102 protein-coding genes (1 of these 102 cut by a window edge) are annotated in these 115,343 nt (G+C 60.6%); 72 read left to right on the top strand and 30 right to left on the bottom strand.

Features of this window, described 5'->3' with window-relative positions; all coding sequences use genetic code 11:
* The first annotated feature begins 9 nt into the window (after positions 1–9).
* Positions 10–903, top strand: coding sequence for a putrescine utilization regulator PtrR (ptrR, locus tag JWU58_RS20380; protein WP_206420871.1), 894 nt, complete (start codon positions 10–12; stop codon positions 901–903).
* Between the two features lie 142 nt (positions 904–1,045).
* Positions 1,046–1,174, top strand: coding sequence for a PA1414 family protein (locus JWU58_RS27415; RefSeq protein ID WP_003184145.1), 129 nt, complete (start codon positions 1,046–1,048; stop codon positions 1,172–1,174).
* Between the two features lie 161 nt (positions 1,175–1,335).
* On the opposite strand, the gene JWU58_RS20375 is transcribed toward JWU58_RS27415, so the two are convergent.
* The 4 genes from JWU58_RS20375 to speB all read right to left on the bottom strand — a co-directional run bounded on the left by JWU58_RS20375 (position 1,336) and on the right by speB (position 5,824).
* A complete protein-coding gene (locus tag JWU58_RS20375; protein ID WP_206420870.1) occupies positions 1,336–2,715 on the bottom strand; it encodes a sodium:solute symporter family protein in 1,380 nt (459 codons plus the stop codon).
* A 163-nt stretch (positions 2,716–2,878) separates the two neighbouring features.
* Positions 2,879–4,390: a purine-cytosine permease family protein gene (locus JWU58_RS20370; protein WP_122704764.1), complete on the bottom strand. Its 1,512-nt coding sequence runs from the start codon at positions 4,388–4,390 to the stop codon at positions 2,879–2,881.
* Positions 4,391–4,441: 51 nt separating this feature from the next.
* A complete protein-coding gene (locus JWU58_RS20365) occupies positions 4,442–4,864 on the bottom strand; it encodes a YybH family protein (protein ID WP_206420869.1) in 423 nt (140 codons plus the stop codon).
* Between the two features lie 9 nt (positions 4,865–4,873).
* Entirely contained in the window at positions 4,874–5,824 is a 951-nt protein-coding gene (gene speB / locus JWU58_RS20360) for an agmatinase (RefSeq protein ID WP_003222717.1), read from the bottom strand.
* A gap of 293 nt (positions 5,825–6,117) precedes the next feature.
* Here speB and JWU58_RS20355 point away from each other — a divergent pair, with 293 nt between their 5' ends.
* Both JWU58_RS20355 and JWU58_RS20350 read left to right on the top strand, forming a co-directional pair.
* Complete coding sequence (locus JWU58_RS20355; RefSeq protein WP_007956593.1) at positions 6,118–7,011, top strand: LysR family transcriptional regulator; 894 nt, start codon at positions 6,118–6,120, stop codon at positions 7,009–7,011.
* Between the two features lie 7 nt (positions 7,012–7,018).
* The gene (locus JWU58_RS20350; protein WP_125917808.1) at positions 7,019–7,615 is read left to right on the top strand and encodes a tRNA-uridine aminocarboxypropyltransferase; all 597 of its coding nucleotides are present in this window, start codon (positions 7,019–7,021) and stop codon (positions 7,613–7,615) included.
* Positions 7,616–7,729: 114 nt separating this feature from the next.
* Here JWU58_RS20350 and JWU58_RS20345 read toward each other — a convergent pair whose 3' ends face one another.
* The 3 genes from JWU58_RS20345 to JWU58_RS20335 all read right to left on the bottom strand — a co-directional run bounded on the left by JWU58_RS20345 (position 7,730) and on the right by JWU58_RS20335 (position 12,789).
* The gene (locus tag JWU58_RS20345) at positions 7,730–9,091 is read right to left on the bottom strand and encodes an HlyD family type I secretion periplasmic adaptor subunit (RefSeq protein WP_039761043.1); all 1,362 of its coding nucleotides are present in this window, start codon (positions 9,089–9,091) and stop codon (positions 7,730–7,732) included.
* 10 nt (positions 9,092–9,101) lie between these two features.
* Entirely contained in the window at positions 9,102–11,261 is a 2,160-nt protein-coding gene (locus JWU58_RS20340) for a type I secretion system permease/ATPase (protein WP_206420868.1), read from the bottom strand.
* Positions 11,262–11,430: 169 nt separating this feature from the next.
* Positions 11,431–12,789 carry a TolC family outer membrane protein gene (locus JWU58_RS20335; RefSeq protein WP_016771146.1) on the bottom strand — a complete coding sequence of 453 codons (1,359 nt, stop codon included), beginning with the start codon at positions 12,787–12,789 and terminating at the stop codon, positions 11,431–11,433.
* A 532-nt stretch (positions 12,790–13,321) separates the two neighbouring features.
* On the opposite strand from JWU58_RS20335, the gene JWU58_RS20330 reads away from it, so the two are divergent.
* A complete protein-coding gene (locus JWU58_RS20330; protein ID WP_206420867.1) occupies positions 13,322–21,169 on the top strand; it encodes a retention module-containing protein in 7,848 nt (2,615 codons plus the stop codon).
* 292 nt (positions 21,170–21,461) lie between these two features.
* On the opposite strand, the gene JWU58_RS20325 is transcribed toward JWU58_RS20330, so the two are convergent.
* From JWU58_RS20325 to JWU58_RS20315, 3 genes are all read right to left on the bottom strand, one after another.
* Entirely contained in the window at positions 21,462–24,470 is a 3,009-nt protein-coding gene (locus tag JWU58_RS20325; RefSeq protein ID WP_206420866.1) for an Ig-like domain-containing protein, read from the bottom strand.
* A gap of 149 nt (positions 24,471–24,619) precedes the next feature.
* Positions 24,620–25,015 carry a YbaN family protein gene (locus JWU58_RS20320; protein ID WP_123442882.1) on the bottom strand — a complete coding sequence of 132 codons (396 nt, stop codon included), beginning with the start codon at positions 25,013–25,015 and terminating at the stop codon, positions 24,620–24,622.
* A gap of 10 nt (positions 25,016–25,025) precedes the next feature.
* Positions 25,026–25,613, bottom strand: a complete 588-nt coding sequence (locus tag JWU58_RS20315; RefSeq protein WP_016771143.1) for a UPF0149 family protein — start codon at positions 25,611–25,613, stop codon at positions 25,026–25,028.
* 406 nt (positions 25,614–26,019) lie between these two features.
* Between JWU58_RS20315 and recQ the strand changes: the two genes are divergently transcribed.
* From recQ to JWU58_RS20300, 3 genes are all read left to right on the top strand, one after another.
* A complete protein-coding gene (gene recQ / locus JWU58_RS20310) occupies positions 26,020–28,149 on the top strand; it encodes a DNA helicase RecQ (protein WP_123442881.1) in 2,130 nt (709 codons plus the stop codon).
* 132 nt (positions 28,150–28,281) lie between these two features.
* Complete coding sequence (locus JWU58_RS20305; RefSeq protein WP_016771142.1) at positions 28,282–28,716, top strand: MarR family transcriptional regulator; 435 nt, start codon at positions 28,282–28,284, stop codon at positions 28,714–28,716.
* A gap of 127 nt (positions 28,717–28,843) precedes the next feature.
* Entirely contained in the window at positions 28,844–30,652 is a 1,809-nt protein-coding gene (locus tag JWU58_RS20300) for a motility hub landmark protein FimV (RefSeq protein WP_206420865.1), read from the top strand.
* A gap of 103 nt (positions 30,653–30,755) precedes the next feature.
* Here the strand turns inward: JWU58_RS20300 and JWU58_RS20295 are convergent, their stop codons facing one another.
* Positions 30,756–32,945 (bottom strand): patatin-like phospholipase family protein, encoded by a 2,190-nt coding sequence (locus JWU58_RS20295; RefSeq protein WP_206420864.1) that lies wholly within the window; start codon positions 32,943–32,945, stop codon positions 30,756–30,758.
* Between the two features lie 71 nt (positions 32,946–33,016).
* Between JWU58_RS20295 and JWU58_RS20290 the strand changes: the two genes are divergently transcribed.
* Complete coding sequence (locus JWU58_RS20290) at positions 33,017–33,304, top strand: Rdx family protein (RefSeq protein WP_016771139.1); 288 nt, start codon at positions 33,017–33,019, stop codon at positions 33,302–33,304.
* Here the strand turns inward: JWU58_RS20290 and JWU58_RS20285 are convergent.
* Together JWU58_RS20285 and JWU58_RS20280 are read right to left on the bottom strand one after the other, a co-directional pair.
* Positions 33,298–34,191, bottom strand: coding sequence for a DMT family transporter (locus JWU58_RS20285; RefSeq protein ID WP_206420863.1), 894 nt, complete (start codon positions 34,189–34,191; stop codon positions 33,298–33,300). The two genes, JWU58_RS20290 and JWU58_RS20285, sit on opposite strands and share 7 nt — an antisense overlap.
* Positions 34,192–34,263: 72 nt before the next feature.
* The gene (locus JWU58_RS20280) at positions 34,264–35,028 is read right to left on the bottom strand and encodes an AraC family transcriptional regulator (protein ID WP_206420862.1); all 765 of its coding nucleotides are present in this window, start codon (positions 35,026–35,028) and stop codon (positions 34,264–34,266) included.
* 135 nt (positions 35,029–35,163) lie between these two features.
* Here JWU58_RS20280 and JWU58_RS20275 point away from each other — a divergent pair, with 135 nt between their 5' ends.
* Positions 35,164–35,979, top strand: a complete 816-nt coding sequence (locus JWU58_RS20275) for a UDP-2,3-diacylglucosamine diphosphatase (RefSeq protein ID WP_024012063.1) — start codon at positions 35,164–35,166, stop codon at positions 35,977–35,979.
* A 110-nt stretch (positions 35,980–36,089) separates the two neighbouring features.
* Here the strand turns inward: JWU58_RS20275 and JWU58_RS20270 are convergent, their stop codons facing one another.
* On the bottom strand, positions 36,090–36,680 hold the full coding sequence (locus JWU58_RS20270) for an HD domain-containing protein (RefSeq protein ID WP_206420861.1): 591 nt from the start codon (positions 36,678–36,680) through the stop codon (positions 36,090–36,092).
* A 14-nt stretch (positions 36,681–36,694) separates the two neighbouring features.
* The gene (locus JWU58_RS20265) at positions 36,695–37,006 is read right to left on the bottom strand and encodes an Mpo1-like protein (protein WP_016771135.1); all 312 of its coding nucleotides are present in this window, start codon (positions 37,004–37,006) and stop codon (positions 36,695–36,697) included.
* 165 nt (positions 37,007–37,171) lie between these two features.
* Between JWU58_RS20265 and JWU58_RS20260 the strand changes: the two genes are divergently transcribed.
* Positions 37,172–38,233: an AraC family transcriptional regulator gene (locus JWU58_RS20260; RefSeq protein ID WP_206420860.1), complete on the top strand. Its 1,062-nt coding sequence runs from the start codon at positions 37,172–37,174 to the stop codon at positions 38,231–38,233.
* Here the strand turns inward: JWU58_RS20260 and JWU58_RS20255 are convergent.
* Positions 38,190–39,644: a TrkH family potassium uptake protein gene (locus JWU58_RS20255; RefSeq protein ID WP_038363735.1), complete on the bottom strand. Its 1,455-nt coding sequence runs from the start codon at positions 39,642–39,644 to the stop codon at positions 38,190–38,192. The two genes, JWU58_RS20260 and JWU58_RS20255, sit on opposite strands and share 44 nt — an antisense overlap.
* A gap of 121 nt (positions 39,645–39,765) precedes the next feature.
* On the opposite strand from JWU58_RS20255, the gene JWU58_RS20250 reads away from it, so the two are divergent.
* On the top strand, positions 39,766–40,332 hold the full coding sequence (locus JWU58_RS20250) for a nitroreductase family protein (RefSeq protein WP_206420859.1): 567 nt from the start codon (positions 39,766–39,768) through the stop codon (positions 40,330–40,332).
* Positions 40,333–40,546: 214 nt separating this feature from the next.
* Here JWU58_RS20250 and JWU58_RS20245 read toward each other — a convergent pair whose 3' ends face one another.
* A complete protein-coding gene (locus tag JWU58_RS20245) occupies positions 40,547–41,887 on the bottom strand; it encodes a sensor histidine kinase (RefSeq protein ID WP_206420858.1) in 1,341 nt (446 codons plus the stop codon).
* 176 nt (positions 41,888–42,063) lie between these two features.
* Positions 42,064–42,516, bottom strand: a complete 453-nt coding sequence (locus tag JWU58_RS20240; protein WP_042607494.1) for a Spy/CpxP family protein refolding chaperone — start codon at positions 42,514–42,516, stop codon at positions 42,064–42,066.
* Positions 42,517–42,781: 265 nt separating this feature from the next.
* On the opposite strand from JWU58_RS20240, the gene JWU58_RS20235 reads away from it, so the two are divergent.
* Entirely contained in the window at positions 42,782–43,255 is a 474-nt protein-coding gene (locus JWU58_RS20235) for a hypothetical protein (RefSeq protein ID WP_206420857.1), read from the top strand.
* Positions 43,256–43,404: 149 nt separating this feature from the next.
* On the opposite strand, the gene JWU58_RS20230 is transcribed toward JWU58_RS20235, so the two are convergent.
* From JWU58_RS20230 to JWU58_RS20215, 4 genes are all read right to left on the bottom strand, one after another.
* Positions 43,405–44,082 carry a response regulator transcription factor gene (locus JWU58_RS20230; RefSeq protein WP_016771129.1) on the bottom strand — a complete coding sequence of 226 codons (678 nt, stop codon included), beginning with the start codon at positions 44,080–44,082 and terminating at the stop codon, positions 43,405–43,407.
* A gap of 7 nt (positions 44,083–44,089) precedes the next feature.
* Positions 44,090–44,500, bottom strand: coding sequence for an SH3 domain-containing protein (locus JWU58_RS20225; protein ID WP_039761083.1), 411 nt, complete (start codon positions 44,498–44,500; stop codon positions 44,090–44,092).
* Positions 44,501–44,608: 108 nt separating this feature from the next.
* Positions 44,609–44,908, bottom strand: coding sequence for a YciI family protein (locus tag JWU58_RS20220; protein ID WP_206420856.1), 300 nt, complete (start codon positions 44,906–44,908; stop codon positions 44,609–44,611).
* Position 44,909: 1 nt separating this feature from the next.
* Positions 44,910–45,506, bottom strand: coding sequence for a septation protein A (locus tag JWU58_RS20215; protein ID WP_024012071.1), 597 nt, complete (start codon positions 45,504–45,506; stop codon positions 44,910–44,912).
* 87 nt (positions 45,507–45,593) lie between these two features.
* Between JWU58_RS20215 and JWU58_RS20210 the strand changes: the two genes are divergently transcribed.
* The 6 genes from JWU58_RS20210 to rluB all read left to right on the top strand — a co-directional run bounded on the left by JWU58_RS20210 (position 45,594) and on the right by rluB (position 50,601).
* On the top strand, positions 45,594–46,457 hold the full coding sequence (locus JWU58_RS20210) for a PHP domain-containing protein (protein WP_016771125.1): 864 nt from the start codon (positions 45,594–45,596) through the stop codon (positions 46,455–46,457).
* Positions 46,458–46,470: 13 nt separating this feature from the next.
* Positions 46,471–47,100 carry an L-threonylcarbamoyladenylate synthase gene (locus tag JWU58_RS20205; RefSeq protein WP_016771124.1) on the top strand — a complete coding sequence of 210 codons (630 nt, stop codon included), beginning with the start codon at positions 46,471–46,473 and terminating at the stop codon, positions 47,098–47,100.
* Between the two features lie 123 nt (positions 47,101–47,223).
* Positions 47,224–47,922 carry a segregation and condensation protein A gene (locus JWU58_RS20200; protein ID WP_206422214.1) on the top strand — a complete coding sequence of 233 codons (699 nt, stop codon included), beginning with the start codon at positions 47,224–47,226 and terminating at the stop codon, positions 47,920–47,922.
* Positions 47,923–47,933: 11 nt separating this feature from the next.
* A complete protein-coding gene (scpB, locus tag JWU58_RS20195) occupies positions 47,934–48,902 on the top strand; it encodes an SMC-Scp complex subunit ScpB (protein WP_206420855.1) in 969 nt (322 codons plus the stop codon).
* A gap of 144 nt (positions 48,903–49,046) precedes the next feature.
* Positions 49,047–49,238, top strand: a complete 192-nt coding sequence (locus JWU58_RS20190) for a DUF1289 domain-containing protein (RefSeq protein ID WP_016771121.1) — start codon at positions 49,047–49,049, stop codon at positions 49,236–49,238.
* A 142-nt stretch (positions 49,239–49,380) separates the two neighbouring features.
* Positions 49,381–50,601, top strand: coding sequence for a 23S rRNA pseudouridine(2605) synthase RluB (gene rluB / locus JWU58_RS20185; RefSeq protein ID WP_024012076.1), 1,221 nt, complete (start codon positions 49,381–49,383; stop codon positions 50,599–50,601).
* A gap of 291 nt (positions 50,602–50,892) precedes the next feature.
* Here the strand turns inward: rluB and JWU58_RS20180 are convergent, their stop codons facing one another.
* Positions 50,893–51,858: a M29 family metallopeptidase gene (locus JWU58_RS20180; RefSeq protein ID WP_206420854.1), complete on the bottom strand. Its 966-nt coding sequence runs from the start codon at positions 51,856–51,858 to the stop codon at positions 50,893–50,895.
* Positions 51,859–51,929: 71 nt separating this feature from the next.
* Positions 51,930–52,067 (bottom strand): hypothetical protein, encoded by a 138-nt coding sequence (locus JWU58_RS20175; RefSeq protein ID WP_003222780.1) that lies wholly within the window; start codon positions 52,065–52,067, stop codon positions 51,930–51,932.
* A gap of 892 nt (positions 52,068–52,959) precedes the next feature.
* Between JWU58_RS20175 and JWU58_RS20170 the strand changes: the two genes are divergently transcribed.
* The gene (locus tag JWU58_RS20170) at positions 52,960–54,372 is read left to right on the top strand and encodes an amino acid permease (protein WP_123442870.1); all 1,413 of its coding nucleotides are present in this window, start codon (positions 52,960–52,962) and stop codon (positions 54,370–54,372) included.
* Positions 54,373–54,596: 224 nt separating this feature from the next.
* The gene (arfB, locus tag JWU58_RS20165) at positions 54,597–55,010 is read left to right on the top strand and encodes an alternative ribosome rescue aminoacyl-tRNA hydrolase ArfB (RefSeq protein WP_016771119.1); all 414 of its coding nucleotides are present in this window, start codon (positions 54,597–54,599) and stop codon (positions 55,008–55,010) included.
* On the opposite strand, the gene JWU58_RS20160 is transcribed toward arfB, so the two are convergent.
* The 6 genes from JWU58_RS20160 to phhA all read right to left on the bottom strand — a co-directional run bounded on the left by JWU58_RS20160 (position 55,007) and on the right by phhA (position 59,417).
* Positions 55,007–56,194: an MFS transporter gene (locus JWU58_RS20160; protein ID WP_051600625.1), complete on the bottom strand. Its 1,188-nt coding sequence runs from the start codon at positions 56,192–56,194 to the stop codon at positions 55,007–55,009. The two genes, arfB and JWU58_RS20160, sit on opposite strands and share 4 nt — an antisense overlap.
* Positions 56,195–56,306: 112 nt before the next feature.
* Complete coding sequence (locus JWU58_RS20155) at positions 56,307–56,489, bottom strand: hypothetical protein (RefSeq protein ID WP_039761215.1); 183 nt, start codon at positions 56,487–56,489, stop codon at positions 56,307–56,309.
* Positions 56,490–56,559: 70 nt separating this feature from the next.
* Complete coding sequence (locus tag JWU58_RS27410; RefSeq protein WP_016771117.1) at positions 56,560–56,691, bottom strand: hypothetical protein; 132 nt, start codon at positions 56,689–56,691, stop codon at positions 56,560–56,562.
* 269 nt (positions 56,692–56,960) lie between these two features.
* Positions 56,961–58,154, bottom strand: a complete 1,194-nt coding sequence (locus JWU58_RS20150) for an amino acid aminotransferase (protein ID WP_206420853.1) — start codon at positions 58,152–58,154, stop codon at positions 56,961–56,963.
* Positions 58,154–58,510: a 4a-hydroxytetrahydrobiopterin dehydratase gene (locus tag JWU58_RS20145; RefSeq protein WP_016771115.1), complete on the bottom strand. Its 357-nt coding sequence runs from the start codon at positions 58,508–58,510 to the stop codon at positions 58,154–58,156. The genes JWU58_RS20150 and JWU58_RS20145 overlap by 1 nt, the downstream gene beginning before the upstream one ends.
* A 115-nt stretch (positions 58,511–58,625) precedes the next feature.
* Entirely contained in the window at positions 58,626–59,417 is a 792-nt protein-coding gene (gene phhA, locus JWU58_RS20140; RefSeq protein ID WP_206420852.1) for a phenylalanine 4-monooxygenase, read from the bottom strand.
* A gap of 393 nt (positions 59,418–59,810) precedes the next feature.
* On the opposite strand from phhA, the gene JWU58_RS20135 reads away from it, so the two are divergent.
* The 51 genes from JWU58_RS20135 to fliR form a co-directional block, all read left to right on the top strand.
* Positions 59,811–61,370: a sigma-54-dependent transcriptional regulator gene (locus tag JWU58_RS20135; RefSeq protein WP_206420851.1), complete on the top strand. Its 1,560-nt coding sequence runs from the start codon at positions 59,811–59,813 to the stop codon at positions 61,368–61,370.
* Positions 61,371–61,686: 316 nt separating this feature from the next.
* Positions 61,687–62,427 (top strand): flagellar basal body rod protein FlgF, encoded by a 741-nt coding sequence (locus tag JWU58_RS20130; RefSeq protein WP_016771112.1) that lies wholly within the window; start codon positions 61,687–61,689, stop codon positions 62,425–62,427.
* A 45-nt stretch (positions 62,428–62,472) separates the two neighbouring features.
* Entirely contained in the window at positions 62,473–63,258 is a 786-nt protein-coding gene (gene flgG, locus JWU58_RS20125; RefSeq protein ID WP_024012082.1) for a flagellar basal-body rod protein FlgG, read from the top strand.
* Between the two features lie 51 nt (positions 63,259–63,309).
* A complete protein-coding gene (flgH, locus tag JWU58_RS20120; RefSeq protein WP_016771110.1) occupies positions 63,310–64,005 on the top strand; it encodes a flagellar basal body L-ring protein FlgH in 696 nt (231 codons plus the stop codon).
* A gap of 27 nt (positions 64,006–64,032) precedes the next feature.
* A complete protein-coding gene (locus JWU58_RS20115; protein WP_024012083.1) occupies positions 64,033–65,121 on the top strand; it encodes a flagellar basal body P-ring protein FlgI in 1,089 nt (362 codons plus the stop codon).
* Between the two features lie 11 nt (positions 65,122–65,132).
* Entirely contained in the window at positions 65,133–66,449 is a 1,317-nt protein-coding gene (gene flgJ / locus JWU58_RS20110; protein ID WP_123442866.1) for a flagellar assembly peptidoglycan hydrolase FlgJ, read from the top strand.
* Positions 66,450–66,474: 25 nt separating this feature from the next.
* Positions 66,475–68,520: a flagellar hook-associated protein FlgK gene (flgK, locus tag JWU58_RS20105; RefSeq protein WP_122704740.1), complete on the top strand. Its 2,046-nt coding sequence runs from the start codon at positions 66,475–66,477 to the stop codon at positions 68,518–68,520.
* Positions 68,521–68,533: 13 nt separating this feature from the next.
* A complete protein-coding gene (locus tag JWU58_RS20100) occupies positions 68,534–70,102 on the top strand; it encodes a flagellar hook-associated protein 3 (RefSeq protein WP_206420850.1) in 1,569 nt (522 codons plus the stop codon).
* A 109-nt stretch (positions 70,103–70,211) separates the two neighbouring features.
* Positions 70,212–73,799, top strand: coding sequence for a glycosyltransferase (locus tag JWU58_RS20095; RefSeq protein WP_206420849.1), 3,588 nt, complete (start codon positions 70,212–70,214; stop codon positions 73,797–73,799).
* Between the two features lie 154 nt (positions 73,800–73,953).
* Complete coding sequence (locus JWU58_RS20090; protein WP_206420848.1) at positions 73,954–75,888, top strand: calcium-binding protein; 1,935 nt, start codon at positions 73,954–73,956, stop codon at positions 75,886–75,888.
* 376 nt (positions 75,889–76,264) lie between these two features.
* On the top strand, positions 76,265–77,038 hold the full coding sequence (gene rfbF / locus JWU58_RS20085) for a glucose-1-phosphate cytidylyltransferase (RefSeq protein ID WP_039761130.1): 774 nt from the start codon (positions 76,265–76,267) through the stop codon (positions 77,036–77,038).
* Complete coding sequence (rfbG, locus tag JWU58_RS20080; protein WP_206420847.1) at positions 77,020–78,102, top strand: CDP-glucose 4,6-dehydratase; 1,083 nt, start codon at positions 77,020–77,022, stop codon at positions 78,100–78,102. Before rfbF ends, rfbG begins: the two co-directional genes overlap by 19 nt.
* On the top strand, positions 78,099–78,659 hold the full coding sequence (gene rfbC / locus JWU58_RS20075; RefSeq protein WP_206420846.1) for a dTDP-4-dehydrorhamnose 3,5-epimerase: 561 nt from the start codon (positions 78,099–78,101) through the stop codon (positions 78,657–78,659). Before rfbG ends, rfbC begins: the two co-directional genes overlap by 4 nt.
* Complete coding sequence (locus JWU58_RS20070) at positions 78,656–79,528, top strand: NAD-dependent epimerase/dehydratase family protein (protein ID WP_241196135.1); 873 nt, start codon at positions 78,656–78,658, stop codon at positions 79,526–79,528. Before rfbC ends, JWU58_RS20070 begins: the two co-directional genes overlap by 4 nt.
* Entirely contained in the window at positions 79,518–80,588 is a 1,071-nt protein-coding gene (locus tag JWU58_RS20065; protein WP_125925351.1) for a class I SAM-dependent methyltransferase, read from the top strand. The genes JWU58_RS20070 and JWU58_RS20065 overlap by 11 nt, the downstream gene beginning before the upstream one ends.
* 17 nt (positions 80,589–80,605) lie before the next feature.
* Entirely contained in the window at positions 80,606–81,343 is a 738-nt protein-coding gene (locus JWU58_RS20060) for a cephalosporin hydroxylase family protein (protein ID WP_125925352.1), read from the top strand.
* 54 nt (positions 81,344–81,397) lie between these two features.
* On the top strand, positions 81,398–84,313 hold the full coding sequence (locus tag JWU58_RS20055; RefSeq protein ID WP_206420844.1) for a glycosyltransferase family 2 protein: 2,916 nt from the start codon (positions 81,398–81,400) through the stop codon (positions 84,311–84,313).
* A 22-nt stretch (positions 84,314–84,335) separates the two neighbouring features.
* Positions 84,336–85,337, top strand: coding sequence for a UDP-N-acetylglucosamine 4,6-dehydratase (inverting) (gene pseB / locus JWU58_RS20050; protein ID WP_206420843.1), 1,002 nt, complete (start codon positions 84,336–84,338; stop codon positions 85,335–85,337).
* Positions 85,334–86,494, top strand: a complete 1,161-nt coding sequence (gene pseC, locus JWU58_RS20045) for a UDP-4-amino-4,6-dideoxy-N-acetyl-beta-L-altrosamine transaminase (protein ID WP_206420842.1) — start codon at positions 85,334–85,336, stop codon at positions 86,492–86,494. The genes pseB and pseC overlap by 4 nt, the downstream gene beginning before the upstream one ends.
* A 27-nt stretch (positions 86,495–86,521) precedes the next feature.
* Positions 86,522–87,142 (top strand): pseudaminic acid biosynthesis-associated methylase, encoded by a 621-nt coding sequence (locus JWU58_RS20040; RefSeq protein WP_122611588.1) that lies wholly within the window; start codon positions 86,522–86,524, stop codon positions 87,140–87,142.
* A complete protein-coding gene (gene pseF, locus JWU58_RS20035; RefSeq protein ID WP_206420841.1) occupies positions 87,139–87,834 on the top strand; it encodes a pseudaminic acid cytidylyltransferase in 696 nt (231 codons plus the stop codon). The genes JWU58_RS20040 and pseF overlap by 4 nt, the downstream gene beginning before the upstream one ends.
* A complete protein-coding gene (gene pseG / locus JWU58_RS20030; protein WP_206420840.1) occupies positions 87,831–89,336 on the top strand; it encodes a UDP-2,4-diacetamido-2,4,6-trideoxy-beta-L-altropyranose hydrolase in 1,506 nt (501 codons plus the stop codon). The genes pseF and pseG overlap by 4 nt, the downstream gene beginning before the upstream one ends.
* Positions 89,329–90,381: a pseudaminic acid synthase gene (gene pseI, locus JWU58_RS20025; RefSeq protein WP_071171429.1), complete on the top strand. Its 1,053-nt coding sequence runs from the start codon at positions 89,329–89,331 to the stop codon at positions 90,379–90,381. The genes pseG and pseI overlap by 8 nt, the downstream gene beginning before the upstream one ends.
* 227 nt (positions 90,382–90,608) lie before the next feature.
* Positions 90,609–91,535 carry a ketoacyl-ACP synthase III gene (locus tag JWU58_RS20020; RefSeq protein WP_016771093.1) on the top strand — a complete coding sequence of 309 codons (927 nt, stop codon included), beginning with the start codon at positions 90,609–90,611 and terminating at the stop codon, positions 91,533–91,535.
* An 86-nt stretch (positions 91,536–91,621) separates the two neighbouring features.
* Positions 91,622–92,911 carry a motility associated factor glycosyltransferase family protein gene (locus JWU58_RS20015; protein WP_206420839.1) on the top strand — a complete coding sequence of 430 codons (1,290 nt, stop codon included), beginning with the start codon at positions 91,622–91,624 and terminating at the stop codon, positions 92,909–92,911.
* Positions 92,908–93,174, top strand: a complete 267-nt coding sequence (locus JWU58_RS20010; protein WP_122611582.1) for a hypothetical protein — start codon at positions 92,908–92,910, stop codon at positions 93,172–93,174. The genes JWU58_RS20015 and JWU58_RS20010 overlap by 4 nt, the downstream gene beginning before the upstream one ends.
* 242 nt (positions 93,175–93,416) lie before the next feature.
* Positions 93,417–94,268 (top strand): flagellin domain-containing protein, encoded by an 852-nt coding sequence (locus tag JWU58_RS20005; RefSeq protein WP_073472782.1) that lies wholly within the window; start codon positions 93,417–93,419, stop codon positions 94,266–94,268.
* Positions 94,269–94,341: 73 nt separating this feature from the next.
* Positions 94,342–94,698 carry a flagellar protein FlaG gene (locus JWU58_RS20000; RefSeq protein ID WP_024012099.1) on the top strand — a complete coding sequence of 119 codons (357 nt, stop codon included), beginning with the start codon at positions 94,342–94,344 and terminating at the stop codon, positions 94,696–94,698.
* Positions 94,699–94,780: 82 nt separating this feature from the next.
* Entirely contained in the window at positions 94,781–96,229 is a 1,449-nt protein-coding gene (gene fliD, locus JWU58_RS19995) for a flagellar filament capping protein FliD (RefSeq protein ID WP_122611581.1), read from the top strand.
* Between the two features lie 129 nt (positions 96,230–96,358).
* Entirely contained in the window at positions 96,359–96,757 is a 399-nt protein-coding gene (gene fliS / locus JWU58_RS19990; protein WP_024012101.1) for a flagellar export chaperone FliS, read from the top strand.
* Positions 96,758–96,768: 11 nt separating this feature from the next.
* Complete coding sequence (gene fliT, locus JWU58_RS19985) at positions 96,769–97,065, top strand: flagellar protein FliT (protein ID WP_016771085.1); 297 nt, start codon at positions 96,769–96,771, stop codon at positions 97,063–97,065.
* A gap of 172 nt (positions 97,066–97,237) precedes the next feature.
* The gene (locus tag JWU58_RS19980) at positions 97,238–98,713 is read left to right on the top strand and encodes a sigma-54 dependent transcriptional regulator (protein WP_016771084.1); all 1,476 of its coding nucleotides are present in this window, start codon (positions 97,238–97,240) and stop codon (positions 98,711–98,713) included.
* A gap of 110 nt (positions 98,714–98,823) precedes the next feature.
* A complete protein-coding gene (locus tag JWU58_RS19975; RefSeq protein ID WP_016771083.1) occupies positions 98,824–100,035 on the top strand; it encodes a sensor histidine kinase in 1,212 nt (403 codons plus the stop codon).
* A gap of 5 nt (positions 100,036–100,040) precedes the next feature.
* Entirely contained in the window at positions 100,041–101,423 is a 1,383-nt protein-coding gene (locus tag JWU58_RS19970) for a sigma-54-dependent transcriptional regulator (protein WP_206420838.1), read from the top strand.
* 128 nt (positions 101,424–101,551) lie between these two features.
* Positions 101,552–101,881, top strand: a complete 330-nt coding sequence (gene fliE, locus JWU58_RS19965; RefSeq protein ID WP_016771081.1) for a flagellar hook-basal body complex protein FliE — start codon at positions 101,552–101,554, stop codon at positions 101,879–101,881.
* Between the two features lie 14 nt (positions 101,882–101,895).
* Positions 101,896–103,683 (top strand): flagellar basal-body MS-ring/collar protein FliF, encoded by a 1,788-nt coding sequence (fliF, locus tag JWU58_RS19960; RefSeq protein WP_071171439.1) that lies wholly within the window; start codon positions 101,896–101,898, stop codon positions 103,681–103,683.
* A complete protein-coding gene (fliG, locus tag JWU58_RS19955) occupies positions 103,676–104,695 on the top strand; it encodes a flagellar motor switch protein FliG (RefSeq protein WP_016771079.1) in 1,020 nt (339 codons plus the stop codon). Before fliF ends, fliG begins: the two co-directional genes overlap by 8 nt.
* 4 nt (positions 104,696–104,699) lie before the next feature.
* Complete coding sequence (gene fliH / locus JWU58_RS19950) at positions 104,700–105,506, top strand: flagellar assembly protein FliH (protein WP_136492203.1); 807 nt, start codon at positions 104,700–104,702, stop codon at positions 105,504–105,506.
* Complete coding sequence (gene fliI / locus JWU58_RS19945) at positions 105,496–106,854, top strand: flagellar protein export ATPase FliI (RefSeq protein ID WP_016771077.1); 1,359 nt, start codon at positions 105,496–105,498, stop codon at positions 106,852–106,854. Before fliH ends, fliI begins: the two co-directional genes overlap by 11 nt.
* A gap of 6 nt (positions 106,855–106,860) precedes the next feature.
* Positions 106,861–107,310, top strand: a complete 450-nt coding sequence (fliJ, locus tag JWU58_RS19940; RefSeq protein WP_016771076.1) for a flagellar export protein FliJ — start codon at positions 106,861–106,863, stop codon at positions 107,308–107,310.
* A gap of 190 nt (positions 107,311–107,500) precedes the next feature.
* Complete coding sequence (locus JWU58_RS19935; RefSeq protein ID WP_016771075.1) at positions 107,501–107,806, top strand: STAS domain-containing protein; 306 nt, start codon at positions 107,501–107,503, stop codon at positions 107,804–107,806.
* Positions 107,807–107,811: 5 nt separating this feature from the next.
* Positions 107,812–109,515, top strand: a complete 1,704-nt coding sequence (locus JWU58_RS19930; protein ID WP_277425668.1) for an ATP-binding SpoIIE family protein phosphatase — start codon at positions 107,812–107,814, stop codon at positions 109,513–109,515.
* Positions 109,516–109,545: 30 nt separating this feature from the next.
* A complete protein-coding gene (locus tag JWU58_RS19925; RefSeq protein ID WP_123442841.1) occupies positions 109,546–109,893 on the top strand; it encodes an Hpt domain-containing protein in 348 nt (115 codons plus the stop codon).
* A gap of 105 nt (positions 109,894–109,998) precedes the next feature.
* Entirely contained in the window at positions 109,999–111,366 is a 1,368-nt protein-coding gene (locus JWU58_RS19920; RefSeq protein WP_206420836.1) for a flagellar hook-length control protein FliK, read from the top strand.
* 213 nt (positions 111,367–111,579) lie between these two features.
* Positions 111,580–112,083 (top strand): flagellar basal body-associated protein FliL, encoded by a 504-nt coding sequence (gene fliL, locus JWU58_RS19915; RefSeq protein ID WP_016771071.1) that lies wholly within the window; start codon positions 111,580–111,582, stop codon positions 112,081–112,083.
* Positions 112,084–112,092: 9 nt separating this feature from the next.
* Positions 112,093–113,061 carry a flagellar motor switch protein FliM gene (gene fliM / locus JWU58_RS19910; protein WP_003222890.1) on the top strand — a complete coding sequence of 323 codons (969 nt, stop codon included), beginning with the start codon at positions 112,093–112,095 and terminating at the stop codon, positions 113,059–113,061.
* Positions 113,062–113,116: 55 nt separating this feature from the next.
* Positions 113,117–113,575, top strand: a complete 459-nt coding sequence (gene fliN / locus JWU58_RS19905) for a flagellar motor switch protein FliN (protein ID WP_016771070.1) — start codon at positions 113,117–113,119, stop codon at positions 113,573–113,575.
* Positions 113,576–114,028 (top strand): flagellar biosynthetic protein FliO, encoded by a 453-nt coding sequence (gene fliO / locus JWU58_RS19900; protein WP_160768180.1) that lies wholly within the window; start codon positions 113,576–113,578, stop codon positions 114,026–114,028.
* On the top strand, positions 114,028–114,786 hold the full coding sequence (gene fliP, locus JWU58_RS19895; RefSeq protein ID WP_016771068.1) for a flagellar type III secretion system pore protein FliP: 759 nt from the start codon (positions 114,028–114,030) through the stop codon (positions 114,784–114,786). The genes fliO and fliP overlap by 1 nt, the downstream gene beginning before the upstream one ends.
* Positions 114,783–115,052 (top strand): flagellar biosynthesis protein FliQ, encoded by a 270-nt coding sequence (gene fliQ / locus JWU58_RS19890; RefSeq protein ID WP_016771067.1) that lies wholly within the window; start codon positions 114,783–114,785, stop codon positions 115,050–115,052. The genes fliP and fliQ overlap by 4 nt, the downstream gene beginning before the upstream one ends.
* A gap of 3 nt (positions 115,053–115,055) precedes the next feature.
* Positions 115,056–115,343: the 5' portion of a flagellar biosynthetic protein FliR gene (fliR, locus tag JWU58_RS19885; protein ID WP_073472764.1), read on the top strand. It continues 498 nt past the right edge of the window; the window shows 288 of its 786 coding nt (coding positions 1–288); its start codon is at positions 115,056–115,058; the stop codon falls past the right edge of the window.

Here is a 115,343-nt window from a genome sequence, read left to right as displayed (position 1 = left end):
GAGAAAGCAGTGGAATTCAGCCAACTGCGGATATTTCAGGCGGTCGCCGAGGAAGGCTCGATCACCCGTGCCGCCGAGCGTTTGCATCGTGTGCCGTCGAATCTGTCGACGCGCCTGAAACAGCTCGAAGAGCAGTTGGGTGTCGAACTGTTCGTCCGCGAACGGCAGCGCTTGCAGTTGTCGCCGGCGGGCAAGGTGCTGCTCGACTACGCCGGCAAACTCTTCGCTCTGCGCGATCAGGCCAGTGCGGCGGTGATGGGCGGGCAACCGGCCGGCGACTTCGTGCTGGGCACCATGTACAGCACGGCGGCGATCCATCTGCCGGCGCTGCTGGCGCGGTATCACAAGCAATACCCGACAGTGAATTTGCAGGTGCAATCGGCACCGACCGGGGAATTGCTCGAAGGGTTGCTCACCGGCCGCCTCGACGCGGCGTTGGTCGACGGACCGCTGGAACTGGCCGGGCTCGATGGCGTGCCGCTGTGCGAAGAACGGCTGGTGCTGATCACCGAAATCGACCATCCGCCGGTACTCAATGCGCGCGACGTGGAAGGGCGCTCGGTATTCACCTTCCGTCAGGGCTGTTCATATCGCATGCGTCTGGAAGCGTGGTTCTCTCATTACCACGCGGCGATGGGCCGGCCGATGGAGATCGAGTCGTATCAGGGCATGCTCGCCTGTGTGATTGCCGGCAGTGGTGTGGCGTTGATGGCCGAGTCGATGTTGGCCAGCTTGCCAGGTCGCGAAAGCGTCGCCGTGCATCCGTTGGCCGAGCCGTTCGCGGGTGCGACAACGTGGCTCATGTGGCGCAAGGGTATGGCCGGGGCCAACCTGAATGCCTGGATCGACGTGCAGCAAGCGGTCTATCCCGTGGCTTTGCATGACGTCCGTGAAACAGCCTGAACCAATCGCAACAGATTCTGTTCAATTCAGTAACAGATCATTGCGGATTTGGCCGAGCATTGCGTAGGACTTCGGACTATTATCAGTGCGAAGCGGCCTCAGAATTCCGGCCGCTCAGCACCACCCTGAAGGGGGCATGACGATGAAAGAGAAAATCCAGAACTGGCTGCACGATTTGGGAGTTGCCCTCGGTTTGATCGAACCGCCTCTGCAACCGGTACCGATTCGCACGGACGACGAACAGCGCCGACGCCAGCCACGTCGCCGTTAATACCTGCGATCAGAGATTTCAAGATCGCAGCCGTCGGCAGTTTCTACAAAGTGTAGGAGCCGCCGAAGGCTGCGATCTTTTGCTTTTCGCCAAGCGAAAAAAACGGGTGTGGCCACCGACGCCACACCCGCTGAAGAAAGCATCAAGTCGTTACAGCCGATTCACACCGCGGTTGCCACGGTCGCCGGGCGCGGCGAGAACAGGCTGACCAGTACAAAGCTCACCAGGCTGACACCCAGGCTGTAATAGATCGGCGAGTTCGCGTCCATGCCGTCCTTGACCATGAACACCAGCGCCGTGATAAAGCCCAGCGTCATCGCGCTGATCGCCCCGGCAGTAGTCGCACGCTTCCAGAAAATCGCGCCCATCAGCGGAATCAGCATGCCGCCGACCAAGAGGTTGTAAGCCAGGGTCAGCGCGCTGATCACGTCATTGACGACCAGAGCAATGCCCAACACCGCGATCCCCGTCAGCAGCGTAAACAGACGGCTGACCGCGACGTTGGATTGTTTGCCGCCGCGCAGTTTCGGCAGCAGGTCTTCGGTCAGGGTGGTGGACGCGGCGAGCAGGCCGGCGCTGGCGGTGGACATCATCGCCGCCAGTGCGGCAGCGATCACCAGGCCACGGATGCCGTCAGGCAGCGAGACTTTGACGATGGCGGCAAAGGCGTTGTTGACGTTGTCCAGATCCGGAATCAGCACACGCGCAGCCATGCCGATCAAGGCGCAGACCAGGCCGTAAATGATGCAGTAGATCCCGGCCGAGGTGCCGGCGTATTTGGCGACTTTTTCGCTTTTGGCGGTGAACACCCGCTGCCAGATGTCCTGGCCGATCAGGATGCCGAAGAAGTAGATCATGAAGTAGGTAATGATCGTGTCCCAGCCGATGCTGGTGAAGTTGAAGCTGGCCGCCGGCAGTTGCGCGACCAATTGATCCCAGCCGCCTACGCGGTACAGGCAGATCGGCAACAACACGAACATCAGGCCAACCGTCTGAATGCCGAACTGGACGATGTCCGTCAGGGTCAGCGACCACATGCCGCCGATCGTTGAGTAAATCACCACGATACCGCCGCCCAGCAGTACGGAGATCCAGAAGGGCAGGCCGAACAACACTTGCAGCACGGTGCCGATCGCCAGAATCGAGGTTACGCCGATCATCAGCGCGTAAGCGAGCATGATCGTCGCACTGGCGGTGCGCGCCATCGGGTTGTAGCGCTTCTCCAGGACCTGGGTAACGGTGAATACCTTGAGTTTCAGCAAGGGCTTGGCGAGAAACAGGTTCAGCGCGACGATGCCGCAGCCCAGTGCCGCGCACAGCCAGAAACCGGAAATGCCATGCACATAGCCCAGACGCACAGTGCCGACGGTGGACGCGCCGCCGAGAACGGTCGCTGCCATGGTGCCCATGTACAGCGACGGCCCCAGATTACGCCCGGCAACCAGATAGTCTTCGTGGGTCTTGGCCTTGCGCATGCCGTAGTAGCCGAGAATCAGCATCGCAGCGGCATAAATGAGTACGACGAATAAATCCAAAGCCATGATGGCGTGTCTCCGATTGTCTTTTTTATGGTCAAGCTAATGGGGTCTGCAAGGCTTCCTGTGGGAGCGAGCCTGCTCGCGAAGGCGTCAGCACATTCAAACGTGATGTGATTGACAGATCGCTTTCGCGAGCAAGCTCGCTCCCACAGGGTTTTGTGTTTGGTCAGGCGGCTTGGCGTAACGTCGGTTTAGTCGTGGCGTTCACGCCTTGACTGCGCACATCCGTTGGCCCAAACACTTCCCGTGGTTCGGGGAACAGGCGTAGCAGCGTCAGATACACCACCGACGCCAGGCCCAATGTCACCGGCAAACTGATGTCGATGCCACCGGCCAGTTCGCCCAGCGGGCCGACGAACTGCCCCGGCAGGTTGACGAAGCACAGGCCGACCAGCGCACTCGGAATCCACGCCCCCAGACCGCGCCAGTTCCAGCCGTGGTTGAACCAGTAGCGTCCGCCCTGTTCGCCGCGAGTGAACACTTGCAGGTCATCCGGGCAGTAGAAGCCGCGCCGTACCAGCAGGCCGATGATCATGATCACCATCCACGGGGTGGTGCAGGTGATGATCAGCACGGCGAAGGTCGACACGCTCTGCACCAGGTTCGCCGCAAAACGGCCGATGAAGATGAAGGCGATCGACAGCACGCCGATCAGCAAGGTCGCCTTGACCCGGGACAGCACGCGCGGGAACACGCTGGACATGTCCAGCCCGGTGCCATACAGCGAGGTGGTGCCGGTGGACATGCCGCCGATCACCGCAATCAGGCACACCGGCAGGAAGAACCAGCTCGGCGAGACGGCCAGCAAGCCGCCGACATAGTTGTTCGCGGCGATGTAGTCCGGCGCCTTGATCGCGACGATGGTGGCGGTGGCGAGGCCGAACAGGAAAGGAATCAACGTCGCCAGTTGCGCGGCGATCACCGCCAGCATGATCCGGCCCTTCGGCGTCTCACGCGGGATGTAGCGCGACCAGTCGCCGAGGAACGCACCGAAGGAAATCGGGTTGCTCATCGCCACCAGCGCCGCGCCGATGAATGCCGCCCAGAACCCGGCCTGACCCAGCGCCACGCTGCCGGCGTACTGGCTGTCGAAAGCAGGGGCGAAGGCGAAGATGCCGAGCAGGAACAACAGGCTCGCGGCCCACACGGCGATGCGGTTGACCCACAGCATGATGCGGAAACCGTAGATGCACACGGTCAGCACCAGCAGCGCGAACAGGCCGTAGGCCAGGCCCAGGGTCAGGTCGGTTTCCGGCAGATCGACGAGGCGTTTGGCACCGCCGACCAGCGCATCACCCGAGCTCCACACTGACAGCGAGAAGAACGCGATTGCCGTCAGCAACGACAGGAACGAACCGACAATCCGCCCGTGCACGCCGAAGTGCGCACCGGAAGACACGGCGTTGTTGGTGCCGTTGAGCGGGCCGAACAGGCCCATCGGCGCGAGGATCAGCGCACCGACCACCACACCCAGCACAATCGCCCAGACACCCGCCTGAAACGACAGGCCGAACAGCACCGGGAAGCTGCCGAGCACAGCGGTGGCAAACGTATTGGCGCCGCCGAAGATCAAGCGAAACAAGTCGCTGGGTCGGGCGTCGCGCTCATGATCCGGGATCTGTTCGACCCCGTTTGTTTCGATGCTGCTAAGGCTTTTTTCGTTGTTGTTGTTATTCATGATCTGCTCCGATCATCAGGCGCGCTCATCGTGCGTGAGCGTCACCATTGGCTAAGGGGGTGGCAGCCCTTCCGGCATTGCGGACAAATGTTCGTGACAGGCCAGCCATAGGCCTTGTTGTTCTAGGCTCGACGCTTGTCTTGTGAAAACAATCGTCTCGCGCTCCTGGCTGAAGTGTTGCTCCCCTTGCATGCGCAGCTCGGTGGCCACGTCATGGATGAAAATCGCCACGTCACCCTGCAGGCTGACGAAGGCGTTGCTCGAGGTGCACGACAGCACCTCGAATCCATCCTCGGCACGCCAGCGGTCCCACAACGCCTGATAGGCATCGCGCGACAGCAATGGCTGGTCGAGGGTGTAGAAAACGAAGCTGGCATCGGCGCTGAAAGCCCCGAAATAAGCTTCGCGATCGTTACGCGCAAACGCGGCGACCAACTCGGCGGCCGCGTGCAAAACCTGATCACGTACGTGCATGACCGACCCTCAGCGATGAACCACGCCAGGCAGTACGCAGAGCATTTCGTACAGCAGGTTGGCGGCCAGCAGCGAGGTGTTGCCGGTGGTGTCGTAAGCGGGCGAGACTTCTACCAGATCGCAGCCGATCAGGTCGAGGCCCTGACAGCCACGGACGATTTCGATCGCCTGAATGGTGGTCAGGCCGCCGATTTCCGGGGTGCCGGTGCCGGGCGCCCAGGCCGGGTCGATGCCGTCGATGTCGAAACTCAGATACACCGGACCGCCACCGACCTTCTCGCGCACTTCCGCCATCAGCGGCGCCAGCGACTTGTGCCAGCACTCTTCGGCCTGCACCACGCGGAAGCCCTGGTCGCGGCTCCAGTTGAAGTCGTCGGCGGTGTAGCCCTGGGCACGCAAACCGATCTGCACCACGCGATCGCAATCGAGCAGACCTTCTTCGACGGCACGACGGAACGTGGTGCCGTGGGCGATCTTCTCGCCGAACATGTGGTCGTTGACGTCAGCGTGGGCATCGATGTGCACCAGGCCAACCTTGCCGTGCTTTTTATGGATTGCGCGCAGGATCGGCAGGGTGATGGTGTGGTCGCCACCCAGTGTCATCGGAATGACGTTGTGCTCGAGAATGTTGTCGTAGGCTTCTTCGATGATGCGCACGGCGTCGAGCAGGTTGAAGGTGTTGATCGCCACGTCACCGATGTCGGCCACCGACAGCGAGTCGAACGGCGCGGCGCCGGTGGCCATGTTGTACGGGCGGATCATCACCGATTCGGTGCGGATATCGCGCGGCCCGAAGCGGGTGCCGGGGCGCAGCGAAGTGCCGATATCCAGCGGCACGCCAACGAAGGCAGCGTCGAGGCCGGCAGCGGTCGGTACATGGGGAAGTCGGAGCATGGTGGCGATGCCGCCGAAGCGCGGCATTTCATTGCCGCCCAGTGGTTGGTGAAGAATCTTGTCCACGGGTAGGGCCTCATCGTCTTTGTTTTATTTATCCCGGCGCGCCGTGGAGCACAGGTTCGGACGCCGCTGTGGGGCCGATCATGCGAAATGTAGTGACGGGGAAGAATCGCTACGGGCAAAAACTTAGTTCAGATTTTTCTAAACTAATGCCAGACTTCCACACCTGATCTTTCCCATGCTCTGCGTGGGAATGCATCCACGGACGCTCCGCGTCCAGCCGTACTCGCAAGTGACGCAGAGCGTCACGGGCTGCATTCCCACGCAGAGCGTGGGAACGATCCTTGGGAGCAGAAATGGCCAACGCTTTACCCGACCTGAAACTCCTGCGCATCTTCGTCAGCGTCGTGCGTCACCAGGGTTTTGCCAATGCGCAGCAGGAACTCAACCTGTCGACGTCGGCGATCAGCACCTACATGAGCCAGCTCGAAGCCGCGCTCGGTCTGGTGCTGTGCCATCGCGGGCGCGGTGGCTTCAGCCTGACCAGCAAGGGCGAGCTGTTCCATCAGGAAACCCTGCGCCTGCTCGCCGAGCTTGAAGGCTTCGAGCAATACGCCGCCGCGCTCAAGGGCGAACTGCGCGGCACGCTCAATCTCGGGGTGATCGATTCCACGGTCAGCGACAAGGCCTTACCGTTTGCCGAAGCTATTGGTGCCTACAGTCAGGAACACCCGGCGGTGCATTTGCACCTGTCGGTAATGAGTCCATATGAGTTGCAACTCGGCGTGCAGGACAATCGCCTCGATCTGGCCATCGGTGCGTTTTCCACGCGCATGAGCGGTCTGGTCTACATGCCGCTGTACCGCGAGCAGCACTGGCTGTATTGCAGCAGTCGTCACCCGTTGTTCAACGAGCGGCGCATCCCCGAGCAGGTCATCACCCAGCAACGGATGGTCGGGCGCGGTTACTGGAGTCAGGCGGAACTTGCCCGCCACGGTTTCAAACACAGCGCCGCGACCGTGGAAAGTATGGAAGCGCAGCTGATTCTGGTGCTCTCCGGCGCCTACATCGGTTACCTGCCGGAACACTACGCGCAGGCCTGGGCCGACAAGGGCGATCTGCGCGTTCTGCTGCCGGCGACCTTCGGTTATCAGGCGCCGTTTTCGATGATCATGCGCAGGGGCCGCAGCCGCGAGCCGCTGATCCAGACCTTCCGCGATTTGCTCAAAGCGCAGCTCAATCAGGCTTGAGAAAAAAATGTCCCGACCACAATGCCCGCGCTGCCTGCGCCCCCAGACCCATTGCCTGTGCCCATTGATTCCGCACCTCGATAGCCGCACCCGAGTCTTGCTGCTGCAGCATCCGAGCGAGGTCAGTCACGCGCTCAATACCGCGCGGCTGGCGGCGCTGGGGCTGAGCAATGCCGAGCTGATTGTCGGCGAGGTATTCGAGGATTTGCCGAAACTGTTGAACCGGCCGGGCTATCACGCGCGCTTGTTGTTCCCGGCTGAGGATGCGCAGCCGCTGCAGGCTTACGCACCGAATGATCAGCCAATTTTGCTGGTCGTCCCGGACGGCACCTGGCGCAAGGCGCGCAAGATGTTGCACCTCAATCCGCTGCTGGCAGCACTGCCACGGGTGACCCTGACCGAGGGCGGCGTGTCGCGCTATCGCTTGCGCAAGGCGCCGGGGCCGGGGGCGCTATCGACGATCGAGGCGATTGTGCAGGCGCTGGAAACCCTCGAAGCGCCGACGACGTTTGCGCCGTTGCTCAAGCCGTTTGAAGCGCTGATCGAAGGGCAGATTGCGGCGATGGGGGAGGAGGTTTTCCAGCGTAACCATGGCGACAGATGATCGTTCCCACGCTCTGCGTGGGAATGCATCCAGTGACGCTCTGCGTCACCGTCGTGAAGGGACGCGGAGCGTCCCGGGCGGCATTCCCACGCGGAGCGTGGGAACGAGCATTGGCTAACGTTCACGCATCGCCTCGGTCCGCGCTTTCAACACCGGTTTGAGCAGGTAATCCAAGACGCTTTTCTCACCGGTGATAATGTCCACTGTCGCCACCATCCCCGGGATGATCAGCAGCGGTTTCACGTCGCCGCCCAGGTGATTCTTGTCGGTGCGCACCTGAATCAGATAGAAGCTGTTGCCCTTGTCATCGGTGATCGTATCGGCGCCGATCAGCTCGAGCTTGGCGCTCAGCCCGCCGTAAATCGTGTAGTCGTAGGCACTGAATTTGACCATGGCTTTCTGGCCCGGATGCAGGAACGCGACGTCTTGCGGGCGGACCTTGGCTTCGATCAGCAGGTTGTCTTCCAGCGGCACGATTTCAACCATGTCGCTGCCCGGCTGGACCACGCCGCCGATGGTGTTGACCTTCATCTGCTTGATCACGCCACGCACCGGCGAAGTCACCGTGGTACGGCTGACGCGGTCGTCGATGGCGATGCTCGACGCGGTGATTTTCGACAGGTCGGTGCGTTTCTCATTCAGCTCTTTGGCGGCCTCGGAGCGGAAGGTCTGCTCGGATTCGTCGATCTTGCTGCGGATCTCGGCGATGGCCGATTCGGCGCGGGGAATCGCCAGCGTGGTGGCGTTCAGCGAACCACGGATCTCCACGGCGCTGCGCCTGAGCCTGAGGATTTCCACTGGTGACACGGCGCCGGTTTTCACCAGCGGTTCGGACATGTTCATCTCTTGTTGCAGCAGCGCCAGGCTCGAGCTGAACTGGCCCTGCTTGGAGCGAAATTCGGCCAGCTCCTGGGTTTTCTGCCGCAATTGTTCGCTGAGGGTGCGCTGTTCACTGGCCAAGCGGCGTTGGCGTTGCTCGTACAGCGAGCGCTCGTCCTCGGCGACTTGCGGCGCTTTGGCGATGACTTCAGCGGAGAGTTTGAAGGGGCGCCCCTCGGCCTCTGCTGACAGCCGTTCAACCTGCGCGGTCAGCGCGTAACGGTCGGCCTCGCTCTCGCCCTTGTTCGAGCGGAAGCGCGTGTCATCCAGACGCAGCAGGGTGTCGCCCTTGCCGACCATCTGGCCTTCGCGAACGAAAATCTCGGTGACGATGCCGCCCTCAAGGTTCTGGATCACCTGAACCTTGCTTGACGGGATCGCTTTGCCTTCGCCCATGGTCACTTCTTCGAGCACGGCAAATTTGGCCCAGACCAGGGCGGCGATCAGCAGCGCTGCCGCCAGCCACACGGTGATCCGCGATTTGCGCGGCGAATCCTGCAATGCTGCGCCGGCGGTTTCCGGCATGAACTCGGCTTCGGCGCTTTTGCCGAAACTGTCGAAGTAGCCGCGCTTGTTGCTATCGGAGGAAGCAGGCATGGCGTAACTCCTAGACCGCCGCCGAGCCGACACGGCCCTTGCGCAGTGCATCGATGACTGCTTCTTTCGGACCGTCAGCGACGACCCGGCCGTTGTCCAGCACCAGCAACCGGTCCACCAGGCTCAGCATCGAGGTGCGGTGAGTCACCAGCAGCAGGGTTTTGCCTTGCACCCAGCCATGCAGTTTCTGTCGCAGCGCATCTTCACTGCTGTTGTCCATGGCGCTGGTGGGTTCGTCGAGCAGCATGATCGGCGGATCGAGCAGTAACGCGCGCGCCAGCAACACCGCCTGGCGTTGGCCGCCGGATAGCAGTTGTCCGCGTTCGCCCACCGGTCGGTCGAAGCCTTGCGGGTGTTGTCGGGCCAGTTCGGTGACGCCAGTCAGTTCGGCGACTTCGAGCATGCGTGAATCGCTGATGTAACGCGCGCCCAGGGTCAGGTTGTCGCGCAGGCTGCCGGCCAGCAGCGGCAAGTCGTGGGCGACATAACCGATCTGCTGGCGCAGGTCAGCCACGTCCAGTTGGCGCAGGTCGAGGCCGTCGAGCAGTAACTGGCCTTGTTCCGCTTCGTAGAAGCCCATGACCAGCCGCGCCAACGTGCTTTTGCCGGAGCCGCTGCGGCCGATGATGCCGACCCGCTCGCCGGGTTTCAGGCTGAAGCTGACCTCGCTCAGCGCCGGTGCGTTCTGGCCGGTGTAGTGGAACGTCACGCCGCTGACGTCGAGGGCGCCTTGCAGCTGCGTGCGTTCCAGTGGCCGTTGTTTGCCGTCGCGTTCCTGCGGCAGGGCCATCAGCGCGTCGGTGCTTTTCATCGTTAGTTGCGCTTGCTGGTAGCGGGTGATCAGCCCGGCGATCTGGCCGAGCGGGGCGAGTACGCGGCTGCCGAGCATGTAAGTGGCAACCAGCGCGCCGACGCTGAGGTTGCCGGCAATGATGCTGTAGACCCCGGCCACAATCGTCGCCATCCCGGAAAACTGCTGGATGAACAAAGTGCCGTTGGTGGCCAGGGCCGACAGGTTGCGTGCGTGGCTGTCGAGGCGGGTGAGGGCGCCGTGGGTGCTTTCCCATTTGTGCTGGCGCTCGCTTTCGGCGCCGCAGGCCTTGAGGGTTTCCAGACCACCGAGGGTTTCGATCAGCACTGCCTGACGCTCGGCGCCGAGGCTCAGGCTTTTCTGCACGGTGTCACGCAGGCGCACCTGAATCGCCATGGCGAAGATGATGGTGACCGGAAACGCCAGCAGCGGAATCACCACCAGCCAGCCGCCGAGCAGGCCGATCACTACCAGCATCAACACCACGAAGGGCAAGTCGATCAGGCTGGTCAGGGTCACGGCGGTGAGAAACTCACGCAGGCCCTGGAAGTCGTGAATGCTCTGGGCAAAGCCGCCGATGGTCGCCGGCCGCGCTTTCATCGACATGCCGGTGATGCGCTCGAACAACGTTGCCGAGAGGATCACATCGGTTTTCTTGCCGGCGGTGTCGAGCAGATGCGCACGCACCACGCGCAGCACCAGTTCAAAACCGGTGCCGATCAGCAAACCGATCGAAAGCACCCACAGCGTCGAGGTCGCCTGATTGGGCACCACGCGATCGTAGGTCTGCATGACGAACAGCGGCACCATCAGGCCGAGCAGGTTGATCAGAAAACTGGCGAGGATTGCATCGCTGTACAGCCATTTCGACAGTTTAAGGGTGTCGCGAAACCACGCATTTACCCGTGGCACCAGCGGCGCGCGGAGGTCTTCGAGTTCGTGGCGCGGACGGGCGAACAAGGCCTGACCGCTATAGTGTTCGCTGAGTTCTTCGCGGCTGACCCATTGCTCGCCGCCGTCGGCTTCGCTGGGCAGCAGCAGGGCTTTGCCGTCCTCGCCAAAGCGCCGCAGCACGGCAGTGCGGCCGTCGTTGAGCAGCAGCAGGATCGGCAGGTTCAGCGACGAAATGTCTTTCAGGTCACGGCGCAACAACCGCGCCTGCAATCCGGCCCGCGCGGCTGCACGGGGCAGCAGATCGAGGCTCAGGCGTTGCTTGTTCAGAGGCAGCCCGGCGCTCAGGCTGGCACGACTGACCGTGGCGCCATGCAGTTTGCAGAGGATCAGCAGACCGTCGAGTAACGGATCGTCGAAGCTCAGGCGCGGATCGACCCCGGTGGCGCCGGGTTCCATGCTGGTCATAGTGATTGCCTCTGTTGAACGGGCTCGGTTATCGGATCGTTCCCACGCTCTGCGTGGGAATGCCTCTAGGGACGCTCTGCGTCCAGTGACGCGGAGCGTCACGGGCTGCATTCCCACGCAGAGCGTGGGAACGATCAGAGATCGCAGCCTTCGGCAGGTCCTGCAGGATCTATTTCAACTCGGGCAGACGCGCCTGGTTTTTCACTTCGGTCGTGGCAATCGCATCAGCCGGCAGCACCACGCGTTGCTTGCTCAGCAACTGGCCCATGTTCGCCAGCACGCGGTACATCGAGTATTCCTCGGTGTAGCGGATTTCGGTGTAGCGACGGTTGGCGTTGTACAGCTCGTTTTCGCTGTCGAGCAGGTCGAGCAGGGTGCGTTGGCCGAGGCCGAACTGGTCCTGATAAGCGGCGCGCACGCGTTTGGTGGTTTCGGCGTATTCGCGAGCGGTCGGCGTCTGCTTCTTGGCGTTCTCCATGGCGTTCCAGGCCAGGCGAATGTTCTCGTTGAGCTGACGCAGGGCGTTGTTGCGGATGTCCATCGCCTGGTTGATGTCGTGGGCATTCGCCGCCAGACGTGCCTTGTCGCTGCCGCCACGGAACAGGTTGTAGTTCATCACGACACCGACACGCCATTCGTTGTCGTGGCCTTCATCACCCTGCACGTTGTTGTTTGCGCCGACTGCTGCTTCGGCATCGAAGCGCGGGTAGAACGGCGACTTGGCCACTTCGTACTGGCTCTCGGCGGACTGCACGTCAGCCTGAGCCGATTTCAGGTACGGGTTGTTGTCGACCATGCTCTGCTGCGCTTCACGCAGGTCCGGCGGCATCTCACCGCGAGTCGAGGCCGGGGTTTCCAGCTCATCGGGCATGCGTCCGACCACGCTGTAGAAATTCGATTCGGCGTCGGCCAGATCGACTTCGGCGGTGTCGAGGTTGTTCTGCGCCAGTGCACGACGGGCAACCGATTGATCGGAGTCGGCGGTGCTGCCGATGCCGCGCTCGGTGCGCAGGCCGATCTGGTCGTTGACGCGCAAGTGCGCCTGCAGGTTGTTCTTCGCCAGCGTCACCAGTTCCCGACGCTTGAGCACTTCGAGGTAGACCTCGATGGTGCGCAGGGCCAGATCCTGTGCGGTGCCTTGCGCGTAGTAGGCGCGCGAATTGGACACGCCCTTGGTGCGCTCGACCTCGTTGGCGGTGTTGAAGCCGTCGAAGATCATCTGCCGCAAGCGCAGCTCGGACTGGGTGTAATTGAGAATTTCGGTGTTGTGATTACCGAAGGCACGGGTGTTGGTGTTGTCGCTGTAGCCGCGCCCGTAGGCCGCGTTCAGATCGACCGACGGATAAAACCCGCCCTTGGCCACTTTCACCTGCTCATCCGCAGACAGGCGGGCGTCCACGCGCGAAGCCAGTTCCGGGTGGGTAGCGATGGTGCTCTGAATCGCCTCGGTGAGGTTCATCGCCTGGGCTTGGGAAGTGCAAGCCATGGCCAGCAAAACCGCGCTGCAGAGGGGGGTTAAAACGCGCATGGGTGCATCTCCCTGGATCTCAATGTTGTGTTACCGTCGCCAAATATTTGACGTAAATTTAGGGTGTAAGCGTTTCACTCTTGTAACAACAGAGCTAAGAACATCCTAGAGCGTAGCTAAGAAAAAATTTTCATAAGGTTTATTCCAAAAAAAACTTATGCGGTTTTTCAAAAGCAGCACATTGTTCAGCTCGAAAGCCTTTGTTTTATGCGCTTTAGGGAGCTCGAAAAGGCTTGAGGAAAGTTCCATTCACTTTGCGAGACACTGCGAAGTACTGCTGAAGGGGAGGGACGCGTAGCGGGGAATGAGCGACAGATTTTTGTCACTCGGGTGATTCACCACCGTTACGTAGCGCTAGTGGGTCGATGGATTGAACAGGGTTGGCAAGTGCTTGATCGCGCTGACAATTCACCTCAAACCGGGCCTGCGAAACGAACTGTCGAGGGTGCGAGCGTCGCCCCCGGCAACCCGATTGAGCCATGGGCTGCTTCGCGAACCAGTGCCGACGGTGGTCGGCAGCGGAGGATTTCACATGGCAGCGCTCATTGGTACGGTCACAAAAGTCATTGGTCAGGTGTTCGCCCAGGCGAGCGACGGCATCAAGCGTCCGCTGTTCGAAGGCGATCGTTTGTACGCTGGCGATCAACTGATCACCGGCGCGGAAGGCGCGGTGGCAGTGAAACTGCAAAACGGCGAGGAATTGACCCTCGGCCGGGGCAGCAGCATCACCATGACCGGGCAATTGCTGGCCGACCAGGCTGTCCCGGTGAACGTCGACGAAGCGCAGACCCCAAGCCAGGCGCAACTGACCGATGTCGAGCAGATCCAGCAAGCCATCGCCGCCGGTGAAGACCCGAGCAAAACCGCCGAAGCCACCGCGGCCGGCCCCAACGCGCCCACCGGCAATACCGGTGAACTGGGCGGCGGGCACAGTTTCGTTCTGCTCACCGAAGTTGGCGGCCGAGTCGATCCGATCATTGGTTTCCCCACCGCTGGCTTCAACGGTATTCCCGAATTTCCCGAGTATCGTCGCGACGCGGACATCGACAATGGCGACGACACGCCAGCGCCGGTCGTGGTGCCACCGCCACCAGTGAACAACCCGGTCATCCTCAACGGCCTCAATGGGGCGGATGGCGAGCTGAACCTCAATGAAGCCAATCTGCCTGACGGTACAGCGGCCAATCCAGGCGCGCTGACGCAAAGTGGCAGCTTCACGGTCTCGGCAGCGGATGGTTTGAACAGCCTGAGCATCGGCGGCATCAACGTGATTGTTGGCGGCGTGCCGATCGGCTTTCCCCAGTCGATCACCACGCAACTGGGCAACACCCTGACCATCACCGGTTACAACGCGGCGACCGGCACGGTCAGCTACAGCTACACCCTCAACGGCAACGAGACCCACGCGGCCGGCGACGGCGTGAATAATCTCGGCGAACAGTTCACCGTGATCGCCACCGACAGCAATGGCGACAGCGCCACTGGCACGCTGGACGTGAATATCACCGACGATGTGCCCAAAGCGTTTGACGACGCCAACGGCGTTGCCTCGGAAACCGTGCTGACCCTGACCGGCATCGTCCTCACCAACGACATACAAGGTGCCGACCGCGTACCTACCGGACCGGTCACGCCGGGTACTTTCACCGGTACTTACGGCACCTTGATTCTGAACGCCGACGGCACTTACACCTACACGCTCAATACCAGCGATGCCGATTTCAAAGCCTTGACCGGCGGTGGCAACGGAACCGAAACCTTCGCCTACACGATCACTGATGCCGACGGCGATTCCAGCACTGCCAATCTGGTTCTGCAGATCCATAACAACGACGATCCTGTAATCATCGATGGCCTGAACGTCGCCGGTGGCGAGCTTACGATCTACGAAAAAAACCTCAGCGACGGCAGCGCCCCGGACACTGGCGCGCTGACACAAAACGGCACCTTCACCATCACCGCACTGGACGGCGTGACCACGCTGACAGTCGGTGGCATCGCCGTGGTGACCAGCGGCGTCGCCGCAGGTTTCCCGCAATCGATCACCACGCCACTGGGCAGCACGCTGACGATTACTGGTTTCAACGCTGCAACCGGCGTGGTCAGTTACAGCTACACCCTGGCTGATAACGAAGCGCATCCGAACGCCAACGGCGCCAACAATCTGCCTGAGCAATTCGCGGTCACGGTCGTTGATGACAACGGCACCACCGCCACCGGCACCCTCGACGTGAACATCACCGACGACGCGCCCAAAGCGTTTGACGACGCCAACGGCGTTGCCTCGGAAACCGTGCTGACCCTGACCGGCAATGTCCTCACCAACGACATACAAGGCGCCGACCGCGTACCGACAGGCCCAGTCACGGCCGGTACATTCACTGGTACTTACGGCACCTTGGTTCTGAACGCCAACGGCACTTACACCTACACCCTGAATACCAGCGATGCCGATTTCAAAGCCTTGACCGGCGGCGGTAACGGCACGGAAACCTTCGCCTACACGATCACTGATGCCGACGGCGATTCCAGCACTGCCAATCTCGTTCTGCAGATCCACAACAACGACGATCCAGTCACCATCGATGGCCTGAACGTCGCCGGTGGCGAGCTGACGATCTACGAGAAAAATCTCAGCGACGGCAGCGCACCGGACGCCACCGCGCTGACACAAAACGGCACGTTCACCATCACCGCACTGGACGGCGTCACCACGCTGACTGTTGGTGGAATTGCCGTGGTGACCAATGGCGTTGCCGCAGGCTTCCCGCAGTCAATCACCACGCCACTGGGCAGCACGCTGACGATTACTGGTTTCAACGCTGCAACCGGCGTGGTCAGTTACAGCTACACCTTGGCTGATAACGAAGCGCATCCGAACGCCAACGGCGCGAACAATCTGCCTGAGCAGTTCGCGGTCACGGTCGTTGATGACAACGGCACGACGGCCACCGGCACCCTCGACGTCAACATCGTCGACGATGTACCAAAGGCCAACGATGACAGCAACGGCACTGCCTCAGAAAGCCAACTGACGCTGACCGGCAACGTCCTGACCAACGACGTGCAAGGCGCCGACCGCGTACCCACCGGTCCAGTCACGGCCGGTACATTCACTGGTACTTACGGCACCTTGGTTCTGAACGCCAACGGCACTTACACCTACACGCTGAATACCAGCGATGCCGATTTCAAAGCCTTGACCGGCGGCGGTAACGGCACCGAAACGTTCGCCTACACCATCACCGATGCCGACGGCGATACCAGCACTGCCAATCTCGTATTGAACATCCACAACAACAACGATCCGGTGCTGCTCAATGGCCTCGACGTCAACGGCGGCGAACTCACCGTCTACGAAAAAAATCTCAGCGACGGCACCAGCCCCAACACCCCGGCGCTGACCCAGAACGGCACTTTCACCGTCAGCGCTCTCGATGGTCTGCAGACCCTCACAGTCGGTGGCATCGCGGTGATCACCAATGGCGTGGCCGCAGGCTTCCCGCAATCAATCGTCACCCCGCTGGGCAGCACCTTGACCATCAGCGGTTATGATCCGGCGACCGGCGTGGTCAGCTACAGCTACACCCTGGCCGACAACGAAACCCACTCGACTGCCAGCGGCGCCAACAGCCTCACCGAGAACTTCGACGTGGTGGCGACTGACACCGATGGCAGCACCGCCAGCGGCCAGATCAACGTCAACATCGTCGACGATTTGCCGACCGCGCATGCGGACGCGGCTTCGGTGGCGGAGGGCGGTACTGTCAGCGGTAACGTACTCAACAACGATATCGGTGGCGCTGACGGCCCGGCGGTCACCGGTGCAGTGGTTGGCGTGCGCGCCGGTGCTGACACCTCGACTTCGGCCATCGGCGGGCTCAATTCGCAGATCAACGGCACCTACGGCTACCTCACGCTTGATGCCAACGGCAACGCCGTTTATCACAGCAATCCGAACACGGTGAACGGCCCGGGCGCGGTGGATGTGTTCACCTACACCGTGCGCGATGCCGACGGTGACGAAAGCACCACGACGATCACCATCGACGTCTACAACAGCTGCCTGAAAGCGGTCAGCGACACCGATGTCACCGTCTACGAAAAAGCCCTCGACCTGAACCAGGATGGCCAGGATCTGGCAGCGGGCAGTGTGGTCGGCAGCGATCCGAACAGCACTGGCGAAACCGCTTCCGGCACCCTGGTCGGCTCGGTCACCGGTGCGGTCGGCGCGATCAGTTATGCGTTGGTTGGCAGTGCCACCGGCAACTACGGGCAGATCGTTCTCAATGCCAATGGCACTTACACCTACACGCTCACTTCGCCAGCGACCACTACGCCGCACGCTGACGACGGCGCCAACAGCCTGAGCGAGACCTTCACCTATCAGGCGACCGACTCTCTCGGCAACGTCGTCACCAGCACAATCGTCGTGAGCATCGTCGATGACGTGCCGAAAGCGCTGAATGACAGCAACGCGACCAACGCGACCGAAGACCAGTTGACCCTGACCGGCAACGTCCTCGATAACGATGTGCAGGGCGCCGACCGCGTCGCCAGCGGCCCGGTAACCGCCGGTACTTTCACTGGCACTTACGGCACGCTGGTGCTCAACGCCAACGGCACTTACACCTACACGCTGGACGCCAATGACGCCGACTTCAAAAACCTCCACGGCGGCGGCAACGGCACGGAAACCTTCGCCTACACCATCACCGACGCGGACGGCGACACCAGCACCGCCAACCTGGTGCTGAACATCCATAACAACGACGATCCGGTGTGCCTCGACGGCCTCGATGTGAAGGGCGGCGAAATCACCGTCTACGAGAAAAACCTCAGCGACGGCAGCAGCCCCAACACTTCGGCGCTGACCCAGAGCGGCAGCTTCACCGTGACTGCGCTTGATGGCCTGCAAACCCTCACGGTCGGCGGCATTGCGGTGATCAGCAATGGCGTCGCCGCCGGTTTGCCGCAATCGGTGGTCTCGCCACTGGGCAGCACCTTCACCATCACCGGTTACGATCCGGCCTCCGGCGTGGTCAGTTACAGCTACACCCTGGTCGACAACGAAGCCCATCCGAACGCCAACGGTGCCAACAGCCTCAGCGAGAGCTTCGACGTGGTCGCCACTGATACCGATGGCAGTACCGCCAGCGGTCAGATCAACGTCAACATCGTCGACGATCTGCCGACTGCCAACGCCGATACCGGCTCGGTAGCGGAGGGCGGCACGGTCAATGTCAGTGTGCTCGGCAATGACCTCAGCGGTGCCGACGGCGCCGCCACGGTGGTCGGCGTGCGCGCCGGCAGCAACACCGCGACGTCAGCCAGCGGCGGGCTCAACAGCAACATCAACGGCAACTACGGCTACCTGACCCTCGACGCGGCGGGCAACGCGGTTTACCACAGCAACCCGAACTCGGTGAGCCCGCCGGGCGCGACCGACACGTTCACCTACACCATCCGTGACAGCGATGGCGACGAAAGCACCACAACGCTGACCATCAACGTCGCCGACAGCAAACTGGTCGCCTCGGTCGATCAGGATGTCACGGTCTACGAAAAAGCCCTCGACCTGAGCAAGGATGGCCAGGATCTCGCCCCCGGCACAGTCACCGGCAGCGAACCGGGCAACACCGGCGAAACCGCCAGCGGCACGCTGGTCGGTTCGGTCAGTGGCGGCAGCGGCGCGATCACGTACACCCTGGTCGGCAACGCCACCGGCAGCTACGGGCAACTGCAGCTCAACGCCGACGGCACCTACACCTACACGCTGACGTCGGCACCGAAAACCGCGCCGAACGCCAACGACGGGCCGAACACCCTCAGCGAAACGTTCACCTACAAAGCCACCGATGCGCTGGGCAACAGCACCACCAGCACCCTCGTGGTCAACATCGTCGACGACATACCGAAAGCCGTTGCCTCGGATCGCTCGGTTACCGCAGTGGAGATCGATTCCAACATTCTCATCGTCCTCGACATCTCCGGCAGCATGGCCGATCCCTCTGGCGTGCCGGGCCTGTCGCGGCTGGCGCTGGCCAAGCAGGCCATTGGCGCCTTGCTCGACAAGTACGATGATCTGGGCGATGTGAAAGTGCAGTTGGTGACGTTCAGCAGCAATGCCGCCGACCGCACCACGGTGTGGGTCGATGTCGCTACTGCCAAGACATTGCTCGCCGGCCTCAACGCCGGCGGCGGCACCAACTACGATGCCGCCGTGGCGGTGATGCAGACCGCGTTCGACACCTCCGGCAAACTCACCGGGGCACAGAACGTCGGCTACTTCTTCTCCGACGGCAAGCCCAACGAGGGCGACATCGGCACGGCTGACGAGGCCGCGTTGAAAAACTTCCTCGACGCTAACAACATCAAGAACTATGCAATCGGTCTGGGCAGTGGCGTGAGCAACGCCAACCTCGATCCGCTGGCCTACGACGGCATCAACCACACCAATACCAATGCGGTGGTGGTCACCGATCTCAACCAGCTCAACTCGGTGCTCTCCGGCACTGTGCAGGGCGCGCCGGTCACCGGTTCGCTGCTGGGCGAGGGCGGCTCGTTCGGTGCCGATGGCGGTTTCATCAAGTCCATCGTGGTCGACGGCACGACCTACACCTACGATCCGAAAGCCCTCAGTGGCCAGGGTTCGTTGACTGCGAGCGGCGGCGCCAACCACGGCACTTTCAATACCGCCAACAACACCGTCAGTATCGCCACCAACAACAGCGGCACGCTGGTGGTCAACCTCGATACCGGCGAATACAGCTACACCTCGCAGAAAACCACCGCCGTGGTCATCACCGAAAACATCGGCTTCACCGTCAGCGACAACGACGGCGATCTGGCCAGCTCCACCCTGACGGTGAAAGTGATCCCCAACGCGCCGCCAGTGGCGATGGACGATCACGTCATCACCAACGTGCTCTCGGGCAACATCGTGGTGCCGGGTGAGCTGCTGCTGGCCAATGACAGCGATCCGAACGGCGACACCCTCAACGCCACGCCAACCAGCTTCAACACCGGTTGGGTTTCGAAAGCGGCGGACTTCACCGGTACCGGCCTGATTGGTTTCACTGGGCAGAACAATAATGCGGCCAACCAGAACCTGGCCAATGTGCGCAGCGCCTTCAGCGCCAATGCCGCGACCATGACCGCCGTGCTGGTGGTCAGCGGTTATCTGGGCATGGTGAGCAACAGCAATGCCAACGATGAAGACCGCATTACCGTCAATCTACGTCAGGGCGAAACCCTCAATCTGGATCACAATCTGGGTGCCGGGAAGATCAGCATGGAGTATTCGCTCAACGGCGGTGCCTGGATGGCGCTGGCGGACGGCCAGACCCTCAGCGCCTCGGCTGACGGCGTCTACCAGATCCACATCACCAACATTGGTAATGGTGGCGGCAACCCGAACGCGGCGGAAAACTACCAACTGACCATGACCCTCAATTATGCGGGGGCCCACGACATCACGCCGGACTACCACGGCACCTACACCGCCAACGACAACCACGGCGGCAGCGACACGGCCAACATCAGCATCAGCTATCAGGACGGCCACACCCTGACCGGCACTGCGGGCGACGATGTGTTGGTAGCGGGCAGCGGCAACAACGTGATCAATGCCGGCGACGGCAACGACGTGCTCAGCGCCGGCTCCGGCAATAACGAAATGCACGGCGACGCTGGCAACGATTTGCTCTACAGCGGTGCCGGCAATGACCTGCTCGACGGCGGCACTGGCAGCGACACCGCCAGCTACGCCCACGCGACAGCCGCCGTCACCGTCAATCTCGGCCTGCTCGGTGCGCAGAACACCCTCGGCGCCGGTACTGACACCTTGACCGGTATCGAAAACCTGATCGGCTCGAACTTCAACGACAGCCTCACCGGCGACGGCAACAACAACGTGATCAACGGCGGCCTCGGCAACGACTTCCTCAATGGCGGCGCTGGCGATGACTTGCTGATCGGTGGCATGGGCAACAATACGCTGACAGGCGGGGCAGGGGCTGACACCTTCCAATGGCTCAAGGGCAACAGCGGTCACGACCTGATCACCGACTTCACCCCCGGCACCGACAAGCTCGACCTGTCGCAACTGCTGCAAGGCGAAAACGCCAGCACCGCGTCGCTGGACGACTATCTGCACTTCACCGTCAGCGGCAGCGGCGCCTCGGTGATGACCAGCATCGACGTCAGCGCCATGGCCGGCGGTACGCCGAACCAGACCATCGACCTGGCTGGCGTCAACCTCGCCAGCCATTACGGCGTGACACCGGGGGCGGGCGGCATGGTGGCTGGGGGGCATGACACGGCGACGATCATCAGCGGGATGCTTAATGATCATTCCTTGAAGGTGGATACGGTGTAAGCGCCGTCTGAAACAAAAAAACCGCCGTCCAGCTCATAGGGACGGCGGTTTTTTTCTGCCTGATGGTACTGCATTGCTCACACGTCAGTCTTCGCGAGCAGGCTCGCTCCCACGGTGGAATGCATTTCAATGTGGGAGCGAGCCTGCTCGAAAAGGGGCCAGAGATGGCACCGGACAATCAGCCGGTGTTTGACACAAGCTCACGCCGACAGCCCAAATTATCCAGAATCCGATTCACCGCCAACTTCCCGAGCATGATCTGCTGCTCAGCAGCAATGGCACGGCACAGTTGTCAATAAGGTCTGAGGCACCATGCCCAATATCCGATGCTCAAGTCGTTACGGCAGAGATATCCGCCGCCTCGCCAAACGTAGTAACCCCCCTGATTGTGCCCACATGCAGCGCCGGTGCACATCCATGTTATCCAGCCTGAAGCTAGCGGCCAGTTATGGTCTTTGCCATAGACAGCGTACATGCTATTAAAATAATTGTTTAAAGGAACTGAACCATAAACACTGTTCATCCAGTTTACTGCCTGGTAATGGTTCATTGCATACCCAGACACGTGCAGCTGGTAGACATTCCGAACATCAACGTTGTATGAAAATGAGCTGAATCGGTCTTGCACCGTGATGTAGGTATTGCCGTTACGCATACCGGTGACTTTCCCGTTGCCGTCAACATGGGCCACGTTCGAATTACTGCTTCTGTAAGTGATCGGGGGAACGCCGGTAGATGGGACAGCAGCACGGATTTGAGTGTTACCTGGAAAGTCCGCACTGTGGGGCCATGCATAAACTCTCGGTCCATGCAGGGCCATGGCGCTATTGTTGATTTGCAGCGCTTTGCGCAGCGTGAACGAACGCAAAGGAGAGAGCAGACCTTCACCATATAGCGCCCGAATCTGCACGATTGTCAGTACATCGACAACGAGCCCCTTCAGTAGCACTGAGAATTTGCCGTCCTTGTCTGTGGTCAACGTCTCCACCGGCTTGCCATCCACCAGCACTTCAACCTGCTGCTCTGTACTCGCAGTCCCTTCAACCGTGACATTGGGGTCAACCGTAAGGTCGCTATGCGGTATCTCCCGGTTCTGCGAGTCCTTGACCAATGTAATGACCGGTTGCAGTTCAACCAGAGATTCGATTTGGTACGTCTGGTGAGGAAATTCCACCGGTTTGCCGCGCAACCCCAGGCGCACGGAAAATATCAATGTCGCCGTACTGCCGCTTTTGAGATTTCTCAACACTTCCAGCGTCGGCGTTGACAGTTCCCGTATCAGCCCGGCGCTGGTGACGCTCGCCTCCGCGTTGATGATGACGTGGCGGACAGGGTTGTTTGTGCTGTCGATGCCGATCAGCACCAGTGTCATGCTCTGGCCCGGTCGTTGTCCGTGCCAGAGGTTGACCGCCAATTTGTCTGCGCTGGTCAGTTTTTTTACGTCCAGTATTGCGTTGTCAATGCCAATGATTCGCGGTCGCGGAAACCTGGGATCCTGATCAGCGATCAGTTTGAAAGAAATCTCTGTTTCCGGAGATGATCCGATTTTCTTGCCGTCCTGATTCAGGTTGAATTTGAAACCCACGGTTTCGCCGTGAAGCGCCGTTATCAACTTTCTGTTCAGGAGAAAGGTGGCTTGTTTGGCCGAATCCAGGTCTACCAGCGGGAAGCGATCAAATCCCAAGGGCAGTGGTGTGCACACCAGGCGGACCTTCTCGGTCTTGGCATCGAGATATTCCACCAGCATGCTCGGCAGCTCCGCCAATGGATCAAGCGGATTAGTGAAAGGTGATACCAGTGAAGGCGGCGTGAGGACAAGCTCCTTGGGATCGCCGATCTTCAACTGAGCGATATCGGAAAAGACTTCACTTTCGCCGGGATTGGTGATGGTGGCCTGCACGGCCAGTCTCGCGCTGGCGTAGGGCTTGATGTACTCGTTCTCGGCCTCGAAAACGATGGGCTTTGAAGGATCGGTTACCAGCTGTCCCCAAGTGAACTGTACCAACTTGCCATTGATGTCTGTGGTCTGCCAGTGCAGCTTGACCTCTGCCCCTTGTTTCAAGGGCCAGAAGCTGGCGACATTTATTAGGGCTTTGGCAGTATCGACCGCCAGTTCGCCTTCCACCAGTGGGGTGACCTCCGGCGCTCCCAGTGGCAACGATTTACCCGCAACGGTTACGTCAGCAGGTTTGGAGAGCTTGGGCTGACCTGCTCTGGTCAGGATATAGGTTGCCCGTAAACTTCCACCTATCACATTTTGAATGCGGAAGTTTTCGACTGGAAAGTACAGTGTCTTGCTGGCGACGGTCACCGTTAAAGAATAGGTATGAGTGACTGGCACGTTGTTTCGGGTGAATCCTTCCAGTGTCAGGGCGATCACATCGTTGATCGCAAAACTGCCCGTCAGGAGAATGTTCGTCGGGCCGCCTGCAAGCCAATCATGGTGTAGAACGTCGTCGCCATCGGACTGCTCGAAAATCGGCGCGGCCAACAAAGTTATTCCTGGCTTGAACGGCAGAATGAGCGGTTCCGAAAAACCACTGGAGTTCTCGACAACGTCATAAACGCTCCAGCGCACCACCAGATTGCTGGTTTGTTGCAATTTGCCAAGTAAGTCAGACGTCAGCTTGAAAACGATGTCGGCCGAGGCGTCAGTCACGACGAAGTCCAGCCGCAGCGAACCACATTTCAGCACGACCGTATCGCCGATCTGCTGATTGAAGTAATGCTTGACCGTGACTTCCATGCCCTCTTTGATGACGTTCTGATCGACGATGCTTTCCGATGCGAGCGGCAGCTTGAGGCCCTGATTGAGGGACTTTCCACCATCAGTGTCCGCCTCGCCGGGTGCGGGGTATTTGAACCAGAGCTGTGCGTGTGGCGATTCCGATGGGTTGCCGCTCTGTCTTGTGACTATCATCCAGCAATCCAGCCTGACGTCTGTAAACGGCAGGAATTTCTCCTCGAGGATTTCAGCTGAAATGTAAAAAAATACGGTTTTAGGAATCTTTCCATCGGCCTCAAAATCCTCCTCCGTAAGGATGAAATCAATCACGGACAAAGGGTTAGTGACATCGGGTTCATCGATGAAGACTTTGATATGGTCACCAATGCCTTGAGACAGATATTCCGGGAGACGGAAGCCCAATCCGTTAATGTCCTGAGTAACCATGGCGATGTTGATACCATAGCTTTTGTCAGCTTGCAGCTTGTGCAGGCGTGGTTCCGGCGGATAGATGGCCAGCACACTGACACGGGAACGCGGCGCAGGAGGAAATATCAGGTATTGCGAGCTGTTCATGAATTTTCGCCTTCCACACGGGGCGCTTACCTGGGCTGTCAGCGCCGATACGGAAGAATTAATCATGGGCCGGTAAATCGCGCACCTGTCAACTCTGACAGGTATGCGTAGATATCGGACGAACGGTTGAGCAGGCAGCGGCGTGGTAATCAGCCTTTTTTTAAGGTTTTCTGCCGCAAAATATAAATCGTCACCAGCACCGCACTGGTCAGCATGAACCCACGCGCCCAAACCAGCGGCACCAGATAACATGAGAACAGAATGCTCACCCACATCAGGCCGATCGCGTAGACCTTGCCTTTGAGCGGGATGCCGTTGCCTTCGAGGTAGTCGCGAATCCATGGCCCGAGGCGCGGGTGTTCGACCAGCCAGCGATAGAAGCGCGGAGAGCTGCGCGCGAAGCAGGCCGCGGCGAGCAGGAGGAAGGGGGTGGTGGGCAGGACCGGCAGGAAGATGCCGATCACCCCCAATGCCACGCTGAGCCAGCCGATGGCCAGCAGGACGTAGCGCAACATCAGGGGGCGGTTGCCTATGGGGTTGTCCATAGGCCGGGTCTTAGTGGTGACGAGGCTTGAGGATCGCCGGTTTTTCGTCGGGGGCCTGGCACAGCAGGTACAGCGCAGTCAGGGCTTCCGGGATCTGAACGATCATGTCGTCCATCAGGTTGGCGTCCTTGGCGATGTCTTCGAACTCAGGCTGCTCGTCGAACAGGCCGGAACCGACCATGATCGGCAGGAGCATTTCGCTGACTTCTTCTTCGGCGGTTTCGAACCAGGCCGCTTCGCGCAGGAACACGCCCTCCATGAAACCGATGCACCAGCCGCGCAGTTCGGAGTCGTCCGGCTCTTCGCCCAGATCCAGTTCGCACGGCAATTCGAATTCTTCATCCGAGGCCAGTTGGCGAGCGATGTGCGCCTTAAGGCCGATCAGCGTGGCTTCGATTTCGGCACGCTGGGCTTCGTCGGTGTAATGCGGCTCTTCGGCGAACAGCGCGTCGATCCACTCGCGCTCCGGAACGTCTTCGGAGCAGATCGACAGCGCGGTCAGGTAACCGTGGGCGGCGACGTAATCCAGCGCCTCGTCGTGCAGCTCGTCGGCGTCGAGGAAGACTTGCAGGCGGGTCAGTTGCTCAGCGAAGGACATTACGGGGCTACCTTGGGGAATAAACAATGCGGGAATTCTAGGCCTTCTTGCGCGCTCTAGCCAGCCGCTTGGCAGATTTGCCCGAATTACCGGCCTCACTGGAAAGATGAATAACCCTGTGGGAGCGAGCCTGCTCGCGAAGGCGGTGTATCAGGCACTTTTGCATCGACTGACAGGTCGCTTTCGCGAGCAGGCTCGCTCCCACAGGGTTTTGTGTGTGGCAGGTTTATCAGGTGTCTTCTCAGCGGCACCCTCTGCGGCGAAGGCCTCGGGTATACTGCCGCGTTTTGCGATCCCTGCCGGCGCTGCGCTGGTCATGCAATGTGTTCTTACGTTTTGTTTAAGCAGCCGAAGCTGCTCTGAACCAGCCTGAGCAGGGATGTATCGGTAGATTTTTGGAGTTTTTATGCTCGAACAGGCTCAACGCGTCCTCAAGGACATCTTCGGCTACGACAGTTTCCGTGGCCGTCAGGGTGCGATCATTGAGCGCGTGGCCAGCGGCGGTGATGCGCTGGTGCTGATGCCTACCGGTGGCGGCAAGTCGTTGTGCTTCCAGGTGCCGGCGCTGTTGCGTGAAGGTCTGGCGGTGGTCGTGTCGCCGTTGATCGCGCTGATGGACGATCAGGTCGCCACCCTCGAAGAACTGGGCGTGGCCGCCGCTGCGCTGAACTCCACACTGAGTGCCGAGCAGCAGCGCGATCTCGCTCTGCGAATCAAACGCGGCGAAGTGAAAATGCTCTATCTGGCGCCCGAGCGCTTGGTGCAGCCGCGCATGCTGGCATTCCTGCAAAGCCTGGAAATCGCCTTGTTCGCCATCGACGAAGCGCATTGCGTATCGCAATGGGGCCACGACTTTCGCCGCGAATACCTGCAACTGGGTCAATTGGCCGAGCTGTTCCCCAACGTTCCGCGCATTGCCCTCACCGCGACCGCCGACAAGCGCACCCGCGAAGAAATTGTCGATCGCCTGCACCTGCAGAACGCCGAGCGCTTTCTGTCGAGCTTCGACCGCCCGAATATTTTTTACCGCATCGTCCCGAAGGAGCAGCCGCGCAAGCAGTTGCTGGCGTTCCTCGCCGAACGGCGCAGCGATGCCGGCATCGTTTATTGCCTGTCGCGCAAGAAGGTCGAAGAAGTTGCGGCGTTCCTCAGCGAGCAGGGCTTCCCGGCGCTGCCGTATCACGCCGGTCTGCCCAATGATCTGCGCGCCTATCACCAGAAGCGCTTCCTCAATGAGGAAGGCCTGATCATGGTCGCCACCGTGGCGTTCGGCATGGGCATCGACAAGCCCAACGTACGCTTCGTCGCGCACCTTGATCTGCCGAAATCTCTCGAGGCGTATTACCAGGAAACCGGGCGCGGCGGCCGTGACGGGCTGCCGGCGGATGCGTGGATGGCTTACGGTCTGCAAGACGTGGTGATGCTCAAGCAGATGCTGCAGAACTCCGAAGGCGACGAGCGGCACAAGCGTCTGGAGCAGCACAAGCTCGACGCCATGCTCTCGCTGTGCGAAGAGACCCGCTGCCGCCGGCAGGCGTTACTGGCCTATTTCGACGAAGACATGCCCGAACCGTGCGGGCATTGCGACAACTGTGTCGACGGCGTGCAGACCTGGGACGCCACCGAGCCTGCACGTCAGGCATTGTCGGCGATTTTCCGCACCGGCCAGCGCTATGGCGTCGGTCATCTGGTCGACGTGTTGCTGGGCAAGGACAACGAAAAGGTGCGCAGCTTCGGCCATCAGCATTTGTCGGTGTTTGGCGTTGGCAAGGCGTTGAGCGAGAGCGAGTGGCGCTCGCTGTTCCGCCAACTGGTGGCGCGTGGGTTGGCCGATGTCGACCACGAGGGTTATGGCGGTCTGCGCTTGAATGACAGTTGCCGGCCTTTGCTCAAAGGCAAAGTGAAACTGGAACTGCGCCGCGACCTGAAACCGCAAGTCACCGCCAAAACCGGCAGCAAGAGCCAGGCCAGCCAGCTGGTGCGCGGCGAGGAACGCGAACAGTGGGAAGCCTTGCGCGCACTGCGGCGCAAACTCGCCGAAGAACACGGCGTGCCGCCATATGTCATCTTCCCTGACTCGACGCTATTGGAAATGCTCCGCAGCCAACCCACCTCGCTGGCGGAAATGGCCCGAGTCAGCGGCGTTGGCGCACGCAAGCTGGAACGTTACGGCGAAGCCTTCCTCGAAGTACTCGGCGGCGAGGCGGAGGCGCCGAAGGTGGTCGCCGATGTCCGTCACGAGCTGATCACCCTGGCCCGCGCCGGCATGACCCCGCTGCAGATCGCCGGGCAGTTGCAGTGCTCGGAGAAGAACGTCTACGCCATGCTCGCCGAAGCCATCGGCAAGCAGCAATTGTCGCTGGAGCAGGCGCTGGACTTGCCTGAGGAATTGATGGGCGAAGTGCAGGACGCGTTCCTCGATGGTGAGGGCGAGTTGCCGTCGGTCGCTGAAGTGGCTGAGCTGTTTGCCGGGCGTGTGCCGGAAGGCGTGCTGTATTGCGTGCGGGCGGCGTTGCAGTCTGAATTCGAGATGTGAAACGACGTATGCGCCAAGCCCCGTGCAGTTGTAACGATTCAGTACAGAGCGACTCTTGCCTATAACTGCCGCCCATGCTTAGCTGACTAATAATTAGATTTTCCGTATTTTCAGTCTAACCGTGAGTGTTTTATGCCGTTAACCGATCAACATCGCTTTGGTATGCAACTGGCCCAGATGTCCCGTGGCTGGCGTGCCGAACTGGATCGTCGTCTCGCCGGGCTGGGCCTGTCGCAGGCGCGCTGGCTGGTGCTGCTGCATCTGGCGCGTTTTGAAGAGGCACCGACTCAACGCGAACTGGCGCAGAGTGTCGGCGTCGAAGGCCCGACCCTGGCGCGCTTGCTTGATAGTCTGGAAAACCAGGGACTGGTGCAACGCCAGTCAGTGATGGAAGACCGTCGGGCGAAAAAAATCGTGCTCTGCGCACCTGCGCTGCCCCTGATCGAACAGATCGAGACCATTGCCACGCAGCTGCGCCACGAATTGTTCGAGGGTGTCGACGAGGCGGATTTGAAGGTGTGCATGCGTGTGCATGGGCACATTCTGGCCAACCTGGAAAAATCTTGAGGCACATCCCGGTGGCGATTTTTTGAGAGATCGCGCTGAGCCGACTATAAGAACTACTGGGCAATATCGTGTTCGTACCGGATGTGCGAACGCATAGAAACCGGTTTTGCTTATTTAAGGGATGCTCATGCTCGCAAGTCGGCACGTGCTGCGCGGGGGCGCCAAATGGCTGCTGCTCGCTGGCGTATTCAGCTATTCGACCTGGTCGATGGCGTTGGGGTTGGGCGAAATCACTGTTTACTCAGCCCTCAATCAGCCGTTCAAGGCCGACATCGCGCTGGTCGATGTCGGCACGTTGACGCAAAACGATCTCTCGGCCAGCCTGGCTTCGGCGGATGAATTCGGCCGGGCCGGCGTCGAGCGGGTGTTTTTCCTCAATGACCTCAAGTTCACCCCGATCCTGCGCGGCAGCCGGCAGGTGATCCGGGTGACGTCCGGCAAGCCGGTCAACGAACCTTTCCTGAATTTCCTCGTGCAGCTCGATCAGCCCAACGGCCGTCTGCTGCGCGAGTACACGGTGCTGATCGACCCGCCGGGTTCGCCGGGCATCGTGCCCGCCACCGACGAGCCGGATCCGCGTCCGCAATCCTCTGAATTTCCAACCGTCGAACCGGTTACCGCCCCGCCCCAGGCTGCCCAGGGCAAACGCGCTGCGGCGCCTGTGCCGCCAACGCCGGCGCAGCCTGCCAACGATGCGCAGGCCGAGCAACTGGCCGCCAGCGTGCTGCTCACCCAGCAACTGCAAAAGACCATCGACGAACAGAACCTCAGGCTGCAAGAGCAGCAAGTGCAAATAGCCGACGGCAAGAAGCAGATCGAAGAGTTGCAAACCCGTCTGGCCGAAGTGCAGAAACCGCCGCCACCACCCGTGGTCGCGCCGGCTCCGGCCGCAGTTTCAGCCCCGGTCGAGGCGGCAGGCGATGGCGTGAACTGGCCGCTGCTCGGCGGACTGGTATTGCTGCTGGGCGTGCTGGCTGCGTTGCTCATACGTCGTCGTAAGCAACGTTCGACAGCAGATGGCACGTCGACGCTGCTATTGCCTGAGAGCGCCGAAGAAGACGTCGACGAGCCCGAGCTTCAACAATCTGTCGGTGCGCACGCGGCAGCTGATCATCGCGACGAGCCCGGTGCCGGCGACGTGCTGGAGGCCGTGGGCATCTATCTGGCCTACGGTCGACTCAGCGAAGCCGCCGGGCTGCTGCGCGATGCCTTGCACAAGGAGCCTGAACGCACTGATCTCGGTCTGCAGTTGCTGGAGGTTCTTGGGCGCCAAGGTGACAGCGGCGCTTTTGAACAGCAGGAAAACCGCCTGCGTGCGCTTGGCGTCGATGACCGCGAACTGATTGAAATCCGCGCTCGCCATCCAAAACTGGCAGGCGCCGCACCGGCGGCATTTGCAGCAACGCCAATCGCGCCCGAACTGCCCGTGGCCTCGGCAGCGACCGCAGCCGCGCCGCTTGCAGCGTCGCCCAGCGCTCTCGAGGATGATTTCGAATTGAATCTGGGCGAGCTGTCGATGGATTCAAATTGGGATCTGAACGACAGCCGCGCTGACGCCGCCGCACCGCCGATCGATGATCCAGAGCTGGGCACCAGCCTGTCGGTGCTACCTGTCGATTTCGAACTGCCACAGGCTGCATCTGCCGAAGAAGCCGAACTCGAATGGATCCCCGAACCCGACGCCCAGCCGCTCGACGACGACTTTCTCAACGAGTTCGGCGATCCCGAGCTGTCGCTGGTGCTGGAACCACTTGATCTGCAATTACCCGAGTCCACCGACACTGACACCGAGGCCGCCGGCAAGCTCGAACAGGCACAAACCTGCATCGACGACGGCGACATCGACAGTGCGATCGCGCTGCTCAATGAATTGCTCAGAGAAGGGGATGAGCCGTTGAAGCAAACCGCGAGGACGTTGTTGGCGGGGATTCGCTGAGCGCCAACGGATTTCATGTTCATCCGAGACCGCTTTCGCGAGCAGGCTCGCTCCCACAATGGAATGTGCTTTCCCTGTGGGAGCGAGCCTGCTCGCGAAGGCGTCAGAACGTCTGCCCCAGATTCAGATAAACCGCCTGCTCATCCGCATCATTCAACCCATACGTGAAGTTCAACGGCCCCAGTGGCGTGTCGAAGCCGATAAACACACTCGCGGCATTGATGTAGCCGCTGTCGAATTCATTGTCGTTGTTCCACGCCCGACCGCGTTCCACCGAGGCGCCGGCGTACAGCGGGAAGTCCAGCGGCAGGTACGAGCGCGGCGTCAGGCGGCGGTAGTACACCGCGCGCATCAGGCTGACGTTCTGCCCGGACAGCGCATCCTCACGGAACCCCGACAACTGCCGCGCGCCGCCGAGCAGGAAGCTTGAGGTCACCACATTGGCGTCGTCCAGCGTGCGCCCGTAGCGCCCGCCGAGAATCAGCGTGTCGGGCCCATGGCTCATGGCCTTGTCGAAATTCAGTTCCCATTGGCGATAGCGATTGTCTGAACCCAGGCCCGGTTCGAACTGGGCAAACGTCAGGCTGACGTCCTTGCCCTCGTGCGGAAAGTAGACGTTGTGCAGCGAGTCGTAGGAATACTTCACGGTATAGAAACCTTCGTTGAAGCTCTCGCTCGGCAGATCCTGATCACCGATGCGCACGTCAGCCTTGCCCCAGGCCTGGCCGACGCCGAGTCGCACTTCACCGTTGTTGCCGATCTGCCGCCCAAGATTGAGACCGAAGCCGTAGCGCTCGACCCGATACTGCGCGATCGGATCGTTATCCAGCACCGAGTCAACGTTCTGCGCCTCGAACGAGGCGTAGGGCGCGACGAAGTAACGCGAGCCGACGTCCAGCGGCTGATAGAACTCGCTGTACAGCTCCTGCTTGTCGCCGATCTGCGCGCGGGTCAGCCATTCCGCGCCGAGGCGGTTGATGCCGTTGACGCGATAGCTCGCACCAAGGTTGAAAGCACTGTCGCCGCGCATGTCGTCCGACAGATTGAGGCCGACCCGCAGATAATCGGTGCCGCTGCGTTTGCCGCTGGCGCTGATGACCAGGGTGTGATCCTGGCCTTTGTGCACGACGCGGTAACGCACTTGATCGAAGTAATCGAGGCCGTACAGCGTGCCCATGTCCGAATGCAGGCGGCCCAGGTCCAGCGGCGCGCCGATCGGCTGGCGGATGTAATAGCGAATCACGTCATCGTCGACCTTCGAATCGTTTTCGACGCGGATCGCGGTAATGATCGGCGTGCGCTGTCCCGGCTGGCGGGCGGCGTTCAGTTCCGCGTCCTGGGTTTCCGTCGGCTTGAGTTGCGCCAGCCGCGCATCGAGGATTCGCGTGGCGCGATAACCGGCGTCGATCATCTCTTGAGCCTTGCCGAAATCGGTCACGCCGAACGCGGCCAGCGCAGGCTGGATCAATACGTCATTGGCGTGCAGCGTCGCCAGTTGTTCTTCGGAGTTGCGCCGGGTCATCAGGGTGATCGACTGATTGAGCACGTCCACCACGGTAGTCAACTGCTTGCGGTTGCGCAGCGGTGTGCCGATATCGACGACGATGGCGATGTCGACGCCCATTTCCCGCGCGACATCCAGCGGGATGTTGTCGGTCATGCCGCCGTCCACCAACAACCGGCCATCAAGCTCGACCGGGGCGAACACTGCGGGGATGGACATGCTCGCGCGGATCACTTGCGGCAGGTGGCCTTTGCGGAACACCACTTTTTCGCCATTGGCGATGTCGGTGGTCACGGCGCGAAACGGGATCGGCAGTTTGTCGAAGTCGCGGGTGTCGCTGGTGTGGGCCAACAGGCTTTCCAGCAGCAGCGCGAGATTCTGGCCCTGAATCACCCCCAATGGCAGGCCGAGGCTGCCGTCGTCGCGAAAGCTCAGTTTCTGCTTCACCAGAAAGTCGCGGTCGTCCTGCTTGCGTCGAAATGGCACGTCCTCACGCGGCGGCGCGTCGGACAGCGCCGCTTGCCAGTCGATGCTCAGGGCGAGCTTTTCCAGTTCATCGACCTTGTAGCCCGAGGCGTACAGCCCACCGACCACCGCGCCCATGCTGGTGCCAGCAATCGCATCGATCCTGATGCCTTGTTCCTCCAGCGCCTTGAGCACGCCGATGTGCGCCAGCCCGCGCGCAGCACCGCCGGACAGCACCAGGCCGACTTTCGGTCGTGGCGCCTCACTGGCGAGAACCAGCAGGGGAAGGAAACCAAGCAGCAGGCAGAACAGCAAACGGCGCATTGTGAGTCTCGGGGCAAGCGGTAAAGCCGGCTATTATAGCGGCGCCCTCTGTATCAGGAGTTTCAGCGATCATGACCGTCGCCAAAGCCGAAGTTGTCATCACGTATTGCACCCAATGCCAGTGGCTGCTGCGCGCGGCGTGGCTGGCCCAGGAGCTGCTCAGCACCTTCGCTGACGACCTGGGCAAAGTGTCATTGGTGCCGGGCACCGGCGGGGTGTTTCACATCACTTGTGCGGGTGTGCAGATCTGGGAGCGCAAGGCCGACGGTGGTTTTCCCGAGGCCAAGGTATTGAAACAGCGAGTGCGCGATCAGATCGATCCTGACCGCGACCTCGGCCACAACGACCGCACTCAGTGAGAGGCGGCTTCGGCGGCGACGGTTTTCTTGTCGGCCGAGCCTGACATCCGCGCCGACACCACAATCGCGACGATGATCAGCGCGCCACCGATGAGCATGCGCAGGGTCGGGGTTTCACTGAACAGCAGCCAGGCGAGGGTGATGCCGTAGACCGGCTCCATGGCGAACACCACTGCCGCCGTGCGTGCCTTGATCACCGCCAGACTGGCGACGAACAGGCTGTGCGCCACGCCCGTGCAGAACACTCCGAGCAGGGCGATCCACAACCAGTCCAGCGCTCGGACCTGACTCAACTGCGGCGCCGCGACCGGCAACAGACACAACGCCACGACGACGTTCTGGCACAACGCTGCCTGCACCGCCGGGATGCGCCCGGAACTGGCGCGGTTGGTCAGCGACAGCAGGGAAAACAGCAGGCCGGACAGTACGGCCCAAAGCAAGCCGACGGTGGCGCCGCTGCCCAGATCAAATGCGGGCGTCACCAGCACCAGACCGATGCTGACCAATACCACCAGGACGATTTCATTGGGGCGGATGCGTTCGCGGAAGATCAGTCCTTCGAGAATCACCGTGAACGCCGGGAAACTGGCAAAGCCCAATGTTGCGATGGCTACGCCGGCGATCTTCACGGATATGAAGAAACTCACCCAGTGCCCAGCCAGCAACACGCCGCTGAGGGCGAGGCGCCGCCAGTCCACGGTCTGAAGTTTCTGCCAACCATGCTGGCTGGCGAAACGGGCGAAAAATGCCAGGGCGAGCACGGCGAAAGCTGCACGTCCAAAGACGATCACAGCAGGGGAGGCGGCAGCGAGTTTGCCGAACACACCGGTCAGGCCGAACATCAAAGCGCCTATATGCAGGGCGCCGAGGGCGGTACGCGGAGTCATTGCATTCCTTTTTTCAGGTTCAACTTCATGGGGCCATTGAACCGCGTCTCGGCCTGCAAGTCTGTCGGCAGGCTATCGTCTTTTGTCGCAGGAATCGCGCCGGAGATGTCCGGGCGAGGAGCCGAACTCACGTAGGACTGCGGCCGAGAACGCACTTTGCGAGCTGTAACCGACGCGACTGGCTACTTCACCAATCGGCAATGCAGTGTCGCGCAGCAGTTGCACCGCGAGATGCAGGCGTCGACTGCGGATGTAATCCATCGGCGTCTGTCCGCATTCGGCCATGAACCGTGCGTGCAGGCGCGCGCTGGACAACCCGGCCACGCGCGCCAGGTCGGCGACTTGCAGCGGATAGGCGGAGTATTGCTCGATGTGCGCATCCAGCGCGGCGTAGGGCAGGCGACGCGCGCGGAGTTCGGCAGGTTGCGCGTGATTGAGACTGGCCAGCAGCAACACCGCGCCTTGCTGCGCGATCAACGGATCGCTGACCGGACTGTTCGCCAGCCAGTTGACCAATTGGCTCTGCCCCGAGTCCAGCGACAGCCGCCCCGGATGATCGAGCAAGCGGCGACTGGCCTCGGCGTGCGCGCCCAGCGAGTCCTGCACCCATTGCCCTTCAGGGATGTCGAGCACCAGGCAGCTGCTGCCTTGGGGACTGTCGCAGGCATGATGAGCGCCGGACGGAACCACCACAACACTCTGCTGACGCACTTGGCTGCCACAGCCCTCGACCTCGAAATCCAGCGCACCGGACAGCCCGAACACCAACTGCGCGTGCTCGTGGCTGTGCACAATCAGGTTGTGGGTGTACTGGCGCAGGGTGAGGATCGGTCGCATGGCAGGTTGTCTCCGAAGTGGCCGTCAGTCTACACCGCCGTACGCCGGATGCGTTGTCACACGACTGACTCACGCCTGTCACGGCCGATTAACCCGGCACGCGCAAGCTGGCGAAAACATCGCAGAGGGTTGCCCATGACCAGCGCCGAGCTCGCCCGACCCAGCCGCAAACAACGGGTGCGAACCCTGTGGATCTCCGATGTGCACCTGGGCACGCGGGATTGCCAGGCCGAGCACTTGTCGCAATTTCTCAAGGGCTACCACGCCGACAAGGTCTATCTGGTCGGTGACATCATCGACGGCTGGAAACTGCGCAGCGGCATGTACTGGCCGCAAGCGCACACCAACGTCATCCGCCGCCTGCTGACCATGAGCAAGCGCGGCACCGAGGTGATCTATGTCACCGGCAACCATGACGAATTCCTGCGGCGCTATTCGAAACTGATTTTGGGCAATATCCAGTTGGTCGACGAAGCGGTGCACGTCACGGCGGACGGCCGGCATTTGCTGGTGATTCACGGCGATCAGTTCGATGTGATTACTCGCTATCACCGCTGGCTGGCGTTTCTCGGCGACTCGGCCTATGAATTCACCCTGACGCTCAACCGCTGGCTCAATCACTGGCGCGCCCGGTATGGCTACGGTTACTGGTCGCTGTCGGCCTACCTGAAACACAAGGTCAAGACAGCGGTGAGTTTCATCAGCGACTTTGAAGAAGCCATCGCCCACGAGTGTGTGAAGCGCGAACTGCATGGCGTGGTTTGCGGGCATATTCACCATGCCGAGATTCGCAAGGTGGGGGAGGTGGACTACCTCAATTGCGGCGACTGGGTCGAATCGTGCACAGCGCTGATCGAGCATTGGGACGGCACGATCGAGTTGTATCGACTGGCGGATGCCCAGGCGCGGGAGGCGGAATTGAAAGCTGCCAAAGTTGCCGAAATCGCCTGAGCGAAAAAGCACCCTGTGGGAGCGAGCCTGCTCGCGAAGGCGTAGTGTCAGACAAAACTTATGTGCCTGATACAGCGCTTTCGCGAGCAGGCTCGCTCCCACATGTGTTCTCAGGCCGGGCTGTGTTCTTGCATCGCAGCCTTGTAAATCGAGTTCTTCGGCTGCGCAAACAGCCGTTCCATCATCGGCTCGAAGAAACTCAGCGGCAGCGTGTCGTACGCCGGATCAAACGCCGCCGCGTCGTATTTGGCGCAGAATTGGGCAGTGGCCTGGAACTGCGGATGATCCTTGAATTGCTCGCGCAAGTGCCGATCCATGCCCAGGTGATGAAAGAAATAATAGCCCTGAAAGATGCCGTGCTTCTCCACCATCCACAGATTCTCCGCACTCACGAACGGCTTGAGAATCGCTGCGGCGATGTCCGGATGATTGTAGGAACCGAGGGTGTCGCCAATGTCGTGCAACAGCGCGCAGACCACGTATTCCTCGTCACGCCCGTCGCGAAAGGCGCGGGTCGCGGTTTGCAACGAGTGGGTCAGGCGATCCACGGGGAAACCGCCGAAGTCGCCCTCAAGCAGCTTCAAATGCGCGAGGATCCGCGATGGCAGCTGTCTGGCATAGGCACTGAAATCAGCGGCGATGATCGCCCAGTCTTCCTCGGTGCCGTCCTTCATATGGGTGAAGCGAGCATGGGCATTCATTGGCAGACCCTCATTCAGAACGCCACGCGACCGAGAATCATGTCGCGGTACATGACGAAATCGCCGAGCAGGCTGTACAGCGGATGCTGAAACGTCGCCGGGCGGTTTTTCTCGAAAAAGAAATGGCCGATCCAGGCAAAGCTGTAGCCGGCCAGAGGTAGCGCGAGCAACAGCAGCCAGGCGCCTTTGGCGATGCTCAGGGCGAGAATGAAGATGACCAGAGAAGTGCCGATGAAATGCAGACGACGGCAGGTGCTGTTGCTGTGTTCGGCGAGGTAATACGGGTAGAACTCGGCGAAGCTGTTGAACTGCTTGATGTTTTCCACGACCGCGCTCTCTGTGGTGATTGTTCTGGCGACAAGTTGTTCGGCGGGGAGCTTATTTGAGTCTAGAGTGATCATTGGCGTGGGCCAGTGACAATCGGCGCCACTTTAGTATCCTTCGCAAATAGGGCGGTTATCTGCAGCCCGTCATGTAAAAGAATAACAACCATGAGCGAACGAACGACTTCTGCAAGCTGGGCGATGGGGATTGTCAAAGCACTGGAGATGGACGGCCTGGATTGCCGGGTTCTGTTCCGGCAACTGGGGCTGGATTTCACTGCCCTGGAAGATCCGGATGCGCGTTTCCCGCAGGATTCCATGACCCGGCTCTGGCAGCGCGCGGTCGAGGTGTCCGGCAACCCGGCGATCGGCCTGAACATGGGCAAAGTGGTGCGCCCGGCCTCGTTTCATGTCGCCGGCTACGCGCTGATGTCGAGCAATACCCTGGCCGAAGGTTTCCAGCGTCTGGTGCGCTATCAACGCATCATTGCCGAAAGCGCCGACTTGAGCTTTCGCTCGCTCGATGAAGGTTATGCGCTGATTCTCACCGTGCACGGCGATCACCTGCCGCCGACCCGGCAGAGCGCCGAAGCGTCACTGGCCTGCGCGTTGGCGCTGTGCGGCTGGCTGACCGGGCGCCCGCTGCACCCGGTCAAAGTGTTGGTTCAGGGCGATCAGCCGACAAACCTGCAACCCTATAAAGAAGCCTTTCACGCGCCGCTGGTGTTCAACGCGCCTTACGATGCGTTGATCTTCGAACGTGCCGATATGGAGGCGCCGCTGCCGACCGCCAACGAAGCCATGGCGCTGTTGCATGATCGCTTTGCCGGGGAATATCTGGCGCGGTTTTCCGAAAGTCGCGTGACGCACCGGGCACGCCAGGTGCTGTGTCGTTTATTGCCCCAGGGCGAGCCCAAGCGTGACACCGTGGCGCAGACGTTGCACCTGTCGCAGCGCACTTTGCAGCGGCGCTTGCAGGAGGAGGGCACCAGTTTCCAGCAATTGCTCGACGACACCCGGCGTGAACTCGCAGAGCAGTATCTGGCGCAACCGAGCATGACCTTGCTGGAAATCGCCTACCTGCTGGGCTTTGCCGACCCGAGCAACTTCTTCCGCGCTTTTCGCCGCTGGTTCGACACCACGCCCGGCGAGTACCGCTTGCGCCTGACGCAGGTGCCGGACGCGGTCAATGACGCCAGAACGCCGGAATACACAGCACAAATACCGTAATGATCTCCAATCGGCCGAGCAGCATGCCGAACGACAGAATCCACTTCGCCGCATCCGGCAGGGTGGCGAAGTTGCCGGCCGGGCCGATGGTTTCGCCCAGACCCGGGCCGACGCCGGACACGGTGCTGGCGGCGCCGGTCAGCGCGGTCATCCAGTCGACCCCGAGCAGCGACAGCAGCAGCGCGATTACGCAGATGGTGATGGCGAAGAAGAACGAGAAGGTCAGGATCGAACGGACAATTTCTTCGTCGAGGCGGTGACCGTTGTACTTCTGCTTGATCACCGCGCGCGGGTGGATCAGCTGATTGAGGTTGGCCTTGAGCAGGATATAGGCGACCTGGAAACGGAAAATCTTGATCCCGCCCGCTGTCGAGCCGGAGCATCCGCCGACGAAGCCCAGGTAGAAAAACAGCATCAGCGAGAAGTTGCCCCACAGGCTGTAGTCGCCGAGGGCGAAACCGGTGGTAGTGACTACCGAGGTCACGTTCAGCGCCACATGCCGCAGCGCTTCCAGCCAATGCAGCTTGGTGGTCCACCAGTACCAGGTGCCGAGCACCAGCCAGGTCACCAGCAGCATCGCCAGCAAACCCTGCACCTGTTGATCCTTGATCAACGCCCGGCGGTTGCCGCGCAGCGTCGCCACGTACAGGGTGAACGGCAGACTGCCGAGGATCATGATGACGATTGCCACCCAGTGCACCGCCGGTTGCGTCCACTTGGCCAGCGACTGGTCGGAGGTCGAGAAACCACCGGTGGAAATCGCCGACATCGCGTGGTTGATCGCATCGAACGGGCTCATCCCGGCCCACCAGAACGCCAGGCTGCCGAGAATGGTGATACCGACGTAGGCCGCCACGATCAGCCGCGCCACCATGTGCGAACGCGGCATGACCTTTTCCGAGCGGTCCGAGGATTCGGTCTGGAACAGGCGCATGCCACCGATGCGCAGCAGCGGCAGAATCGCCACGGCCATGCCGATGAAGCCGATGCCGCCGATCCAGTGCAGCAGCGACCGCCACATCAGAATCCCCGGCGACATGTTGTCCAGGCCGTTGAGCACGGTGGAACCGGTGGCGGTGATGCCGGACATGCTTTCGAAGAACGAGTCGGTGTAGCTGATGTGCTGGGTCAGCAGAAACGGCAGCGCGGCGAAAATGCACACCACCAGCCAGCTGCTGACCGTCAGCAGGTACATGTCGCGCGGGCGCAGGTGAATGTGTTCGGGTCTGCCGGGTATCACCAGAGCGAGGCCGGCGACAAAGGTGATCATGCTCGCCCAGAGGAACGACGGCAGGTCGCTGGTGCGCTCGAAAATCACCAGCGTGGCCATCGGCACGACCATGGCCACAGCCAGCGTGATCAGGAAGATGCCGATGATAAAACCAATGATCCGTAAGGTCGGCAACGCCATGAAATCCGCTCGGGCTGGTGGGAGAAGGGCGCCATTCTACCTGTGGGGCAAGGCATGTAAACCGGCAGGCGCTGCGCAGATGAAGCTAGAATAGCCGCACATTTTTCAAAGGAGGTGGCCGATGCAGGCTCTCGACGCGTTGCTCAACCGTGTTTCCGTTCCCCGCCTGGTCGAACCGGCCCCCACTGCCGAGCAGCGCGAAGCCCTGTTCGGCGCGGCCTTGCGTGCCCCGGATCACGGGCACTTGCAGCCGTACCGCTTTTTGACCGTCGAAGGCGCAGCGCGTGAGCAAATGGGCGAGTTGCTGGCCGAGGCGGCCCGCCAGCAGAGCGGCGAAGTCACCGACGCGATGATCGACAAGGCGCGCAACGGCCCACTGCGCGCGCCGCTGGTGGTTGTGGTCATCGCGAAATTGCAGGAACACGTGAAATATCCGAAGGCCGAGCAACTGCTTACGGCCGGCTGTGCGGCCCACGGTATCTTGCTCGCGGCGTATGCGCAGGGGATTGGCGCGGTGTGGCGCACCGGGGATCTCGCGTACTCAAAGCATGTGGCCGAAGGCCTGGGACTGGTGGAAGGCGAGGAAGTGATCGCGTTTCTCTATCTCGGCACGCCGCAGAAGGAGCCGCGGGTGGCGGAGAAGGTTGATCTGGCTGAGTTCGTCAGCGCCTGGCCAGGTAAGGTCTGAAGATCACAAGCCCCTCACCCTAACCCTCTCCCAGAGGGAGAGGGGACTGATTGGGGGATGCTTTGGAATTACACCGACCTGAGCGTCCTTCGCTGAATCCAGCGTCGGGATACCGGACGTCTAGTTTCTGCGAATCCATAAGGTCGATGCACAACGGCAGACAACTCGGTCGGCCCCCTCTCCCTCCGGGAGAGGGTTGGGGTGAGGGGCTTTTTCAGGGCTGGACCACGACTCCCGGTACCAACGGCAATTCCAGACTCGCCACAAAGCCGCCCTGCGGATGATTGGCCAGCGTCAGCGTGCCGCCATGCCGTTCTGCCGCCCGTTTGGCAATCGCCAGCCCCAGGCCATGCCCGGCAGCGGTCTGCCCCGGCGCGCGATAAAACGGTTCAGCCAACTGGCTCAGATGTTCCGCCTGTACCCCCGGCCCATGGTCGCGCACGCTGATGACAATCCGCTCACCCTGCCGCGCTGCCTGCAATTCAATCGGCTGATCGCTCGGGTTGAAGCGCTGGGCGTTGCGTAGCAGATTGTCCACGGCGCGCTCGATCATCGTTGGCCAGCCTTTGAGATTCAGATGCGGCTCGGCTTGCAGGCGTACGGGCTGCTCGGGGGAGCTGAGCTGCGCATCCTTTTGCAGCGTGGCGAGCAACGCATTCAGGTCCACTTCTTCAGCGCTGGCGTTGTCGGCATCGACTCGCGCCAGCACCAGAATTTCACTGATCAACGCCTCCAACCGGTCGCATTCGCGGGTCAGCCGTGGCCACAGTTTCTCGCGCTCTTGCGGGTTGGCACGCTCGGCCAAAGCCAGCGCGATGCGCAGGCGCGCCAGTGGTGAGCGCAGTTCATGGGAGACATCGCGCAGCAGCTGGCGCTGACTGCCGATCAGGCTTTGCAGGCGCGCGCCCATGCGGTTGAAATCGGTGGCCAGCACGCCGAATTCGTCACGGCGGTTGGCCAGTTTCGCCAAGCTGTTCTGCTGATATGTGGTCTGCCCCAGATCATGCACCGCGCCGCGCAAGCGACTCAGTGGGCGGGTGATGGAGAAAGTCACGAGCAAACTGAACAGGGTCAGCACCACCAGCGCGATGCCCAGCGCACTCAGCGGCCAGAGCAGGCTTTCGCGGTGCCAGGCGTCGAGTTCCGGGTGTGGGATGCGGTAGATGAACAGGTAGGTATCACCGGTTTTTTCACTGGTGATTTCGTCGGTCAGACGCCGCCACGGCAGGCGGCGGTCATCGTTGTTCTGCCGCGCTTCGAATGCTGCGGCGCGGCGCGGGAAGGTGCCACGCACCACCGGATCGCCGGTTTCGTTGAGCACTTGAACGTCGATGTGATACTGGCGTTTGCGTTGTTCGAGAATGTCCTGCGCGGCTTCTTCGCCTTGGGTTTCGTAAGTCTGCGTCCATTCCGCCGCCAGCGTGTTGAGGCCGGGATGGCGGCTGAGAATCCATGCGTCCTGATTGAGCATGTGCCCGAGCAGGATCGACAGCCCTGCTACCAGAGCGATGGCCAGCCAGAAGCTCGCAAGAATCCGCCAGAACAGTGAACGCACAGAAACTCCTCGAAAATCACACCGTTCAAATGTGGGAGCGAGCCTGCTCGCGAAGGCGTAGTGTCAGTCAAACCTTCGCTGGCTGACACACCGCCTTCGCGAGCAGGCTCGCTCCCACATTCGATTTGAATGGAACAGGCCCGACGAGGTAAGTCGTCGGGCCCAGGGTCAAGCCATTATTGCGCCTTTTGTGCCTGCTGCGCTTTCCAGGCCTTGAACTCGGCCCATTCGGCGCGGCGTTCGGCGCGTTTCTTCTGGATCTCGTCGAATTGCTTCTGTTGCTCAGGTTTCAGCAGTGCACGGACATCGGACTCGGCTTTCTTGTGGTTGGCCGCGATCTCGTCCTTCATGGCTTTCTGGTCGGCCGGCGAGAGTTTCTCCAGGTACTTGTCGACCACCTGCTTACGCTCGTGCATCTGCTCGCCCATGATCTTGCGAATCTGCTCGCGCTGTTCGCGGGTCAGATCGAGCTGGCTGTACGGGCCTTTGCCGTGCATGCCGCCGTGCATCTGACCGCCGTGGCGCGGGCCATCCAGCGGACCACCGAGCGGACCGCCATCTTGCGGCATGGCCATGGCCACGGTTGGCAGAGCGGCAGCGAACATCAGAGCGATAAGAGTCTTGCGCATGGTGTATCTCCTTGTCTCGTTCCCGGTACGTTCCGGATGAGTGCAGATTACGCAGATCAAGGTCAGCGGCGGTCAGCGCAGCGTAAAGCTTCGGTAAAGACGCTTCGTGCCCGGCCTTACACATATCCAGTGCAGGTGATGCTGAAGGCTGCGATCTTTTGGATAATGCACGGGCCGAGGCTGTGATCACTCATTTAGACGACATTGTCGCTCAGCGAAAGAACAACGGCTGCGTGCCTTAACAAAGCGAATACCGAGCTTCCCTATGACTAATAAAACGTTTACCAGGCAACTCGGCCCATGGCTGATGGCAGCTTTATCGGTCAATGCGATTTTTTTGGCATTCCTGATTTTTGATCATGGTTCGCAGGGGCACGATATGAAAATGATCAAAACTAAAGAACCGTTGCTGATAGAGGGTCCAAACGGCGACGAGAATTACTACGTGCTGCCGCAGGGAGCTACGCTATATCACGATAAAAGCTTTCCTGAAGGGCATGATCGCTATGTGCTGTATCTCAACCATAAGGGTACGATTGCCCACGAAGAAGTACCGATGAAGCCTGAGTACGGCGGTTCTTTCATTGATCCGCTCTGGCTGGCAAATGTTGATGCGAATACTTTGCGAGAAATTTTCAAGCGTTTTCCACTTTCCAAAAAAGACATTGCCGCTGCCATTAAGGCCAACGAGATAACCAAGGACGATTTGGCCGACATTATTCGTTCGATGCCCGATTAACCACTGCAAAGCCACCGACGGCTGCATTCCCATAAAGAGCGTGGAAACGATCAGATCCCCTCTGGAGTAAGGCTGCTCGCGATGGCACAAGAGTGTGTTGACTGACACACCGCCATCGCGAGCAGGCTCACTTCTACACGGCGCAGGTCTTATAAACTGTAGTAGTAACCACGGCTACGCAGCGCGACGATGCGCGGGCGGCCGTCGGGGTGGGGGCCGATTTTTTTGCGCAGGTTGCTGACGTGCATGTCGAGGCTGCGGTCGTACAGGGTCAGCTTGCGGCCGAGGGCCAGTTGCGCCAGTTCCTGTTTGTCCAGCGGCTCGCCCGGCTGTTTGAGCAGGGCTTCGAGCAGGCGGCTTTCGGAGACGGTCAGGGTCAGTTCTTTTTCGTCGATGCTGACCACGCCGCGCACCGGGCTGAAACTCAGGTCGCCCAGCTCAAGTTGCGTTGACACAGCGGCGGGATGGCTGCGCCGCAACACGGCGCGCAGGCGCGCGGTCAGTTCGCGGGGGTCGCAGGGTTTGGCCAGGTAATCGTCGGCGCCCAGTTCGAGGCCGAGGATGCGGTCCAGCGGTTCGCCACGCGCTGACAGCATCAGCACCGGCAGGTCGGCGTGGTCGTTGCGCAATTGCTTGAGCAGTTCCAGACCGCTGCCGTCGGGCAGCATCACGTCCAGCACCACCGCCGCCGGGGCGGTTTCGGCCAACGCCTTGCGGGCGCTCTGGCCGTCGTGGCAGGCGCGCACCTGGAAGCCTTCCTGGCTCAACCAGCTACTCAGGAGTTCGCACAACTCCTGGTCATCATCAATCAGTAACAGCTCGCTCATGACTCACTCAATTTAGCCATTGCCGACGTTTTCGGCTTGCACCACTGGCAAAGATACCGCAGAGCAGCGCCAATAGCGCTACCCCGGCGCCAGTGACGAACCACTGCTGTTGATCGGTCAGCAAACGCGGCAGCGGGCTGGCCTGGGCTTCCTTGAGTTGCAGCTTCAGACGCTGGTTCTCCTGGCGCAGCCGGGCGAGCTGGGCGCTTTCGCGAGTGTTGTCGGCATTTTGCAGTTGTTTGTTCAGTTCTTCACGCTGCTGTTCACTGGCCTTGAGCCGCTGTTGCAGCTCGGTGATCTGGCTGCCGGCGCTCAATGACAATGGTGTGGAGCTGCCGCCTTCGGTGGTTTCCTCACCATGGGCGGGCGCCATGATCGACAACGTGAGCAACATCAGACACAACGGACCCTTGCGCATCGCGACACCTGTTTCCAAATGGATATTGGGCAGGTTGTCGGCAGGCAAACGAGAATAATGAGCGATTGAGAGCGCGATGAACCGAGAAGGTTCATCGCGTGGCAGGACTTAAGGCAGGACTTGCTTGAACGGTTTGACGATCACATTGGCGTAAACGCCGGCGGCAATGTACGGATCGGCATCGGCCCAGGCCTGTGCGGCGCTCAGGGAGTCGAACTCGGCGACGATCAGGCTGCCGGTGAAACCCGCTGCGCCCGGATCATTGCTGTCGGCGGCCGGGTGCGGGCCGGCCAGCACGATGCGGCCTTCGCCCTTGAGCGCTTGCAGGCGTTCCAGATGAGCGGGTCGTGCGGCCAGGCGAGCTTCCAGCGAGTTGGCAACGTCGGTGGCAATGATGGCGTAGAGCATGTCAGTCCTCGGTTTTTGGCGTTGTGGTATCGGTGTCATGCAGATGGCGCGACAGGTAAACGCCCTGTGCGACCAGGAACAGCACGGTCATGCCCAAGCTGCCGAACACCTTGAAGTCGACCCAGATGCTCTGGAAGGTGAAGGCGACGAACAGGTTGGCTGCGCCGCAGAACAGGAAGAACGCGATCCAGGCGATGTTCAGGCGGGTCCAGACCGGGTCTGGCAAGGTCAGCGCGTGGCCCATGATGCGCTTGATCAGCAGGCGATCGCCGATGAAGTGGCTACCGATGAACGCCGCAGCGAACAGCCAGTTGACCACCGGCGCTTTCCATTTCAGGAAGGTTTCGCTGTGGAAGGCCAGCGTCAGGCTGCCGAATACCAGGCAGGCGATCAGCGTCAGCCATTGGCTCTTTTCCAGCTTGCGCTGCTTGATGAACAGCGCGCCGTACACCACCAGCGAGCTGATGATCAGCATCGCCGTGGCGCTGTAGATACCGCCTACGGTCACTTGCTGGCCGGCAATGTCGACGACCCGTGGATCAAGTTTGTAAACGATGAAGAACAGCAGAAGCGGGATGAAATCGATGAATTGTTTCACAGTAAGAGCCAGAAGCTGGATGTGGCGGCATAATAACAAACATATGGGCGCGCGATAGCGCCAGCTGATTTGAGGTTACAACTCCCCGTGAATGTTGATTTGCACTGCCACAGCACGGCCTCCGATGGCGCCCTGGCGCCTGCGGTTCTGGTTGCGCGAGCGTTCGAAAACGGCGTGCGAGTCCTGGCGTTGACCGACCACGACACTCTGGAGGGGCTCGCCGAGGCGCGTACTGCCGCCACCGAGTTAGGCATGCAACTGGTCAACGGCGTCGAATTGTCCTGCACCTGGGGCGGGGCGACCATTCACGTATTGGGCTACGGTTTCGACGTCAACGCCGCGCCGTTGGTTGAAGCGATCGCCAAATTGCACGATGGCCGCTGGCTGCGGTCGGAAGAAATAAGCCGCAAGCTCGCCCTCAAGGGGATGCCCGGTGCCCTCGACGGCGCCCGGCAGATCCAGCAGGAACTGGGCGACAGCGGCAACGCGCCGGCCCGGCCGCATTTCGCCGACTGGATGGTGCGTGAAGGTTATGTAAAGGATCGCGCCGAGGCATTTCGCAAATGGCTCGGCGCCGGCAAACTCGGCGACGTCAAGCTGCACTGGCCGACCCTGGAAGACACCGTCGCCACCCTGCGCGCCGCCGGTGCCTGGGTCAGCCTGGCGCATCCATGGCACTACGATTTCACCCGTAGCAAGCGCCGAAAGCTGATTGCCGACTATATTCAAGCAGGCGGGCATGCTATCGAGGTGGTCAATGGCCATCAGCCCGCAGAACAGGTGGGCAGCCTGGCGATCCTTGCCCGTGAGTTCGGTCTGCTGGTCAGCGCCGGCAGTGACTTCCATGGCCCTGGCGGCTGGTCCGAGATCGGCCAGTACCGGCCGGTTCCCGAGGACCTTCCACCCCTGTGGTGTCGGTTCAAACATGACACAGATATTGCCGCCGTCTGAACAGGTAGAGAATGTGAGTCAATTTTTCCAGATACATCCGGAAAACCCGCAAGCGCGCCTGATCAAACAGGCGGTCGAGATCATCCGCAAGGGCGGGGTGGTGATTTATCCCACGGACTCGTCCTACGCCATTGGTTGCCAGATCGGCGACAAGACCGCCATCGAGCGTGTGCGACGTCTGCGTCAGCTCGATGAAAAACACAACTTCGCGCTGATCTGCAGCGACCTGTCGCAACTAGGCAATTACGCCAAGATCGACACCGGCACCTTCCGCATTCTCAAGGCGCATCTACCCGGCCCTTACACTTTTATTCTCAACGCCACCCGCGAAGTGCCGCGCCTGTTGCTGCATCCGAAAAAACGCACCATCGGCCTGCGCGTGCCAAGCCATCCGATCGCGCTGGCGCTGCTGGCCGAACTCGGCGAGCCGCTGATGAGCGTGACGCTGATCATGCCCGGCGATGAAGACCCGCTCAGCGATCCCTACGAAATGCGCCAGTTGCTTGAGCATCAGGTCGATCTGATCATCGACGGCGGCTTTGGCGGCATCAAGGCCTCAACGGTGATTGACCTGACCGGCGACGACCCGGAAGTGGTCCGCGTTGGTTGCGGCGATCCGACGCCGTTCATGGTCGAGGCCTGAATGTCCGCAGTGGAAACCGTGGTCGATCCCCAGGCCGGCGCCCAGCAGGAACTGCCGTTCGCGATGGTCTATGGTCAGGCGGTCATGGAAATGCCGCTGGACCTGTACATCCCGCCGGATGCGCTGGAAGTCTTTCTTGAAGCCTTCGAAGGCCCGCTCGACCTGCTGCTGTATCTGATCCGCAAACAGAACATCAATATCCTCGACATCCCCGTGGCGGAAATCACCCGCCAGTACATGGGCTACGTCGAGTTGATGCAATCGGTGCGTCTGGAGCTGGCCGCCGAGTATCTGGTGATGGCGGCGATGCTCGCCGAGATCAAATCGCGCATGCTTCTGCCGCGCGCTGAAACCGTTGAAGATGAAGAAGACGACCCGCGCGCTGAACTGATCCGCCGCTTGCAGGAATACGAGCGCTTCAAGGCCGCTGCCGAAGGCATCGACGGTCTGAGTCGGGTCGGTCGCGATGTGATCGTGCCCAAGCTCGACGCCCCGGAAGCGCGGGCGCGCAAGCTGTTGCCAGACGTCGCGCTGGAAGAGATTCTGATGTGCATGGCCGAAGTCCTGCGCCGTGGCGATATGTTCGAAAGCCACCAGGTCAGCCGTGAAGCGCTGTCCACCCGCGAGCGCATGAGTGATGTGCTGGAACGGCTCAAGGGCGGCGGTTTTGTGCTGTTTGTCGAGCTGTTCACCGCTGAAGAAGGTCGCCTGGGTGTGGTGGTGACCTTCATGGCGATCCTTGAACTGGTCAAGGAATCCTTGGTCGAGCTGGTGCAGAATGAGCCGTTCGCCGCGATCCACGTGCGAGCCCGAGCCGAATAACGAGTCCCTGTATGAACCTGACTGAACCCCGCGAGCTGGCGTCCCTGCTTGAAGCCTTTCTGTTGGCCTCGGGAAAGCCGCAATCCCTTGAGCGCCTGTATGAACTGTTTGAAGAAGGCGAGCGGCCGGAGCCGGCGGTCTTCAAGAAAGCCCTGACCCTGCTCGGCAAATCCTGCGAGGGCCGTGCCTTCGAGCTCAAGGAAGTCTCGTCGGGCTATCGCTTGCAGATCCGCGAGAAGTTCTCGCCGTGGGTCGGCCGACTCTGGGAAGAGCGCCCGCAGCGCTATTCCCGCGCCTTGCTGGAAACCATCGCGTTGATCGCCTATCGCCAGCCGATCACTCGTGGCGAAATCGAAGATGTGCGTGGCGTGGCGGTGAACAGCAACATCGTCAAGACCTTGCTCGAGCGTGAGTGGATTCGCGTCGTCGGCTATCGCGACGTGCCGGGCAAACCGGCGATGTTCGCCACGACCAAGGCGTTTCTCGACCACTTCAACCTGAAAAACCTCGAAGACCTGCCGCCGCTGGCCGAACTGCGCGAGATGGAAGCCGAACCGGTGCTCGACTTCGACGACGCGCCGGTGCCGCAGAGTCTGCAGGACCTGGCCGACGCCAGCGCCGAGCCGGAGGAGGAGGAAAAGGAAGAAACCAGTTTCCATTCCCTGCTGCTGGAGCTGGACAGCATGGAAGAAGGCATCAAAACCGACTTCGACGACTTGCTGCGGGATGCGGTGGATGGCGAAGCGCCGGTGCCCGAGCCTGAGATCATCGAGCCGGTTGTTGAAGCTGAAGTTGAACTTGAAGCGGCGCCTGACGCCGAACCGGAAGAAGACATTCTCGGTGTCGCCGAGGCCCGCGAGAAGCTCCTGGCCGCTGTCGCCGCCCTCGAACAGCCGGAACCGGAACTCAGCGAAGAAGAAGCCGAAGCCCGCGCACTGGCTGAGGCGATTGAAGCCGAACGGCGCGAGTTCGAAGACTGACGCCTATTGAGAAACCAGTGAAGACCCTTGTGGGAGCGAGCCTGCTCGCGAAGGCGGTGTGTCAGATACATCAATACTGAATGACACTGCGCCTTCGCGAGCAGGCTCGCTCCCACAGGGTGAAATGTCGTTCTGGAGATTGCGATGAGCTCAACCAAAGACCCCTGCATCAGCCTCTGCAAATTCTCCGACGACATCTGCTTGGGTTGCGGTCGCAGCAAGCGCGAGATCAAGGCCTGGAAGAAGCTCGACAAGGACGACAAACGCACGGTGCTGGCCGAAGCCGCGCTGCGCCTGATCAAACTCGGTGGTGCCGGTCGGCGGAAAAAGAAATAACCGGCAATCGATCAGCTAGTCTCTGATGCGCGACGGCGCACATCCGCGTATGATTCGCGACCCTTCGCCGATCCCTTCGGCCTGGACCCAGTTTTCAATACTTCAGGCGCCGCCTGAACAGACCACACCGGGAGGTGCCCAGATGAGTGACATCAATCAGAAAGACGACCAGGAAATCGGCCCAGCAGGCGAAAAGCTGCAGAAAGTCCTCGCCCGTATCGGCGTCGGCTCGCGCCGTGACGTGGAATCCTGGATCAGCCAGGGCCGGATCAAGGTCAATGGCAAAGACGCCACCCTCGGCCTGCGCGTCGACATGCACGACGCCATTACCATCGATGGCAAGGTCATCAAGCGCGAAGAGGCCGCCGAATCGGTGCGCCGCGTGATCATGTACAACAAGCCCGACGGCGAAATCTGCACCCGTGACGACCCGGAAGGCCGTCCGACCGTGTTCGACAAGCTGCCGCGTCCGAAAGAAGGCCGCTGGATCAACATCGGCCGTCTCGACATCAACACCACCGGTCTGCTGATGTTCACCACTGACGGTGAGCTGGCCAACCGCTTGATGCACCCGTCCTACGAGATGGACCGCGAGTACGCCGTGCGTGTACGCGGCGAAGTCGATGACGAGATGATCGAACGCCTCAAGGCCGGCGTGGTGCTGGAAGACGGCCCGGCGCGTTTCACCGATATTCAACAGGCGCCGGGCGGTGAAGGCTTCAACCACTGGTACCACTGCGTGGTCATGGAAGGGCGTAACCGTGAAGTGCGTCGTCTGTGGGAATCGCAGGGTCTGGTGGTCAGCCGTCTGAAGCGCGTGCGTTTCGGTCCGGTGTTCCTCAACTCCGACCTGCCGATGGGCCGCTGGCGCGAAATGAGCCAGTACGAAGTCGACGTGCTCAGCGCCGAAGTCGGCCTGACCCCGGTGGCGATGCCGCAGCTGAACGCCAAGAGCAAGGACAAGCTCGAACGCATGCAGCGCAAATCGTCGCGGCCGATGGCCAAGACCGAGCGCGTGCGTACCCTGCGTCCAGCCGCCGGCGCACCGACTGCGCCGCGCCCGAGCCGTGAGCCGCAGATCGAAGGCGAGCGTCCAGGTCGCAAGCCAGTCGCCCGTGACGGCGAGCGCGCACCGCGTCCGGCCAACGGTCGCACTGAGCGTGGCGAAGGTCGTGCACCAGCCGGTCGTGGTACGCCGGTAGCGGATCGTCCAGCCGACACCACCAACAAGCGCCCGGCCAAACCGGCGCCGAAGCGTCCGGGGATCAAACTGGTCGACGGCGACAAGCCCTCGGGCAAGCGTCGCGGCGCACCGGCCGGTTCCGGGCAGCGTCCGGGTTTTGGACGCAAGAAACCGGAATAAGGCAGCTGTGAGTTACTAGCTGCAAGCTACAAGCTACAAGCTACAAGCTACAAGCTGAAGCAAAAACGCCAACCTCAGGGTTGGCGTTTTTTTTGTCTGGGCGAAAGTCTGTGCTGACACCGATCGTTCCCACGCTCTGTGTGGGAATGCATCAACGGACGCTCCGCGTTCGGCTTTGGAAGGGACGCGGAGCGTCCCGGGCTGCGTTCCCACGCGGAGCGTGGGAATGATCATCTGCGGCTTACATAAATCCCCTGTGGGAGCGAGCCTGCTCGCGAAGGTATCAGTCGCCTAAAACACAAATCGCCCGTCAAACACCGGCTTGTCATCCAGCGCCAACACCCCGCCAGAAAAAATCAGGTCCAGGTGATGACTGCCCTTGGCGCCACCGCCCAGTCCGAGATGCAGCCCACAATGCCGCTCCTCGAACCCGGCATTGCGCGCATACAGATCCTTCACGCCTTCGTTTGTGCCAATCCCCAACTCCTCAATTCGCCGGTTCGACGGGTTGGCATCCAGGTACTTGTTGAAATCATGTTCCAGCCCCGGCACGTCGGTGGCGATGCGGCTGATGGTCGAGTTCTCGATCCACAATTCCAGCGGCGATTCCAGCACGCCGTACTTGCGCGCGAAGGGGATGGTGCTGAGGAAGGTGCCCTTGAATTTCACATGGCCATTGATGGCTTCGCTGTGGGTGGCAATTTCGCCGGGGGCGAGGTCGAAGTTGCCGACGCCATTGATGTCGGTCCACTTCTTGATGCTGCTCATCGGCGTTTCGAACCATGAGCCGTGGTCGTCCTTGAAACTCAGCGTGGTCGCTTGGGACATGCGCTGGATCAGGTGACTGTTGAGCCAGGCGATGCGCTGCGGGGTGATGCTGAAAGTGTCGTAGAAGTAGTCGCCGTAATCCTTGAACAGCAGCGACTTCTTCCAGTTTTCCGCCATGACCGCTTGCAGCGCACGAACGAACTCCGGGCCGTCGGGGCGTGGGTTGAGCAGGGTGGAAGAGTCGTAGAAGAAAATGTACAGATCGCTATCGGCAATTGCTTCGGACAGCTCTGCGGTGCTTTCCAGGTCCAGGCGCCGGGCGCTGAACTGGAAGCGCGGATGTTCACCGGCCTGTTCGGCAATGGCGCCGGTCAGGGCTTCGTAGTCGGCAGTATGGCCGAGCATGACCTTCGCCGAGTCGAGGCCGGCGAGGGCTGGGTGATGTTCGAGGTAGTAAAGGAAATGCGAGATGGCGCGGGGCTTGTCCATGAATCCTCCCTGACTGACCGGGAAATGAAGCGGCAGGCACGACCGGCCGGACCGTGCCTGCCCGGGATGTCTTACAGAGGCCACATCGCCGTGCCGAACGGAACCACCGCGTCGGCTTGCATCATTTCCACAGCGGCCTCATGGGTTGGCGCTTCAAACCATTCGTCCAGTTGCAGTTCGGTATCCAAGTCTTTTTCCAGTGCTTGCATGGTCGATCTCCTAGAGAATTTCACGGTTTATGACTGACCGGTCGAGGTGGCCGGTGAGACGTGAAGAACCTAGTTGAGCGTTTTTGTGAATGCAAAAATTTATCCATTTAATTTTTAAATAGACTTTTTGTTCTGTTTTTCGCGATGAATTTTCTTATTTGAAAACAAAAAAATAGGTCGGCGAAATTGATAGCAAGCTAGCGACCGTCAATATGCAGACGTCCTACAGAAATTTCTGATTCGGAAAATATTCGTTACGCGTTGTAAAGAAAACCTGACGATATTGGCCCGCCAACGCGGTGATTTCCCGTCTCGCCCTCCGTTGTAAGGAAAAGCTTCCGTAACCCGACGGAGCGTGCGCCACGCAGGGCTCTGGCGCGCTTGTTTCCAGCCTTCAGGCAGGGTGTTATGCGCCCCATGCCTGTCGTGCAGGCGAATAACAAGAAGGAGGCGCAATGTACGCCGCGACTGATTTCCACTTCTCCCCGTGGGACGGTTTTCTCCTCGTCCCCGTCGATGGCCTGCAAAGGTCTGACTCACATTTTGCAGCCGCTCGAGACTGTCGAGGCGGACACATGCAATCCCGGCAACCGACACGCTGATCAGGCGGGTCTGGCAGCAGGGGGTTAGCGGTGTACAATGCGCCGCGTTTTAACTGTGACCCTCTGCGTAATCGCAAAAATCTCGAGGCTATCCGCCTTGTTCACTCCGCCGCGCCACAAGCGTGCCGGGTTCGATTTCGTCACAGATAAAAACAAACAGGTGACGCATGACCGTTGTAAATGAGCTGAACTCCTGGTGCCTGCGCTGGGGTTTGATCGGGGCTGCCTGAAATCGCAACCTTGCAGCAACGTCTACTGAACATCATCAAACCTTGCGTGAGACCTTTTTCATGAGTGGACAACCCTCGCAATCAGGCGAGCTTAAACGCGGCCTGAAAAATCGCCATATTCAACTGATCGCCCTCGGTGGCGCGATCGGTACCGGATTGTTCCTCGGTTCTGCCGGGGTCCTGAAATCCGCCGGGCCGTCGATGATCCTCGGCTACGCCATCTGCGGCTTCATCGCCTTCATGATCATGCGCCAGCTCGGCGAAATGATCGTCGAAGAGCCGGTGGCCGGTTCCTTCAGTCATTTCGCGCACAAATACTGGGGCGGTTTCGCCGGTTTCCTCTCGGGCTGGAACTGCTGGATTCTGTACATTCTGGTGGGCATGTCCGAGCTGACGGCGGTTGGCAAGTACATCCATTACTGGGCGCCGGACATCCCGACCTGGGTCTCCGCTGCTGCATTCTTCGTGCTGATCAACGCGATCAACCTGGCCAACGTCAAAGTCTTCGGTGAAGCCGAATTCTGGTTTGCGATCATTAAGGTTGTGGCCATCGTTGGCATGATCGCGCTGGGCAGCTACCTGCTGGTCAGCGGCCACGGCGGCCCGCAGGCGTCGGTGAGCAACCTGTGGTCCCACGGCGGTTTCTTTCCCAACGGGGTGAGCGGTCTGGTGATGGCCATGGCGATCATCATGTTCTCCTTCGGCGGTCTGGAAATGCTCGGTTTCACCGCCGCTGAAGCGGACAAGCCGAAAACCGTGATCCCGAAAGCGATCAATCAGGTGATCTACCGCATCCTGATTTTCTACATTGGCGCACTGGTGATCCTGCTGTCGCTGACTCCTTGGGATAGCCTGCTGGAAACTCTCAATGCGTCGGGCGATTCCTACAGCGGCAGCCCGTTCGTACAAGTGTTCTCGATGCTCGGCAGCAACACCGCCGCGCACATCCTCAACTTCGTCGTGCTGACCGCTGCGCTGTCGGTATACAACAGCGGCACCTACTGCAACAGCCGCATGCTGCTGGGCATGGCCGAGCAGGGCGATGCGCCGAAAGGTCTGGCGAAGATCGACAAGCGCGGCGTGCCGGTGCGTTCGATTCTGGCGTCGGCGGCAGTGACGCTGGTTGCCGTGTTGCTCAATTACCTGATCCCGCAGCACGCGCTGGAACTGCTGATGTCGCTGGTGGTTGCGACGCTGGTGATCAACTGGGCGATGATCAGCTACTCGCACTTCAAGTTCCGCCAGCACATGAACCAGACCAAACAGACGCCATTGTTCAAGGCGCTGTGGTACCCGTACGGCAACTTCGTCTGCTTGGCGTTCGTGGTGTTCATCCTCAGCGTGATGCTGCTGATCCCGGGGATTCAGATCTCGGTGTATGCGATTCCGGTGTGGGTGGTGTTCATGTGGGTCTGCTACCTGATCAAGAACAAGCGCAGTGTGCAGGCGGTGGTGGCTGCAACAGCGAAATAACCTCGCAGGCAGAAACGACAAACCCGGCCAGAGTGCCGGGTTTGTTGTTTTGAAATGGAAAAATCTGGCATCACACCGAACCCTGTGAGAGCGAGCCTGCTTGCGAAAGCGGTCCATCAGAAACATCTGCATCGACTGACACACCGCCTTCGCGAGCAGGCTCGCTCCCACAGAGGTTGAGTGAATCAGGTTATCCTGCACCCTCTGATTACGGACGCTTTTCCATGCTGGTGATTTCCAACAACGTGCATCTTCCGGATGCCGAGATCGAATTGACTGCCATCCGCGCGCAAGGCGCCGGTGGACAGAACGTCAACAAGGTCTCCAGTGCCATGCACTTGCGCTTCGACATTCCCAACTCGTCATTGCCGGAGTTCTACAAGGAACGCCTGCTGGCGCTGCGAGACAGTCGTATCACCAGCGACGGCGTGCTGATCATCAAGGCGCAGCAATATCGCACCCAGGAAGCCAACCGCGCCGATGCGCTGGAGCGGCTGGTCGAGCTGATTCTCAGCGCCACCAAAGTCGAAAAGAAACGCCGCCCGACCAAGCCGACCCTCGGTTCGAAGAAGCGTCGGCTGGAGTCGAAAACCAAGCGCGGCAGCATCAAGGCCGGGCGCGGCAAGGTGGACTTCTAAACCTCGCGATACTTCGCCGTGTGCTTGTACAGATAGACACTCAAGCCAAGGCCGCTCAACGCTGCAAATGCGGCGAACAGGAAGATCGAAGCAAAACCGAATCCTGCTGCGATCGCCCCGGCCAGCGGCCCGGTGATCCCCAGCGACAAATCAATGAACAGTGAATAGGCACCGACCGCCGCGCCACGGCTGGAGGCCGGCACCAGATTCACCGCCTCCACGCCCAGCGCCGGGAACACCAGCGAGAAGCCGAAACCGCTCAGCGCCGCACCGGCCAGTGCCCAATGCGCATCCGGAGCAATCCACAACAGCAACAGTCCCAACGTTTCCACCGACAGACAGGCAATCGCCACGCGGAAGCCGCCGAGGCGGTTGATCAGATTGCCGAACAGCAGCCGCGCGCCGATGAAGCTGGCGCCGAACAGGCTCAGGCACAGCACCGCGTTGTCCCAGTGCTGGGTCGCGTAATACAGGGTAATGAACGTGGCGATGGTGCCAAAACCGATCGAGCCCAGCGCCAGTCCGCAGCCGTGGGGGAAGACTTTGCCCAGCACATGCATGAACGGCAGGCGTTCACCGGCGACGATCGGCGCGGCGGTCTTCGGCCATGCCAGCGCCAGACCGAGCAGGGCGAGAAGGATGATGCTCACGCCCATGCTCCACAGCCCTAACCTGCTTACCAGCCATACACCGAACGGCGCGCCGATCGCCAGGGCGCCGTAACTGGCGATGCCGTTCCAGGAAATCACTTTCGCCGTATTCGCCGCGCCGACCCGGCCGATGCCCCAGCCAATCGAACCAGAACCGACCAGGCTTTCCGCACTGCCCAACACCAGACGGCCGATCAGCAGGCTGATCAGGCTCAGCAGTGGCAGGTTCGGTGTCCACGCGGAAATCAGCATGAACACACCGCTCAAGCCACAGCCAGCGAGGCCGATCATCACTGCGCGTTTGCTGCCCTGGTTGTCGATGATCTTGCCCGCGTACGGGCGGCTGAGCAGGGTGGCGAGGTATTGCACGCTGATCACCAGCCCGGCGATCACCGCACCGAAACCCAGGTCACTGTGGACGTAGCCCGGCAACACGGCGAGCGGGATGCCGATGTTCAGGTAACCGATGAAGGTGAAAAGGACGATGGAGACTACTTGCAGCGTAACCGCCAGCGGACGCTGGGGCTCGGGTATAGACGACATGGGTAACGATCCACGGGAGCAGCAGATTAGATAGGCTGCTCATGATACCGGCGTGAACCGTTCAGGGGCGGGGAAAAGTAAAACTATTTGCCGGGCGGCGCTTTCAGGATTTCGCCGGGGCGACCAGTTGCGTGGTGACGAGGGCGGCGAGGGCGTTTTCTTCGCTGCCGAAACGCTCGAGCAGGGCGGCCTGTTTCTCGGGTGAGAGGCGATTCCAGATCTCGATCATTTTCTCGGTGGCGCCGATCAGCACGGCAGCTTGGCTTTCGGAGAATTCGTCGGTCATGGCGGGCTCGGGCTTCAGGCAGTGTGGAAAGCGCATGTTAGCGCTTTCCACACGGTCTGTACGGCGGGTCTTACTCTTCGCTGTCAGCTTTGCGGCTGTCAGCGGCTTCTTGCGGCTCGGGCTTTTCAGCGCCGGCGTGTTGCGGGGTCGTCTGCTCAGGTACGTGCAGGCTTGGGAAGGGGAGATTGGGAATCTCGTGCATGGTTGCGCTCCTCGCTAAGTCTGTTGATAGATCAGGTGCTCCGCGCTTTACAAAGCCTGCGCAGGATACAGCAGGAAAAATGACAATCAGACTTTTAATTCAAATTAATGCGACAGATGGCCGCAGGGAGGCAAGCGCTGGGTCTGCTGATCGTTCCCACGCTCTGCGTGGGAATGCCTCAATGGACGCTCTGCGTCCGCTGTTGGGACGCGGAGCGTCCCGGGCTGCATTCCCACGCAGAGCGTGGGAACGATCAGTCGGGTGGGGGATTATTTGCAGGCGTCAGCGATCGCGTCGGCGAGCGATGCGAGGCGGGTGGCGTCGATCCCGGCAACGTTCGCCCGACCCGAGCTGACCATGTACACGCTGTGCCGCTCGCGCAGGTGTTTAACCTGTTCCGGCGACAGGCCGGTGTAGGAGAACATCCCGCGTTGCACGCCGATGTGGGCAAAACGCTCGCGCAAACCGTGGGGTTCCAGCGCTTCGACCAGACCGCTGCGCAACTGCGCGATTCGTAAGCGCATCGCTTCCACTTCATCGGCCCAGCGCGCTTTCAGCTCTGGATCGGCGAGGATGGTCGCGACCACCGCCGCGCCGTGATCCGGCGGCGTCGACCACAGATTGCGGGCGATGTTGGCCAGTTGGCTGCGGATGTCGATGAGCTTGTCGGCGCTGGTCGCGCAGACGATCAGCGCACCGGTACGGTCTCGATACAGGCCGAAGTTCTTCGAGCAGGAACTGGTGATCAGCAGCTCCGGCACTTGCGCCGCGAACAACCGGGTCGACCACGCGTCCTGCTCCAGACCATCGCCAAAACCCTGATAAGCAAAGTCGATCAGCGGCAGCAAATCGCGGCTGCGCACCACTTCAAGCACGCGCTTCCAGTCGTCATGGCTCAGGTCGAAACCGGTCGGGTTGTGGCAGCACGCATGCAACAGCACCACGTCGCCCTTTGGCACTTCACTGAGCACGGCGAGCATCGCTTCGACGTCGAGGCGGTTGTCACTGCCGACGTACGGGTAGTGGCTGACCTTGACCTTGGCGGCGGCGAAAATGGTTTCGTGGATCGGCCAGGTCGGGTTGCTCAACCACACGCCTTTGCCCGGCAGGCATTGCGCGATGAAGTCGGCCGCCAGCCGCAAGGCACCGGTACCGCCTGGGGTCTGGGTGGCGCCGGCGCGTTGTTCGGTGATCAGTTGTGAGTCGGCGCCGAGCACCAGTTCGTTGATGACCTTGCCGAACAGCGGATTGCCGTGGCCACCGATGTAGGTCTTGGTGTCCTGGCTTTCGACCAGTCGTGCCTCGGCGATTTTCACCGCCTCGGGGATTGGCGTCAGACCCTGGGCATCCTTGTAGACGCCAACGCCGAGGTCGAACTTGCGCGGATTGGCATCCTGCGCATAGGCCTCCATCAAACCGAGAATCGGGTCGCCGGGGACCCGGCCGATGGCGTCGAAGTGCATTACTTGCGTCCTTCTGCGGTCTTGGCCACTTCGTCAGTGCGCGCAGCCATGATGAAGTCGTTGCGGTGCAGGCCTTTGATCGAATGGCTCCACCAGGTCACGGTGACTTTGCCCCACTCGGTCAGCAGGCCCGGGTGGTGACCTTCGGCCTCGGAGATTTCGCCGACGGCGTTGGTGAACGCCAGCGCATGCTTGAAGTTCTTGAACAGGAAAACTTTCTCCAGCTGCATGATGCCGTCGCGTACTTCGATGTTCCAGTCAGGGATCTGCTTGATCAGGATCGGCAGTTCTTCGTCGCTGACTTGTGGCGCATCGGCGCGGCAGGCTTCGCAGTGGGCTTGGTTCAAAGTCGACATGGTGTATTCCTGAAAACGAGTGTGTTTTTTATTAAAGCGCGTGTGCCGCCAATGCCGTCACGCTAAAGCAAAGTGGCGGCGACGGACAGACGCAATTGTCAGCAAAAGTCGCGGTTCAGGCGGCTTTGGGTTTCGGCGGAAATTTCGGCGCGTGCAAGCCCAGCTGCATGCCTTGGCGAACCATGGCCATGATGTCTTCATGGGCCACATCGAACAGGCGCTTGAGATTGGGCAGGACGAAGTACAGCGGTTGCAGGATGTCGATGCGATACGGCGTGCGCATGGCTTCCAGCGGATCGAAGAGCTGATGCTCGGGCTCGTCCGACAGGCAGTAAACGGTTTCTTTCGGCGAGGACAGAATCCCGCCACCGTAGATGCGCTTGCCCTGCGGGGTGTCGACCAGACCGAATTCGATGGTCATCCAGTACAGCCGCGCCAGATACACGCGTTCTTCCTTGGTCGCTTGCAGGCCAAGCTTGCCGTAGGTGTGGGTGAATTCAGCGAAGTAGGGGTTGGTCAGTAGCGGGCAGTGGCCGAAGATCTCGTGAAAAATGTCCGGCTCTTGCAGATAGTCGAGTTCTTCGCGGGTACGTATGAAGGTGGCGACGGGGAATTGTTTGCTGGCAAGCAACTCGAAAAAGGTCTGGAAGGGAATCAGCGCCGGCACCCGGGCAACCTGCCAGCCAGTGGTCTCGCCGAGCACTTTATTGATCTCGGCCAGTTGCGGGATGCGGTCGTGGGGCAGACCGAGTTTTTCGATACCGTCCAGGTATTCCTGGCACGCGCGACCTTCAATCACCTTCAACTGGCGAGTGATCAGCGTGTTCCACACCGCATGTTCTTCGGCGGGGTAGTCGATAAAACCTTTCGCATCGGGCTCGCGAGCCACGTATTGCGTCTGCTTCATGCTGCTCTCCTGCTAGGAAATTCGTTTTTGTTATGTCCAGCGATGGCTAAAGGAATACCCCAGAGCGCGAAGCTGCGCAGCATGTTGAGCCGTGCATGTGTAGGAAATTTCGTCGAGTTTCGTAAAGTTATCGTTACGCTTTGTCGGGTAATCAGCAATTACGGTGATTGGCGGGTTTGAAAAGGGCAGGGGCTGTCACATAATCTTGACAACTATCTGCGTGCCTCGACAGAAACATCTGCCCCGGGCGCGCCACAGAACCCTGTGGGAGCGAGCCTGCTCGCGAAAGCGGTCTGTCTGACACATCGATACTGGATGTGCTGGCCCCTTCGCGAGCAGGCTTGCTCCCACAAGGACATGTGTTTTCCTCTCAAACCTGTCGGGCCTTTTTCTATGCGCATCAAAGTCCACTGCCAGAACCGCATCGGCATCCTGCGCGACATTCTCAATCTGCTGGTGGCGTACGGGATCAACGTCGCACGCGGCGAGGTGGGTGGTGAGCATGGCAATGCGATCTACCTGCACTGCCCGAACCTGATCAACATTCAGTTCCAGGCGTTGCGCCCCAAGTTCGAGGCGATCGGCGGGGTGTTTGGGGTCAAGCGCGTCGGGCTGATGCCCAGTGAACGCCGGCACATGGAATTGAACGCACTGCTTGGCGCGCTGGAGTTTCCGGTGCTGTCGATCGACATGGGCGGCTCGATCGTTGCGGCCAACCGCGCGGCGGCGCAGTTGCTCGGCGTGCGCGTCGATGAGGTGCCGGGGATTCCGCTGTCGCGCTACGCCGAAGATTTCGACCTGCCCGAACTGGTGCGCGCCAACAAATCGCGGATCAACGGCATGCGCGTCAAGGTCAAGGGCGACATCTTTCTCGCCGACATCGCGCCGCTGCAATCGGAGCACGATGACAGCGAGGCCATGGCCGGCGCCGTACTGACGCTGCACCGCGCCGACCGCGTCGGCGAGCGTATCTACAATGTGCGCAAGCAAGAGCTGCGCGGTTTCGACAGTATTTTCCAGAGCTCGAAAGTCATGGCCGCTGTGGTCCGCGAAGCGCGACGCATGGCGCCGCTGGATGCACCGCTATTAATAGAAGGCGAAACCGGCACCGGCAAGGAACTGCTCGCGCGCGCCTGCCATCTCGCCAGCCCGCGTGGACAGTCACCGTTGATGGCGCTCAACTGCGCCGGGTTGCCGGAGTCGATGGCCGAGACCGAACTGTTCGGCTACGGCCCCGGCGCTTTCGAAGGCGCTCGCGCTGAGGGCAAGCTTGGCCTGCTGGAGTTGACCGCTGGCGGCACGCTGTTTCTCGATGGCGTCGGCGAGATGAGCCCGCGCTTGCAGGTCAAATTGCTGCGCTTTCTTCAGGACGGTTGCTTCCGTCGCGTCGGCAGTGATGAAGAGGTCTATCTCGATGTGCGGGTGATCTGCGCGACCCAGGTGGACTTGTCCGAATTGTGCGCGCGCGGCGAGTTTCGTCAGGATCTCTATCACCGCTTGAACGTGCTGTCGCTGCACATCCCGCCACTGCGCGAATGCCTCGACGGTCTGACGCCGCTGGTTGAACACTTTCTCGATCAGGCCAGTCGGCAGATCGGCTGTCCGCTGCCGAAACTGGCCCCGGCGGCGATGGATCGCCTCAGCCATTACCACTGGCCGGGCAACGTGCGGCAGTTGGAAAACGTGCTGTTCCAGGCGGTTTCCCTGTGCGACGGCGGCACGGTCAAGGCCGAACATATTCGCCTGCCCGATTACGGCGTGCGTCAGCCGCTTGGCGATTTTTCCCTCGACGGAAATCTCGACGAGATCGTCGGGCGTTTCGAGAAAGCCGTGCTGGAACGCTTGTATTCCGAGCACCCGAGCAGTCGGCAGTTGGGCAAGCGGCTGGGGGTTTCGCACACGACGATTGCCAACAAGTTGCGCGAGTATGAGGTTGGCAAGTCTCAGTCATAGCCGCAAGTGATCGTTCCCATGCTCTGCGTGGGAATGCAGCCCGGGACGCTCCGCGTCCCAAAGCGGACGCAGAGCGTCCAGTGAGGCATTCCCACGCAGAGCATGGGAACGATCAGTGTCCAGGCCGAACCTTGCCACTAACCGGCATGACACCGCCGGTTTTTCGTCTTCGACCCATTTCAGATTCCCCCTCTGATCCCCTCAAGTCCCCTGTTTACCGGGCCTTCGCCCGCCAATAAAAAGTTGGTCTGCAAATTGCTTATGGCTGAGCAGTACAGCGGTGGGCGGCAAACGTCCGGCATGCAGAGGAAACACAGTGGACAAGTACCTTTATGTGGCAATGACCGGCGCCAGCCAGAACGCACTGGCGCAGCGGGCGCATGCCAACAACCTGGCGAACATCTCCACCAACGGCTTCCAGCGCGACCTCGAGCAGGCGCGTTCGATGCCGGTGTTCGGTGACAGCTTTCCGGCGCGCGCGTTTGCCATGAGCGAACGTCCCGCCACCGACTTCACGCCGGGCTCGCTGGTGCAGACCGGGCGTGAACTCGACGTCGCGGTATCCGGCAACGGTTTCATCGCCGTGCAAAACCCCAGCGGTGGTGAAAGCTACGTGCGCACCGGCAGCCTCAACATCGACGCCCTCGGCGTATTGCGCGCCGGCAACGGCATGCCGGTGATCGGTAATGGCGGCCCGATCGCCGTGCCGCCCGAGCAGCAGGTCGAAGTCGGCGAAGACGGCACCATCAGCATTCGCGCGATGGGCGAAGGCCCCCGCGTCATGGCCGAAGTCGACCGGATCAAGCTGGTCAACCCGGACATCAAGAACATGAACAAAGGCCTCGACGGTTCGATTTACACCAAGGACGGCCAGCCGGCGCAAGCCGACGCCAACGTCAAACTGGTCTCGGGTTTCCTTGAGTCGAGCAACGTCAATGCCGTGGAAGAAATGACTTCGGTGCTGGCCCTGGCCAAGCAGTTCGAGTTGCACGTCAAGATGATGAACACCGCCAAAGACGACGACCAGGCCATGGCTCGGGTCTTGCAGATCAGCTAATTATCAGAACGTCGCGCCGTAAAACAGGCGCACGAGGAGAATCGAATGCTTCCGGCTCTATGGGTTGCCAAAACCGGTCTGTCCGCCCAGGACACCAACCTGACCACCATTTCCAACAACCTGGCGAACGTCTCGACCACGGGTTTCAAACGTGACCGTGCCGAGTTCCAGGACCTGCTCTATCAGATCAAGCGTCAGCCAGGTGCCCAGTCGACCCAGGACAGCGAACTGCCGTCGGGTCTGCAAGTGGGTACCGGTGTGCGCATTGTCGGCACCCAGAAAAACTTCACCGCCGGCAGCCTGCAAACCACTGAGCAGCCGCTGGACATGGCCATCGACGGTCGCGGTTTCTTCCAGATCCTGCAGCCGGACGGCACCACGTCCTACACCCGTGACGGTACTTTCCACCTCGACTCCAATGGCCAGATCGTCAACGCCAGCGGTTTCGCCCTGGAGCCGGCGATCATCATCCCGAACGATGCGCAGACCTTCACCGTCGGCCGTGACGGCACCGTGTCGATCACCATCGCCGGCAACCCGGCCTCGCAAGTGATCGGCAACCTGCAGACCGCCGACTTCATCAACCCGGCCGGCCTGCAAGCCGTGGGCAACAACCTGTTCCTGGAAACCGCTGCTTCCGGCGCGCCGCAGGTCGGCACCCCGGGCCTGAACGGTTTCGGTACCACGCTGCAGAACACCCTGGAAACCTCGAACGTCAGCACCGTTGAAGAGATGGTCAACATGATCACCACTCAACGCGCCTACGAGATGAACTCCAAGGTGATCTCCACCGCCGACCAGATGCTCTCGTTCGTAACGCAGAATCTGTAATCCAGTCTTTGGGGCGGCCTGAGGTCGCCAGCAACACCGTGAGGTAGGGTCATGAAGCGCTTTGTATCTGTTCTGGCATTGAGTGGGGTCGTCTCGCTCGCGGGCTGCGTCGCCCCGACGCCCAAGCCCAATGACCCTTACTACGCCCCGGTGTTGCCGCGCACACCGTTGCCGGCGGCGGCCAACAACGGCTCGATCTATCAGGCCGGCTTCGAGCAGAACCTGTACAGCGACCGCAAGGCGTTCCGGGTCGGTGACATCATCACCATCACCCTGAACGAGCGCACGCAGGCAAGCAAGAACGCCAACTCGCAGATGGACAAGAACAGCGATAACTCGATCGGCCTGACCTCGTTGTTCGGCTCCAGCCTGACCACCAACAACCCGATTGGTGGCGGTGACCTGAGCCTCAACGCCGGCTACAGCGCCGACCGTTCGACCAAGGGCGACGCCAAGTCCGGGCAGAGCAACAGCCTGACCGGTTCGATCACCGTGACCGTGGCCGACGTGCTGCCCAACGGCATCATCGCCGTGCGTGGCGAGAAGTGGCTGACGCTCAACACTGGTGACGAACTGGTGCGCATCGCCGGTATGGTCCGCGCCGATGACATCGCGACCGACAACACCGTGTCGTCGACCCGTGTCGCCGATGCGCGCATCACCTACTCGGGTACCGGCGCGTTTGCCGATACGAGTCAGCCAGGCTGGTTCGACCGTTTCTTCCTCAGCCCGCTGTTCCCTTTCTAGGTGGCTACGTTGAATCTGAAAAGCCTTATGGTGGCCGCGTTGTTGATGTCTGCGGCGTTCACCGCCCACGCCGAGCGGCTGAAAGACATCGCCAGCATTTCCGGCGTGCGCTCCAACCAGTTGATCGGTTACGGCCTGGTGGTCGGGCTTAACGGCACCGGTGACCAGACGACGCAGACCCCGTTCACCCTGCAGACCTTCAACAACATGCTCTCGCAGTTCGGCATCAAGGTGCCGCCGGGATCGGGCAACGTGCAGTTGAAGAACGTCGCGGCGGTGTCGGTGAGTGCCGATCTGCCAGCGTTTGCCAAACCGGGTCAGCAGGTCGACATCACCGTGTCCTCGATCGGTAACTCCAAGAGCCTGCGTGGCGGCACCTTGCTGCTGACGCCGCTCAAGGGTATCGACGGCAACGTCTATGCGATCGCTCAGGGCAACCTCGTCGTTGGCGGTTTCGACGCTGAAGGCCGCGATGGTTCGAAGATCACCGTCAACGTTCCGTCGGCCGGTCGCATCCCTGGCGGTGCGTCGGTGGAACGTGCGGTGCCGAGCGGTTTCAACCAGGGCAACAGCCTGACGCTGAACCTCAACCGCTCCGACTTCACCACCGCCAAGCGCATCGTCGACAAGGTCAACGACATGCTCGGCCCTGGCGTCGCCCAAGCCATCGACGGCGGATCGGTGCGGGTCACTGCGCCGCTGGATCCGAGCCAGCGCGTCGACTACCTGTCGATCCTGGAGAACCTCGAAATCGATCCGGGCCAGGCGGTGGCGAAAGTCATCATCAACTCGCGTACCGGCACCATCGTCATTGGCCAGAACGTGAAAGTGTCGCCAGCCGCCGTGACCCACGGCAGCCTGACCGTGACCATCACCGAAGACCCGATCGTCAGCCAGCCTGGCCCGCTGTCCAACGGCCAGACCGCTGTCGTACCGCGCTCGCGAGTGAATGCCGAACAGGAAGCCAAACCGATGTTCAAGTTCGGCCCGGGCACCACCCTCGACGAGATCGTCCGTGCGGTAAACCAGGTCGGCGCAGCACCGGGTGACCTGATGGCAATTCTCGAAGCTCTGAAGCAGGCCGGCGCATTGCAAGCCGACCTGATCGTGATCTGAGGCCGGCCACCATGGATATGCGAAAAAGCGGTCTGGTCAGCAGCAGCGATTCGGGTTCCTACTCCGACCTCAATCGTCTGAACCAGCTCAAGGTCGGCGACAAGAACAGCGACGAAAACATGCGCAAGGTGGCGCAGGAATTCGAGTCGCTGTTCCTCGGCGAAATGCTCAAGTCGATGCGTTCGGCCACCGAAGCGCTCGGCCAGGACAACCCGCTGAACACGCCGGCGGCCAAGCAGTATCAGGAAATGTACGACCAGCAGCTGGCGGTTTCCATGTCGCGGGAGGGCGGTGGTATCGGCCTGGCCGACGTGCTGATCCGGCAGATGTCGAAGAACAAACCGATGGCGCCGGGCGAGGCTGCGGCCGCGTCCGCCGCCAAGCAGCAGGAAGCGCTGGCCAAGGCCGCCGCCGTGCCGACGCCGATTGCCGCCGGCACCGTCGCCACCGGTCCGCTGTCCCGCGTCAACGGCGAGCGTCCGTTGTGGGCATCGCGCTCGGTGCATGCGCCGAACAACACCGATATTTCCCATCGCAACGACATGGCGCTGATCAACCAGCGGCGTCTGGCATTGCCGCCGAAACTGGCCGACCGCTTGCTCGCTGGTCTGGTGCCGTCGGCGCCGAGCGTGGCCACTGCCAGCACTGCGGCCGCAGCGACCAACGCCTTGCCGCAACGGGCTGCGACTAACGCCGTCACAGGCTCCGGTGCGTTGTACAACGGCGACTGGCTGGCCCGCGCCGAAGAGCAGAAAGCCGCTGGCGGGCAGATGCAGGTCTACGGCCGCGCTATGGCGCAGATTCCGCTGGCACCGGCGAAAAAGGCCTTCAGTTCCGCCGACGAATTCGTCAACACCATGCTGCCGATGGCCAAGGAAGCCGCCGACCGCATCGGCGTCGATCCGCGTTACCTGGTGGCGCAAGCGGCACTGGAAACCGGTTGGGGCAAATCGGTCATGCGCGCTCAGGATGGCAGCAGCAGCCACAACCTGTTCGGCATCAAGGCGAGCAGCAACTGGAAGGGCGATTCGGCCCGCGCGATCACCAGCGAGTTCCGCAATGGCGCGATGGTCAAGGAGACGGCCGAGTTCCGTTCCTACGCCTCGTACAAGGACAGCTTCCACGATCTGGTGACGTTGCTGCAGAGCAACAATCGCTATCAAGAAGTGCTGAAGTCGGCCGATAACCCAGAACAGTTTGTACGCGAGTTGCAGAAGGCCGGTTACGCCACCGACCCGAACTACGCGACGAAGATTTCGCAAATTGCCAAGCAGATGAACAGTTTTGAAAACTACGCTGCGGCGGGTGTCTCCACCACGCCTTTATAAGGCACCAGGTAATAAGGTCTGAACCATGAGTTTGCTCAATATCGGGATGTCGGGACTGTCGGCCAGCCAGTCCTCTCTGGCTACGACAGGCAACAACATTGCCAACGTCGACACCGCCGGTTATTCACGTCAGCAAACCGTGCAGGGCACCAAGTCCTCGCAGCAGTACGGCAGCGTTTTCATCGGCACGGGCACGACCCTGGCTGACGTGCGCCGGGTGTACAACTCGTACCTGGAATCGCAGCTGCACACCGCGACTTCGCTGGACAGCGAATCGGCCGCGTTTCTCAAGCAGGCGACGCCGCTGGACGCCATGCTGTCGGACACCAACACCGGCCTGACCGGTGTGCTGCAGAAATTCTTCACCTCGATGCAGGGCGTATCGACGTCGGCCACCGATGACACTTCGCGTCAGTCGGTGCTGACCGGCGCGCAGGCGCTGACCAGCCGTTTCAATACCCTGGCCAAGCAGCTCAACGATCAGAACACCACGATCAACGGCAGCCTCGGCGACATGACCGCCCAGGTGAACAAGCTCGCCACGGCGATCGCCAATCTCAACCAGAAGATCGGCGAAATCTCCACCAGTGGCGGGGCGCCGAACGACCTGCTCGACAGCCGTAACGAAGCCGTGCGTCAGCTCTCGGAGCTGACCGGTGCCCAGGTCGTCGAACGCGGCACCAGCTTCGACATTTATGTCGGCAGCGGCCAGCCGCTGGTCATCGGCAACACCACCAACAGCCTGAGCATGGTTGCGAGCAAGACCGACCCGTCGCGCATGTCGATCCAGATGGATCGCGGTTCGAGCACCATCGACATTACTTCGGTGATCAGCGGTGGCGAAATCGGCGGTCTGCTGACCTATCGCAAGGAAGTCCTCGACCCGTCGCTCAACGAGCTCGGTCGCGTCGCTCTGGTGATTGCCGATCAGATCAACAGCCAGCAAGCCCAGGGCATCGACAAGAACGGTGACTTCGGCGCGGCGATTTTCAACAACATCAACAGTGCCGCCCTGATCAGTCAGCGCAGCATTGCGAAGGATGGCAACAGCGCCGGTTCGGGCAACCTCGATGTGACCATCAAGGACACCGGCAAGCTGACCACCAGCGACTATCAGGTGACCTTCACCAGCGCTACCGATTACACCGTCAAGCGTTCCGACGGCACCGATCTGGGCGCGTTCAGCACCACGACCAATCCGCCGCCAGTGATCGACGGTTTCACCCTGGCCTTGAATGGCGGCGCGCTGAGCGCGGGTGACTCGTTCAAGATCACGCCGACCCGCAACGCGGCGGCGAGCATTCAGACGGTCCTGACCGATCCGAAGAAAATCGCTGCGGCAGGTCCGCTGACCGGCGTCGCCAGCGCCAACGGTCTGGGCACTTACACCCAGCCGACGCTCAGCGACAAGATCGACATCTACAACCCGACCGCCCAGGCTGACATGCAGGCGGCGCTGAAGAATTCAACGCCGGTCAAACTGGTCTTCGGCGCAGCCAGCGGTGGCAGCCAGTCGTACACCCTGGTCGACGCCAAGGGCGGAACGCTGGGCACCGGTACCATCGTGCCCGGCCAGTCGAACACGCTGAATCTGAAAGTCGGCATCGTCGACGCCAGCGGCAACCCGGTGATGGACACTACGGTCACGCCGAACGTGCAGAAGACCTTCACCGTGCAGACCACCGTGGGCGGCACGCCGAAAACCGGCGAGACCTTCACCATGAACCTGACCGGCGCGGCGTCTTCGGACAACCGCAACGCCCAGGCACTGGTCGCATTGCAAACCAAACAGACCGTGGACACCGGTTCGGCGAGCAAGGGCATCAGCCTGACCGACGCCTACAACACCCTGGTGACCAACGTCGGTACCAAGACCGCCCAAGGCAAGTCCGACAGCGCCGCGACCACGGCGATTCTGGAGAACGCCAAGGGTGCCCGCGATTCGCTTTCCGGGGTCAACCTGGACGAAGAAACCGGCAACCTGGTCAAGTACCAGCAGTACTACACAGCGTCTTCGCAGATCATCAAAGCTGCGCAGGAAACTTTCGCCACGCTGATCAACAGCCTTTAAGGAGTCGTAATTCATGCGCATTTCCACCGCCCAGTATTACGGAACGCAAGCTTCGGATTATCAGCGTAACTTCAACAAGGCTGTCGCCACCGCGAGCGAGGCGAGCAGCCTGCAACGCATCAACACCGCCGCCGATGATCCGATCGGTGCCGGGCGCTTGCTGCAATTGGGCCAGCAGGCAGCGATGCTCGATCAGTACAAGACCAACGTCAACACCACCAAAAGTGCGTTGACCGTGCAGGAGTCCACGCTGGATTCGATCACCACGGCTTTGGCACGGGCCAAGGAACTTGCGCTGGCCGCGAACAACGGCACGATCACCGACAAGGATCGCCAGGCGTACGCCTCGGAACTGGGTGAGATCCAGCAGCAGGTGCTGGGCCTGATGAACGCCAAGGATGCCAACGGCAACTACCTGTTCTCCGGTTCGAAAACCGATACCGCGCCGTACTCGAAGAATTCTGACGGCACGTTCAGCTACAACGGCGACCAGACCACCATCGATCTGGGCATCGGCGACGGCATGACCGTGGGTACCAACACCACCGGTTGGGACGCGTTCCAGCAGACCATCAACACCGGCCGCACCAACACCAAAATGACTGCGCCAGCTGTGGATGACGGCCGTGTCGTGCTGTCCAACGGCACCGTCGGCACTGTTGCCACCTACGATGCCAAGTTCACTGCCGGGCAGCCGTACACCGTCGATTTCGTCAGCAGCACCCAGCTGAAGATCACCGATGCTTTGGGCAACGACGTGACCGCCGAGGCCAGCCAAAATGGCCTGATCAGCAACAGCAGCGGCGCCAATCAGACCGTCAGTTTCCGCGGCGTCGACCTCAAGCTGAACGTCAATCTGAAGGCCGGCGATACCAATCCGGACGCCGTTATCGCAGGGCACAGTTTTCAGCTGTCGGCCTCGCCGGACTCGTTCACCACCACGCGTAATCCGGGTAACCCGTCGACCAGCGTGATCACTGGTTCGACCATCACCGATCAGGCAGCCTACACCGCAGCGTTTCCGCAGGGCGGCGCAGTGCTCAAGTTCACCAGCGCCACCGATTTCGATCTGTATGCCGCGCCGGTGACGGCCGACAGCAAGCCGGTTTCCTCGGGCACGGTTGCCGGTGGTAACGCCACCGCTGCCGGTGTGACCTTCGCGCTGGGCAGCGCGCCGGCCGCTGGTGATCAGTTCTCGATCCAGCCGAACAATCACCAGACCCAGAACGTGCTCGACACTCTGGGCCAGATGATCACCGCGCTGAACACGCCAGTCGATGGCGATCCGGTTGCCAAGCAGAAATTGCAGGGCGCGATGGAGGCAGGCCTCGGCAACATCGATGCCGCTTCCAACCAGATCGGCACCGCAGTCACCACCATTGGTGCCCGCGGCCAGGCCCTGGACATGCAGACCATCACCAACGACAGCCTGACCACGGCGAACAGCACGACCCAGGGTTCGATTCGTGATTCCGATCCGGCTGAAGTCATGACCCGCCTGACCTTGCAACAGACCATGCTGCAAGCCGCGCAACTGGCGTTCAGCAAGATCAGTCAGTTGGGTCTGTTCAACAAGATCTGATGATTGGCGGGCGCGAGCGCGCCCGCCAACGTTGTGCCTCTGTTAATGATTTTTTGCGGTATCAAGGGCTCGTTTTTGCGAGCGGGCTCGTACCGCCTGTGAGCCCGCCGTGAATTCACTTCCTCTCGTCAGCATTGCCATCCCTGCGTTCAATCCGCGCTTTTTCGAGCGCACGCTGAACAGTGCCGTCAGCCAGACTTACAGCAATCTCGACATCGTCGTGTGCGATGACAGTCGTGGTGACGAGATCAAGGACATCGTCAGCCTGGTCATGGAGCAAACCGGGGCCCAGGTGCGCTACGTTCGCAATCCACAGACGCTGGGGCTGGTGGGCAACCTGAAAGCCTGCCTCGAACAGGCGCGGGGCGAGTTCATCAAATTCCTGTGTGACGATGACCTGCTGTATTCGGCCTGTATCGAACAGCAAGCCCATGAGTTACAGCGCGAAGAAGTCAGTCTGGTGATCGCTCAGCGGCTGCTGTGGGACGCCAACGACATCATTCTGCCGGCCCGTTTGGAAAACAGCTCGCTATCACCTGTGAGCGCCTTGCTCAAAGGCGACGATGTGCTGAGCATTTTCGAAAAATTCCCGGTCAACGTCCTCGGCGGCTTCAGCAGTGCGTTGTTCCGGCGTGCCGATGTCGCCGAACTGTTGCCCGCTCTGACTGAAGCAGGTGCATGCTTCGTCGCGACCCTGGATTTTGCCTTGTACGTGTGTCTGTTGCGGCGCGGCAACATGGTGACGTCGAACAATGTCCTGAGCGCCGAGCGACTTTACCCTGAGCGCCTGAGCGCGCAGCAACCAATGAAGGATGCTGCCGAGGTTGAGCGCGAGTGGCTTTCGCAAATGCTCAAAGTACGCAGCGGCGAGTCGGCGCCCGCAAAGGGCTGGGTTCGCTACGTGCGACTGACGAGCGCCGACGAGTCGCCTCGCGTTTGGGAAGAACTGCCGCTGAGCCGTACCCTTGGCACCAAGCAAAGCCGCCAGGAGCTGGGTGTGGGTGTCGACAGCTTCAGTTTCGGCGAGCTCTATGCGCAGTGGCTGGCGTGTCGGGTGCTGACCGAGACGCAGCGCCAATGGTTGCCGGAAACGCTTGCTGGCTGGCCGCAGCAGCCGAGGATCGTGCCGATCCTCATCGATGCACAGGGTAGCCGCGACGGTCTCGAGCGCACCCTGCAAGCGCTCGCTGCACAGGACTATCCACCGGAGCTGGTGCTGGTACTGTCCGTAGCCTGTACCGAAGCAGTGTTGCAGGATCGCGTGTTCCACATGCCGTTGCAAGATGACGGTCTGGAGCAGATCAATACGCTGTTGCCGCAACTCGAAGGCGCCGACTGGTTCTATCTGCTGCAACCGGGAGATCGCCCGGTGGCACCGGCATTGCTGGTGATGGCCGATCGCATCGCGCATTCGCGGTCGCTGACGTGTCTGTACAGTGATGAAGGCAGCGTGCGCGACGGCGAATCGGCGGAACCGGCGTTCAAGCCGGACTTCAACCTCGACCTCATGCGCAGTTATCCGTACGTCGGCCGAGCGCTGGCATTCCAGCGCGAACGCTTCCTCGCGCTCGGTGGATTTGCGCCAACGTTCGCCGAACTGGCGCCACACGACATGCTCTGGCGGATGGTCGAAAGCGATGGCCTGCAGGTTGTCGGACATATCGCCGAGGTATTGCTAGAGTCGAAATTCGACCTGTCGCAATGGCTCACCGAGCCTGGCGTGGTGGAGCAAAGTCGGCGAATTCTCGAGGCGCACCTGCAGCGCCTCGGCATTGCTCATGAAATCCGCCAGAACGGACTGCTCAATCGTGTCGACTACCGTCACGCGCAGCGCCCTCTGGTGTCGGTGATCATCGTCACTCAGGACCAGACTGCCGCCTTGCAGCGTTGTGTCGAAACGCTGCTGGAGAAAACCGCCTACACCGAGTACGAATTGCTCCTGGTCGATAACGGCAGCGAAAGCGCCGAAGCGCTGGCGTGGCTGGACGGCATGGCGCAGTTGGGCAGCGACCGGATTCGCGTGCTGCGATATGCGCAAAAGGGCGATGCCGCCGCTGTGCACAACTTCGCCGCGCGCCAGGCGCGCGGTGAGTACGTGCTGATGCTTAACGCCTTTGCGGTAATCACCCAGGCCGACTGGCTCGATGAGCTGCTCAATCATGCACAACGCCCTGAAGTCGGGGTGGTGGGCGCCAAGCTGTTCAACCCGGACGGTGGCGTGCTGCACGCCGGTCTCATCCTGGGGCTGAATGGGCCGGCGGGACTGCCGTTCTACGGCCAGCCGATGCAGTCGGACGGGTATATGCACCGACTGCAAGCTGTGCATGATCTGAGCGCGGTCGGTGGCGACTGCCTGATGATTCGCAAATCGGTATTCGAAGCGGCCGGCGGTCTTGATGAGCAGGATTTCAAGCAAACGCTCAGTGTCGTGGATCTGTGCCTGCGCATTGGCCGCGACGGTTATCTGGTGGTGATGAACCCGCACGCCGTGCTGGCGGTGGGTACGCAGCCGGTTATCGCGGCGACGGAGCAAGAGCAAGCGCAGCACGCCGAGGAGAAGGACACCTTCTATCAACGCTGGCTGCCACTGGTTGCGCGCGACCCGGCCTATAACGTCAACTTGACGTTGCAGGGCGTTGGCGCCAGCAACTTCAGCCTTGAACCGGGCCTGCGTACTGGCTGGAGCGCGTTCTCCAAGGCGCAACTGCCGAACGTGCTCGCGGTTCCGATCAACGCTTCAGCCATCGGTCACTATCGCATGAGCCAGCCGATGATCGAACTGGAAGCGGCCAACCGCGTGGAAGGGCGCATCTGTTACGGCTTGCCGTCGATCATCGATATCCAGCGGCAGGCGCCCGATGTGATTGTCCTGCAGGGGCGCTACTCAGAGCACGCCATTGATGAGATCCCGCCGCTGAAGAAGTTCTTCAATGCCCGACGGATTTTCGAACTCGACGACTATGTCATCGACGTTCCCCATCGCAATGCACATATCCGCAACATGCCGGGCAAGTCGGACATGGAGCGAATGGTGCGCCGAGCGATCGGCCTGTGCGATCGCGTGGTCGTTTCAACCGCGCCGCTGGCCAACGCGCTGTCGGACATGCACCACGACATACGCGTGGTGCCGAACATGTTGGCTCAGGACTTGTGGGGACACCTGCGCAGCCAGCGTCGCACCTCGAAAAAGCCCCGTGTCGGCTGGGGGGGCGGCACCAGTCACCATGGCGATCTGGCAGTGATCGCCGACGTGGTGCGCGAACTGGCCAACGAAGTCGACTGGGTTTTCTTCGGCATGTGCCCGGATGATTTGCTGCCGTACATGCATGAGTTTCACGGAGTGATCCCGCTGGATGTCTATCCGGCAAAACTGGCCAGCCTGAACCTCGATCTGGCGCTGGCACCGCTGGAGTTCCACATCTTCAACGACTGCAAGAGCAATCTGCGGCTGCTCGAGTATGGCGCCTGCGGTTTTCCGGTGGTCTGCACCGATACCGAGGCCTATCGCGGCTACTTGCCGTGCACCCGGGTCAAGACCAACACGACCGATGAGTGGCTGCAAGCGATCCGCATGCATCTGGCTGACCCGGATGCCAGTTATCGCATGGGCGATGAACTGCGTGAGGTGGTGCTGCGAGACTATGTTCTGCGCGGCGATAACTTGCGCCATTGGGAGTATGGCTGGCTGGCGGATTGAATTGCCCGCAAGGCTTCATTGAAAGGCGATCTCTCGGGTCGCCTTTTTCACAGGTTCATTGATTTATTTGAGTCGATCAGCGAGGGAATGCGCTCCGGACAGGCAACGCCCGCACTGACAGATCCGGTTTCAACAACCACGCAAGGAAGATGTAATGACAATTGTGAATGGAACGAGTGAAGCGGACGTCCTGCTGGGCACCGACAGCAATGACCAACTCTATGGACTAGAGTCGGATGATGTCCTGCTGGCAAGTACGGGATCGGATGAGCTTGATGGCGGTGACGGCTTCGACACCGCGATTTACTACGCAATACCCTCTGGAATCAACGTCGAACTGGCCGATGGTGCGACCACCGTCACCGGCCCCGACGGCAAGCTCGATACGCTGATATCCGTTGAGAAGATCGTCGGCACCTTTTCCAACGATACGTTCAGCAATTCGGTAGCCGGCGTGACGCTGGAAGGCAGCAGCGGTGACGATGTCTACATCGTCAGCGCCGAAGACGTGACCATCGTCGAGGAAGACTGGGGTGGCTATGACGAACTGCGCACCAGCCTCAACAGCATCAAGATGGCTGGCTTCGTCGAGAAGCTGACCTTCACGGGTACCGGTGATTTCAAGGCTTACGGCAGCGACACCGACAACGAGATCATCGCGGGTGCCGGTAACGACTGGCTGTGGGGTGGTGATGGTGCCGATCATTTCTTCGGGGGAGACGGTTACGACACCGTCAGCTACAGCGACAGCCTTGAAGGGGTGCGAGTCGAAGACTTCGCCAACTACGACGGCCTGACCATCGCCTATGGCGATATGTTCACCGGCATCGAGGCGCTTCAGGGCTCGGGCTTCGATGATGTGATTTATCGTCACAAGGACTCGATGAGTATCGATGGTGCGCAGGGCTACGACACTGTGAATTACCGCTACGCCTTCGACGTAGCCAATGTCGTGATCGGCAATGGCAGCAACCTCGCTGGTGACACACTGCTCAACGTGGAAGAGGTTATCGGTACCTCAGGCGCCGATCGTTTTGTCGTCAATGCCAGTGGTGTGAAGGTGGCTGGCGGTATCGGTGATGACGTTTATACGATCAACAGCACCGGTGTGACTGTCGAAGAAGACGACAGCTTCATGGGTGGTACCGATCATGTGTACACCAGCCTGTCCGAGTTGAGGCTGAGTGCGTTCGTTGAGCGGTTGACCTATACCGGCAGCAGCGATTTCACCGGTTACGGCAATGACGGGGACAACACGATCGTTTCCGGGGCCGGGAATGATGTGCTGCTGGGCGGGGCGGGGGCCGATAACTTTGAAGGTGGTGCGGGCCTCGACATCGTCAGCTATGACGACAGCGCTGAAGGCTTGAGCGCCTCGCTGAAATGGGGCGCGCAGAGCGGTATCGCCTTCCATGACGTCTACATCGACATCGAAGGCCTGCGCGGCAGCCAGTTCAATGATGTTCTGGAAGGTGAGTGGGGCGACAACGTCCTTGAAGGCGGTGGTGGTGACGACCAGATTCAGGGTGGCGATGGCAACGATCACATCTACGGCGGTCTGGCGTCCGGTCTCGATGCAGCCGGGCAGTCCGACACCTTGTTCGGTGGCTCGGGCGATGACGTCATCATAGCTGCGCGCGATGGTCTGTTTACCTGGGTCAGTGGCGATGAAGGCAATGACAACATTACCCTCGGGCGAGGCGTGGCCTATGGTGGGCAGGGCAACGACGTGTTGATCTTCAGCGGCGCCGGCCCGTCGGGCCTGGGCGGCAGCGGGTTTGGCGAGCAGGGCGATGATACCTATGTGGTGGACACGTCTGCCTTGGTGACCATCAAGGATGAAGGGCTGGATGCCAACGACACGCTGATTCTGAACACGATCGCTGACGCCAGTCAGTTGAGCGTGACCCGTGTTGGTGATGACGTGTATCTGCACAGTGCCAATGATGGTAGCAGTGGCGTGCCGGACAATGGTGTGCGGCTGGTGGACTGGTATGCGGGGTTTGCAACCATCGAGCATGTTCAGACGGCCGATGGTCAGATGTATGAGCTGCCGGTGGGTGCTGACGGGTTTGCGCTGTTCGGGTAGTTTTTGCGCATCGTTGAAGTAAGGGATGGGTCTTTGGATTCATCCCTTTTTTGTTTTTGGCCTTGGCGGCCTTTGGGCTGACCAGGCTCTCGGGGGTTGGTGAATATCCGTTTCTGCGGTGTTGCTGTTGCTGTAAGAGTGAAACCGCCAGCGGCAGCACCCGCAATAACGGATAGGCCCCCAGTAAAGTCCTCAGCCCGTTCCCCACCACCTCCACTCTGAGCTGGCGCGTTTCCTGCAAGTCCCCCTCAAATCGCCATAAAACGAGCGCTTGCGGTCATTGCACTTGCGCCCGGAACGGCAAAAGGTGTCGCCGCAAGGCCCGCAACGCTCAACAAAGCCATGCGCAGCCCGGTGAAGAACAAGAGGGGAGACGATGAAGGCAGTAATTTTGGCGGGTGGCCTCGGCACGCGGATCAGTGAAGAGTCGCACCTCAAGCCCAAGCCGATGATCGAGATCGGCGGCAAGCCAATTCTCTGGCACATCATGAAGCAGTATTCCGCCCATGGAATCCACGACTTCGTCATCTGCCTGGGCTACAAGGGCTATGCGATCAAGGACTTCTTCGCCAACTATTTCCTGCACACCTCCGACGTGACCTTCAACATGCGCGAGAACCGCATGGAGGTGCACCAGAATTACAGCGAGCCGTGGAGCGTCACGCTGGTCGACACCGGCGAAGAAACCATGACCGGTGGCCGGCTCTTGCGCACTGCGCCTTATCTCAAGGACGAGAAAGCCTTTTGTTTTACCTACGGCGACGGCGTCTCGGATATCGATATCGGCGCTCTGATCCGTTTTCATGAAGCGCACGGCAAGCTCGCGACCGTTACGGCCGTGCAGCCTCCAGGCCGTTACGGTGCGTTGCAACGCACCGGCCACCAAGTCATGGGCTTTACCGAGAAGCCGCGAGGTGACGGCGGCTGGATCAATGGCGGTTTTTTCGTCCTGTCACCGCAGGTGCTGCCTTACATCGCCGGCGATGCGACCAGTTGGGAAGCCGAGCCGTTGATGCAACTGGCTGAGTTGGAACAGCTGCATGCCTACGAACATTCGGGCTTCTGGCAGCCGATGGACACCCTGCGCGACAAGAACCATCTCGAAGCCCTGTGGCAGAGCGGGGAGGCCCCATGGAAGCAATGGGCCTGAGTGCGGAGTTCTGGCGTGGCAAGCGCGTTCTCGTCACCGGACATACCGGTTTCAAAGGCAGTTGGCTGACCCTGTGGCTGCAAAGCCTTGGTGCGCAAGTCAGCGGTTTTTCCCTGGACCCATCGACCGAACCGAGCCTGTTCGAACTGGCGCGCGTGCACGAAGGCATCAACGACCAGCGCGGCGATCTGCGTGACCTCGGCGCTTTGCTGGAAATCATTGCCGAGACCGAGCCTGAAATCGTCCTGCATCTGGCCGCCCAGCCATTGGTGCGCGAGGGCTATCGCGATCCGCTCGGCACCTATTCCAGCAATGTCATGGGTACGCTGAACCTGCTTGAAGCAATTCGTCAGGTCGGCGGCGTGCGCGCCTGTGTGCTGGTCACCACCGACAAGGTCTACGCCAACAAGGAATGGCTGTGGCCGTACCGCGAAGACGAAGCCCTTGGTGGACACGATCCTTACAGCAGCAGCAAGGCCTGCTGCGAATTGCTCGCGCAGTCCTATGCCGCGTCGTTTTTCCCGGCGGACAAACATGCCGAACACGGTCTGGCCCTGGCGACCGCACGCGCTGGCAATGTACTGGGCGGTGGTGATTTTGCGCCGGAGCGACTGATCCCCGACGTACTGAAAGCCTGGACCGCCGACGAGCCAGTGACCCTGCGTTACCCGCAAGCGGTGCGCCCGTGGCAGCACGCGCTGGAGCCGCTGGCCGGTTATCTGCAATTGGCTGCTGCGCTCTACGAGTACGGCCCGGAATACGCCGGTGCGTGGAACTTCGGTCCCGGGGAGGCCGACATGTGCAGCGTCGGTGAGGTGGTCGAACTGCTCGCCAACCGTTGGCCGCAGGCCCGCGGTCTGCGCATCGAACCGAGTGAGCTGCACGAAGCCGGTCTGCTGCGTCTGGACAGCAGTCGCGCGCGGCAGGTGCTTGGATGGGAGCCGCGCTGGACGCTGGAACAATGCCTGACGCACACCCTTGGCTGGCATCTGGCGTGGCAACACGGCGATGACATGCGCGCCGTTAGCTTGAACCAATTGAATCTGTACAGAGAGCGTTCATGAGCGATTACACCCTGCAGAAAACGCCATTGGAGGGCCTGTACCTCATCCAGCAGAAAGTCTTCTGCGATGAGCGCGGGCGGTTCGCCCGGCTGTTCTGCCAGAGTCGTCTGACCGTCCAGGGGCGTCCTTTTGCGATCCGCCAGATCAATCATTCGCGCACGGTCGGCCAAGGTAGCGTACGCGGTCTGCATTTTCAGAAAGCCGGTTATGCCGAATCCAAGCTGATCACTTGTGTGCGCGGCGCGGTCTGGGATGTGGCGGTCGACCTGCGGCCGCAATCGCCAACGTATTTGCAGTGGCATGCGCAAGAACTGCGCGCCGATGATGGCCGCAGTTTTTTGATTCCTGCCGGTTTTGCCCACGGCTTCCAGTCACTGACCGATGAATCGGAAGTGCTGTACCTCACCGATGCCGATTACGCACCGGAGCATGAAGCGGGTTTGTCGGCCCTTGATCCGGCACTCGCGATCTCATGGCCGCTGCCCGTCAAGAATTTGTCAGCCAAGGATTCCAGGCATCCGCTGCTCGACAAACAGTTTCAGGGAGTCGAGCTTTGACGGCGACCACCTCCACTGTGCTGGTCACTGGCGCCACCGGCTTCGTCGGTCGCCACTTGGTCAGCGCTTTGCTTTCCAAAGGCTTCAAAGTGCGTGCGGTCGCGCGCACCCTCGACTCGGCTCGCAGTTTGCCGTGGTTCGCGCAGGTGGAATTTGTCGCCGCCGATCTGCATGCGCCAGACCTTGATGTCGAGCGTTTGGTTGATGGCGTGGATGTCGTCGCGCATCTGGCCTGGAGCGGCTTGCCTAACTATCAGGCGCTGTTTCATTTCGAACGCAACCTGCCGGCGGATTACGCGTTTCTCAAGCGTGCGGTCGTGGCAGGGGTGAGCCAGGTGCTGGTCACCGGGACTTGCTTTGAATACGGCTTGCAAAGCGGCCGGTTGGCCGAGTCGGTCTTGCCCCAGCCTTGCACGCCTTACGGTCTGGCCAAGCACACCTTGCGCCTGTTCCTTGAAGCATTGCAGCGCGAGCAGTCGTTCACCCTGCAATGGGCGCGGTTGTTTTACCTTTATGGCGAAGGGCAGAACAGCAACAGCCTGCTGGCCAGCCTCGACCGCGCCATCGATGGCGGTGAGGCGCAGTTCAATATGTCGATGGGCGACCAGTTGCGTGATTATCTGCAGATTACCGAGGCGGCCGCGCAATTGGCTTCGCTGATCGGCCGGCCTGATGTCGACGGCGTCACCAACTGCTGCAGCGGCCAGCCGATTTCCGTACGCGCGCTGGTTGAACAGCGTGTCCGCGAACGCCAGTCGACGATCAAGTTGAATCTGGGCCATTACGGTTATTCCGCCCATGAGCCAATGGCGTTCTGGGGTGATGCTCAGCGAATCTCGCAACTGAAGGGGCAGGAACATGCTGCATGAGCTTTATCGCGCGACCGGACTGCCGGTATTGCAGAACCGCACGTTTGCCAGCGCCGAAGAGGCGCGGGCCTCAGGGGCGGCAGACATTGTTCTGGTACAGGACAGCCAAAGCGGATTGATCTTCAACCAGGCCTTCGATGCCGACAAGCTGAGCTATGACGCCGACTATCAGAACGAACAGGCGCACTCGGTGCAGTTTCAGGCGCACCTCAATGCCGTCGAAGCGATCCTCGCCCGGCACTTCAAGGGCCAGTCCCTGATTGAGGTCGGCTGCGGCAAAGGTTATTTCCTTGAGATGCTGCGGGGCAAAGGTTACGCCATTACCGGGATCGACCCTTCGTATGAAGGTGACAATCCTGACGTGATCAAGGCACCGTTCACCCGCGAGCTGGGGTTGGCGGCGGACGCAATTGTGTTGCGCCATGTGCTGGAGCACATCAGCGATCCGTTGGCGTTTCTCGCGCAAATGGCTGCAGCCAATCAGGGCGGGCAGATTTATATCGAAGTGCCGTGCTTTGACTGGATCGTCGAGCACAATGCCTGGTTCGACGTGTTCTATGAGCACGTCAATTACTTCCGTCTCGCCGACTTGCGCGCAATGTTCGGCACCGTGCTCGAGGCCGGGCATCTGTTCGGTGGCCAATATCTGTACATCGTTGCCGATCTCTCGACGCTGCAACGGGCGCCGGTCGAGACGCCGTCGTTGCTGACGCTGTCGACCACCTTCACCGCCAGTCTTGATCGCGCCGTGCAGATCATTCAATCCGCGCCGGCACAGGGCTCGGCCATCTGGGGCGCTTCGTCCAAGGGCGTGATTTATTCATTGGCCTTGCAGCGCGCCGGCGTGGCGGTAGATCGCGTCGTCGACATCAACCCGGCCAAGCAGGGCCGTTACCTGCCGCTCAGTGGCGTGCGGGTGTCCTCGCCGCAAGAGGCCATGGATGCGCTGCCTGCAGGCGCCCATCTGTTTGTGATGAATTCCAACTACCTCGAAGAAATCAAGCGGATGACTGGCGCACGCTACGTCTATCACGCCGTCGACAGCGCTTCGTTTCAGTGACCCTTGAGATTATTAAGATGACCGAAAACAACATCCACAAAGCCTTCGAAGCCGAATGCCAACAAGAGATCGCGCGCCAGGGTGAGGACCAGAAAGTGGTAGCACTGGCCCGGGATTTCTTCAACGAATCGGCCCGCCATAAATACAGCTACCACTTCTCGTGGATGGGCCGTCCGATCATCCAGTTGCCGCAAGACATGATGGCCATGCAAGAGATCATCTGGCAGGTCAAACCGGACCTGGTCATTGAATGCGGCATTGCCCACGGCGGTTCGATCATCTATTACGCCTCGCTGTTGGAGCTGCAGGGCCACGGCGAAGTGCTGGGCATCGACCTCGACATTCGCCCGCACAACCGTGAAGCCATCGAAAGTCACCCGATGGCCAAGCGCATCCAGATGATCGAAGGTTCGAGTATCGATGAGGCGACCGCGCAGAAAGTCCGTGCAATTGCCGAGGGCAAGAAAGTGATTCTGGTCCTCGATTCCAACCATACCCACGACCACGTACTCGAGGAGCTGCGCTTGTACGCGCCGCTGGTTTCGGTGGGCAGCTACTGCGTGGTGATGGACACCGTGGTTGAAGACATGCCGGCGGACTTTTTTCCGGATCGCCCGTGGGGTCATGGCGATAACCCGAAAACCGCCGTGTGGAAATACCTGGAAGAGAACAAGGATTTCGAGATCGATCGGCAGATGCAGAACAAACTGCTGATCACCGTGGCGCCGGACGGTTATCTGCGCCGCGTTCGTTAATTCGCAACATTACCCAGCGTTGTTTCGGCGAGTCGCCGGTTGTGGAGAGAAGTTATGCAAGGCAAGTACAGTTCTGAACTGACGCTACCGCTCAACGAGTTGTTGACGGTGGTGCTGATTACTCACAATCGGCCGGCGTTCCTGCGCCGTGCGGTGAAGTATTACAGCAGCTTGCCCTGCCGAATCATGGTGCTGGATTCCACGCCGGAACGTCCGGAAGGCGATTTCTCCGCCGTCGATTATCATCATGTACCGCAATTTGCCTACTGGGGGATGCAGGCCAAACTGGCCTATGGCGTCGAGCAACTGAGCACGCCATACATGGTGCTGGCGGCGGATGACGATTTCATCGTGTTCGATTCGCTCTGCGAGTCTGTCGGCTTTCTTCAGGCCAATCGTGACTATGGCATGTGCCACGGCTATTGCCTGATGTACCTGGCTAAGGCCGATGGCGTGAACTACTACCGCCGGGACAAGAAGGTTCAGGAAGACTATTCGTCCGAGCGGGCGCAGGATCGCGTCATTGACTACATGAGTCAGTACATCCCGCCGTTCTACGCGGTGACCCGTACCGACCTGATGAAAACCTGGCACTCGTCATTGCCGCCGGGGACCAATTTCCAATGGCAGGAAATCGGGCACGTGTATTTCCTGCTGGCGAGCGCCAAGGCACGGATCCTGCCGATTCCCTATGTGGTACGCGAGATCAACTACTGCGTTTCCGAACACAATACCGACGTGTATCACTCGCTGACCTATGTTGATGGCAAGTCGGTCGCCGAACGAGAGGCGTTTGCCGAATTCCTCGTCTCGCTGCCGACCGGTATCCAGAACCTCGATGCAGGGCAGGCCAAGGCATTTGTTCTGGAGAGCTTTGCGGCGATGGCCGAGAGTCTGGCGGTCCGCCGGGCGCTGACTGCCGAGTTGATTTTCGAGTCGACCTGGAATCAGCAATTGCGGCGGCCTGATCGGCGCTTCGGCCCACTGCAGTACGTTGAGATGCCGTTCTACAACCAGGCGTTTTTCGATCTTCTGGAACAGTTTGAATTCATGATGCACACCCTGCCGGCGGGTCGCCTCCAGTTGGAGGGGCTGGAAGGCACATGGACGCGTCAGGCGCATCTGCTCCAGGCGCGCAATAACGATACGCCGGAGAGCGTGGTCGACCGGTTGTGGCAGGCGCATGATCTGAATGCGTTCAACCAGGTGGTTGCCAAGCGTCTGGCCGCGCAGCTGCACGTGCTTGGTGACGAGACGGCGGCGCAAGCCATGCATGAATGGGTCGCCCGCCTCGAGGCGCTGACGGTCGACGATCATCAGGTCACGTTCGACAAGATGCAATCGGGACGTTTGTTGAATTGGCTGGCTGCACGTGCGCCTGCCATCGAGCAGCTCGATTCGATCAGCCAACACGTGGCTGCCGAAGGTGGTGGTCAGCAGTTCGGTATCTTCCTGCTTGATCTGGACAACGACATCGACAAGTTGCAGGTGTCGCTCGACAGCCTGGTCGAGGGGCACTGCAAAGCGTTCAGGATTGTCGTGTTCACCACTGGTGAAGCACCGGCAGCGACCACTGCGCAGAACACCCTGCACTTTGTCCGTGTCACGCCCGGCAATCTCGTCGACAAACTCAACCAGAGCGCTCAGCAGTCGCCAAGCGACTGGTTGATGTTGGCTCAGGCCGGTGATGAGTTCACCGCTAGCGGCCTGTTGCGCGCCAGCCTTGAACTGATGGGTGCCGAGAGTGTGCGTGCGGTCGCCACCGATGAAATCCAGCGCAAGGAAAACGGCGCACTGGTCGACGTATTCCGCCCAGGTTTCAACCTGGATCTGCTGCAAAGCGTGCCGTCGCTGATGGCGCGGCATTGGTTGATCCGTCGCCAGGTGCTGCTTGACGCTGGCGGTTATCAGGCCGACTTCAGCAAGGCGCTGGAATTCGATCTGTTGCTGCGCATCATCGAACAGGGCGGACTTGACGGTCTTGCGCATCTCGACGAGCCGCTGCTGATCACCGAGCAGGCGCCTCTGGAAGAAAACGCCCACGAGCGTCAGGCGTTGCTGCGTCACTTGGGCAATCGCGGCTACAAGGCCAAAGTCACTTCGGCGGCGCCGGGTACCTGGCAGATCGATTATCGCCACACTGAGCAGCCACTGGTTTCGATCATTGTGCCGGTCATCGATGATTTGCCGGCACTGCGCCGCTGCTTGGAGGGCGTGCTGCTCAAAACCCGTTACAGCCGCTACGAAGTGCTGCTGGCAGCCAACGGCAAGCAGTCGGCAGCGGTCAACGATTGGCTGGGAACGCTGCGCCACGCCAAGGTCAACGTGTTGCGTGCCGACCAGCCGCTGAGCGAAGTCGCTTTGTACAACGCCGCCAGCGAACAGGCGCAGGGTGAATACCTGGTGCTGCTGGCCGCGGACAGCGAAGTGGTCAATCCGAACTGGATCGATTCGCTGCTCAACCATGCCCAGCGTCCTGAGGTCGGCATCGTCGGCGCCAAACTCGTCGATCGCGATGGCAAAGTCGCCAATGCCGGTCTGATTCTTGGTCTGAACGAAGGCGTGGGTTCGCCTTTCATCGGCGAGCAACACAAGGCCGAGGGCTACATGCAGCGGCTGGTTGTCGAGCAGAATTATTCGGCCGTCTCCAGGGTATGCCTGATGGTTGGCAAAGAGCTGTTCAATGCCCTTGGCGGCCTCGACGAAGCGACCTTCGCTGACGGCTATGCTGATGTCGATTTGTGCCTGAAGGCCGGTCAGGCCGGTTACCTCACCGTGTGGACGCCACTGGTGCAGGTGCTGCACACCGGCGAGCTGCCACAGGCGCCAGCAGCATTGGCGGCGTTGCGTGAAAAATGGCCCGACGCCTTTGCCCAGGATCCGGCGTACAACGCCAACCTGGCCTTGAGTGGTAAAGGTTTCACTCTGGGCGAAAACGCCTCGATCAATTGGGCGCAGTTGCTCGCCTGAGCAGGCCGACAGGAACTACAACATGTTCAACGGACAATCGATTTTCATCTCCGGCGGCACCGGCTCGTTCGGGCGCAACTTCATCCGTCGCTTGCTGGAGCAATACCAGCCCAAGCGCGTGGTGGTGTTCTCCCGCGACGAGCTCAAGCAATACGAAATGCAGCAGACGTTCAATGCACCGTGCATGCGTTATTTCATCGGCGACGTGCGTGACGCCGAGCGCTTGCGTCAGGCGATGCGCGGCATCGATTACGTAGTGCATGCCGCCGCGTTGAAGCAGGTGCCGGCGGCGGAGTACAACCCGACCGAATGCATTCGCACCAACGTCAACGGCGCGGAAAACATCATCGCGGCCGCCATCGATAACGGCGTAAAGAAAGTCGTCGCGCTGTCCACCGACAAGGCGGCCAGCCCGATCAATCTGTACGGCGCGACCAAGCTGCTTTCGGACAAATTGTTCGTCGCCGCCAACAACATTGCTGGCGAGCAGCAGACCCGTTTCGCCGTGGTGCGCTACGGCAACGTCGCCGGTTCGCGCGGCTCTGTAGTGCCGTTTTTCAGCAAGCTGATTGCTGAAGGCGCGCAAGAATTGCCGATCACCGACGAGCGCATGACGCGGTTCTGGATCACCCTCGACCACGGCGTGCAGTTCGTCCTCGACAGCTTCGCGCGCATGCACGGCGGCGAAGTGTTCGTACCGAAGATCCCGTCGATCCGCATCGTCGATCTGGCGCGCGGCATGGCTGAACATCTGCCGCACAAGAACGTCGGCATTCGTCCCGGTGAGAAGCTGCACGAACTGATGGTGCCGCTGGACGATGCGCGCATGACCCTTGAGTTTGACGACCATTACACGATTCAGCCGTCGATTCGTTTTACCAGCGTCGACGTCGATTTCGCCGTCGATAAACTCGGTGAGCGTGGCCGTGCCGTGGACGAGGATTTCGAGTATCGCTCGGACACCAACCCGCATTTCCTTTCAGTGGGGCAGATCACCGATCTGCACGCGAAGCTGTCGGTATGATTCCCTACGGTCGGCAGAGCCTTGATCAGGCAGACATCGATGCGGTGGTCGAGGTGTTGCAATCGGACTGGCTGACCCAGGGGCCGACCATCGAACGCTTCGAACAGGCGATGGCCGCGCGTTGCCAGGCCGATTTCGCCGTGGCGGTGTGCAACGCCACCGCGGCGCTGCACATTGCTTGTCTGGCCGCTGATCTGGGGCCGGGCGATCGCTTGTGGACCTCGCCGAATACGTTTCTGGCTTCGGCCAATTGCGGGCGTTATTGCGGCGCTGATGTTGATTTCGTCGACATCGATCCATTGACCTGGAACCTCGACGCCTTTGCCCTTGAAGCGAAGCTCGAACAGGCCGAGCGCGACGGCACGTTGCCCAAAGTCCTCGTCGCCGTCGCGTTCTCCGGGCAGAGCTGCGATATGCGGCGCATCGCCGAACTGGCGGAGCGCTATCACTTCACCGTGATCGAAGACGCCTCGCACGCCGTGGGCGCCAGCTACGCCGGGCGCCCGGTCGGTTGTGGCGAATTTGCGGCAATGACGGTGTTCAGTTTTCACCCGGTGAAGATCATCACCAGCGCCGAGGGCGGCATGATCCTGACCAATCGCCCGGCGCTGGCCGAACGTCTTCGACGCCTGCGCAGCCACGGCATGACCCGCGATCCGCAGCAGATGACCGAGCCCAGCCACGGACCGTGGTATTACCAGCAGATCGAGCTGGGTTTCAACTACCGGATCACCGATCTGCAGGCAGCGCTGGGTCTGTCGCAATTGCGCAAGCTGGATGAGTTTGTCGCGCGTCGCCGGGAATTGGCGGCGCGCTATGATCGCTTGCTGGCGTATTTGCCGGTGACGTTGCCGAGCCCGCAGGAAGAGGCGGAGTCGGCCTGGCACTTGTATGTGATTCGCTTGCAGACCGAGCGCATCAGCCTCAGTCATCGTCAGGTGTTTGAAGGTTTGCGCGCAGCCGGTATCGGCGTGAATCTGCACTACATTCCCGTGCATTTGCAGCCTTACTATCGGGATCTGGGGTTTGCCGAGGGTGATTTCCCCGAGGCCGAGCGCTATTACGCCGAGGCGATCAGCCTGCCGCTGTTCCCCTTGCTGACTGATGAGCAGCAGGATCATGTAGTCGAGCAACTGCGCCGACTGACCGAACGATGACCGCTGCGGCGGTAGACGAGACTGTGTATGCGCGATCTGAGCGAGCAGGAAAGATTCTGGCAGGGTGAGTTCGGCAACCATTACGTTGAGCGCAATGTCGGCCAGGCGCTGGTGGCGGGCAATCTAGGGTTTTTCGCCAAAGCGCTGAGCCGCGCGGGTCGCGTCGACAGTCTGCTGGAGCTGGGTACCAACGCCGGCAACAATTTGCAGGCATTGCGTCAGTTATTGCCGCGTTGCGAACTGTTCGGTGTCGAGATCAACGAAAGCGCGTGCGCGCAGGCGCAGGCGCTGGACATCGCGCAAATCTGGCACGGCTCGTTGTTCGATTTTCCTGTCGAGCGCCGCTACGATCTGACATTGAGCAAAGGCGTGCTGATCCATCTGGCTCCCGAGCTGTTGCCGCGCGCCTATGCGCAGATGTACGAGCTGAGCCAGCGCTACATTCTGATCGCCGAGTACTACAATCCGGCACCGATGGAAATCGCTTACCGCGGTAACAGCGGCAAGCTGTTCAAGCGCGATTTTGCCGGGGAAATGCTTGATCGCTATGCCGATTTGCAACTGCTCGACTATGGCTTCGTCTATCACCGTGATCGGCAATTTCCGGCCGATGACATCACCTGGTTCCTGTTGGAAAAACGCCCTTGAGCAACGTCGCAATCATCCCTGCCCGTGGCGGCAGCAAGCGTATCCCGCGCAAGAATCTCTTGCCGTTCGTGGGCGTGCCGATGATTGTCCGCTCGATCCGCACAGCGCTGGAGTCAGGTTTGTTCGAGCAGGTCGTGGTCAGCACCGACGATGCCGAAATTGCCGACATCGCGAGGGCGCACGGTGCGCAGGTACCGTTCATGCGCCCGGCGGAACTTGCCGATGATTTCACCGGCACTGCGGCGGTCATCGTGCACGCACTGCAGCAGTTGCCGTCCTTCGATTTCGCTTGCTGCATTTACGCCACTGCGCCGCTGTTGCAGGCACGTTATCTGCGTCAGGGTTTGGAGTTGCTGGAGCAGCATCCGCATCGATCATTTGCATTCTCGGTTTGCGATTTCGCGTTTCCGGCACAGCGTGCACTGACAGTCGACGGGGACGGCGCCTTGACGGCGTTGTATCCCGAGTTTCGCAATACTCGTTCGCAGGACTTGCCCGAGGCGTTTCAGGATGCCGGGCAGTTTTACTGGGGCCGCAGCGCGGCGTGGTTGCGCGGTGATGTGCTGTATTCGCCAGCCAGCCTGCCGGTGATTCTGCCGCGATATCTGGTCCAGGATATCGACACCCCCGAAGACTGGCAGCGCGCCGAATACCTTTACGCGGCGCTCAAGGCCGGCGGAGAACTGCAATGAGGGTGCTGATCCGCGCCGACGCTTCGCCGACCATTGGCAGCGGCCACATTGCCCGCTGCCTGACCTTGGCGCGGGTGCTGCGCGGGCAGGGCAGTCATGTCGCATTCGCCTGTCGGCGTTTGCCGGGGCATCGACTGGAAGCCTTGAATGCCGAAGGCTTCGAGACCTTCGCGCTGCCCGAGCGCTATCGTGATGAAGACCCGCTGCAGGCCATCGAATCGATGTTGCCGTGGCAGTTCGATATTGATGCACTGGGCCTGCTGCTGGACGGGCAGGCACCGTTCGACTGGATCATCGTCGACCATTACGGACTCGATCATCACTGGCAAACCGCTGCCCGGCGCTGGTCGCACCGAATCGCCGCCGTGGATGATCTGGCCACGCGGCGCTACAGCGTCGATCTGTTGCTCAATCAGAACCTCTCTGGCTTGAGTGAAAACTACGCGCCGCTGCTGCCGCCAGGCTGTCGCACCTTGCTCGGCCCGCGCTACGCCATGCTGCGCGAAGAATTCAACTGCGGTGCCATCGAGATCAAACCGAAGGCGAGCCGGGTGCTGGTGAACTTCGGCGGTTTCGATGCGGCGAGGCAAACTCATCATGCGATGCTGGCGCTGGCTGATTTCACTGAGTTGCAGGTGGATTTCGTCGCTGGCGCCGACAACCCGGCGTGGACGCAGATGCAAGCGTTGGCCGAGAAGCGACCGAACTGGCGCCTGCACAGTTTCGTCAGTGATTTCCATCAGCGCATGACTGAGGCCGACCTGTTTATCGGCGCTGGCGGTGGCACCAGTTGGGAGCGCGCGGCGTTGGGCTTGCCGACCATCTGCATCGCCGTGGCGAACAATCAGCAGGCCAACGGCGAAGTCATGGCCGCTGCCGGTGCGCATGTGTTCATGGGGGCTCGCGAGCAGGTCAGCGTCGAGCAGTTGCGTGATGCGGTCGGCTTCGTCGTGAACAATCATTTTCTACGCCGCAGCCTTGCCGAGCGCTCGCGGCAACTGGTCGACGGGCGTGGTGCCGCACGCGTCGCGGCGGCGCTGGCCGGCGCGGTGCTGAAACTGCGCCCGGCGACGCTGGACGATGCGCAGTTGCTGTTCGATGGGCGCAATGCTGAAGCGGTACGGCGCTGGTCGCTGGAAACCGGTGTGATCGATTGGGCGCAACACCTGAACTGGCTGACGGCAAGTTTGCGCAACCCGCAACGACTGTTACTGATTGCCGAGGCGGACGACGGTCCGGTCGGGGTTCTGCGTTACGACTTGCGCGGGTTCGAAGCCGAAGTGTCGATCTATCTGCTGGAAGGGCGTTTCGGCCTCGGTTGGGGCAGGGCAGTGCTCAGCCGTGGCGAGGCGTTTGTCGCTGCGCACTGGCCGCAATTGACGCGCATTACTGCGCGGGTCATGCCGGCCAATCAGTCTTCATTGAAAGTCTTCCGCGACGCCGGGTTCATCCAGGAAACCTGCGCGTTCAGCCGTGTTTTGAAGGATCACCCGCATGTCTAGTTTCAAGATTGGCCAGCACACCATCGGTGCCGATGCGCCGCCGTTCATCATTGCCGAGATGAGCGGCAACCATAACCAGTCCCTCGACGTCGCTCTGCAAATCGTCGAGGCAGCGGCCAAGGCCGGGGCGCATGCCTTGAAGCTGCAAACCTACACCGCCGAAACCATGACCCTGGATTTGGCTGAAGGTGAATTCTTCATCAAGGATCCGGGCAGTCTGTGGGCCGGCACGTCGCTCTACGATCTCTACGAAAAAGCTCACACACCGTGGGAGTGGCACGCGCCGATTTTTGCTCGGGCCAAGGAGTTGGGGATGCTCGCGTTCTCGACGCCGTTCGATGACAGCGCGGTGGATTTTCTCGAAAGCCTTGAAGTGCCGGCGTACAAGATCGCCAGTTTCGAAAACACCGATCTGCCGCTGATCCGCCGTGTGGCGGCTACGGGCAAACCGCTGATCATCTCCACCGGCATGGCCAGCATCGCCGAACTGGATGAAACCGTGCGTGCCGCCCGCGAGGCCGGGTGCAAGGATCTGGTGTTGCTCAAGTGCACCAGCACTTATCCGGCCACGCCACTCAACAGCAATGTGCGCACGATCCCGCATCTGCGCGAGCTGTTTGGTTGCGAGGTGGGGCTGTCAGATCATTCGATGGGCGTTGGCGTGTCGGTGGCCGCAGTGGCGCTGGGAGCGACGGTGGTGGAGAAACACTTCACCCTCGACCGTTCCGCCGGTGGCGTGGACGCGAGTTTTTCCCTGGAGCCTGCGGAGCTGGCCAGTCTGGTCGTCGAAACCGAGCGTGCCTGGCAGGCGATGGGGCGTGTTCAGTACGGTCCGACCGAGGCCGAGCGCAAGTCGCTGGTCTATCGCCGCTCGCTGTATGTCACCGCTGACATGGCCGCCGGTGAAGCCTTTACTGGCGACAATCTGCGCGCCATTCGTCCCGGTCTCGGTCTGCCGCCCAAGCACACCGAAGCCGTCCTCGGACGCCGTGCGCGCACCGCGATCAAGCGCGGTACGCCGCTGGATTGGTCGCTGGTCGAATAGGCCAATCTGCCATCGATTCGGCAAAATAGCGTGACCTGCGAGTCATAACGCGCATCTTCACTGTATTGTATTGACCGGGGAGATGGCGCCTGGCCCGTTTTGCGGTTCCAGTGATAGCCCTTTGCGCTTCCCGTGGCTGCCCGTCGTGGCGGCCGTTTTCTGTTTGTCGGCGCCCCTCGAATCCTTGCGAGCGGTGGTTTTGGGCTGTTTTTTATTGGGAAGCCGTAATGATTGGCATAAAAAGCATTGCGAGCTACGTTCCTGTAGCCGGCGTGGACAATTACGCACAAGGTGCAAAATTCGAAAAGGATGAAGAGTTCATCCTTGGCAAGATCGGTTCGGCGTTCCTGCCGCGCAAAGACGCTGAGCAGGAAACTTCCGACCTGTGCGTGGAAGCGGCCAATGCGCTGTTCGCCAGCAATCCTGAACTGAAGCGTGAATCGATCGACGCGTTGATTGTCGTCACGCAAAACGGTGACGAAGAAGGCCTGCCGCACACAGCAGCAATCGTCCAGGACAAACTCGGCCTGCCGACCAATGTCGCAGCGTTCGATATCTCTTTGGGCTGCTCCGGTTACGTCTACGGCATCTACGCGATCAAGGGCTTCATGGAAGCCGCCGGCCTGAAGAACGGCCTGCTGATCACCGCTGACCCGTATTCGAAAATCGTTGACCCGGAAGACCGCAACACCACCATGCTGTTTGGCGATGCCGCCACCGCTACGTGGATGGGCGAAAACCCGACCTGGGCGCTGGGCAAGGCCAAGTTCGGCACCGACGGTTCCGGCGCACCGCATTTGAAAGTCAGCAACGGCGTGTTCTTCATGAATGGTCGTCAGGTCTTCAACTTCGCTCTGCTGAAAGTCCCGGCGCACTTGCACGAGCTGCTCGACGATTCCAATCTCAAGGCCGATGACATCGACGCATTCTGCATTCACCAGGGCAGCGCGGCGATTGTCGACGCCGTGGCGCGACGCTTTGAAGGCGAACCGGAGAAGTTCATCAAGGACATGGTCGAGACCGGCAACACCGTGTCGTCGAGCATTCCGCTGCTGTTGGAAAAACACGTCCTCGACTCTGACTGGCAGCGCGTTGCGCTGAGCGGTTTTGGTGTCGGTCTGTCGTGGGGCTCGGCGATCATCTATCGTCCGTAAACTGCAGAAAAACCACTGATACAAAAATAGCGTTCAAGGTTAACCTTGAACGCTATTTTTTTGCCCGAGAAGGAGCGCGAGGCGCCATGAGCGAGTTTTTCCAAGCCAATGCCGAGGTGTTGCAACGGCGCTGGCCGACGCTGTTCGAGCGATTGATGGCTGAAGACAGCGCGTCCGTACAGGCCGAACTCGTGCAAGGGCTGGGCTCGACGCTGAGCGTTGACGGCATTCAGTTGACCAGTCGCCATGATCGTCTGCATGAGGCGCAGGTTCAGGCGGCAAGCCTGCCGGCAAAACCGCATCTGCATGTCTATGGCACCGGCCTGGGCGATTTGCCCGGCGTGCTGCTCGATCGCGCAGACCTGGAAAAACTGTACGTGCACATCCTCAACGGCGCGCTGTTCGCGCTGGTACTGCAACTGCTCGATCAGCGCCAGTGGCTGCAGGATCCTCGGGTCGAACTGTTTTACGCCGGTGATCATCCTGACTTCTTCACGCCATTCTTTGCCTTGCCCGCCGAGATGCTGCTGGCCGATGACTTCAACGCGAAGATCCGCGACCGGCTGACCAATGAAGTGCACCTGACATTCAACAATCGCGATTTCGATCCGCAGTCGCCACAAATCCAGCAACGCTTGCAGGAATGTCTGCCGGTGCTGCTTGGCGATGACGATGTCGCGCAGCTGTTCGGCAGTTGCGCTGGACGTGAAATCTACGTGATCGCCACCGGCCCGACGCTGGAGCAGCATTTCGAGCGGCTGGCGGCGATTCGTCAGCGTGCCGAGCGGCCGTTGTTCATCTGTGTTGATACCGCTTATCGACCGTTGCGCGAACACGGCATCGTGCCTGATCTGGTGGTGAGCATCGATCAGCGCATCGGCTTTCGGCATCTGCCCTTCGATACGTCTGACGGCATTACGCTGGTGTACCTGCCGATGAGCGACCCGCAGGTATTGAAGGCATGGAAGGGCAAGCGCTATGGCGGCTATTCGGTCAGCCCGATCTATGCCGAGCTGAAAGAACAGTATCCACGCGGCGAGCTGCACGTCGGCGGCAGCGTGATTCATCCGGCGGTGGATCTTGCGGTGAAGATGGGCTCCGAGCGTATCACCCTGTTTGGCGCTGACTTCGCTTTCCCGATGAACAAGACTCACGCCGGTTGGAATGACGGCGATCTCGGACCACCGGTGAATCAGGCGCGGCACTGGGTGCGCGATGGCCACGGTCAGCGCGTCAGCACTCAGCTGAATTTTCGCGGCTATCTGTGTGTGCTCGAGCGTTATATCGCTGCGCATCCAAAGGTCGAATTTCTCAACAGCAGCCGCGCCGGCGCATTGATTGCCGGGACCGCTTTCAATCCGGAGTTCGTGCAATGAGTGCGCTGGGTCAGTGTCAGGATCAGTGTCGTCAGTGTGCGGCGTTGTTTCGCCTTGGGCGTGACGTTGAGGCGGCGCTGACGATGGTCGATGTATTCGAACAGGCTCAACTATGCCTGGCGTCTGCCGCGGTGGATGTTCAGCAGATGTGGGCACAGGTGCTGATGCAGATGCTCAACTGTCAGGAACGCCAGGATTGGTTGGGGCTGGCTGACTACATGGAATACGAGTTGGTTGAATTGCTGGAAAACGCCGGGCGCTGAGCCGCTGCGCAGCGCTGGCCCGCGGCTTTGCGTTGCAGGCGGTTTTATGACGTCATTTTTTCGCGCTGGATGTGCTGCTAAGTCTTTGTTTTCTCGGGGGTGGCGTGGTGATGGCAAAATTTTTTCAAAAAGCCCTCAAGCAACCTGCAATCCCGACGATAACTATTACGAAGGTTCTCTAGGCCATACCCGGCGGTTGCCAGGGCCGGAAGCCGCAGTACCCAACCAACGAGGAATTCGTCATGGCTTTAACAGTAAACACCAACACCACATCGTTGAACGTTCAGAAAAACCTGAACCGCGCTTCCGACGCTCTGTCCACTTCGATGCAGCGCCTGTCTTCCGGCCTGAAAATCAACAGCGCCAAAGACGACGCCGCTGGCCTGCAGATCTCCAACCGTATGTCTTCGCAGATCCGCGGTAACACCCAGGCCATCCAGAACGCCAACGACGGTATCTCCGTTGCCCAGACCGCTGAAGGCGCTCTGCAAGCTACTACCGACATCCTGCAGCGTATGCGTGAACTGGCTGTTAAAGCCCGTAACGGTACCAACGGCACTGCTGACCAGACCGCTACCAACGCTGAATTCGCTCAGATGTCCGACGAGATCACCCGTATCTCGGCTTCGACCAACCTGAACGGCAAAAACCTGCTGGACGGTTCGGCTGGCACTGTGACCCTGCAAGTGGGCGCAAACACCGGTTCGGCTAACCACATCGACCTGGTACTGAGCTCCAAGTTCGACGCCGTCAGCCTGTCGGTTGGCAGCGGCACTGTTGTACTGACTGGCGCCAGCCCTTCTGACGCTGCCGTCGCCATCGACAGCGCGATCACTGCAATCGACGCAGCTATCGCTAACATCGGTGCAACCCGCGCCAGCCTGGGTGCTTCGCAAAACCGTCTGACCAGCACCATCCAGAACCTGCAGAACATCACTGAAAACACCACCGCTGCTCAGGGTCGTGTACAGGACACCGACTTCGCCGCTGAAACTGCTAACCTGACCAAGCAGCAGACTCTGCAGCAAGCTTCGACCTCCGTACTGGCTCAAGCCAACCAACTGCCTTCCGCTGTACTGAAGCTGCTTCAGTAATTTCGGAATGAGTTTAAGCGGGGGAGTGCGCTTGTCGTGCTCTCTCGCTTTTTTACGTTAAGAGGTGATGGGCATGGACATGAGCGTAAAGCTTAACGTGTCTTATCCGGCTCCCAAGCCAGTGCCACCGGTTGCTGACAAACCGTCAGAGCTGCCTAAAGTCCAAAAGACTGAAGCGCCGGTCGCTGCCAAGGATCAGGATGCGGACGGCGCCAAGTTGAAACTGGCGGTGCAAGAGATAGAAAAGTTCGTCCAGTCGATCAAGCGTAATCTGGAGTTCTCGATCGACGAGCATTCCGGCAAGGTCATCGTCAAGGTGATCGCGAGCGAGACGGGTGAAGTCGTTCGACAGATTCCTTCCGCCGAAGCCCTCAAACTGGCCGACAGCCTCGCCAATGCAAGTCATGTATTGTTCGACGCCAAAGTCTGATAAATGGCATGAATAGTGTTTGTTCGTTCTCAGGACGCGTGTAACGGTCAAAAGAATGGCAACAATCTGAAGGGAGATGCACATGGCAAGTCCAATTCTACCGGGTTCCGGACTGGGTTCCGGCCTGGACATCGGCGCGATCGTGACCGCGCTGGTCAACGCCGACAAGTCTGCCAAGCAGACGCAGATCGATACTGCGACCAAAACCAACAGCCTGAAGATTTCCGGTGTCGGTTCGCTGAAAAGTGCACTGGCTGCGTATCAGAAAGCCATGGGTGATCTGAACAAGGCGACGAGCCCGGCGTTTGCCGGTTTTACTGCGACTTCGGACACGCCGACTGTTGTCGGTGCCACATCGGATAAAACCGCCGTACCGGGTACGTATAGCGTCGTTGTGAAAAATCTGGCCACCGGCTCGAAAGTCGCCAGTGCCGCCTTCGCCGGCGGGGCCGCCAGTGCCATTCCGAGTGGTACTCTGAAAATCAGTCAGAATGGCATTGATTACAATGTCGCGATTCCGGCCAATGCCACCTTGCAGTCCACGCGCGATGCGATCAACACCGCGCAGGCCAGCAACGGTATTTCGGCCAACATCGTGACCGACAGCACCGGTTCGTCGCGACTGGTGCTCAGCTCGAACAAGACGGGTGCCGGCATGGACCTGAAGGTCAGCGGGATCGCTGGTCTGGAGATCGATGGCACCCAGGAAATGGGCAGCAGCCCGGCGGCCGGTGCGTCCGGAGCCGTCGGTAAGCTGGCGATGGATGCCAGTCTGACCATCGACGGCCTGGCCGTTACCAGCAAGACCAATACCGTGACCGGTGCGATCAGCGGCATGACGCTTAACCTGACTGCCGCCAGTCCCTTGGTCAATGGCGTCGCAACGCCAGCGACCGTTTCGGTTGCGACCAATACCGCCGGCATCCAGACATCGCTGCAATCGTTCATCGATTCCTATAACACCCTGAAGAAAACCATCGACACCTTGTCCAAGGCAACGCCGGATGCCGACGGCAATCTGACCGTTTCCGCAGCCTTCACTGGTGACGCTCTGCCGCGTTCGTTGATGGCGGATGTGCGCGCTCAGTTGACAGATCCAGGGGCGGGCGGAGCGGGGCAATTGTCCGTGCTCTCGCAGATGGGCGTATTGACCGATAGCAAAACCGGTTTGCTGACGCTCGATACGGCGGTGTTCAACAAGCGGATGGAAACTCCGGGCATGGCTGGCCAGGTTCAGCAGCTCTTCAGCGGCACCGATTCCAAGAATGGTCTGTTGGCGCGTATGACTGCGGCGGTTGATCCGTACGTCAAGACTGGTGGGCTGCTCGATCAGCGCAGTTCCAACCTGACTAATCTGACATCGAGCCTGCAAAAGCAGCAGGCGGCGCTGGATCTGCGCGTGGCCAACCTGACGACGACGTTGACCGCCAAGTACAACGCCATGGACTTGCTGGTAGGGCAGATGAAGGCAACGGCGAGCAACATCACGTCGTTCTTCAGCTCGCTGAACGCTCAGCAGTCCGCGAAGTAACAGTCAGTAACGACAAAAACCCGGCTACGCTTTATCGGCGTGCGCCGGGTTTTTGTCTTTTGATCTAAAGTTTTCGGACCGGTTGGCGATACACTGGTTATACGAGTCAACGTGGCAATGAGGTAGAACATGAACCCGATGTTAGCCCTTCGGCAGTACCAGAAAGTCGGCGCCCATGCGCAGACGTCCGAAGCGAGCCCGCACCGCCTGGTGCAAATGTTGATGGAAGGTGGACTGGCCCGTATTGCTCAGGCCAAGGGCGCCATCGAGCGCAAGGACATCCCCGCCAAATGCACGGCGATAAGCAAGGCCATCGGCATTGTCAGTGGCCTGCGTGAAGGTCTCGACCTTGAGAACAACGCCGAGGCACTGGCCGATCTGGATGGCCTGTACATCTACATGATGAAGCGCCTCGCCGAGGCGAACATCAGCAGTGATCCGCGTGTCCTCGATGAAGTGGCCGGTCTGCTGACAACGGTAAAAGAAGGCTGGGACGCCATCGCGCCTGTGCCGGCTCCGCAGTTCTGAAGGAGATCACCATGAGTCTTGTATTGCAGCGAATTGCAGATACCCGTGAAGCGTTGGTCGGAGCATTGGCCGAACGAAACTGGGAAGCCATTGGTGAGTTGGATCTGGCTTGCCGTTCCTGCATGGAAGACGTCATGGCGGAAGCTTCGCTGGACGAAGTAGCACTGCGCGACAACCTTGAGGAGCTGCTATTCGTCTACAAAGAGCTTCTCGAGGTAGCAATGGGCGAGCGGCAGGCGATAGCCAACGAGATGTCGCAGATCACCCAAGCGCAAAAGGCTGCAAAGGTTTACCATCTGTTTGGTTGATTAACCGTCAGTTAAACCAGAGATGTGCGCCATAAATTTGACTGTGCACGGTTTTTTGACTTAACTAGTGGCTATTATCAGGTTTAGGGCGTCTACAGGCACATGGTGTCCTGCAAGCGTCTCGCTTGCCTTATTTTTCGGGCATTGAGTTGACTAGGGAAGTTGCTATTGCATGTGGCGTGAAACCAAAATTCTGCTGATCGATGACGATAGCGTCCGCCGCCGCGACCTGGCGGTGATTCTGAATTTTCTTGGCGAAGAAAATTTGCCCTGCGGCAGCCATGACTGGCAGCAGGCTGTCGGCTCTTTGTCGTCTAGTCGTGAAGTCATTTGCGTACTGATCGGGACCGTCAATGCTCCTGGCGCGCTTTTGGGCTTGCTAAAGACACTCGCAACCTGGGATGAGTTCCTTCCGGTTTTGTTAATGGGCGATAATTCTTCCGTTGACCTGCCTGAAGACCAGCGTCGCCGCGTCCTGTCGACCCTGGAAATGCCGCCTAGCTACAGCAAATTGCTCGATTCGCTGCACCGCGCCCAGGTCTATCGCGAGATGTACGATCAGGCTCGCGAGCGCGGCCGTCATCGCGAACCCAATCTATTCCGCAGCCTCGTCGGCACCAGCCGTGCGATTCAGCACGTGCGGCAGATGATGCAGCAAGTGGCCGACACCGACGCCAGCGTGCTGATTCTTGGCGAGTCCGGCACCGGCAAGGAAGTGGTCGCGCGCAACCTGCACTACCACTCCAAACGCCGCGACGCGCCATTCGTGCCGGTCAACTGCGGGGCGATCCCTGCAGAGCTGCTCGAAAGCGAACTGTTCGGCCACGAGAAGGGCGCTTTCACTGGCGCGATCACCAGCCGTGCCGGGCGCTTTGAGCTGGCCAACGGCGGCACGCTGTTCCTCGACGAAATCGGCGATATGCCGCTGCCGATGCAGGTCAAGCTGCTGCGCGTATTGCAAGAGCGCACCTTCGAACGCGTGGGCAGCAACAAGACCCAGAGCGTCGACGTGCGCATCATTGCCGCAACGCACAAGAATCTCGAAAGCATGATCGAGATCGGCTCGTTCCGCGAAGACCTCTACTATCGCCTGAACGTGTTCCCGATCGAGATGGCGCCACTGCGTGAGCGCGTCGAAGACATCCCGCTGCTGATGAACGAACTGATCTCGCGCATGGAGCACGAGAAGCGCGGTTCGATCCGTTTCAACTCGGCGGCGATCATGTCGCTGTGCCGTCACGGCTGGCCGGGCAACGTCCGCGAGCTGGCCAACCTGGTCGAGCGCATGGCGATCATGCACCCGTACGGCGTGATCGGCGTGGTCGAGTTGCCGAAGAAATTCCGCTACGTCGACGACGAAGACGAGCAGATGGTCGACAGCCTGCGCAGCGATCTGGAAGAGCGCGTGGCGATCAACGGCCATACGCCTGACTTCAGCGCCAGTGCACTGCTGCCGCCGGAAGGCCTCGACCTCAAGGACTACCTCGGTGGTCTGGAGCAGGGCCTGATTCAGCAAGCGCTGGACGATGCCAATGGCATTGTTGCCCGCGCCGCTGAACGTCTGCGCATCCGTCGCACCACCCTGGTCGAGAAGATGCGCAAATACGGCATGAGCCGGGCTGGAGGAGACGAACAGGCGGATGATTGACGCCTGTTTTTCAAGCGCTTCATTTATAAGCAGTTTTTTTTAGGCACGGGTATTGCTACAGCCCTCGCAACGTTCCGTTTCACTGACGGTCAGCCAAGCGAGAGAGCCCAATGCCCCAAGCCGCCCAGATCTCTTCTGCCTCCAATATCGTGGGGCAACCCTCGTCCGTAGAGCAGGCAAGTCGTCAGGGGCTTGAGCAGGCCTTCCAGCTGTTCAACCAGATGTCGAGCCAGCTGACCGACTCCTACAGCCTGCTCGAAGCGCGGGTCACCGAACTCAAGGGTGAGCTGGCCGTGGTCAGCGCCCAGCGCATGCAGGAACTGGCGGAAAAAGAACGCCTGGCCAATCGCCTGCAAAACCTCCTCGACCTGTTGCCCGGCGGCGTCATCGTCATTGACGGTCACGGTCTGGTACGCGAAGCCAACCCGGCCGCCATCGATCTGCTCGGCTCGCCACTCGAAGGCGAACTCTGGCGCCATGTGATCGCACGCTGCTTCGCTCCCCGTGAAGACGACGGTCACGAAATCTCCTTGAAAAACGGTCGACGCCTGTCGATTTCCACCCGCTCGCTGGATGCCGAGCCGGGGCAGTTGGTGTTGCTCAACGACTTGACGGAAACCCGGCATCTGCAGGATCAACTGGCACGGCATGAGCGTTTGTCGTCGCTGGGGCGCATGGTTGCCTCGCTGGCCCACCAGATTCGCACGCCGCTGTCCGCCGCTTTGCTTTACGCCAGCCATTTGACCGAACAGCAATTGCCGGTGGAAACCCAGCAACGCTTTGCCGGGCGCCTGAAAGAGCGTCTGCACGAACTCGAACATCAAGTGCGCGACATGCTGGTGTTCGCTCGCGGTGAATTGCCGCTGACCGACCGCATTTCGCCAAATGCCTTGATGCAATCGCTGCAGGCAGCGGCGCTGACCCATGTGCAGGATCTGCCGATCCGCTGGCAGTGCGACAGCCATGCCGGTGAGCTGCTGTGCAACCGCGACACACTGGTCGGGGCATTACTGAATCTGATTGAAAACGCCATTCAGGCCAGCGCCGGCGAAGCGCGCTTGAAAGTGCATTGCTACACCAGAGGCAACACCCTGCGTCTGTGTGTCAGCGACAGCGGCAGCGGCATTGAGCCGACAGTTTTGGCGCGCCTCGGCGAGCCTTTTTTTACTACCAAAGTCACCGGCACAGGCCTCGGCCTGACCGTGGTCAAAGCGGTGGCCCGTGCGCATCAGGGAGAATTGACCCTGCGCTCGCGAGTCGGGCGCGGCACCTGCGCGCAGGTCAGCCTGCCACTGTTTTCCGCTGCACAGGGAGTTGAATAAACGTCATGGGCATCAAGGTGTTGCTGGTCGAGGATGACCGTTCGTTGCGCGAAGCGCTGGCCGATACGCTGCTGCTCGCCGGCCACGACTATCACGCCGTCGGCAGCGCCGAAGAAGCGCTGACGGCCGTGGCGCAGCAAGCCTTCAGCCTGGTGGTCAGTGACGTCAACATGCCGGGTATGGACGGCCACCAGTTGCTCGCGTTGCTGCGCGCACGCCAACCGCAATTGCCGGTGCTGCTGATGACCGCCCACGGCGCTGTCGAGCGTGCGGTCGATGCGATGCGTCAAGGCGCGGCGGATTATCTGGTCAAGCCGTTCGAACCCAAAGCGCTGCTCGATCTGGTGGCGCGCCATGCCTTGGGCAGCATTGACGCGGGCGAAGCGGACGGTCCGGTCGCCGTTGAACCGGCCAGTGCGCAGTTGCTTGAGCTGGCGGCACGGGTCGCGCGCAGTGACTCGACTGTGTTGATCTCCGGCGAGTCCGGTACCGGTAAAGAAGTGCTGGCACGCTATATCCACCAGCAGTCGCGGCGGGCCAGCCAGCCGTTTATCGCAATCAACTGCGCGGCGATCCCCGACAACATGCTCGAAGCGACATTGTTCGGTCATGAGAAAGGTTCGTTCACCGGCGCCATCGCTTCGCAGGCCGGCAAGTTCGAGCAGGCGGACGGCGGCACCATTCTGCTCGATGAAATTTCCGAAATGCCCCTCGGCCTGCAAGCAAAGCTATTGCGCGTGCTGCAAGAACGGGAAGTGGAACGAGTGGGCGCGCGCAAGCCAATCAGTCTGGATATTCGCGTGGTCGCCACGACCAACCGCGATCTGGCCGGCGAAGTGGCGGCGGGGCGTTTTCGCGAAGACCTGTTTTACCGCTTGTCGGTTTTCCCTCTGGCCTGGCGTCCACTTCGCGAACGCACTGCCGATATCCTGCCGCTGGCGGAAAAGTTGTTGGCCAAACACGTCAATAAAATGAAGCACGCAGCAGCGAAGCTGTCCCCCGAAGCTCAAGCATGTCTGACCGCGTACCCGTGGCCGGGCAATGTGCGTGAGCTGGACAACGCCATTCAGCGCGCGCTGATCCTGCAGCAGGGCGGTTTGATTCAGCCGCAGGATTTTTGCCTGAGCGGTGCGGTGACATTTGCGCCGTTGCCGGTCCCGGCATCGGTGATCCGCGAGGTGGAAATCGAGGCGGATTCTTCCGGCGCCCTGGGCGATGACCTGCGCCGCCGGGAGTTTCAGATGATCATCGACACCCTGCGCGCTGAGCGTGGCCGGCGCAAGGAAGCTGCCGAAAAGCTCGGCATCAGCCCGCGAACTCTGCGCTACAAGCTCGCGCAAATGCGCGACGCCGGGATGGACGTCGAAGGCTATCTGTTCGCCACCTGATCGATGCTGCAAAACATTCCAGATGCTTTTCTCAGAAGGGTGCCCACTAGCTGGCACCCTTGTTGCTAATACCTGTGTACCCGCCGAGTGAGTGTCAAAAAATTGCGGGCCGCCCAAGAGAGTAGACCATGAGCCAAGGTATTGAATTTAATCGGTTGATGATGGACATGCAGGCCATGAAAGTGGATGCCATGTCTGCGCGTAAATCGACTGCCGCTGTCCCTGAAATCGCGGGCAGCAGCTTTTCCGACATGCTCGGTCAGGCGATCAATAAAGTCAGCGATACCCAGCAGGCGTCGACTCAACTGGCCAACGCGTTCGAGATCGGCAAGAGCGGTGTCGACCTGACTGACGTCATGATTGCGTCGCAAAAAGCCAGCGTGTCGTTCCAGGCTCTGACCCAGGTGCGCAACAAGCTGGTCCAGGCTTACCAAGACATCATGCAGATGCCGGTTTAAGGGCGAAATAAGTCATGGCAGAAGCAGTCGCTGATAACGTTCCGGCCAAGGCCACCCCGATCGACGGCAAACCGCCGCTGTTCGGCCTGTCCTTTCTGGAAAACCTTTCCCAGATGACCGTGCTGCGTCAGGTCGGCCTGTTGGTCGGTCTGGCTGCGAGCGTGGCGATTGGCTTTGCCGTGGTGCTGTGGTCGCAGCAGCCGGATTACCGTCCACTGTACGGCAGCCTTGCCGGCATGGACGCCAAGCAGGTCATGGAAACCCTGGCCGCCGCTGACATCCCTTACAACGTAGAACCCAATTCCGGCGCCTTGCTGGTCAAGGCCGACGACCTGTCCCGTGCGCGGATGAAACTCGCTGCTGCTGGTGTCACTCCCAGCGACGGCAACATCGGTTTCGAAATCCTCGACAAGGAACAGGGTCTGGGCACCAGCCAGTTCATGGAAGCGACCCGTTATCGTCGCGGCCTCGAAGGCGAACTGGCGCGGACCATCTCCAGCCTGAACAACGTCAAGGGTGCCCGCGTGCACCTGGCGATTCCGAAGAGTTCGGTGTTCGTCCGTGACGAGCGCAAGCCAAGCGCTTCGGTACTGGTCGAGCTGTACAGCGGGCGTTCGCTGGAGCCGGGTCAGGTGGTGGCGATCATCAACCTGGTGGCGACTTCTGTGCCAGAGTTGAGCAAATCGCAGATCACCGTCGTCGATCAGAAGGGCAACCTGCTCTCCGATCAGGCGGAGAACTCGGAAATGACCATGGCCGGCAAGCAGTTCGATTACAGCCGCCGCATGGAAAGCATGCTCACCCAGCGCGTGCACAACATTCTGCAACCGGTACTGGGCAACGATCGCTACAAGGCTGAAGTTTCGGCCGACGTCGATTTCAGTGCCGTCGAATCGACTGCCGAGCAATTCAACCCGGACCAACCGGCGTTGCGCAGCGAGCAGTCGGTCAACGAACAACGCACCGCCAGCAATGGTCCGCAAGGTGTGCCGGGTGCCCTGAGCAACCAGCCACCGGCGCCTGCCTCGGCGCCGCAGACCACCGGTGGCACCGCCGCACCGGCCGGGATGATCCAGCCGGGTCAGCCACTGGTTGACGCCAACGGTCAGCAGATCATGGACCCGGCCACCGGCCAGCCAATGCTCGCGCCGTACCCGGCGGACAAGCGTCAACAATCGACCAAGAACTTCGAGCTCGACCGTTCGATCAGCCACACCAAGCAGCAGCAGGGCCGTCTCAATCGCCTGTCGGTGTCGGTGGTGGTCGACGATCAGGTCAAGATCAACCCGGCCAACGGTGAAACCAGTCGTGCGCCGTGGAGCGCCGACGAATTGGCGCGCTTCACTCGTCTGGTGCAGGACGCCGTCGGTTTCGACGCCAGCCGTGGCGACAGCGTCAGCGTGATCAACATGCCGTTCTCCGCCGAGCGTGGCGAGGTGATTGCAGATATTCCGTTCTACTCCCAGCCATGGTTCTGGGACATCGTCAAACAAGTGCTGGGTGTGCTGTTCATCCTCGTACTGGTGTTTGGTGTGCTGCGTCCGGTGCTCAACAACATCACCGGCGGTGGCAAAGGCAAGGAGCTGGCCGGTCTGGGCAGCGACGTGGAACTTGGTGGCATGGGCGGCCTGGACGGCGAACTGGCCAACGACCGCGTGAGCCTCGGTGGTCCGCAGAGCATTCTGTTGCCGAGCCCGAGCGAGGGTTATGACGCGCAGCTGAATGCAATCAAGAGTCTGGTAGCTGAAGACCCGGGTCGCGTGGCTCAGGTCGTGAAAGAGTGGATTAACGCAGATGAGTGATAACCGAGCCGCCACCGTCAAACTGACCAAGGTCGACAAAGCCGCGATTCTGCTGCTGTCCCTGGGTTCGACCGATGCTGCGCAAGTGCTGCGCCACATGGGACCCAAAGAGGTTCAGCGCGTCGGCGTGGCCATGGCGCAGATGGGCAACGTCCATCGCGAACAGGTCGAGCAGGTGATGAGCGAGTTCGTCGACATCGTCGGCGATCAGACCAGCCTTGGCGTCGGTTCCGACGACTACGTGCGCAAGATGCTCACCCAGGCCCTGGGCGAAGACAAGGCCAACGGCCTGATCGACCGCATCCTGCTCGGTGGCAACACCAGCGGCCTCGACAGTCTGAAATGGATGGAGCCGCGTGCAGTCGCTGACGTGATCCGTTACGAACACCCGCAGATTCAGGCAATCGTGGTCGCGTACCTCGATCCGGATCAGGCCGGTGAGGTGCTCGGCAACTTCGACCACAAGGTGCGTCTGGACATCATCCTGCGCGTCTCGTCGTTGAACACCGTGCAACCGGCCGCCTTGAAAGAACTCAACCAGATTCTCGAGAAGCAGTTCTCCGGCAACTCGAACGCCTCGCGCACCACCCTGGGTGGCATCAAGCGTGCGGCCGACATCATGAACTTCCTCGACAGCTCGATCGAAGGCCAACTCATGGACTCGATCCGCGAAGTCGACGAAGACCTGTCCGGTCAGATCGAAGACCTCATGTTCGTGTTCAACAACCTTGCCGACGTCGACGACCGTGGCATCCAGGCGCTGTTGCGCGAAGTCTCTTCCGATGTGCTGGTGCTGGCCCTCAAGGGATCGGACGAAGGCGTCAAGGAAAAGATCTTCAAGAACATGTCCAAGCGTGCTGCCGAACTGTTGCGCGACGACCTCGAGGCCAAAGGCCCGGTGCGCGTCAGCGATGTCGAAACCGCGCAGAAGGAAATCCTCACCATTGCCCGTCGTATGGCCGAAGCCGGCGAGATCGTGCTCGGTGGCAAGGGCGGCGAGGAAATGATCTAAGCCCATGGATAAGCCTGACGAGTCTGTGACGGATCTGATCCGCGCCCGCGATGTTCGTGGTTTCGAATCCTGGGCGCTGCCCAGCTTCGACCCGCCGAAACCGGAACCCGAGCCTGAGCCGGAGCCCGAACCGCCGGAAATGGAAGAAGTGCCGCTGGAAGAAGTCCAGCCACTGACCCTGGAGGAACTCGAAAGCATCCGTCAGGAGGCTTACAACGAGGGCTTCGCCATCGGCGAAAAAGAAGGTTTTCACAGCACCACGCTGAAGGTGCGTCAGGAAGCCGAAACAGCGCTGGCGGCGAAAATCGCCAGCCTTGAGCTGTTGATGGCCAACCTGTTCGAACCGATCGCCGAGCAAGACACCCAGATTGAAAAGTCGCTGGTTGACCTCGTGCAACACATCACCAAGCAGGTGATCAAGCGCGAACTGGCCATCGATTCAACGCAGATCGAACACGTCATGCGCGATGCCCTCAAGCTATTGCCGCTGGGCGTGGAAAACGTGCGTCTGTACGTCAATCCGCAGGATTTCGCCCAGGTCAAAGCCCTGCGCGAACGCCACGAAGAAACCTGGCGCATCGTTGAAGATGAGTCGCTGTTGCCGGGCGGCTGCCGGGTTGAAACCGAACACAGCCGCATCGACGCCAGCGTCGAATCGCGCGTGACCCAGGTCATGGCCAAGCTGTTCGACCAATTGCACGAGCAAGCCCTGCACCCGGCAACGCCGGACTTGAGTCTGGACATTCCCGAAGACACCCCAGTGGCTGTCGACTCTGACGAGCCGCGCGCGGACGCCAGCGATGCGCCTTGAACGCACCAGCTTCGCCAAGCGCCTGAGCACCTACGCCGAGGCCACCGAGATTGCCGGCGCGCCGATCCTTGAAGGTCGGCTGCTGCGCATGGTCGGCCTGACCCTCGAAGCCGAAGGCCTGCGCGCCGCCATGGGCACCCGCTGCATGGTGATCAACGACGACAGCTATCACCCGTCCCAGGTGGAAGCGGAAGTCATGGGTTTTTCCGGCAGCAAAGTCTTTCTGATGCCGGTCGGCAGCGTCGCCGGGATTGCCCCGGGCGCCCGTGTGGTGCCGCTGGCCGATACCGGTCGTTTACCGATGGGCATGAGCATGCTCGGCCGTGTCCTCGACGGCGCCGGTCGCGCGCTGGACGGCAAGGGCGGCATGAAAGCCGAAGACTGGGTGCCGATGGATGGCCCGACAATCAACCCGCTCAACCGTGATCCGATCAGCGTACCGCTGGACGTCGGCATCCGTTGCATCAACGGTTTGCTGACGGTCGGCCGTGGTCAGCGTCTGGGTCTGTTCGCCGGTACCGGTGTCGGTAAATCGGTGCTGTTGGGCATGATGACCCGCTTCACCGAGGCCGACATCATCGTCGTCGGCCTGATCGGTGAGCGTGGTCGCGAAGTTAAAGAATTCATCGAACACATTCTCGGTGAAGAAGGCCTCAAACGTTCGGTAGTGGTCGCCTCGCCAGCGGACGACGCACCGCTGATGCGTATGCGCGCGGCAATGTATTGCACGCGCATCGCCGAGTATTTCCGCGACAAGGGCAAGAACGTTCTGCTGCTGATGGACTCGCTGACCCGTTTCGCCCAGGCCCAGCGGGAAATCGCTCTGGCCATCGGTGAGCCGCCAGCAACCAAGGGCTATCCGCCCTCGGTGTTCGCCAAACTGCCGAAACTGGTGGAGCGTGCCGGTAACGCGGAGAAGGGCGGTGGTTCGATCACGGCGTTCTACACCGTACTGTCCGAAGGCGACGACCAGCAGGACCCGATTGCCGACTCGGCGCGGGGTGTGCTCGACGGCCATATCGTGCTGTCACGACGCCTGGCCGAGGAAGGTCACTATCCGGCGATCGACATCGAAGCCTCGATCAGCCGGGTGATGCCGGCGGTGGTTTCGCCGGATCACATGCAGCGCGCGCAGTATTTCAAACAGCTCTGGTCACGCTATCAGCAGAGCCGCGATCTGATCAGCGTCGGTGCCTATGTGGCCGGTGGCGATCGCGAGACCGATCTGGCGATTTCCCTGCAACCACAATTGGTCAGGTATCAGCGCCAAGGCCTCAACGACAAAATCAATCTGGGTGAGAGCCAGGCCTATCTGGAAACCCTGTTCGCCCCTGCGGCGGGCGGGTAACCGGCCATGGCCGTCAGCCGCGCCGCGCGCCTGGCACCGGTGGTGGACATGGCCGAAAAGGCCGAGAAAGCCGCCGTGCAGCGCCTCGCCTACTTTCAGGGCCAGGTCAAAGTTGCCGAAAGCAAACTGGCCGACCTCAATGCCTTTCGTCTGGATTACTCGCAGCAGTGGATCGTGCGCGGCAGCACCGGCGTGACCGGGCAATGGCTGCTGGGTTTTCAGGGTTTCCTGGCGCAACTCGATACTGCCGTCGACCAGCAACGGCAGAGCCTGGTCTGGCACCAGAACAAGCTCGACAAGGCGCGTGAGGAATGGCAGCAGGCGTTTGCCCGCGTCGAGGGTTTGCGCAAACTGGTGCAGCGCTATCGTGATGAAGCGCAACGCCTGGAAGACAAGCGCGAGCAGAAGCTGCTCGATGAACTGTCACAGCGTTTGCCACGGCGTGATGCCTTCTAAATCACACCGCCAAACCCTGTGGGAGCGAGCCTGCTCGCGAAAGCGCCGTGTCAGTCAACCCTGTAGTCAACTGCCAGAACGCCTTCGCGAGCAGGCTCGCTCCCACACTTGTTCAACCGTTGCGCCTTGCCCCAACCCTATCCAGGTGCTACACCTTGTACAGGTTCGTCAATGACAAGGAAGCCAGTCAATGTCAGTCGTTACAGAAGTCTCTCCAGACCAGAAAAAGCTCACCATCGCCGTCAAAGGCCGGTTCGATTTCGGTCGCCATCAGGAATTTCGCGAGTCGTATGAACGGCTCCCACACAAACCCGAATCCATCGTGGTCGACCTCAAAGAGGCCACTTATCTCGACAGCTCAGCGCTGGGCATGCTGCTTCTGCTGCGTGATCACGCCGGCGGCGACGAGTCGGATATCCGTGTCGTCAACAGCAGCTCCGATGTGAAGAAAATCCTCGCGATTTCCAACTTCGACAAACTCTTCGACATCAGTTGACGCCCATGCAGGCGCAAGAGCCGCTGACCATTCTTATCGCCGAAGACAGCGCCGCCGACCGGCTGCTGCTGTCGACCATTGTCCGCCGTCAGGGCCATCGGGTGCTGACGGCGGCCAATGGTGCCGAGGCGGTGGAAACGTTCAAAGAACAGCAGCCCGATCTGGTGTTGATGGACGCGCTGATGCCGGTGATGGACGGCTTCGAAGCGGCGCGGCAGATCAAGGCACTGGCGGGTGAAGCATTGGTGCCGATCATCTTCCTCACCTCGCTGACCGAGAGTGAAGCGCTGGCTCGGTGTCTGGAGGCTGGCGGCGACGACTTTCTGGCGAAGCCGTACAACCAAGTGATACTCGCCGCCAAAATCAAGGCGATGGATCGCTTGCGCCGCCTTCAGGCAACGGTCCTGCAGCAGCGCGATCTGATCGCCAGACATCACGACTATCTGCTCAATGAACAACGCGTGGCCAAAGCGGTGTTCGACAAGGTCGCGCATTCCGGTTGCCTGAGCGCGCCGAACATCCGATACCTGCAATCGCCTTACGCGCTGTTCAACGGTGACTTGTTGCTGGCGGCGTACACGCCGGCCGGTGAGATGCACGTCATGCTCGGCGATTTTACCGGGCATGGCTTGCCGGCAGCGGTGGGGGCGATGCCGCTGGCCGAAGTGTTTTACGGGATGACCGCCAAGGGCTATGGCCTGGCCGAAACCCTGCGCGAGATGAACGCCAAGCTCAAGCGCATCCTGCCGGTGGACATGTTCTGCTGCGCTACGTTGCTCAGTCTGAGTTTCCAGAGCCGTTCGGTGGAGGTGTGGAACGGCGGCATGCCCGACGGTTACTTGCATCGCATGGCCAGTGGCGAGCGCGTGCCCTTGCCGGCGCGGCATTTGCCCCTGGGGATTCTCAGCGCGCAAGCCTTCGATGACCGTACGGATGTGTATCCGATGGCCGTCGATGATCGGGTGTTTCTGCTATCGGACGGAGTGATCGATACCTGCGATGCCAATGACCAGTTGTTCGGTGTCGAACGCTTGCAGCAGGTATTTGCGGCGAACCGCGAGCCGGATCGGTTGTTCGAGGATATCGAACAGGCACTGCGCGATTTTCGCGGACAGGCCCGTGATGATGTAAGCATGGTCGAGGTCAGTCTGCTTGAGTCGGCGCAGACGCACGGCGCGGCGCCGGTGTATTCCGACAGCGGCCAGTCGTGCCCGCTGGACTGGTCGGCCAGTTTCGAATTTCGCGGCGCCTCGCTCAGGCGCTTCAATCCGTTGCCGTTCCTCTTGCAGTTGCTGCTTGAGGTGCATGGCCTGCGCGCGCAGAGCGGGGCGCTGTACAGCGTGCTCGCCGAGTTGTATTCCAATGGCCTGGAGCACGGCGTGCTCGGGCTGGATTCCAGCCTTAAACGCGATGCGGCAGGTTTCGCCCGCTACTATGAAATGCGCGCGGCGCGGCTGGAGGCGCTGCAAGACGGTTTCGTGCGCGTGCATCTGCAGGTCCAGCCGCAAGGCGAGGGCGGGCGGCTGGTCATTCGCGTCGAGGACAGCGGCAAGGGCTTTGATGTGGCGCGGGTCATGGAGCGGCCCGTGGATAACGCCCGCTTGTCGGGACGCGGCATCGGGCTGGTCCGGCAACTGGGGCGCAACGCCAGTTGGTCGGACCAGGGTCGTAGTGCCAGCGTGGAGTTTTTCTGGGAGATTGAGGCATAATCCGCCCATTCTTGATCAAGGAGTGAGCAAGTGACAGACACACATGTAGATCGCGAAGTCCTCGATACTTTGCGCGAGGTGATGGAGGACGGCTATACGGAATTGCTGGAGACTTTTCTGGCAGATTCGCAAAGCCGCCTGCACGAGTTGCAGGACAGCACCAGCGCTAAAGCGCTATCCGATGTAGCCCATAGCTTCAAGGGCAGCGCGAGCAACATGGGCGCGGTTCGACTGGCCGAGTTGTGCCAGGACCTTGAGTCGAATGCCAAGAACAAAAGTCCGGAAGCGCTCGCTCAACTGGTGGCCGATATCCATTCCGAATTCGCCGAAGTACGCCCGGTGTACGAAAGCGAAAAGCACCACGCCCACATCCACTGAAGTCGCCGCCCGGCGCTTTTCGCAAGTGTCTGGCCAAACTGGCCCGGCACTTGCAGTCATCTTGCTCAACTGTACCTACGATCCCAGTGCAGCGGAGACCGTGTCATGCCTGCGACCCCCAACATTCTTCTTCAGACCGCCGCTCAGGCCAAGGCACAAGCCGCCTCTGCCAAATCGTCGGCAATGGCCGCAGACGCCGGGGACAACGCCTCCAGCTTCGCCAGAGTGTTCGCCTATCAGGCGCCGGCCAAGCCTGCCGTGAGTGCTGACAATTCAGTCAAGCCGGCACGCGACAAGGTCGCGGACAGCAGCGGCAAAAAGGATATCGGCGAAGATCAGTCTGCCGCGCCCGAGCCAGCAGTTGCCGATAGCGGCAAAGCGTTGCCTGCCGACAAAGCGGCGACGAGCGACGACGCGACTGCCACTGCCGATGACACCACTGAAACGGTACAAACCCCTGTGGCCGATGCCGCGCCTGTAGACCCGGCGCTTGATCCGGCATTGGCGCAAGTCGTTCAGCCGTTGGTGGCAACGCCGGTGGTGCAAGCACCAACAGTCGCCACGCCAGCCCAGCCGGAAACCGAAACGCCTGCATTGGCGGTCGTGTCGGGCATGGTCAAAGATCCGGCGGCTACCGACAGCGAATTTGATCCGACAGCCGACCCGCTCGATTCCCTGCCGGCCGTGCGCATGGCGATGGAGCAGGGCGGGCATATTTCTGCCGCCAGCCAGGCGCAACCGAAAGCCACGCCTGCTCAAGCTCAGGCTGGCGGCGAATTGACCGCCGCGCAGAACTTTGCCGCCGGCATGGCCAGCATGCTCGACGTGCAGGCCGACAAGGACAGCACCAGCCAAGGCGGCGAACAAGCTTTCAGCGGGCTGATCGACGATGGCCTGAAGGATCTGAAGTCCGCCACCAGCGACACCCGTGTCGACGACTTCGCCAACCGTCTCGCGGCACTGACCCAGGCCGCTACGCCGAAAACCGCGAATGCGCTGCCGGTGAATCAGCCGATCGCCATGCACCAGAGCGGCTGGACCGAAGAAGTGGTCAACCGCGTCATGTACCTGTCCAGCGTCAACCTGAAGGCCGCCGACATTCAGTTGCAGCCGGCGGAGCTGGGGCGTCTGGATATCCGCGTGAACATGGTTCCCGATCAGCAGACCCAGGTCACCTTCATGAGCGCGCACCCAAGCGTACGTGAAGCGCTCGACAGCCAGATGCACCGCCTGCGCGACATGTTCAACCAGCAGGGCATGGGCCAGGTCGACGTCAACGTCGCCGACCAGAACCGTGGCTGGCAGGGGCAGCAAGGCCAGGAGCAGGCGCAGCAGGGCCAGAGTGGCCGGACCAGCGCTGCCGGCGGACGCCTGGATTCGGCGGATGAGGAATTGGCACCAGCTACTGTCGCTGAAGTGGCGGCGCAAACTGCTAGCGTAATTGGCAGCAGCGCGGTCGACTATTACGCCTGACGCAACGCAATACCCAATGTGGGAGCGAGCCTGCTCGCGAATACGATGTGACATTCAACATACATGTTGACTGACACATCGTATTCGCGAGCAGGCTCGCTCCCACATTTGTTTATGGCGCCGTTCAGATGACGCGCTGACACTTCTGGCATAACACTTGCTCTTGCCTTGCCGTGCGACTGTGAAACCCCCGATTAGTGACGGATTATTGGCATGGCGAAGAGCGAAGCTGCAGCAGTAAAAGACCCCGCAACCAAAGGCAAACTCAAGCTGATCATCGTGATCGTGCTGGCGTTGCTGGTGGCCATTGGTGCATCCGTCGGGGCGACCTGGTTCTTCATGCACGGCGCGCAGAGCAAGCCTGCCGAGGCCGCTGAAGCAGCGCCGGTCGGCAAGCAGGCGGCGATTTTCGAGCCGATGGCGCCGGCCTTCGTTGCCAACTACAACCAGAACGGCCGTCAGCGCTACATGCAGGTGAGCATCACCATGCTGGCGCGTAATCAGGCCGATCTGGACGCGCTCAAAGTGCACATGCCGGTTATCCGCAACAACCTGGTGATGCTCTTCTCCGGTCAGGATTTCGCCACACTGGCGACCCCGGTCGGGCAAGAGATGTTGCGCCAGAAGGCCACCGCCAGCGTCCAGGAAGTGGCGCAGAAAGAACTGGGCAAAGTGGTCATCGAACAGTTGCTTTTCACTAATTTCGTACTGCAGTAGGAACACGACATGGCCGTGCAGGATCTGCTGTCCCAGGATGAAATCGATGCGCTGCTGCATGGCGTCGATGATGGTCTGGTACAGACCGATAATGCTGCCGAACCCGGCAGTGTCAAAAGCTACGACCTGACCAGCCAGGATCGCATCGTCCGTGGACGCATGCCGACGCTGGAAATGATCAACGAACGCTTTGCCCGCTACACCCGCATCAGCATGTTCAACATGCTGCGCCGCTCGGCGGACGTGGCCGTCGGTGGCGTGCAGGTGATGAAGTTCGGCGAATACGTGCACTCGCTGTACGTGCCGACCAGCCTCAACCTGGTCAAGATCAAACCGCTGCGCGGCACCGCGCTGTTCATCCTCGACGCCAAACTGGTGTTCAAGCTGGTGGACAACTTTTTCGGTGGTGACGGCCGTCACGCCAAGATCGAAGGGCGTGAGTTCACCCCGACCGAACTGCGCGTAGTGCGCATGGTGCTGGAGCAGGCTTTCGTCGATCTGAAAGAAGCCTGGCAGGCGATCATGGAAGTCAATTTCGAGTACATCAACTCGGAAGTGAACCCGGCCATGGCCAACATCGTCGGCCCGAGCGAAGCGATTGTGGTCTCCACCTTCCACATCGAACTCGATGGCGGTGGCGGCGATCTGCACGTGACCATGCCGTACTCGATGATCGAGCCGGTGCGCGAGATGCTCGACGCCGGTTTCCAGTCCGACCTCGACGATCAGGACGAGCGCTGGGTCAACGCCCTGCGCCAGGACGTGCTCGATGTCGACGTGCCGATCGGTGCCACCGTGGCCCGCCGCCAGTTGAAGCTGCGCGACATCCTGCACATGCAACCGGGGGATGTGATCCCGGTCGAGATGCCGGAAGACATGATCATGCGCGCCAACGGCGTGCCGGCCTTCAAGGTCAAGATGGGCTCGCACAAAGGCAACCTCGCGTTGCAGGTGATCGAGCCGATCGAGCGTCGCTGAGGCGGCGCTTTTCACCCCCGTATTTAACCGAATTGTTGCCCGCCGAGGACACATGATGAACGACGATATGAACGCGCAGGACGACCAGGCACTGGCCGATGAATGGGCTGCGGCCCTGGAAGAAACCGGTGATGCCGGCCAGGCTGACATCGATGCACTGCTGGCCGCCGACGCCGGCACTTCCAGCTCCAACCGTCTGCCGATGGAAGAGTTCGGCAGCGTGCCGAAGAACAACGATCCGGTGACCCTCGATGGCCCGAACCTGGACGTGATCCTCGACATTCCGGTGTCGATCTCGATGGAAGTCGGCAGCACCGACATCAACATCCGCAACCTGCTGCAACTCAACCAGGGTTCGGTGATCGAGCTTGATCGTCTGGCCGGTGAGCCGCTCGACGTGCTGGTCAACGGCACCTTGATCGCCCACGGCGAAGTAGTGGTGGTCAACGAGAAGTTCGGCATCCGCCTGACTGACGTGATCAGCCCAAGCGAACGCATCAAGAAGCTGCGCTGAGTGAAAAGGTTTCTCTGGGTGCTGCTGGCATGGCCGTTGAGCGTGCTGGCTGCCGAGCCGAGCGCAACCACTGCCGCACCTGCCGCCACCGCGCCGATGGTCAACAGCGGCGTGGCCGGTCAGTTGACGCAACTGGTGTTCGGTTTGCTACTGGTGCTGGGCTTGATCTTCTTCCTCGCCTGGCTGTTGCGCCGCGTGCAACAGGCGGGGCCGGCGGGCAAGGGCCAGGTGATCGAGCTGATCGGTTCCCGCGCGCTCGGTCCGCGTGATCGCTTGGTGCTGGTGCAGGTCGGCAACGAGCAGATTCTGCTCGGCCTCAGCCCCGGCACCATCACCGCGCTGCATGTGCTCAAAGAGCCGGTCGAAGTCCCCACCGCCAGTGAAAAAGCGACGCCGGAATTTGCTCAGCATCTGCTGAAGATTCTTGGCAAGGACCAAAAGGATACGAAGTAATGGGTGCGCTCCGCATCGTCTTGACGCTGGTCCTGTTGCTGGCCGCGCCGCTGGCGTTCGCCGCCGATCCGTTGTCGATCCCGGCGATCACGCTGGGCACCAATGCCGACGGCGCGCAGGAATATTCGGTCAGTCTGCAGATCCTGCTGATCATGACCGCGCTGAGTTTTATTCCGGCAGCGGTCATCCTGATGACCAGTTTCACGCGGATCATCATTGTCTTCTCGATCCTGCGTCAAGCCCTCGGCCTGCAACAGACGCCGTCGAACCAGATCCTCACCGGCATGGCGCTGTTCCTGACGCTGTTCATCATGGCGCCGGTGTTCGACCGGGTGAACAACGACGCGCTGCAACCGTATCTGGCGGAAACCCTCACCGCCCAGCAGGCGGTGGAAAAGGCTCAGGTGCCGATCAAGGACTTCATGCTCGCGCAGACCCGCACCAGCGATCTGGAGCTGTTCATGCGCCTGTCCAAGCGCACCGACATCGCCAGCCCGGATCAGGCGCCGCTGACCATTCTGGTGCCGGCGTTCGTGACCTCCGAGCTTAAAACCGCCTTCCAGATCGGCTTCATGATCTTCATCCCGTTCCTGATCATCGACCTCGTGGTAGCGAGCGTGCTGATGGCCATGGGTATGATGATGCTCTCGCCGCTGATCATCTCGCTGCCGTTCAAAATAATGCTGTTCGTGCTGGTCGATGGCTGGGCGCTGATCATCGGTACTCTGGCCAGCAGTTTTGGAGGTGTGTCGCCATGACGCCGGAAGTCGCGGTCGATATCTTTCGTGAAGCCCTGTGGCTGACCACCATGATGGTCGCCATCCTGGTGGTGCCGAGCCTATTGGTCGGCCTGCTGGTGTCGATGTTCCAGGCCGCCACGCAGATCAACGAACAGACCCTGAGCTTCCTGCCGCGTCTGCTGGTGATGCTGGTGACCCTGATCATCGGCGGTCCGTGGATCGTGCAGACGTTCATGGAATACATCATCCAGCTGTACAAAAACATTCCGATGGTCATCGGCTAAGCCATGCAATCGCTGCTTCAGCTGACCGACACCCAGATCAGCACCTGGGTGGCGTCTTTCATGTTGCCGCTGTTTCGCGTGGCGTCGATGCTGATGGTCATGCCGGTGTTCGGCACCACCCTTATCCCGCGCCGCGTGCGCCTGTATTTCGCCGTGGCGATCACCGTGGTCATCACCCCGGCGCTGCCGCCGATGCCCGCCGTCAGCCCGCTGGATCTCAGCGGCCTGCTGCTGATCGGCGAGCAGATTCTGGTCGGCGCCGTGCTCGGCTTTTCCCTGCAACTGTTCTTC

It is taken from the genome of Pseudomonas atacamensis, from assembly GCF_017167965.1.
In the GTDB taxonomy this organism is placed as follows: Bacteria; Pseudomonadota; Gammaproteobacteria; order Pseudomonadales; family Pseudomonadaceae; genus Aquipseudomonas; species Aquipseudomonas atacamensis.
Note: the sequence above shows the minus strand (reverse complement) of the source record. Positions and strands in the feature narration are given on the sequence as shown.

Bases quoted from the DNA above. Each gene is read 5' to 3' on its own strand.
- JWU58_RS27415 (WP_003184145.1), top strand. From the start codon at position 1,046: ATGAAAGAGAAAATCCAGAACTGGCTGCACGATTTGGGAGTTGCCCTC.
- JWU58_RS20375 (WP_206420870.1), bottom strand. From the start codon at position 2,715: ATGGCTTTGGATTTATTCGTCGTACTCATTTATGCCGCTGCGATGCTG.
- JWU58_RS20370 (WP_122704764.1), bottom strand. From the start codon at position 4,390: ATGAATAACAACAACAACGAAAAAAGCCTTAGCAGCATCGAAACAAAC.
- JWU58_RS20365 (WP_206420869.1), bottom strand. From the start codon at position 4,864: ATGCACGTACGTGATCAGGTTTTGCACGCGGCCGCCGAGTTGGTCGCC.
- JWU58_RS20355 (WP_007956593.1), top strand. From the start codon at position 6,118: ATGGCCAACGCTTTACCCGACCTGAAACTCCTGCGCATCTTCGTCAGC.
- JWU58_RS20350 (WP_125917808.1), top strand. From the start codon at position 7,019: ATGTCCCGACCACAATGCCCGCGCTGCCTGCGCCCCCAGACCCATTGC.
- JWU58_RS20345 (WP_039761043.1), bottom strand. From the start codon at position 9,091: ATGCCTGCTTCCTCCGATAGCAACAAGCGCGGCTACTTCGACAGTTTC.
- JWU58_RS20340 (WP_206420868.1), bottom strand. From the start codon at position 11,261: ATGACCAGCATGGAACCCGGCGCCACCGGGGTCGATCCGCGCCTGAGC.
- JWU58_RS20335 (WP_016771146.1), bottom strand. From the start codon at position 12,789: ATGCGCGTTTTAACCCCCCTCTGCAGCGCGGTTTTGCTGGCCATGGCT.
- JWU58_RS20330 (WP_206420867.1), top strand. From the start codon at position 13,322: ATGGCAGCGCTCATTGGTACGGTCACAAAAGTCATTGGTCAGGTGTTC.
- JWU58_RS20325 (WP_206420866.1), bottom strand. From the start codon at position 24,470: ATGAACAGCTCGCAATACCTGATATTTCCTCCTGCGCCGCGTTCCCGT.
- JWU58_RS20320 (WP_123442882.1), bottom strand. From the start codon at position 25,015: ATGGACAACCCCATAGGCAACCGCCCCCTGATGTTGCGCTACGTCCTG.
- JWU58_RS20315 (WP_016771143.1), bottom strand. From the start codon at position 25,613: ATGTCCTTCGCTGAGCAACTGACCCGCCTGCAAGTCTTCCTCGACGCC.
- recQ (WP_123442881.1), top strand. From the start codon at position 26,020: ATGCTCGAACAGGCTCAACGCGTCCTCAAGGACATCTTCGGCTACGAC.
- JWU58_RS20305 (WP_016771142.1), top strand. From the start codon at position 28,282: ATGCCGTTAACCGATCAACATCGCTTTGGTATGCAACTGGCCCAGATG.
- JWU58_RS20300 (WP_206420865.1), top strand. From the start codon at position 28,844: ATGCTCGCAAGTCGGCACGTGCTGCGCGGGGGCGCCAAATGGCTGCTG.
- JWU58_RS20295 (WP_206420864.1), bottom strand. From the start codon at position 32,945: ATGCGCCGTTTGCTGTTCTGCCTGCTGCTTGGTTTCCTTCCCCTGCTG.
- JWU58_RS20290 (WP_016771139.1), top strand. From the start codon at position 33,017: ATGACCGTCGCCAAAGCCGAAGTTGTCATCACGTATTGCACCCAATGC.
- JWU58_RS20285 (WP_206420863.1), bottom strand. From the start codon at position 34,191: ATGACTCCGCGTACCGCCCTCGGCGCCCTGCATATAGGCGCTTTGATG.
- JWU58_RS20280 (WP_206420862.1), bottom strand. From the start codon at position 35,028: ATGCGACCGATCCTCACCCTGCGCCAGTACACCCACAACCTGATTGTG.
- JWU58_RS20275 (WP_024012063.1), top strand. From the start codon at position 35,164: ATGACCAGCGCCGAGCTCGCCCGACCCAGCCGCAAACAACGGGTGCGA.
- JWU58_RS20270 (WP_206420861.1), bottom strand. From the start codon at position 36,680: ATGAATGCCCATGCTCGCTTCACCCATATGAAGGACGGCACCGAGGAA.
- JWU58_RS20260 (WP_206420860.1), top strand. From the start codon at position 37,172: ATGAGCGAACGAACGACTTCTGCAAGCTGGGCGATGGGGATTGTCAAA.
- JWU58_RS20255 (WP_038363735.1), bottom strand. From the start codon at position 39,644: ATGGCGTTGCCGACCTTACGGATCATTGGTTTTATCATCGGCATCTTC.
- JWU58_RS20250 (WP_206420859.1), top strand. From the start codon at position 39,766: ATGCAGGCTCTCGACGCGTTGCTCAACCGTGTTTCCGTTCCCCGCCTG.
- JWU58_RS20240 (WP_042607494.1), bottom strand. From the start codon at position 42,516: ATGCGCAAGACTCTTATCGCTCTGATGTTCGCTGCCGCTCTGCCAACC.
- JWU58_RS20235 (WP_206420857.1), top strand. From the start codon at position 42,782: ATGACTAATAAAACGTTTACCAGGCAACTCGGCCCATGGCTGATGGCA.
- JWU58_RS20230 (WP_016771129.1), bottom strand. From the start codon at position 44,082: ATGAGCGAGCTGTTACTGATTGATGATGACCAGGAGTTGTGCGAACTC.
- JWU58_RS20225 (WP_039761083.1), bottom strand. From the start codon at position 44,500: ATGCGCAAGGGTCCGTTGTGTCTGATGTTGCTCACGTTGTCGATCATG.
- JWU58_RS20220 (WP_206420856.1), bottom strand. From the start codon at position 44,908: ATGCTCTACGCCATCATTGCCACCGACGTTGCCAACTCGCTGGAAGCT.
- scpB (WP_206420855.1), top strand. From the start codon at position 47,934: ATGAACCTGACTGAACCCCGCGAGCTGGCGTCCCTGCTTGAAGCCTTT.
- JWU58_RS20190 (WP_016771121.1), top strand. From the start codon at position 49,047: ATGAGCTCAACCAAAGACCCCTGCATCAGCCTCTGCAAATTCTCCGAC.
- rluB (WP_024012076.1), top strand. From the start codon at position 49,381: ATGAGTGACATCAATCAGAAAGACGACCAGGAAATCGGCCCAGCAGGC.
- JWU58_RS20180 (WP_206420854.1), bottom strand. From the start codon at position 51,858: ATGGACAAGCCCCGCGCCATCTCGCATTTCCTTTACTACCTCGAACAT.
- JWU58_RS20175 (WP_003222780.1), bottom strand. From the start codon at position 52,067: ATGCAAGCACTGGAAAAAGACTTGGATACCGAACTGCAACTGGACGAA.
- JWU58_RS20170 (WP_123442870.1), top strand. From the start codon at position 52,960: ATGAGTGGACAACCCTCGCAATCAGGCGAGCTTAAACGCGGCCTGAAA.
- arfB (WP_016771119.1), top strand. From the start codon at position 54,597: ATGCTGGTGATTTCCAACAACGTGCATCTTCCGGATGCCGAGATCGAA.
- JWU58_RS20155 (WP_039761215.1), bottom strand. From the start codon at position 56,489: ATGACCGACGAATTCTCCGAAAGCCAAGCTGCCGTGCTGATCGGCGCC.
- JWU58_RS27410 (WP_016771117.1), bottom strand. From the start codon at position 56,691: ATGCACGAGATTCCCAATCTCCCCTTCCCAAGCCTGCACGTACCTGAG.
- JWU58_RS20150 (WP_206420853.1), bottom strand. From the start codon at position 58,154: ATGCACTTCGACGCCATCGGCCGGGTCCCCGGCGACCCGATTCTCGGT.
- JWU58_RS20145 (WP_016771115.1), bottom strand. From the start codon at position 58,510: ATGTCGACTTTGAACCAAGCCCACTGCGAAGCCTGCCGCGCCGATGCG.
- phhA (WP_206420852.1), bottom strand. From the start codon at position 59,417: ATGAAGCAGACGCAATACGTGGCTCGCGAGCCCGATGCGAAAGGTTTT.
- JWU58_RS20135 (WP_206420851.1), top strand. From the start codon at position 59,811: ATGCGCATCAAAGTCCACTGCCAGAACCGCATCGGCATCCTGCGCGAC.
- flgG (WP_024012082.1), top strand. From the start codon at position 62,473: ATGCTTCCGGCTCTATGGGTTGCCAAAACCGGTCTGTCCGCCCAGGAC.
- flgH (WP_016771110.1), top strand. From the start codon at position 63,310: ATGAAGCGCTTTGTATCTGTTCTGGCATTGAGTGGGGTCGTCTCGCTC.
- JWU58_RS20115 (WP_024012083.1), top strand. From the start codon at position 64,033: ATGGTGGCCGCGTTGTTGATGTCTGCGGCGTTCACCGCCCACGCCGAG.
- flgJ (WP_123442866.1), top strand. From the start codon at position 65,133: ATGGATATGCGAAAAAGCGGTCTGGTCAGCAGCAGCGATTCGGGTTCC.
- flgK (WP_122704740.1), top strand. From the start codon at position 66,475: ATGAGTTTGCTCAATATCGGGATGTCGGGACTGTCGGCCAGCCAGTCC.
- JWU58_RS20100 (WP_206420850.1), top strand. From the start codon at position 68,534: ATGCGCATTTCCACCGCCCAGTATTACGGAACGCAAGCTTCGGATTAT.
- JWU58_RS20090 (WP_206420848.1), top strand. From the start codon at position 73,954: ATGACAATTGTGAATGGAACGAGTGAAGCGGACGTCCTGCTGGGCACC.
- rfbF (WP_039761130.1), top strand. From the start codon at position 76,265: ATGAAGGCAGTAATTTTGGCGGGTGGCCTCGGCACGCGGATCAGTGAA.
- rfbG (WP_206420847.1), top strand. From the start codon at position 77,020: ATGGAAGCAATGGGCCTGAGTGCGGAGTTCTGGCGTGGCAAGCGCGTT.
- rfbC (WP_206420846.1), top strand. From the start codon at position 78,099: ATGAGCGATTACACCCTGCAGAAAACGCCATTGGAGGGCCTGTACCTC.
- JWU58_RS20065 (WP_125925351.1), top strand. From the start codon at position 79,518: ATGCTGCATGAGCTTTATCGCGCGACCGGACTGCCGGTATTGCAGAAC.
- JWU58_RS20060 (WP_125925352.1), top strand. From the start codon at position 80,606: ATGACCGAAAACAACATCCACAAAGCCTTCGAAGCCGAATGCCAACAA.
- JWU58_RS20055 (WP_206420844.1), top strand. From the start codon at position 81,398: ATGCAAGGCAAGTACAGTTCTGAACTGACGCTACCGCTCAACGAGTTG.
- pseB (WP_206420843.1), top strand. From the start codon at position 84,336: ATGTTCAACGGACAATCGATTTTCATCTCCGGCGGCACCGGCTCGTTC.
- pseC (WP_206420842.1), top strand. From the start codon at position 85,334: ATGATTCCCTACGGTCGGCAGAGCCTTGATCAGGCAGACATCGATGCG.
- JWU58_RS20040 (WP_122611588.1), top strand. From the start codon at position 86,522: ATGCGCGATCTGAGCGAGCAGGAAAGATTCTGGCAGGGTGAGTTCGGC.
- pseG (WP_206420840.1), top strand. From the start codon at position 87,831: ATGAGGGTGCTGATCCGCGCCGACGCTTCGCCGACCATTGGCAGCGGC.
- pseI (WP_071171429.1), top strand. From the start codon at position 89,329: ATGTCTAGTTTCAAGATTGGCCAGCACACCATCGGTGCCGATGCGCCG.
- JWU58_RS20020 (WP_016771093.1), top strand. From the start codon at position 90,609: ATGATTGGCATAAAAAGCATTGCGAGCTACGTTCCTGTAGCCGGCGTG.
- JWU58_RS20015 (WP_206420839.1), top strand. From the start codon at position 91,622: ATGAGCGAGTTTTTCCAAGCCAATGCCGAGGTGTTGCAACGGCGCTGG.
- JWU58_RS20010 (WP_122611582.1), top strand. From the start codon at position 92,908: ATGAGTGCGCTGGGTCAGTGTCAGGATCAGTGTCGTCAGTGTGCGGCG.
- JWU58_RS20005 (WP_073472782.1), top strand. From the start codon at position 93,417: ATGGCTTTAACAGTAAACACCAACACCACATCGTTGAACGTTCAGAAA.
- JWU58_RS20000 (WP_024012099.1), top strand. From the start codon at position 94,342: ATGGACATGAGCGTAAAGCTTAACGTGTCTTATCCGGCTCCCAAGCCA.
- fliD (WP_122611581.1), top strand. From the start codon at position 94,781: ATGGCAAGTCCAATTCTACCGGGTTCCGGACTGGGTTCCGGCCTGGAC.
- fliS (WP_024012101.1), top strand. From the start codon at position 96,359: ATGAACCCGATGTTAGCCCTTCGGCAGTACCAGAAAGTCGGCGCCCAT.
- fliT (WP_016771085.1), top strand. From the start codon at position 96,769: ATGAGTCTTGTATTGCAGCGAATTGCAGATACCCGTGAAGCGTTGGTC.
- JWU58_RS19980 (WP_016771084.1), top strand. From the start codon at position 97,238: ATGTGGCGTGAAACCAAAATTCTGCTGATCGATGACGATAGCGTCCGC.
- JWU58_RS19975 (WP_016771083.1), top strand. From the start codon at position 98,824: ATGCCCCAAGCCGCCCAGATCTCTTCTGCCTCCAATATCGTGGGGCAA.
- JWU58_RS19970 (WP_206420838.1), top strand. From the start codon at position 100,041: ATGGGCATCAAGGTGTTGCTGGTCGAGGATGACCGTTCGTTGCGCGAA.
- fliE (WP_016771081.1), top strand. From the start codon at position 101,552: ATGAGCCAAGGTATTGAATTTAATCGGTTGATGATGGACATGCAGGCC.
- fliF (WP_071171439.1), top strand. From the start codon at position 101,896: ATGGCAGAAGCAGTCGCTGATAACGTTCCGGCCAAGGCCACCCCGATC.
- fliG (WP_016771079.1), top strand. From the start codon at position 103,676: ATGAGTGATAACCGAGCCGCCACCGTCAAACTGACCAAGGTCGACAAA.
- fliH (WP_136492203.1), top strand. From the start codon at position 104,700: ATGGATAAGCCTGACGAGTCTGTGACGGATCTGATCCGCGCCCGCGAT.
- fliI (WP_016771077.1), top strand. From the start codon at position 105,496: ATGCGCCTTGAACGCACCAGCTTCGCCAAGCGCCTGAGCACCTACGCC.
- fliJ (WP_016771076.1), top strand. From the start codon at position 106,861: ATGGCCGTCAGCCGCGCCGCGCGCCTGGCACCGGTGGTGGACATGGCC.
- JWU58_RS19935 (WP_016771075.1), top strand. From the start codon at position 107,501: ATGTCAGTCGTTACAGAAGTCTCTCCAGACCAGAAAAAGCTCACCATC.
- JWU58_RS19930 (WP_277425668.1), top strand. From the start codon at position 107,812: ATGCAGGCGCAAGAGCCGCTGACCATTCTTATCGCCGAAGACAGCGCC.
- JWU58_RS19920 (WP_206420836.1), top strand. From the start codon at position 109,999: ATGCCTGCGACCCCCAACATTCTTCTTCAGACCGCCGCTCAGGCCAAG.
- fliL (WP_016771071.1), top strand. From the start codon at position 111,580: ATGGCGAAGAGCGAAGCTGCAGCAGTAAAAGACCCCGCAACCAAAGGC.
- fliM (WP_003222890.1), top strand. From the start codon at position 112,093: ATGGCCGTGCAGGATCTGCTGTCCCAGGATGAAATCGATGCGCTGCTG.
- fliN (WP_016771070.1), top strand. From the start codon at position 113,117: ATGAACGACGATATGAACGCGCAGGACGACCAGGCACTGGCCGATGAA.
- fliP (WP_016771068.1), top strand. From the start codon at position 114,028: ATGGGTGCGCTCCGCATCGTCTTGACGCTGGTCCTGTTGCTGGCCGCG.
- fliQ (WP_016771067.1), top strand. From the start codon at position 114,783: ATGACGCCGGAAGTCGCGGTCGATATCTTTCGTGAAGCCCTGTGGCTG.